Origin of the sequence: Bartonella sp. CM31XJBT (genome assembly GCF_028618555.1) — a bacterium.
Lineage (GTDB): Bacteria > Pseudomonadota > Alphaproteobacteria > Rhizobiales > Rhizobiaceae > Bartonella.
This window is the reverse complement of sequence record NZ_JAQITD010000005.1, coordinates 1-115,343: the sequence shown is the minus strand read 5'-3', so window position 1 is coordinate 115,343 and position 115,343 is coordinate 1. Positions and strand designations below refer to the sequence as shown.

At 37.1% G+C, this 115,343-nt stretch carries 91 protein-coding genes, 4 tRNA genes and 4 pseudogenes (1 of these 99 running past the window's edge); 38 read left to right on the top strand and 61 right to left on the bottom strand.

What is annotated here, in order from left to right; genetic code table 11:
* Positions 1-639: the start of an ABC transporter substrate-binding protein gene (locus tag PVV63_RS03900; protein ID WP_273790730.1), read on the bottom strand. The gene continues 978 nt to the left of window position 1, outside the view; the window shows 639 of its 1,617 coding nt (coding positions 1-639); its start codon is at positions 637-639; its stop codon lies beyond the left edge, outside the window.
* Between the two features lie 372 nt (positions 640-1,011).
* Entirely contained in the window at positions 1,012-2,637 is a 1,626-nt protein-coding gene (locus PVV63_RS03895) for an ABC transporter substrate-binding protein (RefSeq protein WP_273790729.1), read from the bottom strand.
* A 1,206-nt stretch (positions 2,638-3,843) separates the two neighbouring features.
* Here PVV63_RS03895 and PVV63_RS03890 point away from each other — a divergent pair.
* A pseudogene (locus PVV63_RS03890) lies at positions 3,844-4,023 on the top strand (integrase); the annotation flags it as partial.
* 245 nt (positions 4,024-4,268) lie between these two features.
* Here the strand turns inward: PVV63_RS03890 and PVV63_RS03885 are convergent.
* From PVV63_RS03885 to PVV63_RS03860, 6 genes are all read right to left on the bottom strand, one after another.
* Positions 4,269-4,898 carry a DNA-3-methyladenine glycosylase I gene (locus tag PVV63_RS03885; protein WP_273790728.1) on the bottom strand — a complete coding sequence of 210 codons (630 nt, stop codon included), beginning with the start codon at positions 4,896-4,898 and terminating at the stop codon, positions 4,269-4,271.
* Positions 4,876-6,306 carry an exodeoxyribonuclease VII large subunit gene (gene xseA, locus PVV63_RS03880; RefSeq protein ID WP_273790727.1) on the bottom strand — a complete coding sequence of 477 codons (1,431 nt, stop codon included), beginning with the start codon at positions 6,304-6,306 and terminating at the stop codon, positions 4,876-4,878. The genes PVV63_RS03885 and xseA overlap by 23 nt, the downstream gene beginning before the upstream one ends.
* Before the next feature lie 399 nt (positions 6,307-6,705).
* Positions 6,706-8,337, bottom strand: coding sequence for an ABC transporter substrate-binding protein (locus PVV63_RS03875; protein WP_273790726.1), 1,632 nt, complete (start codon positions 8,335-8,337; stop codon positions 6,706-6,708).
* Between the two features lie 903 nt (positions 8,338-9,240).
* Positions 9,241-10,872 (bottom strand): ABC transporter substrate-binding protein, encoded by a 1,632-nt coding sequence (locus tag PVV63_RS03870; protein WP_273790745.1) that lies wholly within the window; start codon positions 10,870-10,872, stop codon positions 9,241-9,243.
* A 376-nt stretch (positions 10,873-11,248) separates the two neighbouring features.
* A complete protein-coding gene (locus PVV63_RS03865) occupies positions 11,249-11,398 on the bottom strand; it encodes a hypothetical protein (protein ID WP_273790725.1) in 150 nt (49 codons plus the stop codon).
* Between the two features lie 414 nt (positions 11,399-11,812).
* Positions 11,813-13,438, bottom strand: a complete 1,626-nt coding sequence (locus tag PVV63_RS03860) for an ABC transporter substrate-binding protein (RefSeq protein WP_273790724.1) — start codon at positions 13,436-13,438, stop codon at positions 11,813-11,815.
* A 1,105-nt stretch (positions 13,439-14,543) separates the two neighbouring features.
* Between PVV63_RS03860 and PVV63_RS03855 the strand changes: the two genes are divergently transcribed.
* Positions 14,544-14,825 carry a DUF6460 domain-containing protein gene (locus PVV63_RS03855; RefSeq protein ID WP_273790723.1) on the top strand — a complete coding sequence of 94 codons (282 nt, stop codon included), beginning with the start codon at positions 14,544-14,546 and terminating at the stop codon, positions 14,823-14,825.
* A 22-nt stretch (positions 14,826-14,847) separates the two neighbouring features.
* Here PVV63_RS03855 and PVV63_RS03850 read toward each other — a convergent pair whose 3' ends face one another.
* From PVV63_RS03850 to PVV63_RS03840, 3 genes are all read right to left on the bottom strand, one after another.
* The gene (locus PVV63_RS03850; RefSeq protein ID WP_273790722.1) at positions 14,848-15,657 is read right to left on the bottom strand and encodes a TIGR02186 family protein; all 810 of its coding nucleotides are present in this window, start codon (positions 15,655-15,657) and stop codon (positions 14,848-14,850) included.
* 2 nt (positions 15,658-15,659) lie between these two features.
* Complete coding sequence (locus PVV63_RS03845) at positions 15,660-16,580, bottom strand: sulfite exporter TauE/SafE family protein (RefSeq protein WP_273790721.1); 921 nt, start codon at positions 16,578-16,580, stop codon at positions 15,660-15,662.
* A gap of 179 nt (positions 16,581-16,759) precedes the next feature.
* Positions 16,760-17,578 carry a hypothetical protein gene (locus tag PVV63_RS03840; RefSeq protein ID WP_273790720.1) on the bottom strand — a complete coding sequence of 273 codons (819 nt, stop codon included), beginning with the start codon at positions 17,576-17,578 and terminating at the stop codon, positions 16,760-16,762.
* 512 nt (positions 17,579-18,090) lie between these two features.
* Here PVV63_RS03840 and PVV63_RS03835 point away from each other — a divergent pair.
* From PVV63_RS03835 to PVV63_RS03805, 7 genes are all read left to right on the top strand, one after another.
* Positions 18,091-18,837 (top strand): electron transfer flavoprotein subunit beta/FixA family protein, encoded by a 747-nt coding sequence (locus PVV63_RS03835; RefSeq protein WP_273790719.1) that lies wholly within the window; start codon positions 18,091-18,093, stop codon positions 18,835-18,837.
* A 51-nt stretch (positions 18,838-18,888) separates the two neighbouring features.
* Positions 18,889-19,809, top strand: coding sequence for an electron transfer flavoprotein subunit alpha/FixB family protein (locus tag PVV63_RS03830; protein WP_273790718.1), 921 nt, complete (start codon positions 18,889-18,891; stop codon positions 19,807-19,809).
* Between the two features lie 3 nt (positions 19,810-19,812).
* Positions 19,813-21,477: an electron transfer flavoprotein-ubiquinone oxidoreductase gene (locus PVV63_RS03825; protein WP_273790717.1), complete on the top strand. Its 1,665-nt coding sequence runs from the start codon at positions 19,813-19,815 to the stop codon at positions 21,475-21,477.
* Between the two features lie 2,042 nt (positions 21,478-23,519).
* Positions 23,520-24,407, top strand: a complete 888-nt coding sequence (rsmI, locus tag PVV63_RS03820; protein WP_273790716.1) for a 16S rRNA (cytidine(1402)-2'-O)-methyltransferase — start codon at positions 23,520-23,522, stop codon at positions 24,405-24,407.
* Between the two features lie 4 nt (positions 24,408-24,411).
* Positions 24,412-24,780 carry a YraN family protein gene (locus tag PVV63_RS03815; RefSeq protein ID WP_273790744.1) on the top strand — a complete coding sequence of 123 codons (369 nt, stop codon included), beginning with the start codon at positions 24,412-24,414 and terminating at the stop codon, positions 24,778-24,780.
* Positions 24,781-24,882: 102 nt separating this feature from the next.
* Complete coding sequence (locus tag PVV63_RS03810; RefSeq protein ID WP_273790715.1) at positions 24,883-25,128, top strand: hypothetical protein; 246 nt, start codon at positions 24,883-24,885, stop codon at positions 25,126-25,128.
* Between the two features lie 55 nt (positions 25,129-25,183).
* Positions 25,184-25,975 (top strand): pyrroline-5-carboxylate reductase, encoded by a 792-nt coding sequence (locus PVV63_RS03805; RefSeq protein WP_273790714.1) that lies wholly within the window; start codon positions 25,184-25,186, stop codon positions 25,973-25,975.
* A gap of 387 nt (positions 25,976-26,362) precedes the next feature.
* On the opposite strand, the gene PVV63_RS03800 is transcribed toward PVV63_RS03805, so the two are convergent.
* On the bottom strand, positions 26,363-27,424 hold the full coding sequence (locus PVV63_RS03800; protein WP_273790713.1) for an Mrp/NBP35 family ATP-binding protein: 1,062 nt from the start codon (positions 27,422-27,424) through the stop codon (positions 26,363-26,365).
* 576 nt (positions 27,425-28,000) lie between these two features.
* Here PVV63_RS03800 and rpmH point away from each other — a divergent pair.
* The 8 genes from rpmH (at position 28,001) to PVV63_RS03760 (ending at position 34,824) form a co-directional block, all read left to right on the top strand.
* Positions 28,001-28,135, top strand: a complete 135-nt coding sequence (rpmH, locus tag PVV63_RS03795; protein WP_005864709.1) for a 50S ribosomal protein L34 — start codon at positions 28,001-28,003, stop codon at positions 28,133-28,135.
* A gap of 117 nt (positions 28,136-28,252) precedes the next feature.
* Positions 28,253-28,645 (top strand): ribonuclease P protein component, encoded by a 393-nt coding sequence (rnpA, locus tag PVV63_RS03790; protein WP_273790712.1) that lies wholly within the window; start codon positions 28,253-28,255, stop codon positions 28,643-28,645.
* The gene (gene yidC, locus PVV63_RS03785) at positions 28,635-30,473 is read left to right on the top strand and encodes a membrane protein insertase YidC (protein WP_273790711.1); all 1,839 of its coding nucleotides are present in this window, start codon (positions 28,635-28,637) and stop codon (positions 30,471-30,473) included. The genes rnpA and yidC overlap by 11 nt, the downstream gene beginning before the upstream one ends.
* Positions 30,470-31,114, top strand: coding sequence for a ribosome biogenesis GTP-binding protein YihA/YsxC (gene yihA / locus PVV63_RS03780; RefSeq protein ID WP_273790710.1), 645 nt, complete (start codon positions 30,470-30,472; stop codon positions 31,112-31,114). Before yidC ends, yihA begins: the two co-directional genes overlap by 4 nt.
* Positions 31,115-31,253: 139 nt before the next feature.
* Positions 31,254-31,946 (top strand): glutathione S-transferase family protein, encoded by a 693-nt coding sequence (locus PVV63_RS03775; RefSeq protein WP_273790709.1) that lies wholly within the window; start codon positions 31,254-31,256, stop codon positions 31,944-31,946.
* A 1,218-nt stretch (positions 31,947-33,164) separates the two neighbouring features.
* Positions 33,165-33,977, top strand: a complete 813-nt coding sequence (gene dapB / locus PVV63_RS03770; protein WP_273790708.1) for a 4-hydroxy-tetrahydrodipicolinate reductase — start codon at positions 33,165-33,167, stop codon at positions 33,975-33,977.
* A gap of 28 nt (positions 33,978-34,005) precedes the next feature.
* Complete coding sequence (locus PVV63_RS03765) at positions 34,006-34,626, top strand: 2,3-bisphosphoglycerate-dependent phosphoglycerate mutase (RefSeq protein WP_273790707.1); 621 nt, start codon at positions 34,006-34,008, stop codon at positions 34,624-34,626.
* Between the two features lie 113 nt (positions 34,627-34,739).
* Positions 34,740-34,824: transfer RNA gene (locus PVV63_RS03760), tRNA-Leu, on the top strand.
* Between the two features lie 88 nt (positions 34,825-34,912).
* Here the strand turns inward: PVV63_RS03760 and PVV63_RS03755 are convergent.
* The 4 genes and pseudogenes from PVV63_RS03755 to PVV63_RS10360 form a co-directional block, all read right to left on the bottom strand.
* Positions 34,913-35,096, bottom strand: a pseudogene (locus tag PVV63_RS03755) (helix-turn-helix transcriptional regulator); the annotation flags it as partial.
* A 165-nt stretch (positions 35,097-35,261) separates the two neighbouring features.
* A pseudogene (locus tag PVV63_RS03750) lies at positions 35,262-35,879 on the bottom strand (lambda exonuclease family protein); the annotation flags it as partial.
* Between the two features lie 27 nt (positions 35,880-35,906).
* A complete protein-coding gene (locus PVV63_RS03745) occupies positions 35,907-36,086 on the bottom strand; it encodes a hypothetical protein (protein WP_273790706.1) in 180 nt (59 codons plus the stop codon).
* Positions 36,087-36,180: 94 nt separating this feature from the next.
* Positions 36,181-36,375, bottom strand: coding sequence for a hypothetical protein (locus PVV63_RS10360; RefSeq protein WP_342753368.1), 195 nt, complete (start codon positions 36,373-36,375; stop codon positions 36,181-36,183).
* 111 nt (positions 36,376-36,486) lie between these two features.
* On the opposite strand from PVV63_RS10360, the gene PVV63_RS03735 reads away from it, so the two are divergent.
* From PVV63_RS03735 to PVV63_RS03720, 3 genes are all read left to right on the top strand, one after another.
* On the top strand, positions 36,487-37,149 hold the full coding sequence (locus PVV63_RS03735; protein WP_273790705.1) for a lysozyme: 663 nt from the start codon (positions 36,487-36,489) through the stop codon (positions 37,147-37,149).
* Positions 37,146-37,373 (top strand): hypothetical protein, encoded by a 228-nt coding sequence (locus PVV63_RS03730; protein WP_273790704.1) that lies wholly within the window; start codon positions 37,146-37,148, stop codon positions 37,371-37,373. Before PVV63_RS03735 ends, PVV63_RS03730 begins: the two co-directional genes overlap by 4 nt.
* 131 nt (positions 37,374-37,504) lie before the next feature.
* On the top strand, positions 37,505-37,708 hold the full coding sequence (locus tag PVV63_RS03720) for a hypothetical protein (RefSeq protein ID WP_273790702.1): 204 nt from the start codon (positions 37,505-37,507) through the stop codon (positions 37,706-37,708).
* 125 nt (positions 37,709-37,833) lie between these two features.
* Here PVV63_RS03720 and PVV63_RS10355 read toward each other — a convergent pair whose 3' ends face one another.
* From PVV63_RS10355 to PVV63_RS03700, 5 genes are all read right to left on the bottom strand, one after another.
* Positions 37,834-38,163: a hypothetical protein gene (locus tag PVV63_RS10355; protein WP_342753367.1), complete on the bottom strand. Its 330-nt coding sequence runs from the start codon at positions 38,161-38,163 to the stop codon at positions 37,834-37,836.
* A 180-nt stretch (positions 38,164-38,343) separates the two neighbouring features.
* A complete protein-coding gene (locus PVV63_RS10465; protein WP_404977281.1) occupies positions 38,344-38,541 on the bottom strand; it encodes a hypothetical protein in 198 nt (65 codons plus the stop codon).
* A 993-nt stretch (positions 38,542-39,534) separates the two neighbouring features.
* Positions 39,535-40,479, bottom strand: a complete 945-nt coding sequence (locus tag PVV63_RS03710) for an outer membrane protein (protein ID WP_273790701.1) — start codon at positions 40,477-40,479, stop codon at positions 39,535-39,537.
* A 565-nt stretch (positions 40,480-41,044) separates the two neighbouring features.
* Complete coding sequence (locus PVV63_RS03705; RefSeq protein ID WP_273790700.1) at positions 41,045-41,317, bottom strand: hypothetical protein; 273 nt, start codon at positions 41,315-41,317, stop codon at positions 41,045-41,047.
* The gene (locus PVV63_RS03700) at positions 41,311-43,686 is read right to left on the bottom strand and encodes a mechanosensitive ion channel family protein (protein ID WP_273790699.1); all 2,376 of its coding nucleotides are present in this window, start codon (positions 43,684-43,686) and stop codon (positions 41,311-41,313) included. The genes PVV63_RS03705 and PVV63_RS03700 overlap by 7 nt, the downstream gene beginning before the upstream one ends.
* Positions 43,687-43,866: 180 nt before the next feature.
* On the opposite strand from PVV63_RS03700, the gene PVV63_RS03695 reads away from it, so the two are divergent.
* The 4 genes from PVV63_RS03695 (at position 43,867) to PVV63_RS03680 (ending at position 49,670) form a co-directional block, all read left to right on the top strand.
* Positions 43,867-44,244, top strand: coding sequence for a hypothetical protein (locus PVV63_RS03695; protein WP_273790698.1), 378 nt, complete (start codon positions 43,867-43,869; stop codon positions 44,242-44,244).
* Positions 44,245-44,336: 92 nt separating this feature from the next.
* On the top strand, positions 44,337-46,850 hold the full coding sequence (gene secD / locus PVV63_RS03690; RefSeq protein ID WP_273790697.1) for a protein translocase subunit SecD: 2,514 nt from the start codon (positions 44,337-44,339) through the stop codon (positions 46,848-46,850).
* Between the two features lie 99 nt (positions 46,851-46,949).
* Positions 46,950-48,701, top strand: a complete 1,752-nt coding sequence (ybaL, locus tag PVV63_RS03685; protein ID WP_273790696.1) for a YbaL family putative K(+) efflux transporter — start codon at positions 46,950-46,952, stop codon at positions 48,699-48,701.
* A gap of 15 nt (positions 48,702-48,716) precedes the next feature.
* Positions 48,717-49,670, top strand: a complete 954-nt coding sequence (locus PVV63_RS03680) for a YbhN family protein (protein ID WP_273790695.1) — start codon at positions 48,717-48,719, stop codon at positions 49,668-49,670.
* A gap of 1,093 nt (positions 49,671-50,763) precedes the next feature.
* Here the strand turns inward: PVV63_RS03680 and PVV63_RS03675 are convergent.
* Positions 50,764-50,839, bottom strand: a tRNA-Lys gene (locus PVV63_RS03675).
* 437 nt (positions 50,840-51,276) lie between these two features.
* On the opposite strand from PVV63_RS03675, the gene PVV63_RS03670 reads away from it, so the two are divergent.
* On the top strand, positions 51,277-52,845 hold the full coding sequence (locus PVV63_RS03670) for a TerC family protein (RefSeq protein WP_273790694.1): 1,569 nt from the start codon (positions 51,277-51,279) through the stop codon (positions 52,843-52,845).
* A gap of 624 nt (positions 52,846-53,469) precedes the next feature.
* Here the strand turns inward: PVV63_RS03670 and PVV63_RS10460 are convergent.
* From PVV63_RS10460 to PVV63_RS03650, 4 genes are all read right to left on the bottom strand, one after another.
* Positions 53,470-53,598 carry a hypothetical protein gene (locus PVV63_RS10460; protein ID WP_404977280.1) on the bottom strand — a complete coding sequence of 43 codons (129 nt, stop codon included), beginning with the start codon at positions 53,596-53,598 and terminating at the stop codon, positions 53,470-53,472.
* Between the two features lie 1,226 nt (positions 53,599-54,824).
* Positions 54,825-55,058, bottom strand: a complete 234-nt coding sequence (locus tag PVV63_RS03665; protein ID WP_273790693.1) for a hypothetical protein — start codon at positions 55,056-55,058, stop codon at positions 54,825-54,827.
* A 533-nt stretch (positions 55,059-55,591) separates the two neighbouring features.
* Complete coding sequence (locus PVV63_RS03655; protein ID WP_273790743.1) at positions 55,592-55,783, bottom strand: YbfB/YjiJ family MFS transporter; 192 nt, start codon at positions 55,781-55,783, stop codon at positions 55,592-55,594.
* Between the two features lie 535 nt (positions 55,784-56,318).
* Positions 56,319-56,395 (bottom strand) — tRNA-Arg (locus PVV63_RS03650).
* Between the two features lie 263 nt (positions 56,396-56,658).
* Here PVV63_RS03650 and PVV63_RS03645 point away from each other — a divergent pair.
* Positions 56,659-57,432 carry an NAD kinase gene (locus PVV63_RS03645; RefSeq protein WP_273790691.1) on the top strand — a complete coding sequence of 258 codons (774 nt, stop codon included), beginning with the start codon at positions 56,659-56,661 and terminating at the stop codon, positions 57,430-57,432.
* Between the two features lie 145 nt (positions 57,433-57,577).
* Entirely contained in the window at positions 57,578-58,981 is a 1,404-nt protein-coding gene (locus PVV63_RS03640) for a DEAD/DEAH box helicase (RefSeq protein WP_273790690.1), read from the top strand.
* Between the two features lie 59 nt (positions 58,982-59,040).
* Here PVV63_RS03640 and gltX (PVV63_RS03635) read toward each other — a convergent pair whose 3' ends face one another.
* The 7 genes from gltX (PVV63_RS03635) to PVV63_RS03605 all read right to left on the bottom strand — a co-directional run bounded on the left by gltX (PVV63_RS03635) (position 59,041) and on the right by PVV63_RS03605 (position 69,377).
* The gene (gene gltX / locus PVV63_RS03635) at positions 59,041-60,414 is read right to left on the bottom strand and encodes a glutamate--tRNA ligase (RefSeq protein ID WP_273790689.1); all 1,374 of its coding nucleotides are present in this window, start codon (positions 60,412-60,414) and stop codon (positions 59,041-59,043) included.
* 10 nt (positions 60,415-60,424) lie between these two features.
* Complete coding sequence (locus tag PVV63_RS03630) at positions 60,425-62,086, bottom strand: NAD+ synthase (RefSeq protein ID WP_273790688.1); 1,662 nt, start codon at positions 62,084-62,086, stop codon at positions 60,425-60,427.
* Positions 62,087-62,210: 124 nt separating this feature from the next.
* Positions 62,211-63,590, bottom strand: a complete 1,380-nt coding sequence (locus PVV63_RS03625; protein ID WP_273790687.1) for a class II 3-deoxy-7-phosphoheptulonate synthase — start codon at positions 63,588-63,590, stop codon at positions 62,211-62,213.
* Positions 63,591-63,658: 68 nt separating this feature from the next.
* Complete coding sequence (gor, locus tag PVV63_RS03620; protein WP_273790686.1) at positions 63,659-65,050, bottom strand: glutathione-disulfide reductase; 1,392 nt, start codon at positions 65,048-65,050, stop codon at positions 63,659-63,661.
* A gap of 204 nt (positions 65,051-65,254) precedes the next feature.
* On the bottom strand, positions 65,255-65,824 hold the full coding sequence (locus PVV63_RS03615; protein ID WP_273790685.1) for a DUF2059 domain-containing protein: 570 nt from the start codon (positions 65,822-65,824) through the stop codon (positions 65,255-65,257).
* Between the two features lie 107 nt (positions 65,825-65,931).
* Complete coding sequence (rpiA, locus tag PVV63_RS03610) at positions 65,932-66,636, bottom strand: ribose-5-phosphate isomerase RpiA (protein WP_273790684.1); 705 nt, start codon at positions 66,634-66,636, stop codon at positions 65,932-65,934.
* A gap of 482 nt (positions 66,637-67,118) precedes the next feature.
* Positions 67,119-69,377 carry a ComEC/Rec2 family competence protein gene (locus PVV63_RS03605; RefSeq protein WP_273790683.1) on the bottom strand — a complete coding sequence of 753 codons (2,259 nt, stop codon included), beginning with the start codon at positions 69,375-69,377 and terminating at the stop codon, positions 67,119-67,121.
* Positions 69,378-69,488: 111 nt separating this feature from the next.
* Between PVV63_RS03605 and gltX (PVV63_RS03600) the strand changes: the two genes are divergently transcribed.
* The 7 genes from gltX (PVV63_RS03600) to PVV63_RS03570 all read left to right on the top strand — a co-directional run bounded on the left by gltX (PVV63_RS03600) (position 69,489) and on the right by PVV63_RS03570 (position 77,413).
* Complete coding sequence (gene gltX / locus PVV63_RS03600; protein ID WP_273790682.1) at positions 69,489-70,919, top strand: glutamate--tRNA ligase; 1,431 nt, start codon at positions 69,489-69,491, stop codon at positions 70,917-70,919.
* Positions 70,920-71,181: 262 nt separating this feature from the next.
* Entirely contained in the window at positions 71,182-72,477 is a 1,296-nt protein-coding gene (gene gltA / locus PVV63_RS03595) for a citrate synthase (RefSeq protein ID WP_273790681.1), read from the top strand.
* Positions 72,478-73,209: 732 nt separating this feature from the next.
* On the top strand, positions 73,210-73,962 hold the full coding sequence (locus PVV63_RS03590) for a transporter substrate-binding domain-containing protein (RefSeq protein WP_273790680.1): 753 nt from the start codon (positions 73,210-73,212) through the stop codon (positions 73,960-73,962).
* Positions 73,963-74,301: 339 nt separating this feature from the next.
* Positions 74,302-75,054 carry a transporter substrate-binding domain-containing protein gene (locus tag PVV63_RS03585; protein WP_273790679.1) on the top strand — a complete coding sequence of 251 codons (753 nt, stop codon included), beginning with the start codon at positions 74,302-74,304 and terminating at the stop codon, positions 75,052-75,054.
* Positions 75,055-75,133: 79 nt separating this feature from the next.
* Positions 75,134-75,856 carry an ABC transporter permease gene (locus tag PVV63_RS03580; protein WP_273790678.1) on the top strand — a complete coding sequence of 241 codons (723 nt, stop codon included), beginning with the start codon at positions 75,134-75,136 and terminating at the stop codon, positions 75,854-75,856.
* Positions 75,853-76,560 carry an ABC transporter permease gene (locus PVV63_RS03575; RefSeq protein ID WP_273790677.1) on the top strand — a complete coding sequence of 236 codons (708 nt, stop codon included), beginning with the start codon at positions 75,853-75,855 and terminating at the stop codon, positions 76,558-76,560. The genes PVV63_RS03580 and PVV63_RS03575 overlap by 4 nt, the downstream gene beginning before the upstream one ends.
* A gap of 79 nt (positions 76,561-76,639) precedes the next feature.
* A complete protein-coding gene (locus tag PVV63_RS03570; protein ID WP_273790676.1) occupies positions 76,640-77,413 on the top strand; it encodes an amino acid ABC transporter ATP-binding protein in 774 nt (257 codons plus the stop codon).
* 20 nt (positions 77,414-77,433) lie between these two features.
* Here the strand turns inward: PVV63_RS03570 and lpxB are convergent, their stop codons facing one another.
* The 13 genes from lpxB to PVV63_RS03505 form a co-directional block, all read right to left on the bottom strand.
* Complete coding sequence (lpxB, locus tag PVV63_RS03565; RefSeq protein WP_273790675.1) at positions 77,434-78,630, bottom strand: lipid-A-disaccharide synthase; 1,197 nt, start codon at positions 78,628-78,630, stop codon at positions 77,434-77,436.
* Positions 78,623-79,495: an LpxI family protein gene (locus PVV63_RS03560; RefSeq protein WP_273790674.1), complete on the bottom strand. Its 873-nt coding sequence runs from the start codon at positions 79,493-79,495 to the stop codon at positions 78,623-78,625. The genes lpxB and PVV63_RS03560 overlap by 8 nt, the downstream gene beginning before the upstream one ends.
* A gap of 2 nt (positions 79,496-79,497) precedes the next feature.
* The gene (gene lpxA, locus PVV63_RS03555; RefSeq protein ID WP_273790673.1) at positions 79,498-80,322 is read right to left on the bottom strand and encodes an acyl-ACP--UDP-N-acetylglucosamine O-acyltransferase; all 825 of its coding nucleotides are present in this window, start codon (positions 80,320-80,322) and stop codon (positions 79,498-79,500) included.
* A 24-nt stretch (positions 80,323-80,346) separates the two neighbouring features.
* The gene (gene fabZ / locus PVV63_RS03550; RefSeq protein ID WP_273790672.1) at positions 80,347-80,814 is read right to left on the bottom strand and encodes a 3-hydroxyacyl-ACP dehydratase FabZ; all 468 of its coding nucleotides are present in this window, start codon (positions 80,812-80,814) and stop codon (positions 80,347-80,349) included.
* A gap of 1 nt (position 80,815) precedes the next feature.
* Positions 80,816-81,862, bottom strand: a complete 1,047-nt coding sequence (gene lpxD, locus PVV63_RS03545; protein WP_273790671.1) for a UDP-3-O-(3-hydroxymyristoyl)glucosamine N-acyltransferase — start codon at positions 81,860-81,862, stop codon at positions 80,816-80,818.
* 65 nt (positions 81,863-81,927) lie between these two features.
* A complete protein-coding gene (gene bamA, locus PVV63_RS03540) occupies positions 81,928-84,324 on the bottom strand; it encodes an outer membrane protein assembly factor BamA (RefSeq protein ID WP_273790670.1) in 2,397 nt (798 codons plus the stop codon).
* A 211-nt stretch (positions 84,325-84,535) separates the two neighbouring features.
* Positions 84,536-85,684, bottom strand: a complete 1,149-nt coding sequence (locus PVV63_RS03535) for an RIP metalloprotease (protein ID WP_273790669.1) — start codon at positions 85,682-85,684, stop codon at positions 84,536-84,538.
* A gap of 15 nt (positions 85,685-85,699) precedes the next feature.
* Positions 85,700-86,515, bottom strand: coding sequence for a phosphatidate cytidylyltransferase (locus PVV63_RS03530; protein ID WP_273790668.1), 816 nt, complete (start codon positions 86,513-86,515; stop codon positions 85,700-85,702).
* A gap of 724 nt (positions 86,516-87,239) precedes the next feature.
* Complete coding sequence (gene frr, locus PVV63_RS03525; protein ID WP_273790667.1) at positions 87,240-87,800, bottom strand: ribosome recycling factor; 561 nt, start codon at positions 87,798-87,800, stop codon at positions 87,240-87,242.
* 37 nt (positions 87,801-87,837) lie between these two features.
* Positions 87,838-88,557 carry a UMP kinase gene (pyrH, locus tag PVV63_RS03520; protein ID WP_273790666.1) on the bottom strand — a complete coding sequence of 240 codons (720 nt, stop codon included), beginning with the start codon at positions 88,555-88,557 and terminating at the stop codon, positions 87,838-87,840.
* Positions 88,558-88,714: 157 nt separating this feature from the next.
* Complete coding sequence (gene tsf / locus PVV63_RS03515) at positions 88,715-89,638, bottom strand: translation elongation factor Ts (RefSeq protein ID WP_273790665.1); 924 nt, start codon at positions 89,636-89,638, stop codon at positions 88,715-88,717.
* A gap of 102 nt (positions 89,639-89,740) precedes the next feature.
* Positions 89,741-90,520 (bottom strand): 30S ribosomal protein S2, encoded by a 780-nt coding sequence (rpsB, locus tag PVV63_RS03510; protein WP_273788135.1) that lies wholly within the window; start codon positions 90,518-90,520, stop codon positions 89,741-89,743.
* Between the two features lie 167 nt (positions 90,521-90,687).
* Complete coding sequence (locus PVV63_RS03505) at positions 90,688-91,524, bottom strand: cell envelope integrity EipB family protein (protein ID WP_273790664.1); 837 nt, start codon at positions 91,522-91,524, stop codon at positions 90,688-90,690.
* Between the two features lie 145 nt (positions 91,525-91,669).
* Here PVV63_RS03505 and PVV63_RS03500 point away from each other — a divergent pair, with 145 nt between their 5' ends.
* Positions 91,670-92,131, top strand: coding sequence for a RidA family protein (locus PVV63_RS03500; protein ID WP_273790663.1), 462 nt, complete (start codon positions 91,670-91,672; stop codon positions 92,129-92,131).
* 134 nt (positions 92,132-92,265) lie between these two features.
* Positions 92,266-92,688 (top strand): HIT family protein, encoded by a 423-nt coding sequence (locus PVV63_RS03495; protein ID WP_273790662.1) that lies wholly within the window; start codon positions 92,266-92,268, stop codon positions 92,686-92,688.
* 7 nt (positions 92,689-92,695) lie between these two features.
* On the opposite strand, the gene clpA is transcribed toward PVV63_RS03495, so the two are convergent.
* A complete protein-coding gene (gene clpA, locus PVV63_RS03490; protein WP_273790661.1) occupies positions 92,696-95,047 on the bottom strand; it encodes an ATP-dependent Clp protease ATP-binding subunit ClpA in 2,352 nt (783 codons plus the stop codon).
* A gap of 6 nt (positions 95,048-95,053) precedes the next feature.
* Complete coding sequence (gene clpS / locus PVV63_RS03485) at positions 95,054-95,425, bottom strand: ATP-dependent Clp protease adapter ClpS (RefSeq protein WP_273790742.1); 372 nt, start codon at positions 95,423-95,425, stop codon at positions 95,054-95,056.
* Positions 95,426-95,660: 235 nt separating this feature from the next.
* On the opposite strand from clpS, the gene PVV63_RS03480 reads away from it, so the two are divergent.
* The gene (locus PVV63_RS03480; protein ID WP_273790660.1) at positions 95,661-97,010 is read left to right on the top strand and encodes a D-alanyl-D-alanine carboxypeptidase; all 1,350 of its coding nucleotides are present in this window, start codon (positions 95,661-95,663) and stop codon (positions 97,008-97,010) included.
* A gap of 32 nt (positions 97,011-97,042) precedes the next feature.
* Complete coding sequence (locus PVV63_RS03475; protein ID WP_273790659.1) at positions 97,043-97,321, top strand: hypothetical protein; 279 nt, start codon at positions 97,043-97,045, stop codon at positions 97,319-97,321.
* Positions 97,322-99,120: 1,799 nt separating this feature from the next.
* Here PVV63_RS03475 and PVV63_RS03470 read toward each other — a convergent pair.
* The 13 genes and pseudogenes from PVV63_RS03470 to PVV63_RS03410 all read right to left on the bottom strand — a co-directional run.
* A complete protein-coding gene (locus PVV63_RS03470) occupies positions 99,121-100,512 on the bottom strand; it encodes an L-serine ammonia-lyase (RefSeq protein ID WP_273790658.1) in 1,392 nt (463 codons plus the stop codon).
* A gap of 341 nt (positions 100,513-100,853) precedes the next feature.
* Complete coding sequence (locus PVV63_RS03465) at positions 100,854-101,543, bottom strand: nitroreductase (RefSeq protein ID WP_273790741.1); 690 nt, start codon at positions 101,541-101,543, stop codon at positions 100,854-100,856.
* A 206-nt stretch (positions 101,544-101,749) separates the two neighbouring features.
* Positions 101,750-102,136, bottom strand: coding sequence for a MerR family DNA-binding transcriptional regulator (locus PVV63_RS03460; protein ID WP_273790657.1), 387 nt, complete (start codon positions 102,134-102,136; stop codon positions 101,750-101,752).
* A gap of 543 nt (positions 102,137-102,679) precedes the next feature.
* Positions 102,680-106,891 (bottom strand): DNA-directed RNA polymerase subunit beta', encoded by a 4,212-nt coding sequence (rpoC, locus tag PVV63_RS03455; RefSeq protein WP_273790656.1) that lies wholly within the window; start codon positions 106,889-106,891, stop codon positions 102,680-102,682.
* 172 nt (positions 106,892-107,063) lie between these two features.
* Positions 107,064-111,212, bottom strand: coding sequence for a DNA-directed RNA polymerase subunit beta (rpoB, locus tag PVV63_RS03450; protein WP_273790655.1), 4,149 nt, complete (start codon positions 111,210-111,212; stop codon positions 107,064-107,066).
* A 289-nt stretch (positions 111,213-111,501) separates the two neighbouring features.
* Positions 111,502-111,873, bottom strand: coding sequence for a 50S ribosomal protein L7/L12 (gene rplL / locus PVV63_RS03445; RefSeq protein WP_273790654.1), 372 nt, complete (start codon positions 111,871-111,873; stop codon positions 111,502-111,504).
* A 101-nt stretch (positions 111,874-111,974) separates the two neighbouring features.
* The gene (rplJ, locus tag PVV63_RS03440) at positions 111,975-112,493 is read right to left on the bottom strand and encodes a 50S ribosomal protein L10 (RefSeq protein ID WP_012755027.1); all 519 of its coding nucleotides are present in this window, start codon (positions 112,491-112,493) and stop codon (positions 111,975-111,977) included.
* 361 nt (positions 112,494-112,854) lie between these two features.
* Positions 112,855-113,559, bottom strand: a complete 705-nt coding sequence (gene rplA, locus PVV63_RS03435; RefSeq protein ID WP_273790653.1) for a 50S ribosomal protein L1 — start codon at positions 113,557-113,559, stop codon at positions 112,855-112,857.
* Positions 113,560-113,563: 4 nt separating this feature from the next.
* Positions 113,564-113,992, bottom strand: a complete 429-nt coding sequence (gene rplK, locus PVV63_RS03430) for a 50S ribosomal protein L11 (protein WP_273723157.1) — start codon at positions 113,990-113,992, stop codon at positions 113,564-113,566.
* A gap of 149 nt (positions 113,993-114,141) precedes the next feature.
* Entirely contained in the window at positions 114,142-114,672 is a 531-nt protein-coding gene (gene nusG, locus PVV63_RS03425) for a transcription termination/antitermination protein NusG (protein WP_273790740.1), read from the bottom strand.
* Between the two features lie 20 nt (positions 114,673-114,692).
* Positions 114,693-114,905, bottom strand: a complete 213-nt coding sequence (gene secE / locus PVV63_RS03420; RefSeq protein WP_273790652.1) for a preprotein translocase subunit SecE — start codon at positions 114,903-114,905, stop codon at positions 114,693-114,695.
* A gap of 200 nt (positions 114,906-115,105) precedes the next feature.
* Positions 115,106-115,181: transfer RNA gene (locus PVV63_RS03415), tRNA-Trp, on the bottom strand.
* A 47-nt stretch (positions 115,182-115,228) separates the two neighbouring features.
* A pseudogene (locus PVV63_RS03410) lies at positions 115,229-115,343 on the bottom strand (elongation factor Tu); the annotation flags it as partial.

Genomic DNA, 115,343 nt, shown 5'->3' with positions numbered 1-115,343 from the left:
ATAAGGTCCAACACAAGCTGAATGTGTTGCTAAATATTTATTCCCCATATCACCGTTAATACTCTGTGCTTCAATTGTTTCCCGATCAAGCAAAGCAGAAGCATAAGATTGTCCAATAACAGTCAATATGAGCTGAATAGGATAGGGTTTATCTAATTTTAATTGTAAAGTCTTATCATCAAGTGCCTGAATATTTGTTTCAACATTGTTTTTGGTAAACCCATAATCCATTAAAGATTGAGCATAGCTTAATCCTAATTTAATAATCCGTCGCATCGACCATACCAGATCTTGCGCTGTAGCCGTCCTTCCGTCATTAAACTTTAAATCATCACGAAGATGAAAAACTATTCTTTTGCCATTATCTAAAACGTCCCAAGATTTTGCCATAGCAGGGCGAATTTTTGTAGGATCATGCTCGTCATATTGCACTAACGCGCTGCAAATATTCGTCAATAACTCACTCGTCACAACCTCAACAGTTTGCGCTGGATCAAAACTACTAATTGAATCAATATTCCACGCCATTACCAATATATCTTTAGATGAAGCGCTGAATGCCGATGTTACAGCCCCATTAAAAAAAACGATTGAGCTTAATAAAATAGAAAAATTTTTCAATATTCTTTGTTTTCCCATTTTATCTCTTCCTTTTGTATTCTTCTACCTTTTCACACAAAGTGATTTTGATTTTGCTCTTTCATCTTTTAAATAGCATAGCATTAGACATCAATTTCATTTCATCAAACTAAGCATCTATAAAATAATTTTCTTATACATCAGTCTATATTCTGGATGCAGAGAATCTATAACTATAAACAAAGATCCTCCCCAATATAACTTTCTATATTTATCGCTCCCTATAAACGATCTTAATTATATACTGCTACTGCACAAACATCCCTCACAATTTCATCCTTAAAAACTGAAGAGCTTTTATATGGGAGAATATTTTCATCATACAATTATGATTAAGCTCTTTTTAGCTTTGACAACATTAAAAAGACACTCTTATTTTTCAATTGCACTATAAAAAATACGCGGTGCACTATTCCAAACCCACTTTTTGACATCAGGCGTCATCGCGACAACGCTATATTGTTGAAAGATAAACGCATAAGGTCCTTTTTGCATAAGTTCACGTTGTAAATCAGCATAGAGTTGTGCCCGTTTTTGCGGATCTTTTTGAAACAGCGCCTCTTCAACTTTTTGATTCATCTTGGCATCAAAATACCCATGCTTCCAACTAGGATAGGCTGTATTTCTAGCCTCAAACCGATTATCTGGATTGAAAATAAGACGTGAAGCCATTGTATGAGGATCCACAGAATCATTATTCCATCCGATAAAAGCCGTATCAAAAGCCCGTGCATTCACTTTTGAAAACAACTGTGTACCTGCTACACGTTCAATTTTAAGACGCACGCCCGCCTGTGCAGCACTATCTTGAAGTGATTGAGCAAGTAACAAAGTATAAGGAGTGTTTGAGACAATAAAATTTGCCTCAAATCCGTTCGGATAACCGGCCTCTGCTAAAAGCTGTTTTGCTTTTTGAATATCAAGCTTAAAGGGTTGCCCCTCTTTTTCATCTAAAGCCCCAAAATTACCAAGAGGAATAAAACTGGCCCGTGGAACACCAATCCCTTTAAGAAGCTTCTTGCCTAGACCTTCATAATCTATAAGATAACGCATCGCCAAGCGTACTTTTTCCTTAGCAAAAATAGGATTCGTCGTATTGAATCCCCAGTACATCATAGTTGGCACTAACACTCTTTCAACTTTAACATCTGTTGTTTTTTGCAGATCTGCAAGATCTTCAGGTGTCAAATTACGAGCAACATCAATATCATGTTTTTGCAACAACAAGCGTTGTGTTCCGGGCTCTGCAACATGGCGAATTAAAATCTGCTTCAGTTTAGGTGCTTGTCCCCAATAGTGAGAGCTTGCACGCAACAAAAGAGCTTCTCTAGGGCGCCAACTTTTTAACTGATAAGGACCAACACAAGCAGCATGACTCTTCAAATACTGATTTCCAAAATCGCCATCTTTTTCGTGTTTCATAATCGTCTTACGATCAAGCAAAGCTGTTGCACGACTCGCAACAATATTATTAAGAATAAGCTCTGCTGGATAAGGCTTATCAAATTTCATCACAACTGTTTTCTTATCAGGAGCTTGCAAAGCATCATCAACATTTTGTTCTGTAATTCCATATTCATTAAAAATTGCCGCATTACCCATCTTCAATTTGACAATCCGCTTCATACCCCAAACAAGATCATTGGCATTGGCTGATCTGCCATCATTAAACTTCAAACCATCACGCAAATGAAAAGTAATCACCGTACTGTGATCATCACCTGAAACATCCCAATGCGTTGCTAAAGCAGGAACTATTTTAGCAGGATCATCTGTCGCAGTACTCACCAAGTTATCACAAATATTGTAAATAATTTCACTTGCATAAACATCATTGCTTTGGGCGGGATCAAACGTACTGATTGCATCAAGATTCCAAGCCATCACAAGGGTATTAGCCGGTGTTTTTGCTGAAACCTGTTGTACAACTACCCCCAAAGCCATAAGAGCAGCAACAAGAGAGCTGCTACTTTTCAATATTGTTTTCTTCAAGTTCATAAACTTTTCCCTTTATTTATTTTTTATCAATTAATGACGCTGAAATAATATAGCAAATTTATAATTATAACATTGAATAAATACGTTCTAATCGCTTATATTTTTAATCACCTACACAGAGTCATCTACTTGATAAATTCATTGACTTACGTCTCAATAAACCATAGCGAACATACAATATATGTTTTACTAACCAGTATTACATTCTTTTCATAACCTTTCTTTGCATATGATAATGCACTATATCAGTTCCCTATTAATCATCAATAAGCCTTATCGCCCCAAAAAATAGTGAGCTTTAAAAAATCATTACGCAAAAATTTATGAATTCATTATTCTATTCCTTTAGGCGATATTTAAAATAAAATATGCAAACTTTAAAAATAGTTATCCCCCTCAAACACTCAGTTTCAAGATGCGGCGCATCTTTACTACATGACAAAAACGACACTGGAATAGCAGAAAGACATAAGAAAATATCTTTTCTAAAACGCTATCCCCCACAAAAAGCTGCTTAATCTTTTGAAAAATAAGTGTCAAAAGTTTTACGTTTTTACCAACAAAACCAAACGCGTTAACAAAGATAAAGGAAAAATGAGAAGAATCATTCCTTCCACGCTTTATCTTTTGAAAAATAAAGCTTACAATAAAAGAATACACACTAAAATGCATTCCCCCATTGATAAAAACAAAATTCATTAGACGCTTCCCCCCTAAAGACATAACGAATATAAACCCTTCTAAACTTTAGTGTGCATCATTGCTTTGCCACTATAAAAATAGAGCATAAAACAACATACAGCAACAGAACTCTCGTTTCCAGCGGAAACATACAGAGATTCAACGAAGCAATGTAGTGGATACAAGCCTGCATGAGCTTAATCATCTTCCAAAAAATTGGAGCGCACACGCGGCAAGATCACTCTACTAATAGAGGAAAGCTATCAGATAATAAAACCCAACACAAGCAGCTTGAGTCATTTAACTTCAATTTTTCATCGCTGTATTTTATTTTTATTACCTAGGTAAGCATTGAGCAATCGACCTACATATAAATAAACCGACAGTCATACAAGCAAAGAAAAACAATGCAACAACAGCACCCCATCTAAAAACCACTTTGCATTCGTCAATAAGCATGAATAAAATATTCATTAATTATAACGGTCATGTCATTAACAGAAATAAAAAAAACTCTTCTCAACCATTACAAATGCCAAAGACTGTTGCACAACATTGAGAGCTAGTAAAGTGTGTGATGGTGCCGATTTGCTCCTTCATAAGCGTAAAGATGGAGGTGCTCAATGGATTTACCGTTGTACCATTCACAGGCGCCACCGCGAAATGGGTTTTGGTGTACTAAATGTTTCTTTAAAACATACAAGATATTACCATTATCTCACTTCAGATACATAACAGTTAAGGTATCACTCCTTTTGGCGTCTGTTTTTTCATCCTCAAAATTATACCTTTATCGTTTTTAGTGCCAACAACAGTAGAAAATCATTAATATTGTATAGTTTGTATATTTCAATTATCTTATACAGTGGAATTGTATAATCTATACATTTATTAAATAATTCAATTATTATCCTATTGATCATTACTCTTACAAAAGACAGTTTGCCAATTTATCGACAAAAACATCCTTCAAGATGATCATTAACAATCCCTACGGACTGCATAAAAGCATAACAAATTGTGGGACCAACGAATGTCCAGCCACGTTTCTTCAAGTCTTGAGAAAGACGAAGAGAAGCAGGTGTCATAGGGTTAGCCAACAGTGTTTGAAAATCTACTTTTTCATAACGCTCTGATGGTGGTGGCTGAAAAGACCAAAAATAGTGGGACAAACTTCCCCACTCTGTTATAATTTCTTGTGCTCTCAATGCGTTATTAAGCACTGATTGAATTTTTCCTTGATGGCGAACAATGTCTTTATTCTGCATTAACATTTGCACCTTTAGCTCATCATAATGAGCAATCTTTTCAAAGTCAAAGTGATCAAATGCAATGCGAAAAAAAAAGCGTTTTTTTAAAATTGTAAACCAAGAAAGTCCCGCTTGGAAACCTTCAAGACAAATTTTCTCAAACAAACGAATATTCTCAAAAATAGGCTTTCCCCATTCGGTATCATGATAAGCACAATAAAGTGGATCCGTTCCAGCCCATGCGCAACGAACTTTTCCATCCACTCCCTTAAGAAGACCTTCCGCAAGCATGGCATTAACCCCCGTATTAAAAGAGCATTCCTTGATCATCGCTAGGCGACTTTATTTGCTTGTGTTTTGAACGTTTAGCGGAAATAGGCTCTTGTGTTGCAACACTGATATCTCCATCAAAAAAACGTAAATTTATGTGCCCCGTTTCTGGAAACTGAGCCAAGCGTTTAATGGGCTTATTCTCTTTCCCCAAAGCCAAAACAAAACCGCGCTCCAAAATATTCTGATATGAAGTGCTTTTTAAAAGCCTAGATACTACCTCTAACCCAGCACGTTGTTTTTCCACACTACGCACAAAAGCACGCTGAAGACGTGCCGTATATTCCTTTGTATTGCGTTGTGCTTTTTCACTATTTAACAAACGCGGTGAAAGACGCACACCAAGTGCATGAAAAGAAAAACGTTTTTTATCGTAGCTCACACAAAGAGCACGCTGCAATCGACTTGAAGTTTCATCCAAACCACGCCGTGGTAGAGCAAAAAGTTGATCGGCAGTCGGAAGAGCTCGTAGAGTAGCTCGCAATTTTTGTCGATAAAAATCCAAATAACGCGCTAGTCCCTTGCGCAAACGTGCACCAAGCGATGCCACCAGCACCTCAAGATCAAGCTTAACAGGAACAGCCCGTTCTGCTGCGGCGGTGGGAGTTGGAGCACGCCAATCAGCCACATAATCAATCAAGGTCCAGTCCGTTTCATGCCCAACAGCAGAAATAACAGGAAGAGAAGATTCATAAACAGCACGAACAACAGCTTCGTCATTAAACCCCCACAAATCTTCTAAACTTCCCCCTCCCCGTGCAACAATAATAAGATCAGGCTTAGGAACAACTCCTCCTAAAGGCAACGCATTAAAACCTTCAACAGCAACAGCCACTTCTTTCCCACTTGTTTCCCCCTGAACACGTACAGGCCAAACCAAAATATGCAACGGAAAACGATCGGATATACGATGAATAATATCACGAATAACAGCACCTGTTGGTGATGTTACAACGCCTATAATTCGAGGCATATAAGGCAAAGTTTTTTTCTTAGCTTCATCAAACAAGCCTTCTTCTAAAAACTTTTTCTTACGATTTTCAAGGAGTGTCATCAAAGCACCAATCCCTGTTGGTTCAAGAGCCTCAATGACAATTTGATATTTCGATGATCCTGGATACGTCGTAAGTTTACCAACAGCAATCACTTCCATCCCTTCTTCAGGAGGAAATTTGAGCTTTTCCATCATTCCACGCCAAATAACAGCTTCCAACCGTGCCTTATCATCTTTTAAAGCAAAATAAGCATGTCCCGAAGCATGAGTACCACGGTAACCTGATATCTCCCCACGTACCCGTACATAACCAAACTTTTCTTCAACAACACGCTTTAGGGCCCCTGCTATTTCGGAAACAGTGAATTCTGCCACATTTGTTACACCTGTTTTTTCACTAAACAAACTTACCATTTTTCAATTCTTTACGCCCGTTTCTGTGAATCTTTTTGAAACAATACATCTTTAAACTTTTGATTTATAGCTTCATCAAAATACCCATAACACCGGCTAGAGTAGTTTATATTTTTAATTTCAAATCGATTATCAGGGTTGTAAAAAAACTTGAAGCCGTTTTATGGGGATATCTAAAGTCATTATTTTATTCGAAAATTGTATCAATAGAAGTTTAAATATTCAATCTTAACATTCACACAAACACATCTTTCATAAGAATTCCTGAAATAAAATTCTCTACACAACATAGAAATCCATTCCCGATAAAATTCAACGTATTGCAAAGTGTTAAAGAGCTTTGCAATACATCAAATATATCATGATCATGTTTTTTATATTTTATAAACCTGATCCTTCTTATTTTTCAATTGCACTATAAAAAATACGTGGTGCACTATTCCAAACCCATTTTTTAACATCAGGTGTCATCGCTATCGTGTGATACGTCTGATAGATAAAAGCATAAGGTCCTTTCTGCATAAATTCACGTTGCAAATCAGCATACATTTGCGCCCGTTTTTTTGGATCTTTTTGAAACAACGCATCTTGAACCTTTTGATTCATAGTTTCATCCAAATACCCATGGCACCAACTCGCATAGCCTGTATTTTTAGCCTCAAACCGATTATCAGGATTGTAAATAAGACGTGAAGCCATTGTATGGGGATCCGCAGAATCATTATTCCATCCGAAAAAAATCGTATCAAAAGTACGTGCAGATAGTTTTGAAAATAACTGCGTGCCTACGAAACGTTCAATTTTAAAACGCACCCCCACCTTTTTTGCATTGTCTTGGAGGGACTGAGCAATAGGCAAAGCAAAAGGATAAGGAGAGGCACCAGCAAAAATACTGGCCTCAAAACCATCAGGATAACCTGCCTCTGTTAAAAGTTGCTTTGCTTTTGGGAGATCAAGTTTAAAGGGTTGTCCTTCTTTTTCATCCAAAGCCCCAAGATTACCAAGAGGAATAAAACTTGCACGTGGAATACCAACATCTTTGAGAAGAGTCTTACCGAGTCCTTCATAGTCAATAAGATAGCGCATCGCTAAACGTACTTTTTCATTGGCAAAAATTGGATTTGTCACATTGAACCCCCATATGATCACGGATGGCTCTAACACTCTTTCAACTTTAATATCCGTTGTTGCTTGGAGATCTGCCAAATCCTCTGGCATCAGATTACGTGCAACATCGATATCGTGTTTTTGCAACAATAAACGTTGTGTTCCAGGTTCCGCAACATGGCGAATTAAAATCTTCTTCAATTTAGGCGCCTCCCCCCAATAATTGGAGCTTGCACGCAACAAAATCCCTTCTCCAGGACGCCAACTCTCTAGCTGATAAGGACCAACACAAGCAGAATGACTTGCCAAATAACGGTTTCCCATATCACCATTTTTTTCGTGTTTCATGAGTGTCTCACGATCAAGCAAAGCAAGAGTACGACTAGTGGCAAAATGGCTAAGAATAAGCTCTGCTGGATAAGGTTTATCAAATTTCATCACCACCGTTTTGTCATCCGGTGCTTGAAAAGCCTCATCAACGTTTTGTTCTGTAATCCCATATTCATTAAATGTCGCCGCAGTAGCCATCTTCAATTGAACAACCCGCTTCATGCTCCAAATCAGATCATTAGCATTCGCAGGACGACCATCGTTGAACTTCAAACCATCACGCAAATGAAAAGTAATCACAGTACTCTGATCATCACTTGAAACATCCCAACTCTTTGCTAACGAAGGAACCATTTTAGCAGCATCATCTGTAGCAGAAACGACTAAATTATCACAAACATTGACAAGAACTTCATTACCATAACGATCATTGATTTGTGCGGGATCAAATGTACTTATTGTATCAAGATTCCAAGCCATCACAAGCGTATCAGCAGGTGTTTTCGCTGAAACTTGTTGCACAAACATCCCCATTGCAAGAACAGCAGAAACAAAAGAACTGCCATTTTTCAATATTTTTCTTTTCACGTTCATAGAATTTTCCTTTTAAGATTTAAGGTTATTATATAACTTCCCCATGTGACAACATGCAAAAATGATAAGATCATGCTTAGAAAACACGCCTCCTAGAGGTAAAACATCAAAACTTCCAAGAGCAGCAACCACTTTTCAAAAGCTCATCCCCCCGAACACGTATAGGACAAATGAACATATGCAACGCAAAACGATCTGATTAAAATAAAGCTATCACGCACGATAGCACGCGACATCACGGCACTTACAATTCAGAGCATATCAGGCCAAAATTCTTCTTTGCTTCATCAAAAAGATTTCTTCTTCAAGTTTCTTCTTGCTATTTTCTAAAAAGTATCATCAAAGCGCTACTCTAATTGCTTCAAAAACCTCAAGACAATTTAATATTTTGATGATTCTGAATAAATTTTTTAGTAACCACTTTCACCCTTTTTCAGAAGAAAATTCGAACTTTATTATAACTCCGTATCAAATAACAGCTTCGAACCTATAGATTATCATATTTTAAGTCATAAGGAGTGTACTGAGGTATAAGAAGAGTAGCGTGATGTTTCCCCACGTATCTGCATAAAATAGTTTTTTTCACTAAAACATTTTAAAGTCCCCCATTTTTTCAGAAACACTAAATTTTGCTTTATTCGTTACACCTGTCTTTTGCAACAAACAAATTTATTACTTTTTTATACACATAAATTGAAATATAAAATATTAATATCTATACACGTAGAATTTATCGAGATAAATAACCTTTCTTCCCAATAGAATGTTTTGAAATAAAATTCTCTACACAACATAGAAATCCATTCCCGATAAAATTCAACGTATTGCAAAGTGTTAAAGAGCTTTGCAATACATCAAATATATCATGATCATGTTTTTTATATTTTATAAACCTGATCCTTCTTATTTTTCAATTGCACTATAAAAAATACGTGGTGCACTATTCCAAACCCATTTTTTGACATCAGGTGTCATCGCTACAGAAACATATGTCTGATAGATAAAAGCATAAGGTCCTTTCTGCATAAATTCACGTTGCAAATCAGCATACATTTGCGACCGTTTTTTTGGATCTTTTTGAAACAACGCATCTTGAACCTTTTGATTCATAGTTTCATCCAAATACCCATGGCACCAACTCGCATAGCCTGTATTTTTAGCCTCAAACCGATTATCAGGATTGTAAATAAGACGTGAAGCCATTGTATGGGGATCCGCAGAGCCATTATTCCATCCGAAAAAAATCGTATCAAAACCACGCGCATAAAATTTTGAAAATAACTGCGTGCCTACGAAACGTTCAATTTTAAAACGTACCCCCACCTTTTTTGCATTGTCTTGGAGAGACTGAGCAATAGGCAAAGCAAAAGGATAAGGAGAGGCACCGGCAAAAATACTGGCCTCAAAACCATCAGGATAACCTGCCTCTGTTAAAAGTTGCTTTGCTTTTGGGAGATCAAGTTTAAAGGGTTGTCCTTCTTTTTCATCCAAAGCCCCAAGATTACCAAGAGGAATAAAACTTGCACGTGGAATACCAACATCTTTGAGAAGAGTCTTACCGAGTCCTTCATAGTCAATAAGATAGCGCATCGCTAAACGCACTTTTTCATTGGCAAAAATAGGGTTCGTCGTATTAAACCCCCATATGATCATGGAGGGCGCCAACACTTTTTCAACTTTAATATCCGTTGTTGCTTGAAGATCTGCCAAATCCTCTGGCATCAGATTACGTGCAACATCGATATCGTGTTTTTCCAATAATAAACGTTGCGTTCCAGGTTCCGCAACATGGCGAATTAAAATCTTCTTTAATTTAGGCACCTCCCCCCAATAATTGGAGCTTGCACGCAACAAAATCCCTTCTCCAGGACGCCAACTCTCTAGCTGATAAGGACCAACACAAGCAGAATGACTTGCCAAATACCGGTTTCCCATATCACCATCTTGTTCGTTTTTCATGAGTGTCTCACGATCCAGCAAGGCAGCAGTGCGATTAGTGGAAATATTGCTAAGAATGAGCTCTGCTGGATAAGGTTTATCAAATTTCATCACCACCGATTTGTCATCCGGTGCTTGAAAAGCCTCATCAACGTTTTGTTCTGTAATTCCATATTCATTAAATGTTGCCGCATTAGACAATTTCAATTTGACAACCCGCTTCATACCCCAAACAAGATCATTGGCATTCGCAGGACGACCATCGTTGAACTTCAAACCATCACGCAAATGAAAAGTAATCACCGTACTCTGATCATCACTTGAAACATCCCAACTCTTCGCTAACGAGGGAACCATTTTAGTAGCATCATCTGTAGCAGAAACGACTAAATTATCACAAATATTGTTAACCAATTCAATTCCATAACGGTCATTGAGTTGTGCAGGGTCAAATGTACTTATTGGATCGAGATTCCAAGCCATCACAAGCGTATCGGCAGGTGTTTTTGCTGAAACTTGTTGCACAAACATCCCCATTGCAAGAACAGCAGAAATAAAAGAACCGCCCTTTTTCAATATTTTTCTTTTCACGTTCATAGAACCTTTCACGTTCATAGAATTTTCCTTTTAACGTTTATTGTATAAATTCCCCATGCAGCAAAACGTGCTTAATAATTAAGTTTAGACGAACGATAGGCTCCTAAAGATCAAACTTTAAAACCTTCAAGAACAAGCACCTCTTGTCAATGACTCCTCCTGTCTACACTTATAAGCCAAACTAAAACATACAAAGGAAAACACTCTGATATACAATGAACGCTCACCAACAACAGAGCTTATTCACGATATCATAACGCCTACTATTGAAGACTATAAAACCTGTATTTTTTCTATCTTGTTAAGCAAGCTTGTCTCGTATTTCTTCCGGCGTGTTCTATACCATCAAAGCACTACCCCTTTTGGCTCAAGTACCTTAATAACAAAGAGCCTTCATAATAATTTGACGATTTGATAAAACAGGAAAATTTGTCAGTTTGCCAAGTGCAACGACTTTTATTCCTTCTTCAAAAGAAAATTTAATTTTTTCATCACTCCCCGTAAAATAACACCCTCCAAATGACATCTCATCATCTTTCAAAGCAAAAGAAAATATGAACACTATAAAAAACTGATATCCCTTGTGTACCCACCCATAACAAAACTTTCCTTCAACACAGCAAAACCTTTGCACCTTTAGCACCACTAAATTCCGCGATATTTGTTACACTTAGTTTCTTTATGTTATACTCAGTTTTTTAACAAATAAATTGACCACTTTCTAATTCAGAGAAATTGAAATATCGATCTTAACATCCACTTAAATACACCTCTAATGAGAATGAAAAATATCTTTAAACGAATGTCTTGAAAAGACATTCAACAATATATCACGCATTACCTATGATCTTCGACGCATTGCAAAACTTGAAAATTTATACAATACGCCGAATATATCATGACGATGCCCTTTATCTATTGAACAGCATTGAAGACACTCTTATTTTTCAATTTTACTATAAAAAATATGTGGCGCACTATTCCAAACCCACTTTTTGACATCAGGCGTCATCGCAATAACAGTATATTTCTGATAGATAAACGCATAAGGTCCTTTTTGCATAAGTTCACGTTGTAAATCAGCATATATTTGTGCCCGTTTTTGCGGATCTTTTTGAAACAACGCCTCTTCAACTTTTTTATTCATTTTGGCATCAAAATACCCATGCTGCCAACTAGGATAGGCTGTATTTTTTGCCTCAAGCCGATTATCTGGATTATAAACAAGACGTGAAGCCATTGTATGAGGATCCGCAGAATCATTATTCCATCCGATAAAAGCCGTATCAAAAGCCCGTGCATTCACTTTTGAAAACAACTGTGTACCTGCTACACGTTCAATTTTAAGACGCACGCCCGCCTGTGCAGCACTATCTTGAAGTGACTGAGCAAGTAACAAAGTATAAGGAGCATTTGAGACAATAAAATTTGCTTCAAATCCGTTCGGATAACCGGCCTCTGCTAAAAGCTGTTTTGCTTTTTGAATATCAAGCTTAAAGGGTTGCCCCTCTTTTTCATCCAAAGCTCCAAGATTACCAAGAGGAATAAAACTGGCCCGTGGAACACCAATCCCTTTAAGAAGCTTCTTGCCAAGACCTTCATAATCTATAAGATAACGCATCGCCAAGCGTACTTTTTCCTTAGCAAAAATGGGATTTGTCATATTGAATCCCCAGTACATCATGGATGGTTCTAACACTTCCTTGATTTTAACATCTGTTGTTTTTTGCAGATCTGCAAGATCTTCAGGTGTCAAATTACGAGCAACATCAATATCATGTTTTTGCAACAACAAGCGTTGTGTTCCGGGCTCTGCAACATGGCGAATTAAAATCTGCTTCAGTTTAGGCTCTTGTCCCCAATAGTGAGAGCTTGCACGCAACAAAAGAGCTTCTCCAGGGCGCCAACTTTTTAACTGATAAGGACCAACACAAGCAGCATGACTCTTCAAATACTGATTTCCCAAATCACCATCTTTTTCGTGTTTCATAATCGCGTTACGATCAAGCAAAGCTGTTGCAGGACTTGCAACAATATTATTAAGAATAAGTTCTGCTGGATAAGGTTTATCAAATTTCATCACAACTGTTTTCTTATCAGGAGCTTGCAAAGCATCATCAACATTTTGTTCTACAATTCCATATTCATTAAAAATTGCCGCATTACCCATCTTCAATTTGACAACCCGCTTCATACCCCAAACAAGATCATTGGCATTGGCTGATCTGCCATTATTAAACTTCAAACCATCACGCAAATGAAAAGTAATCATCGTACTGTGATCATCACCTGAAACATCCCAATGCGTTGCTAAAGCAGGAACCATTTTAGCAGGATCATCTGTCGCAGTACTCACCAAGTTATCACAAACATTGCGAACAATTTCACTTCCATAAACATCATTGAGCTGCGCAGGATCAAACGTACTGATTGCATCAAGATTCCAAGCCATCACAAGGGTATCAGCCGGTGTTTTTGCTAAAACCTGTTGTCCAACTACCCCCAGTGCAATAAAAGCAGAAACAAGAAAGCTGCTCCCTTTCAATATTTTTTTCTTCAAGTTCATAACTTTTCCTTTTAAATAAAGTTTATTATATAAATTTCCCACGCAACAAGAACATGCTTAATCATAAGGTTAGACGATCCATAGGCCCCTAAAACAAAGTATTAAAACTTTCAAACAGCACCACTTTCCAACCTTTTCTCCTGTCCATACTTAACAAGCCCCCAATATGCACCGAAAAGCAATTTAATATATGATGAATGACATAACCCATCACAAATCTATTGATAATATTACAACGTCTACCATTGAACGCGATAAGACAAAGACTTCTTCTCTATTATCAGGCAAGCTTGTCACTTCTTTCTTCTAGCGTTTTTATGCCATCAAAGGGCTCTCCCCTGTTAACTCAAGCGCCTTAATAACGAAGAACCCTAATAATAATTTGATATTTTAACAAAACAGAAAAATTCACCCATCGGCTAACATGAAACACCTCTACCCCTTCTGCAAGAGGAATTTTGAATTTTTCCATAATTCCCCACTAAATAACGGCTTCTAATTATATCTTATTTCCAAATAAAAGGAGCACGGGCACCACAAACCTCTTACATTCCCTCACGCGGATATACATAACAAAACTTTTTTCAACATCGTATTTTTAATATCTTTGCTCCTTTAACAACACTCAATTCATTGCTTATCATTGCTTACATTTTTTCAGAAAAAAAGATCTTTTCAATGCACCAAGGTTGAAATATCTAAATATAATACTTATATAAGCACACCCTTATTAGAATAGATAGTCTTTTTTTAAGTAAACTGTCTTGAAATATTATTTCTATACACGACAATAATAAGTTCGTTACAAAATCTTCAATATACTAGAACTCTCACTCTGATGTGAAATATCGAAACGTTATAAAATTTCTCTACAAATTCTCAGAAACGAAAGGATATCCCTTTATTTAATAAAAAAGGGCCATGAAAATATCGCAAAAAATGCAATAAAACATGTGTATATTTCAAAAACCAGCACCGTTAACCAGACTAAGGTGATAAACTCAAAAAAGTAAGAAAAAATAAAAAAATGTTTTTCCTTTATGATAATAACATCGCTGTACCATGATAATACAATAAAAAACACGATCTTTGAAAGTATATTAAAATGAAGCGAAAAAAAAAATTATTAGATTCTTTTCATGCGTTTCTTGGAGAAAAATCAAGCCGCGTTAGTCTAAAATTGCTTATCCTTTCATTCTTCATTGGTATCGTAATGAATTTTTTGGGATGGACACCTCGAAACCTCATACAAAAAATAGTCGATTTTTTTCAATCACTATGGGAAGCAGGATTTATAACGCTTACAAATTTCTTCCATATAACTATGACAGGAGCTATTGTTGTTGTGCCTATTTTTCTTATCTTACGAATTTTTCATAAAAAATAAAAGCCTTAACATTTTCCTTGCGTTAATCTTTTCGAAAAATCAAACGACACAAAAATCCTGTAGTAATAGCAATAATCACTGCAACAATACCATATAAAAAACGATACTTGTGCGCTGCATAAAAAATTGTATAGGTGATATGTGCTTTAACAATTTCAAGAGTCGTTGTTGCACTATCAATAAACTGTCCATCACGAAAAAGATAAGCACGAACTTTATAATGTCCAACCGGGATATTTGCTGGCAAACGAAAATGCGCTGTGAAAAGTGTGTCAGAACCAAAACGAACCCCACCCACTTCCTCATAATAAAGGCTTTTAGCTTTTTGCAATTTTATAAGTTCATCGCGAAAGATTTGTATTTTTTTCTGATCTTGTTCATCCGTCTGCAATGGCAAATAGAGTAATCCTAACCCTAAGCGTTTATAATCTTCAATGCTCGTAATATCGTCAATTTCACGTGTTGTGACCATAGAGTAAAAAAGAGGAACCTTTTTAAAAATAAGAGAATCTGTATTGACCCATACACCGGCATTGCGTTTTTTTTCTCGCATCACCATTGTCCGATCTTGTCCCTCCAAGCTTACAACAATATCATAACGGTTCTGTCGAGAATATAACGGATCAATATTTTCCAAAACACCAGCAATATAAAGATCACGACCAGCAAAATTTGCATCCACAGTAATCGTATTCGTTGTTACAATAATTTGGACAGTTTCGTGGTCAACTTGATCAATGAATGTAGCTGGCGTCCCAACATGTGACCATGTAGAAAAAGAAATAAAACAAAAGCAACCTGTAATGATGTATAAAGAAAATAATCTACCCATTTTTATCTCATAAGAATATCCAGAGAGAAAAGATTATCAGGGCGTATAAATAATTGAAAAGCAAGACGCATACACACAATCAACACTAAAAATGCAAGTGCCATACGCAATTGTTCAGCCTTTAACTTCCGTCCAACCCGTGTTCCATATTGCGCACCAATACTTCCTCCAAGCATTAACAAAAAAGCCAAGACAATATCAACGGACTGATTAGTCATACTTTGCAAAACTGTCGTGAAAGAAGACACAAATGTAATCTGAAAAAGTGAAGTCCCAATCACCACACTGGTTGGAACACGCAGAAGATAAATCAATGCTGGTATCATAAAGAACCCCCCACCAATTCCCATAATAGAAGACAACAACCCCACAATGAGACCAATCCCTAAAACTGGAATAATGCTAACATATATCATAGATGTCCGAAAACGCATTTTTAAGGGTAAGCGATGAATCCAATTATGTCGACCAGCAAGACGAATATTGGCTTTTCCTGCCTTACGCTTGCGCATCATATCATACCAACTTTCAACGATCATCAAGCTTCCTACACTTCCAAGAAGAATCACATAAAGAAGCGAAATCATTAAGTCTAATTGACCTAACTTTTTCAAAACAGAGAAAACCTGAATCCCGATTAAAGAACCAATCCCTCCTCCAATCGCCAAAAGAATACCAAGTTTAATATCGAGCGTACGTCTTCTAAAATGTGTAATTGCTCCTGTTACAGATGACGCAATCATCTGGTTAGCACCTGTTCCAACAGCAATAGCAGGAGGAATATTATAAAAAATCAATAACGGCGTGATGAGAAACCCACCACCGATTCCAAAAAGTCCTGAAAAAAAACCAGCAATGACTCCCATACCAATCAAGATCAGCATATTGAGTGACATTTCAGCAATTGGTAAATAAATACTCACTTACAGAACCTTCAAGATAATTTGAGGTTTTTTTTACAATTAGAGAATCCTTCTCCAATTATCCTCTTTTCCAATAATCTCTGTTGCGTGTTTAAAAGGATAATTTTAGTTGCTATAGCTTCCGCACAAACACGAATGCGCAATACATTTCACATCTATTAACATCAACATCATAAAAATTAAAAAAAACGAGCTCCTTTTAAAAAGCTATAAAAACATAACGTTATCGCTACCATAAATGCAACGGTTAAAAAACAAAGAACACCTTTTTTTAGCAAATAAGATAAAAACGACACATGTTCCCGAGACTGCGTCCTTAAAGAAGAAAAATCATTCTCAATACAATGATTAGATGCCTGAGCACCCATCATACCTTTTTCTTCTATCACAGCATGCTCCACTACCCCCTCAACCTTTTTAAAAGAAGATTTCAGAGCATCACTGGGCAAAGGGCTTCTATCTTCTTGCTGCACCGTATTTTCAACATTTGTTTGGAGTGAAATTATGCTGTTTTCTTTCGAAAAATTTTGCACCTTTTGAAGTAATAAGCGTTCTTGATTTCCCTCACATTCCATGTGAGCAAGTTTTTGTACAACAGAATCAGGTGATTTTGAACGAGACACCCGTCGTGTTACCGCTGCTTCTTCTAAGCTTTTTTTTTCACTCTGCAAACTTTGAACAATTGTTTTAATCTGCTCTAAAGACTGGAAAAGCTTTTTTTCTCTTTGACGACGTATATAATGTTCAGCCAAAATGGCCCGACTAATATCATCTAAGTAAGATTTAAAATGCTCTTCTACCGAACTCTGCTGCATTAAAGAACGAGGCGAATGCTTCATTTGCATTTGCGCATAAACGGTGCGTAATTTTTGAGCAATATCCGACATCGTTACTTCTACAGAAGTATCCATGCTCTCTTTCTGTTCAACAAAAGAAAAGACTTTATCGTTCCTAACCTGTTTGGTCGCCTGGCCGATCGTATGACCCTTCGTATTCACAAACGCCTACCCCTCATTAACCTTTTTGAAAAGAATCGCAACAAATGATAAGAAAGTGTGCTCTATTTTAGTAAATAGAGCTTTAAGAACTCCCAAAAACTTTTTTGTTAGAAATATTTTCCCCAATCTTTATCTAAAATATTTGAAAGAAAGATCTTTAATTTTTCTGTATTCAAGATTTGAAGAGAAAAATCATTCCCCCATTTTTATCTTTTTTACTTAATTTTTCATTGCATAAAGGACCTATTGCACCATCATAAACAAAGCATAAGGAACTAAAAAAATATTCTCACAAGACAAATTGATTTTTTTACTTTTTATTCAAGCAAATAGGGCAATTATGGCAATGCAAAAATATGAAGATTGAAAATGACGACGAGAAAGTACAAGTAAACGTAAAAAAAGCTTATATGAAAGAGAACACAAGTTATAAATTGAGACTTCATTCTAAACAATTTGGTTTCTTATGAGTATTGCTATAAACTTATGACGTACAAACAAAGAGGATCATTATGAAGATAATTGTCGCTGTCAAACGTGTTGTTGATTATAACATCAAGATACGCGTCAAACCTGATAATACAGGCGTTGATCTGTCTCACGTAAAAATGTCTATGAATCCTTTTGATGAGATAGCCGTGGAGGAGGCCATTCGCCAAAAAGAATCCGGTAAAATTTCAGAAGTTCTTCTTGTTTCAATTGGCCCAGAAGCAGCCAAAGAAACTCTACGAACAGGACTTGCAATGGGAGCTGATCGCGCACTTCTTGTCACAACGGATCAAACACTTGAACCCTTAGCAATTGCTAAGGTTCTCAAAACCATTGTTGATGAAGAAAAACCTAATATGGTCTTTTTAGGAAAACAAGCAATTGATGACGATAGCAACCAAACAGGACAAATGCTCGCTGCTCTTCTTGGGTGGGGACAAGCAACTTTTGCCTCACATCTTAACATAGAAAATGGGCATGCTACAGTTACTCGTGAAGTTGATAATGGAACACAAACCCTTTGTCTTCCCCTTCCCATTGTTATGACCGCCGATCTACGGCTCAATGAACCGCGTTACACCTCTCTCCCCAATATCATGAAAGCAAAAAAGAAAATCATTGAACAAAAATCTCTTACTGATCTTGGCGTCGATACGAAAGCACGCTTAACAATTTTAAGCGTTGAAGAGCCAAAACCCCGTCAATCCGGTATAAAAGTGGCAAATGTAGTAGAACTTGTTAGAGCCTTAAAACAGAAGAACTGCATTTAATATTCTCACCACTAGAGTAAAAGCAACACTCACATAAAAGGGCAAAAACTTATGGCAATTCTTTTATTGGCCGATCATAATACAGAAGAAACAGCAAAAGCACTCACCGCTGCACGCGTACTCAGTAATGATATCGATATTCTGGTTTGCGGAGAAAAAATTCAAACGATAGCGGAAAATAGTGCTAAACTTAATGGTGTGCGGCAAGTTCTTATTGCAAAAGCAGACTATTTAGCCCATCAACTTGCCGAGCCTATGGCAGATACAATCCTCACGTTAGCAAATGATTATGATGTGATCATGGCAGCATCCAGCAGTACTGGGAAAAATGTGATGCCGCGCGTAGCAGCTCTTCTTGATCTTATGCAAATTTCAGATATTACCGCCATTCTTTCACCCAATACCTTCAAACGACCAATTTATGCAGGCAATGCATTTGAAACTGTACGCACCAATGATTATAAAAAGATTATAACAGTTCGCACCGCTTCTTTCACCCCAACGCCTTCCCAAAATAATTCTGCTCCCATTAAAACAATAACACCAGCTCCCAATCCAAATCTTTCTTCTTTCGTAAAAGCAGAGACAAACAAAAGTGATCGTCCTGAGCTCACCTCAGCACGTGTTATTATATCAGGCGGGCGTGGTCTTGGTTCTCAAGAGAAATTTATGGCCCTGCTTCTTCCTCTTGCAAACAAATTAAATGCTGCTTTAGGTGCCAGCCGCGCAGCAGTGGATGCAGGCTATGCTCCCAATGATTGGCAAATTGGACAAACAGGAAAAGTCGTTGCCCCTGAACTCTATATCGCCGTTGGCATTTCCGGTGCAATCCAGCATGTAGCCGGTATAATGGATGCACAAATTATTGTTGCCATTAATAAAGATGAAGAAGCTCCCATCATGCAAATTGCCGATTACACCCTTGTAGGTGATCTCCACCAAATTATTCCAGAATTGGAGAAAGCTTTATAAGCCATGAAAGCACCTCTGCATGACCAACGTGAAAGTATGGAGTTTGATATAGTCATTGTCGGAGCAGGACCTGCAGGGCTTTCTGCCGCAATTCGTTTTAAACAAATTAATCCTGAGCTTTCTGTCACAATTGTTGAAAAAGGGACCGAAGTTGGTGCACATATTCTCTCTGGCGCAGTTGTTGACCCCATTGGTATCGATACACTCTTACCAGAATGGCGAAATGATAACGACCATCCCTTCACAACCCCTGTCACACAGGACCAATTTTTTTTTCTAAAGCCTCAAAAGTCCACAGTATTTCCCAATATTTTGCACCCTAAAATCTTATCAAATAACGGATGTTATATCGTTTCGCTTGGGAGCGTCTGCCGCTGGCTAAGCAAAAAAGCTGAAGCGTTGGGTGTTGAAATCTATCCTGGTTTTGCAGCAACAGAACCCATCATCCAAAAAGATAACGGAGCTATTATTGGTGTTCTCACCGGAGATATGGGGCTTAACAAAGATGGAACCCCTGGAAAAAATTATATGCCTGGGATGGCTTTATTGGCAAAATATACTCTGATTGCGGAAGGAGCACGCGGCTCAATTGCAAAACAACTGATACAACATTTTAATCTTAGCAAAAATCGAGAACCACAAAAATTTGGTCTTGGTCTCAAGGAGCTCTGGGAAATTGCCCCCAACAAACACCAACGCGGTTTAGTACAACATTTCACTGGTTGGCCCTTAGACAATAATACCGGTGGCGGTGGCTTTATTTATCACCAAGAAAACAATATCATTTCTGTCGGTTTTGTTGTGCACTTAGATTACAAAAATCCTTACCTTTCTCCCTTTGAAGAATTTCAACGTTTTAAAACACATCCAAAATTCTATAAAATCTTTAAAGGCGCAAAGCGTCTTTCCTATGGTGCACGTGTTATCAGCGAAGGAGGTTGGCAATCTGTACCAAAACTCACCTTTCCTGGTGGGGCGCTTATTGGCTGCTCTGCTGGATTTGTCAATGTTCCTCGTATCAAAGGATCACACAATGCCATCTTATCTGGCATATTAGCTGCCGATAAAATTGCTACCGCTCTTGCACAAGGGCGTGCCCATGATGAGGTTAAAGAAATCGAAGAACAATGGCGAAAAGGGCTCATTGGAAAAGATCTTTATAAAGTGCGAAATGCCAAACCGCTTTGGGCAAAATATGGGACAAAATATGGAATTAAACTTGCTGGTTTTGATATGTGGTGGCAACAACTGTTCGGATTTTCCTTATTTAAAACACTCTCCCATGGAAAGGAAGATTATGCATGCCTTGAACCAGCAGAAAAATTTCAACCCATTTCTTACCCAAAACCAGATGGCGTTGTAACCTTTGATCGCCTTTCAAGTGTTGCCCTTTCCAATACGCATCATGAAGAAAATCAACCTTGTCATTTAAAAATAGCCTCATTAAAAAAACAAAAAGACTCTGAATATACGATCTATGGAGGACCCTCTACACGCTATTGTCCCGCCGCTGTCTACGAGTGGCTAGAGGATAATGATCATCTGACTTATATGATCAACGCTTCAAATTGCATACATTGTAAAACATGCGATATCAAAGATCCAAACCAAAATATCACTTGGATCTGTCCGCAAGGTAATGAGGGCCCCTTCTATCCCAATATGTAATCATTGTTCATTTTCCTAAAATTGAAATATACAAAACACATTGAATAAAAATATTTCCCAGATCAGAAATCTATCAATCACCTTCCTTCATACGTTCTTTCACAATGTAAAAAGAACTCTATTCTCATATAATATACTCTCTTCACCGCATGACTTTTTTCAATAGAAAAACATAACATATTTTTATCAAAATTTTTTTATCTAAATAACAAAACAATAATGAATATATTCTTGAAAATTCTGCAATAAAGGAAAAACCGCGGTTCTCGAAAATCTGAAAGAAAATAAGCCCGTTCTACTTTACCCCCTCTCCCACATGATCCAAAATGCTTTTAGCCATCTCATAAGAAACATCAATCGTTTTAACTAGCCAAGAGCAAAACCTACGGAGGTACACTTCAAGTTTATTTTTTCTCCTACACTTGGCAAGTAATGCTCACTCAAGAAAACCACAAACAAATGTAGAAAAAACATTGCGAGATAAAGAGATAAAGAGCATGCTTGCTCAAGCCCTTTTTATGTTTCTAATGATAATGACACGAAAAAATCTTACATTAACCTTTTATTTTTGCATTAAAGATAATCGCCTTGCATCTAACCTTTACCAATATACTGCCCTTTACCAATATACTGCAATGAATGTATGCAAATACCGTAAGAATAAGCAGATACCAAGCCATGGAGACTATCGCTATTAGCAAAACATCTGATAAAAACCAAAATAGCTTTCATAACCACTCTATGACGCGTTTTATAGAGTTGTTTGTTTATAAAGCTTGTGCTTTCGCTGTTGCTTGTAAATCAACATCCAAATTGAACATAGTGGTATATTTAAAAGAAAGATTAAGATGAATGAAAGCTCTGCACGCCGTTCCAGATTTTGTAGCTAGAGCAAAAATATTGCATATTCTATTTGAGTAATCTCTGAAACGAAAATACAGTTTCATTTAGCAAGAATATGAAACCTGAAAGGAAAAAACCTGTTTTCCTCTTTACTATCATCTGTCCATTTGGTTTTAAAACTTTCAAAAGCATCACAATATCCTCTAAAAAGAAGAGATAACGTATTGTCCCCGCTTTTATTACTTAAGTTTTTTTATAGGAGCATATCCTTCAAAAAAATAAGGTATCCAAAATTAAAGCAGACTTGTGTTGTTCAATCATGGGCTTGTTTTTAAGAGATAGCTCTCATATCAAACAATTATTTCGCGACACTATCCGAAAAAGGTATAACACACTCCTGTGAACGAACAGTTCTATATTTACGAAATAAAAAGTACAAGCTAGCAGCATCATTTTCTCTGCGATCCCCAATGATGCGATAATCTTTGCTTTGAGAAAGTTTCAAGATGCACGAAAATAATTTTGATTAATGACTATAAGAAGAGCTGAGATAATGTTACGATATTTAAAGCTCCTCATTAATAGGCAAAATAATAAATTTTCCATTACAAATCAAATCTTTAAGATAAAAATTAGCCTTAAACGTTTCTAAGGTACTCATTATACTGTTAAAGCTATAGAGAATATGAAAAAATAAAGTATTTTGCTGATAAGAGCTTATATTTAATCAATAACAATACAGTCAGCTGCCAGTTAACTGTTTGTGCTTCAAAAGAGGCTGTTTATATTTGCTCAGAAAAACAGTTTGGATATCAATAGAATATTTGAAAAATCGGCATTATGAAAATAATCTAAAAAGCTTAGCTTTTAAAAGAGCATAACCAAGCATGAGATGATAACATGGGTAAAATTGTTTTTTGGTTCTCGAAGGAAAAACTTTATAGAAAATCATGGGGCTGATAGAATATTGGTTACATTTGGAATTTGTTTTACTGGAAAAAATAATGCGGACCAAAATAGATAATAATGTTAAATTAAGACGTTAAATATGAAATTATCTTATTGTAGTGTAATCGATTATTCGAGTAAGGTAAGCCTTTGTAATGATAAAAAATGTGCTGGTAAAAAATAAGCCAAAATGGCTTATGAGTATGGATAAAAATCTTGTGGTGAGGAGAATTTAATGAAAAGAAAAGAGCATGTGTGAAAAAGCATATTTTATAGGTGCGCATGCTTATTCTGCACCCGTTATAGAATCAGGGCTTTATCTTGTGGCAACACCTATCGGAAATCTTGCAGATATTACGCTTCGTGCTTTGCAAGTGCTTGCAGGAATTGATATTTTAGCGTGTGAGGATACGCGAGTAACACGTGTTTTGTTAGAACGTTACGGTATTCAAAAAAAAACTTTTCTCTATCATGAATATAATGCGCAAAAAGCGGGTCCAAAGCTCTTAGCGGCTTTAGCAGAAAACAAAACAGTAGCACTTGTTTCAGATGCCGGAACACCACTTATTTCTGATCCCGGATTTCGATTGGTGGAAGAGGCCCGTAAAGCTGGTCATAAAATCATTCCTATTCCTGGAGCATCCGCTCTTTTAGCCGCTCTTATACCGACAGGGCTTCCTACTGATAGCTTTTTTTTTGCAGGTTTTTTGAGTGCACGAAAGCTACAACGCCGAAAACGGTTGGAACAATTAAAAGAGATTCCAGCAACTTTGATTTTTTATGAATCACCGCATCGTCTTGTTGAAACTTTACAGGATATGGTCACACTTTTTTCGGCTGATCGACCTGCTGCCATTTGTCGTGAATTAACAAAAAAGTTTGAAACAGTAGATGTTTCCAATTTGGGGAACTTGTTGGAAAATTACAGAAAACAAGCACATATTCGTGGGGAAATTGTTGTAGTTGTAGGAGAATCATCTTCTTCTTTAAATGTGATAAGTGATCAAGAAATTGATGAAATGCTACTAGAACGCGCACGGACATATTCTGCTGCTCAAGCGGCAGCTTTTGTTGCAAAAAAAACCGGTTTAAAAAAGCAGGAACTTTTTCAGCGATTAATCTTTTTAAAAAATGCATAAAATGATGCAAAAAAAACGCAGACAAAAGTCTTTTTATCGAGGGGTACGTGCAGAAAAATTGGCAGCTTGGTGGCTACGTTGCAAAGGGTTTCACATTGCCGAAAGGCGTTTTAAAACAAAATGTGGGGAAATTGATTTAATTGCACGACGCGGAAATCTTGTGTTAATCGTTGAAGTTAAAGCACGTTCAACGTTGGCTGAAGCAATGGAAGCGGTTTCCCGAATGAATGAAAGGCGAATTGAAGCAGCTGCCGATATTTGGCTCGCACGGCAAAAAGATTATGCCCTTTTGTCTGTGCGCTTTGATTTGGTTGCAATTTTACCTTGGCGTTGGCCACAGCATATCCCTGCATTTTTTACATCTGATCAATAAAAGACACCCCCCGTTTTAACCATATTCAATAAAAAACATTTCGTTTTTATGTGCATATGCGTTAAAAAGTGTGTAATAATTGAGCGCTATAAGGAGCAAAATATGGATGATTATGAAAAGTTTGCAACAGGTTTACTCATTATTTTTGGAGCGCTCATTATTGGTGGTTTAATGGCAATGCATATTGTGCTTATGAATAAACCAGGTTTTTTATTTGCATTAGCCGCAGCTGTTGTTGGTTGGTTTTCTGCTTTTGCCGTTCTCTTTGACAAGCCTAAAATCTATTTGGGCTTGATTATTCTTGCTATGTTATGTGTTGCTTCTTCAATTAGCGTTTATGTTAGTTAAAACACCTGAAATGTTGATTGAGATTCCTTTAAAAATATAAAACTGAGAAATAGAAATGAAACTTGGCTTTTTAGGAACGGGTACAATCAGTGCTTCAATGGTGAATGGCTTAATGACAAGCACCTTTGATGTTTCCTCCATTATTGTTTCGCCTCGCAATGCACAAACAGCAGAGCGCCTTTCACGCACCTATGATACGGTTATGATTGCTGAAAATAACCAAGCGTTGCTCGATATTAGTGATTGTGTTTTTCTTTGCTTGCCCAATCAAATTGCAGAAGACGTTTTGCGCTCTCTTTGTTTTCGTCCAGAACAGCTGGTTATTTCCGTACTTGCTATGGCAAAAGCAGCAGAAATAGAAGAGTGGATTAATCATAAAGTTTATCGTGCTGTTCCATTACCTTTTGTTGCAGAATGCAAAAATTTGACACCAATCTATCCCGATCATCCCTTTTTACGCACTTTATTTGATGCATTGGGGGGCACATTAGTGCTGGATAAGGAAGAGCAGTTTAATCTTTTTATGACAGCAGGTTCACTTATGGGAGTATATTTTAATTTTATAGAAACTGCCCATCAATGGTTTATAACACAAGGGTTAAAAAAACAGCAATCAGCAGAATTCCTTACTATGATGTTTGGAAATCTTACGGATGAAATGCGTAAAATTACAGCAACGGATCATTCTGCATTTCTCGATTTTGCACTGCTTGAAAAAGAGTTTTCAACAAAGGGTGGAACAAATGAATTTTTGTCAGATTACTTTTCTCATCAAGGGGGAAGGAATGCTTTAACAACCGCTCTTGAGGCTACTTTGCAAAAAATGAATGCTTCTAAAAAGACTTGACCAATATTTTTATCATCTCAATAAGAAAAAACTAAATGTTGAAGATGTATATCAAGAAAACTCACATCGAAAAATGCTTTTTTACACCTGAAAAAATACTATTTTATGAAAAAAATGATTATTAAAATATTTTTTACAACCTTTTACAATTTTTCTAAATTATTTTTATTTTCTGTCTTCTTTTAGCCTCAAGTCCAATATTTTTTTCTACCTCACGGCTCCAACTCTTCAATTTGTGTCCCCTTCAGGTTATCCAAACGCATGAATAATTTTTTATTTATTTAACCTAATATACTCCATTCTCGCATTAAAACTTCTCCTTACAAAGAAGAAACTATTTTTATGTCTTTCATGATTGTGTTTTAATAAACTCTCTTAAAAAAACATTCAAAAGAGTTGATTTTTTATTTGATCAACAATTTTACGATATAGTTTAGCATGCTCTTCACTAGGCTTAGCAACAAAAATAGGGACCCCCTCATCTGAAGAAAATCTTAAAGCCGCATCAAGCGGTATTTCCGCTAAGAAAGGGACTTCTCGACGTTCCGCTTCTGCCCGTGCACCACCATAGCCAAAAATATCATAGCGTTTTCCTGTATCAGGAGCGATAAAATAACTCATATTCTCAATGAGTCCTAAAATAGGAACATTGACTTTCATGAACATTTCTATTGCTTTACGCGCATCCACTAAAGCAAGATCTTGGGGCGTAGAGACAACCAACGCACCTGTTAATTGTACCTGTTGAGCAAGCGTTAATTGTGCATCCCCTGTACCGGGCGGCATATCAACGACCAAAATGTCCAGAGGTCCCCATACAACATCTCGTAACAATTGCGTTACAGCTGCCATAACCATAGGACCACGCCATACTACCGGCTTTTCTTCCTCAACCAAAAATCCCATCGACATCAATTTAAGTCCGAATTTTTCAAGAGGTTGAATCTTTTTTTCTCCAATAAGCTGTGGTTTTTGATTAACAAGTCCTGTCAAACGTGGTAACGAAGGACCATAAATATCAGCATCCATCACCCCCGTCTTGAAACCAGAATCTTGTAAAGCTAAGGCGATATTTACTGCCATCGTAGATTTTCCTACCCCTCCTTTTCCAGAAGCAACAGCAATCACATGCCGCACACCTTCTATGGGCATTTTGATCGGTAAGAGATTTGCTCTCCGTCTAGGTACTGCATTTGTTGTTTTTTCTGCTGTAAGTGTGACAACAACAGATTTCACTCCTTCCAAGGCACATACCATCTTTTCAGCAGAACGACGCAATGATTCCCATTCTTGCACACCTCCATCAGGAACTGTAATAGAAAAGAAAACCTTACCATCAGCAATCAATATTTCTGAAAGAAGACCCAACGACACAATATCGCTTTCAAGATCTGGTCCTTTGATTGTACGTAATACGTTGCGGACAGCTTCACTTGTGATAGGATCCACGTTCTTTCCTCTCTATAAAAATACCAGCAAATACAAGCATAAGAACAAAAAATACTTACAGGCTTATCACCTGATAATTTTCTACTTTACTCAGCATTATAAAGTATACATTACTTATATCTTATTCTCTTTAAAAATATGAAACCATCCTTAAATAAAGAAGCTCAAACATAGAATCTGATATAAATCCTATTAATCATGTTTGTGCTACAACCACTTTAATGAATATTCTGATAAAAATTTTGTAAAAAAAACTCTTAATATTAAAGGATATTTTAAATTGAGCATACAGTAATCAGTCACACTTTCTTTAATTCTTTAACGCCCTAGCCATTTACGTTCTGTAGATTCAATTGTTATTTTCTAACACTCTTACAGTATTGTAAAAAAGTGTCACAGACAGTTATAAGGTGTTTTGTATTCTTTCAAGAGAGAGAAAAACAATCTAAGATTGACTTTTTTTATATTTTTCCTTATGGGTTAACAGCCGTATGATAGGATAAAATTATCCCTCTCGCGCATAACTGCTCGTAAAACGAAGATTAAGAAGGGCCGCACTCCGCGGTATTTAAATAAATGAAACGTACTTACCAACCCTCTAAACTTGTCCGTAAACGCCGCCATGGGTTTCGTGCACGCATGGCTACAGCTGGAGGACGTAAAGTTATTGCTGCAAGACGTGCTCGTGGACGTAAGCGGCTCTCTGCCTAACCATTTAAATTTTCACAACCGTTGAGGATTGCTCATCATTTCTTCGTTGTGAAACTTTCATTATGAACCTCTAATGCCTGCTTGCAGGCATTTAGTGAAATTGCGAAATGTTCTTTTATGAAGAAAAAACATCCCTGCCGTATTCGCAAAAGAGCAGATTTTTTGGCTGCCCGTACAGGAGAAAAACGACGTGGTCCTTTATTTTTGCTCGAAGTTAAATCTCGTGAACAAACAACAGAAAGAAAAGATTCTCTTTTTGCACGTGTAGGCTTCACTGTTACTCGTAAAAACGGTAATGCTGTGAAACGTAATCGTATTAAAAGGCGCTTGCGTGAAGCCGTGAGAGTTGGTGTAACAAACCACATGGAAGCAGGAACAGATTATGTCATTGTAGCGTACCGTGATGTGTTACATGCGCCTTTTACATCCTTGATTAGTGAATTAAATCGGCGAATAAAACCAAAAATAAAACATCAGCAACAACAACAAGGGTGTACGGATGGAATATAACCGCAATTTCTTTATCGCTATTGGCTTATCTTTCGTAGTGCTCATCGCATGGCAATTTCTTCATGTTGCTCCCAAACAAGCAAAGTTACAAAAACAACATGTCATCACACAGCAATTGTCAAAACAACAATCAGCCCTTTCTACTACCACGACGGATTTTTCTGACGATACCTCAACGCATCAAGCAACATCTATCATCGAACAGCCAATGACACCTGAAATCCGGAAAGCTGTATTGGCCAAAACAGAGCGTATTGCGATCCAAACCAATGAACTGGAAGGCTCTATTAATCTTGTTGGTGCACAATTTGATGATCTTCACCTCAAAAAATATCGTTTAACAGTCGATAAAAAATCACCGGAAATCGATTTGCTAAACCCTAAAGGTTTCAAAACGACCTACCTTGCTGAATTTGGTTTTGCAAGTGCGTCTTTGCCAGCAAAAGCCTTGCCACAATCGGATACAAAATGGCAAGTAGAGGGAAACAATACAATCCTGACTCCTTCAACACCTATCACTTTAATTTATAATAATGGACAGGGACAAATCTTCCGACGGACCCTTTCTGTTGATGATCATTTCATGTTTACCATTGAGGATTCTATCAGCAATGAAAGTGATCAACCAATACATCTCTCGTCCTATGCCCGCGTTGCACGTGCTGCACCACCAGAACATACAAATGCAACCTATTTACTTCATGAAGGTATGATAGGTATTGCTGGAGATTCGCTCAAAACTGAAAAATATAAAACCTTAGCAGAGCTTGACCCAAATCCTGATAATGGGCAAAAGAGCGTGACTTTTTCCAAAGTAACAGGAGGTTGGATTGGTATTACCGATAAATATTGGGCTGTAGCAGTTATTCCCCCGCAAAATAAAGAATATACAAGCCGTTTTATTTATTTTGATCGTTTGCAAACACATTATCAGTCTGACTTGCTAGGGTCGCTTTTAACGATTGCCCCAAATGAAACAAAAACTGTTACAAATCGTCTTTTTGCTGGTGCAAAACAAGTTGAAATTATTAATAGTTATCAAAATGACCTAAAAATCAAAAAGTTTGCTCTTTTAATTGATTGGGGCTGGTTTGATTTCATCACCAAACCAATGTTTTCCCTCATTGATATTCTTTATAAACAAACAGGGAATTTTGGTATAGCCATCCTTCTTGTCACAGTGCTCTTAAAAACTCTTCTTTTCCCTCTAGCCAATAAATCTTATAAATCTATGGCACGCATGAAGCTTTTACAACCGCGGTTGCTAGAAATAAAAGAAAAGTATCCCGATGACCAAACCAAACAACAAAAGGCAATAATAGAACTATATAAAACCGAAAAAATAAATCCCCTTGCAGGCTGTTGGCCGATGTTGGTTCAATTCCCAATATTCTTTGCTCTTTATAAAGTTCTCTATATCACCATTGAAATGCGCCATGCCCCTTTCTTTGGCTGGATTAAAGATTTAGCGGCACCCGATCCAACTTCTCTTTTTAACTTGTTTGGTCTCTTGCCATATACAACGCCGACATTTCTTATGATTGGTGCATGGCCTTTGATTATGGGAATAACGATGTTTTTACAAATGCGTATGAATCCCGCTCCTCAAGACCAAACCCAAGCGATGATATTCACATGGATGCCTGTTGTCTTTACTTTTATGCTCGCCTCTTTCCCTGTTGGTCTCGTCATCTATTGGGCATGGAACAATATATTATCAATCATTCAGCAAGGTATCATGATGAAGCGCCAAGGAGTTAAAATTGAGCTTTTTGATAATCTGAAAGCCATCTGGAGAAGATCGCCCAAAAAAGAAGTGCGTGAATGACAAGAGATTCTTCCCTTTCTGGAATTTTTTCTCGCAATTGGATTTTTATTCGTGGTGTACCAGCAATACGCTTTCTCCCCCCCGAAGGACCACCAGAAATTGCATTTGCAGGACGTTCCAATGTTGGAAAATCATCTTTAATCAACGCACTCGTTCAACAAAAAAGCTTAGCACGTACCTCAAATACACCAGGACGGACTCAAGAGCTTAATTATTTTGTCCCCGATGGCTTCAGTGGGCAACTAGGAGACCTTCCCCCTCTAGCATTAGTAGATATGCCTGGTTATGGTTTTGCTGCTGCTCCTAAAAATCTTGTTGATGAGTGGAAAAATTTGATTTTTAGCTATTTACGGGGGCGCACAACGTTAAAACGTGTATATATCTTGATTGATTCACGGCACGGAATCAAAAATAATGATGAAGATGTTCTTGCTCTCCTTGATAAAGCAGCCGTTTCTTATCAAATTGTTTTGACAAAAAGCGATAAAATCAAATCAAATGCCTTGGAAAAATTAATTATGAGCACACAAACAAAGCTTCTTAAACGCCCAGCAGCTTATCCTGAGCTTCTTGTAACCTCTTCAGAAAAAGCTATCGGTTTAGAAGAATTACGTGCTGCCATTTTGCAAACCATCGCATAAGAGAACAATTCTTGGTCATTAACAATTTATTAATTATAATTACTAGCAGCTGCTAATGATCTTGTACTTCTAGTCAAGCATCTTTATAAAAATGATTACTTGAAAGAATTCTCTTCAACTCTATTTGATAGTGTAAATTATGCTGACACTTTTTCACTCTCCCCTATCCGCTGCCTCGCGCTTCATACGCCTCATTCTTGGGGAATATGGTGTAACCACTCAACTGATTGAAGAATATGAATGGGCAAGAAGACACGAATTTCTAGCCCTCAATCCCGCTGGTCATGTTCCTGTTTTTCTCGATGAACACGAGGTTCCATTATCAGGTCCTCTTGTTATCTGCGAATATTTAGACGAAACACATGGAAGTTTACGACAAGAAAATAAGCTCTTTCCGGAAAATCCTTTAGATCGTGCAGAAGTACGCCGTCTCAATGACTGGTTCTTAAATAAATTCGAAAATGAAGCAACGCGCCATATCGTACGAGAACGAATCCATAAACGTGAAATGCCACTTGCCATTGGCGGTGGTGCTCCTAATTCACAAATTTTACGCAATGCACGTGCCAATATTTTACCACATATGAACTATCTCAATTGGCTCTGTGCCTCTCGCGATAGCTTAGTCGGTTCTGCCTTGTCCTATGCAGATCTAGCAGCAGCAGCTTCTATTTCTGTACTTGACTTTCTAGGGGAAATTGACTGGGAACAATCTCCTGCTGCCAAAGACTGGTATATGAGAATAAAATCACGCCCTTCTTTTCGTTCTCTTTTAACAGATCGCGTCCGCGGAATTGTTGCAAGTGCTCACTATGCAGATCTTGATTTCTAGCCTTCTCTCACAAACAAAAATAAAAGTGATATTTTATCTAAAGGATATTTATAGGTTTATGAATTTTTATGCATGCGTATAAACGATATAATGATTTATAATCGTATTCAACAGGGAATAAGACCCATTATAATTAAATCAAAAAAAAACACTTTCTTATCGTGTCACAAAAAAAGATTAGCACAGGGATAAAAAATATTTAAGAAAGCATTTTAACGACTCTCTTTAAATACAAGAGCTGTAGCATCATTAGAAGCTAGGCAAATAAAATAACAATACTTAACGCATGTTATCCTCAAGTCTCCCCAATATATGAAAAAACGCATTGCATAACATATATACTATTTGCTCTATAATAAAAAAAATCCTCATCATGCGTTTTTACAACATAACAATTTTTTCAACTGACTTTCCTAAAAGATGAAGAATCCGACCAACTCTCGTGTGTAAACAATCCAACTTCTTGTTAGCCCCTTGTTTTACCCCCTTTTTACGTGATTGTATTTATGGATAACATATTTATATACAATGATAAATAATCGTTTTTTTACTTTAATCATCAATTCCAAATACCTTTTTCTCATTACCTTCATCACATTTAAAACAATCAAAATCGCTTTCTTATGCGTCACAAATAGAATTGGTAAATGAAAGAATATTAAAGAAAAGAATGAAAATGCCTAAGTGCCAAGAATTATTAAAACATTAAAGGCTAACAAAACGTGATAATGCTAATTTTCTCTATTTATGAAGCATAAAGATAGTGGTGCAGAATAGATGTTATATTATTCATGGATACTCTCTCGTGATACCACTCACGAGCACTATCATAAAATAAGTTTAGAAGAATTGATAAATATTTCTTTAAGAAAAGCGCATGAATTGACAACATAGGTGTATTTTGTTTGGGAGATCTTGTTTTGCATGAAGAACGCTCCCCCCTTAAAGAACGAAAGAAACAAAAGCGTAAAGTAATACACAATCTCCTTTAGGTGACATAAGCAAACCTTACTTAGGAATATTCATCACACACTCTAACGAAAAACATCTCTATTTAAATTTGCAGATCTTATATCACTTGCTCTAAACAACAGTATTTTACAGCACAACAAGATAAATTAAAGCAGGAAAAAAAATTTTCTATAAAGAAAAAGAACCATTGGAAAGAAGGCAAGAATTTGCCTATACTGCACAGTAAAGTATTATAAGGAGATAAAAATGCGCCTTACAGTTGTTGGTGCAAATGGAAGAATGGGACGTGAACTCATTACAGCAATCCAGCAGAGGAGAGATGTAGAACTTTGTGCTGTTCTTGTACGCAAAGGCTCACCGTTTGTAGGAAAAGATGCCAGTGCCTTAATTGGTTCAGATTCTCTTGGGATTGGTATCACTGACGATCCCAAAAATGCCTTTTCTAATACAGAAGGTATTTTAGATTTTTCACAACCAGAAGCCAGTATTCTTTATGCTAACTACGCTGCTCAAAAAAGCCTTGTCCATATTATTGGCACCACAGGATTTAGCAAAACAGAAGAAGAAAAAATTGCAGATTTTGCGAAATATACAACAATTGTCAAATCCGGAAATATGAGCCTTGGAATAAATCTTTTAGCCAACCTTGTAAAGAAAGCCGCTAAAGCATTAGAAGCCGATGATTTTGATATCGAAGTTTATGAAATGCATCACGCTGACAAAGTTGACGCCCCTTCTGGAACAGCCCTTCTTCTTGGCCAAGCAGCAGCTGAAGGGCGCAATGTTATGCTTAAAAATGTGCGTGTCAACGAACGCAATGGTCATATAGGTAAACGCAAAAAAGGCACCATTGGCTTTTCCTGTTCACGTGGTGGGACAGTTGTTGGAGAACACAGTGTCATTTTTGCCGGCTCCAATGAGCGCATTGTTCTTTCACATACAGCGCAAGAACGCTCTATCTTTGCCAATGGCGCATTAAAAGCAGCTTTATGGGCACAAAATCATGAAAGCGGTCTTTATTCAATGTTCGATGTTTTGGGATTGAACAATGAATTTTAAACAATCAATAGAATAGAGGCAATTCATAATGGGACGCATACTTACACTAATTCGTCATGGACAAAGTGAATGGAATCTCAAAAACCTTTTTACCGGTTGGAAAGATCCTGATTTAACAGAAAAAGGTCATGCCGAAGCGATAGCAGCAGGAAAAAAACTGAAAGAATATGGTTTGAAGTTTGATATCGCTTATACATCAGCCTTACAGCGTGCTCAAAAAACCGCTCAGCACATTTTAGAGCAAATGGGACAATCAGATTTAGAAGTGATAAAAAATCCTGCATTAAATGAACGTAATTATGGTGATCTTTCTGGTTTAAATAAAGATGAAGTACGCCAACAATGGGGGCAAGAGCAAGTGCAAATGTGGCGCCGCTCCTACACAATTGCACCCCCGAATGGAGAAAGCCTACGCGACACCGGTGCACGCATCTGGCCTTATTATCTTTACCATATCCAGCCTCATATTTTGCGCTCCCAAACTGTTTTAATCGCAGCGCATGGAAATTCTCTTCGTGCTCTTATTATGGCACTTGAAGGTCTCTCCGGTGAGGAAATTATATCTCAAGAATTAGCGACCGGTATTCCTATTATTTACACATTTAATCCGGATTCAACAATTTTATCAAAGAAAGTCCTCACACCTTAAACTTCTAAAATCATGATCTCCCCAAAAATTCAATTCAATCGTTTTAAGCTGAAAAAATAAATTCTATAATTTTATTGACAGAATTGCGTCATGCGCTTAGATGAATTTTATGAGCCCAGATGGCGGAATTGGTAGACGCGCAGGTTTCAGGTACCTGTGCCGTAAGGCGTGGAGGTTCGAGTCCTCTTTTGGGCACCATTTTGTATCTTTAATATATTGAAATATATAGATTTTTTTCTTTAAATAGCCATTTTTAGACCACCTTCTACAGTTTATATAATTTTATCTAATTTGTTCTTATTTGCTCCTTATTTTTCTTTGGAGTGAAGGTTAAGATCTCTTTCTTTTCTCCACCTCACTGCTCTCCCTAGCTTATATGGCTCCGAGAAACACCCCCTTGGAAGCACCAAATTGCGAATCGTTGTTGTGGATACACTAAAAAGCTGTACACACTCACGTGTCGTTACATAATAATTATATTCTTAAAATAATATAAGAACTTTATCTTATATTATTTTAAAATTCCCATCTATCTCCATCATCAAATATCATCTCATTACCTTTCTCTTTTTTATATTAATTAAATGGGTGGGGATGCTTAGGAAAGAGGAGAAGGAGAGAGCACCCCCATAGGTTTAAGCGGCTTTTGTCAAAATCTTTTGCATCTCTTGTTCTATTTCCCCTAAAAAGATTTCGACCGCTTTATTAATCTCTTCAATGTGTTTCTCATCACGGAGAATGCGTTTTATTTTCATTCTCAAACCAGTAGATTTGCCTACAAAGTTTGGATTATAGCTCATGAAATCACACCACTTTCGTCCAGTGCATGCCATTTGGAATTGCAGTTGTGCGTGATATTCTGGTTTGATTTCGTCATACATAAAAAAACGCAAATGCGTGGTTGATTGTGGACATTTGACTTCGATTAAACCGTCCTCTCCAATCAACCCATCAGGACTAGCCCCCGCCATTTCCATTTTTGGGTGTGGGATAAACCCGCATCTTGTGACTTCTGCGTCATAAATGAATTCATATTCTCTTAAGGCATTCTCTTCATGTTCAATGCCCCATTGCATAGCAGGTGTTGTATAAGATTGACTTATTTCCTCTATTAAGCGTTCTGTCATGAGTTTCGTTTTGTAGTCTTCATATTTGCTTGTAGGCAAACCTTTTGCTGTCTTACTGAGTACGTTGTAGACATTAGATGCGGTGACTTTCCCTAACCTTGCTTGAAAACATTCTGCTGTTCTTTGTCCATCTCACACCGCCGTTTGTTGCTCTTATTGTGCTTGATTCATTTGCGAGCATTGCTTTTTTTTCAAAGAAAACAAAGCGATTTTGGCTTGTTTATAAGACATATCTGTGAAATTTTTTACTCCTATGAAGGCATCCTCTAATAAAATCTTAAAATCTTTAGGTGTATTAAAATATTCACTTGCATCAAATTTAGTAATTTCCATGTTTTATTTTCTTTACTAATTGAAGAGCTTTTTCGATATCCTTTTGTTGTATAGATTTATCACCAACATTCAGTAATAAGATAATCTCTTTTCTTTATTTGAAAAAATAAACACGATAGCCTGGTTCGTGATTTAGTTTTAATTCTCCAATTTCACGAAAATATTTCATATCACCTAAAAGACCATATTCAAGGCGAAAAATACGTGCAGCAACCTTCTTTTGCGCTTGTCTGTCTTTTAATGAATCTAACCACTTTATAAAATATAGTGTTTTTTTGACAACAAACATCTGTAGTTTATATGCTACATAGATTTTAACAAGCTATCCTTTCGAATGAGAAAGATGTCAATTTTTTAATCCAGCTCTGCTTTTCGCGGAGCTTTTTTTATGGAGAATCACATGCAAAAAATATCATCAGAAGGACTAGCACTTATTAAACAATGGGAAGGTTTGCGTTTGAACGCCTATAAAAATGCCATTGGGGTGTGGACAATAGGTTATGGACATACAAACAGTGCTGGAAAACCTTTTGTTCACAAAAGCATGACAATCACTGAAAAGCAAGCAGAAGAACTTCTTTGCCAAGACTTAAGACAATTTGATAATGCTGTTGAACGCGCTGTTACAGTTTCATTAACGGATGAACAATTCGCGGCGTTAGTGTCCTTTTGCTATAATGTAGGAACAGGAGCCTTTTGTAACTCGACACTGTTAAAAAAGCTCAATCAAGGTAAATATGAAGCTGTCCCTGCCGAGCTACAGAAATGGACCAAAGCAGGCGGGAAGCGTCTTGAAGGTCTCGCACACCGGCGTGCGGCAGAAACAGGCTTATGGGCAAAAGGGGCTTATGTTTCCTCCAATTATCAAACAGTAGAAACGCAAGCACCAACGGGGGTTTTCAAAGCCGAAGCCCTTGCACCGATTATTGGTTCTTTTTCTGGGCTTGGAGGCTTATTAGCAGGAAATGGACCAATCCAATGGGCTTTGGCCACCATTATGATTTTAGCCGCATGTGCTGGTATTTTCTTTGTTGCTAAACGCTTTCAGGAGCATCGTCTATGATCTTATGGATGAAAAGAAATCTGATGGTAACAGGTGCGGCTTTAGCCGCTTTTTTTATTGCCTTGGCAAGAGCTTTTACTCTTGGGAAAAAAGCAGAGCAACAAAAGCAAACAGAAAAAGCTTTAAAAGCAGCCACAACACGTCTGGAGGTGGAAAGTGAAGTTAATCAAAAAAGTGATGCTGATGTGCGTGCTGCTCTCTCTGACTGGTTGCGCGACAAATAAATATGTTTCTTCTTGTGTTGGCTGGTTGCCAATTTATTTAAGCCAGCAAGATCTGAACGCCTTCAGTTCAAACTTAGCAAGAGAGATCTTAAAGCACAATAATCTAGGTGAACGCGTGTGTGGTTGGAAACATGGTTAGAAAAAAAACACAAGACGATATAGAAATTACAGAAGCAGAAAAAGAAATCCTTCAAGAAATCATCATGACCTACAAAAGTGTAAAAGTGATGTCACGTTATACAAAATGGATTGTATTCATCCTCTTTTTGCTTATCCTTGATTTTGCTCGTCTTATGGATGTGATAGACAATGTCTGTGCACGTTTAAAACAGTGACTAACCAAAAACTGAAAGCTTTACCCTTCCCCGCTTTTAACACAAGGAATGAGAGATTATATCGTAATCTATCCGCTAATCGCTTAAGTGTTTCTTAGACACCTGACTTGATAATAGACATATTATCAAGCCTCTCCTGATATAAAAGACGCCCATTGTTCTAAGGGGACACGGCGCTGTTCTAAAAAATCCGTCCGCATGTAAGCCTTTGTCACTGACTTTTCAACTGAATACGCAAGAACAGATTCTGCAATTTCAAATGATGTTGACGTTGTCTCTGCTATCCAGTCCCGCAGAATCGATCTGAAACCATGAAGTCTATAATCAAAACCTTTGTCTTTCATGAAGTTAGAAAGTGCTACATCCGATATAGGCTTTCCAGAACTCTCAGCAAATAAAAAAACATTTTTTTGCTTTTTCAATAACAGCAAGCGCTTCAGCTGTAAGCGGCACATGAAAGTCAGAAACCTTTCCAACAATTCTCTTCATATTTTCTTTTGGGATAATCCATATTGATCTATAAATCTCTTCTGACCTGAATATGCCTGATTGGAATAGAACGCCCTCCCCCCGTCAAAATAAGAAGTGTTAAGGCTAGATTTGATACAAGCTCATCATTTTAAGATTGAAAAAACTTAGGCATTTTTTCCATGGCATTGCTGGATATTTTTGGTATTTTGAATAAACTTTTCTAATAAAGCTTTTGCTTTTAATTGCATATCCACATCTATACCAAGTGCCACCGCATGTTTTATAGCTATATTCAAGTGGGATAGAGTTTTACTTGCTGTTTCGTTTTTTGTCTTCCAAATGGGAGAAATGCATCCTTTTATATCAATTTGCGTCAGTTCAGTAATTGGCGTATCATCAAATTTAGGAAAAACATGTTACTCAAGAGGTATTAGCCACCTTGCTGCTTTTCCTTCATTTTTCAATTCGTTTTTTTGCTTAAAACGCACTGGAGGCAATTTCTCGTAAAGAAATACCACCCCTGCCCGACGCAAATTTTCTTTTTGTTTTCGGCAAATTGGGTCAATTCCTTGATCCAAAAGATCACAACAAGCTGAAGTTTTGAACCATGCTTCTTTTAAAGGTATCTTGCTACAAGAGCCTAATCCCATTTCTCGTCGTCTTTTATTGAGGTAAAATCTAAAAAACTATCATCCTTGATCTGGTGTAGTTTTGATAAGCCATAAACCAGCTTTGTCAGCATATTTGCCTTTAGATAGATACAGATAAGACAGACAGTCTATCACGTGTTCTTGTTCTTCGAACCACCTTTTAAAAACCATCTTTTGAATCGCACTTAGAGCACTTTCATCTGGTACAAAGATTATATATAAAAGGCAATTTAATAAATAAATAAAAACAATTAGTTATTAAATAGAACAAAGATAAACCGCGCTATCAGATGATATTGCAGAGAGTTCTAAGAGAAGAAAAAATTGGTGCACAAACGTGCACGCCGCCCGCATCGCTCTATGTGAATTTTCTTTATTTTCTCATTACTTAGATAGTAAAAACTCTCTTTAAATTTACTGTTTGTAACTCTATAACGATATTATAAAATGATAACTGTAATAATATGAAAGACGAATTAATCCTTCTTTGCTAACAAATATTTCAACCACACCTCGTGAACTAAAAATTTTTCATTCTTAACAATTAAGAATCTGAGTAACTCTTCCTTACCTCCTCATTCTCACTCAAAGTCAAAGCTCCCTTTTTTCACCATAAAATAGTATTTGCAATGCATAAAATTAAAAAATAAAGGCCCTATCAAAGAAATAGGACCTCTTAAATTTAAGCTCCTTTATCCTACAAAACTAGAATTTGTAAGCTATTCCTGCGCGAAAATCATTCGTCTTATACTTAACTTCAATCTCGTCTTTAAATTTCTTTTTACCAAAATCTGAGTAACGGTATTCCGCACGCACAACAAAATGGTCTGTCATTGCAAAATCAACACCACCACCGAGAGTATAACCAATCATCGTTTTTGTTACATCCGATGTCCTATTAAATGGCTCACTTCCCGTAATTACTGTCGACAAAATATCTTGAAACTGTCCATAAGAAACACCACCAGCAATATAAGGCATCACACGCCCTGCAGAAAACCCAACACGCACCCGTGTAGCACCTGTCCATTTTTGTTTTAACGTATGATTAAAAGTTAAACTGTCTTTCTCTTCTTTAGCCTCTGTAGCAGAACGAGAAAAGCCTCTACCCTGTCTCCTGACAAGTTTTGCCCTTTTTTGACTTTTTTTTTCTGTACTTGCATCAGTATCACTACCCGATTCTTTAGTACCCAATCCTTCAGTGTCCTTTCCATCAGTATCAGTCCCACCAGCACTCGATTCATCAGCCTGAAATTTTGTTTTTGTATCCTTTTTTTCCGTTAAAACGATATCCGTATCAATCCCCATAATAAAATTATTACCGAGATCAAAATTAACACCCGCATAAAAACCACCTATAAATCCAGAAAGATCGGGCAGATACTGTTTCTCGATGGGGATCCATGGTTTACTTTTACTCTCCTCAGTATGATGGAGAGGAATATCAACATGAGGCGTTATTGCAGAAATTTTACTTGAAAAGCCCCCAACTTGCCCCCCAAAATAAAAACCTGCCCAAGAAAAAGGTGAAGAAGCAACAACTTCTGAGGCAACATGTACTGGCTCTTCGTGAGTCACCACATCTGCAGCCTGTACTATAGAAGGTGAAATCAAAGAAAAAACAGATGCTGTTATAAATTTTGTATTCATAAAATTATACCCCATTGCTAAATTTAAATATAATCAAAAATCACATTTAGAAAAACAAAGTTTTATAAAATCTTATGCCGCAAAATCGCATGTACTCCTTTATAGTTACATTTAAATCTATCACTATACTAATATATCATTACATCAAAATTTAATATTATCAAATAAATTTTAAAATATTATAATAATCAATACTTCAAATAATAAATATTTAATAAAAAAACCTATTATATTTTTAAAAGGAAAAAATATAAAACATTTTGTACCAATAATACTGCAAAAAAATCACAAAATAGTACATTTTATGCATTTTTTATGAGAAAAAATTCTAAAAATGATGTAATAATTTTTAGAAAATTGATATCCATTAAAAATATTATAAATACCTCAATAATCTTACATCAAAAATGCATAACTGTAGATTCTACATAGTATAAAAAATCACACCTATTTTATACTAAAATCATACCTTTTTTCTACCATTTTCTAAAGGATGAGATTATTAATTACGCACAATATCATTATCCTTCTAAATCTTGTCCCCAAACAAAAATTCTCAATTATTTTATTTAAAAATTGCTCTTCCCCTATTGATTTCTATATTATCATCTGCCTTTATTGCAAAACGGTCTTTATTAGGAAAAGTTATAAAACATCCCTTCATACAAATTGTAATTGTTTGATGAGTATTTAAAGAAATTTTTGAAGGTATACTTCCTTCAACAACAATGAGAGATTGTATCTTTAAATCAGTATTCTTCACTGTTGCAGCAAAAGCTGTTATGGTAAAAATACTTAACAGAATAACTGTAATCAAAACATAAGTATATTTCAGCATTCTAAGATTCCTTCCTCAGCAAAACGCTTATATAGGCTAAATCGAAGAGCGTTGGTTATATGAGAAGGTGAAATAATATTAGGCACATAAATAGCTAAATTAAAGGAAAAACTCTTACGATCAAATGCCGTAAAACTCACCTGTGGGATAGGATTTTTTAAAACGCCTTCTGTCGAAGAAGCAATCTCTAACAAAATTTCAACAACATGCTCTGGAGTAACCTTAGATGATACAATAACTGGTATATCAATTCGTCCTACTTTATTGCGTCGTGTCCAATTACTAACATTATTATTAATAAGGCTTGAATTGGGAATAATAATCGTCTTACGCTGAATAGTCTCAAGTTCCGTTGCACGCACACTAATACGCTTAACAATACCAGCTACTGATCCAGATTCTATATAGTCTCCTATTTTAAATGGTCTTCCAACTAAAATAATAAGTCCAGAGACAAAGTTTTGGACAATATTCTGTAAACCAAAACCTATACCCAGTGAAAGTCCTCCAGCAATAAGAGCGAAATTTCTAAGATCCAAACCTGCCATTGATAATCCCGTCAAAGCAGATACAACAATGCCTCCATAACTTATCACTGTTTTGATAGAATTACGTATACCAGAATCGAACTCTCCATGAACCAACACCACACTATCTAACCAACCAATAAATCGGCGAATAAGAAACCAGCAAACACAAAAAGAAATCATTCCTGTTACAAGAGAAATCAAAGAAAGAGTAATATTTCCAATCTGAAAACCGGTCACCGATTGCCACAAAACTGCTTTTAAATCAGAATAGGAAAATCCAAACTGTACAGCAATTGGTATTGCACAAAATATAACAACAAATAAATTGAGAAAAACGCTCACAAAAACTCCCAATTGATTCATCGTTTTTTCTTCTAAATGAAACCTCTGCATCAAAAGGTGACCAACCGTTGTTTTCATAAATTGGTCTTTAGTTCCAAGTGCTTGAGCGCTTTGTATTCCTAAATACATGAGAACTAAAAATGCTCCATCAATCATAATTTGCTGCATAATAAAACGCGCAAGACCAACATAACCTAAAAAATTCAATACAAAGAGCAGTAATCCCAAGCCAATAAGAGGAATGCGTATGTAAAATGGACAAAAGTATGGCTCTTTTTTTTCTCCTTGAAAAGGCCTACGTCTAAACCGCAAAGGTACAAATGATATTATAAACAGCAATATTGCTACAAGAAAAACAGCAATAAAACTTTTAGCAATTGTCAAAGATAGAGGCGCTGAAATGATTTCATAAATACTATCAAGAACAGCGTCAAATGCCAAAACACCCCCTAAAGAAGTGAGTAAAATCACTAATTGATAAGCAGATGATGGTGCAATACTGAGAAGACGCACATGGGGCATATTCGATGATAAAAGAACAATCGCTAAGCGATTGATTAAAAATACTAAAATAATTTGACAACCTATCATATCAAAAACTGTTGTAAGCTTACCTAGATCTAAGTTAAAACTACGAAACAAAAACAACACAAGATAAACGCAAAGAATACATACAAGTGAAGGTAAGAGAACTGAAATAAAGGCAATCAATAAGCGTTGTAAATAAGATATTTCCTCATTAGACTTCGTAAAGTGGCAATACACATGAACAAGAACTTTTTGAGAAAAATACGAAAGACCCAAAGTAATAAAAAGTGGAATTAAAAAGCAAAGAAATAGTTGTAAAAACTTGAAATAAAATATAAAATTCCACCAAGAATCTAACAACAAAAGAAAATCTGATGAAGCCTCTTTTGTTTTTTGGGCGAGATTTTTAACCATCGGAATCGAAAACTCAAGCCTATACGTAAGCGTGCGTTTAAAAAGCTCCCGAGATTGAGAAATAGAAAGTTCAGCTATTCTATTTGCTGCTAAGAAAATTGCTTCAAAACGAAGCATGATACTGTTAATTTTAGCTTTTTGCTCTATCAAGTAAGAATATTCCTTCACTGAGCTTTTCAGTTTTTTCACGTCACGATGGAGCTCCGTTAATTGATCAAGAAGTGTATTAACCTCATTAAGAGGAGGACGCAAAACAAATGCTGCCTCAATAGCACGTTCACTGATATCTTGTGCACGTAACCGCAATTCTTCTAAAGCACGCTCATCTTCTGGCTTTCTGTCAAAATCTCTTTTTAAAGTTTCAGTATTTTCTTCAAGAGTTTCAATAATCAACAGTTGTTGTTGAATAATTTCATCAACTGAATAAGAAGCTATCGTTTGTTCGACAATTGTACTTTGTGCCCCCCGATTCCCCCATGCACCAGAATTAAATACAAAGATAATCCCCAAAAGAAGGAAAAGTATGTGGATGTTTTTTCTACAAAATGAATACATATCTACCTTACAAGCACAAAAAGGATTTTATTCCTCTCTTTTAAATATGGTATAAAGCAGCTATTTTCAACTTTTATAGAATAATCTTATAAAAGCTTTCCCTTATCCTATAATACTGATAATAAGATAAAAGAATGATAAATAATATGAACTCAATAAGATTAACGAAGGCACTCTAGCATGTTTTTTTTGCACCTTTATTGCAAAAAAGAAGATTTTCTTCCTTTGACAACCTGGATTTTTCTATCCAGTTTAGGTGTATTCTTGACGAGTACCTTAGGAACGCGTGCTTACTTAATCAAACAATCACACACCAATAATATCATTAAAACGAATAGATTTGATTTACAAAATAAGTGTGATCAGTTGAATGCTACCACAACTGAAAACAAAAAACTTGTAACACCCCATGCAGAATCTATTTTTATGAGAACCGTTCAAAGAATCCTAACATTGGATTTCTTTTTAATAAAGGTTCCAGCTGTTGACACACGATTTCGTAACGTTAAAACGCAATATTTCTCAAATAAACGCGCTCCTCCCAATGAACATACTTAATTCTCTTCCTTGAATTATAAAAACGATCATCTTATTTTACTTGTGCTTTTAACTTTGAATAACTGTTAGATTGCCTATTAGCGGAATATATCATGCGTACACCTGGTTGGTTAACTACCCTTTATTGTTTTATTCTTTTAAGCAGCATTTATGTTGCTTTACCCAATTTATTTTCACACGAACAAGTTAAAAACTCGAAATTCTTACCCGACACCCGCGTAGCACTTGGTCTTGACCTTCAAGGAGGCTCTTCTCTCCTGCTCGAGGTTGATAGCAAAACGTTAAAACGCGATCAGTTACATATAGTTTTAAGCAATGTGCGCAATGTATTGCGTGAAAAACAAATCCGCACCTCAAGTGTGCGTATCGTTGAAGATAGCGTTATTGCCCTTATTTCTGACCCATCGCAAACTGAAAAAGCACTCTCTGCTTTGAAAACATTAATAACCCCCATACACAGTAGCTTTGGCACAACAGAACATAACATCACGATCAGTGCTCAAAATGAAACTCTCCGCGTCACATTAACGGAAGCTGGTATAAAAGACCGTGTAAGCAATGCTATTGAACAAAGCTTAGAAATCATCCGTCGTCGTATAGATCAAGTTGGTGTTTCAGAACCAGCCATCCAAAAGGTTGGAAATGATCGTATTATGGTCCAATTGCCTGGCCTACAAGATCCAAAACAACTGCGTGATCTTTTAGGAACAACCGCTAAGATGAGTTTTCATCTTGTTCCTTCTAATGTGGATCCCAATAATCCCCCTATAGGTGTTTCTATTCTCCCTGGATACACTGATGCAACACAACATTATGCAATTTATGATCAAATTGCTTTAGATGGAAATGTCCTGAAAGATGCCCGTGCAGGTTTTGACCCCCAAATACCAGGACGTTCCATTATTTCATTTACTCTAGATTCTGCTGGCGCAAAAATATTTGCCGATATAACACGACAAAATATTAACCGTCCTTTTGCCATTGTTCTGGATAATAAGGTTTTAACCGCTCCGACCATCAATAGTGTCATTCCCAATGGACAAGGTCAAATTACAGGAAACTTTGACCCCAAAGAAGCCTCAACTCTGGCTGCTCTGCTTCGTGCTGGTTCCCTCCCCGCACCACTCACGGTCATTGAAGAGAGAACCGTAGGTCCAAATCTTGGTGCTGATGCCATCCAAATGGGACTTTACACCGGCATAATTGGCTTTATTCTTGTTGCAATTTTTATTTTTCTTCTCTACCGTATTTGGGGATTAATTGCCAATATAGCACTAGCTCTGCACACGATTTTAACATTTGCTGCACTGAGTCTTTTGGGAGCTACGCTTACGCTGCCTGGTATTGCTGGTATTATTTTAGGCATCGGTATTGCCGTTGATGCTAATATCCTTATCAATGAACGTATCCGTGAAGAAAGTCGAAAAGGTGTGGGTGCTTTTGCAGCCCTAGATCGTGGATTTAAACACGCTTTTGCAACCATTGTTGATGCAAATGTTACGGCAATTATAGCGACTGTCTTACTATTTTGGTTCGGCACCGGTCCCGTTCGTGGTTTTGCCGTAACAATGTTGCTTGGTATTATCATCTCCATGTTTACAAATATCACCATTGTACGCATCATCATGATTTGGATCGTTCGTAAATGGAAAATTAAAAAGTTGCATATTCACTCTGCTTTCAACATCATGCCACAAAACACAACTTTCCACTTTATGAAAGCACGCTTCATTGGTATTGGCGTCTCAATTGTTTTATCAATGGCTTCAGTTTTTCTCTTTTTTAAGCCTGGATTGAATTTTGGTATTGATTTCATTGGCGGAAGCCAAATGAGTATTACCACGAAAGCACCAGCAGATCTAGCAACTCTGCGTTCCAAGCTTTCTACTCTTAATGTTGGTGAAGTTTCCTTGCAAAATATTGATAACGAAAACACCGTATTAATTCGCATGCAGAAACAAAGCGGTAGCGAAGCACAACAAACCATCGCCATTGATAAGGTTAAAACAGCTGTACAAAATATCTATCCCGATACCACATTCGATCAAATAGAAGTTGTGGGTCCCAAAATTTCAGGCGAGCTTGCCACAGCTGCTTTTACTGCTGTTATTCTTGCGGCTATTGCCATGTCTCTCTATATATGGTTACGCTTCGAGTGGTTCTTTGCAGTTGGAGCAATTATCACTCTCATTCTAGACACCACAAAAATGATTGGCTTTTTTGCTTTATTTCAATTTGATTTTAATTTAACGGCTATCGCTGCGCTCTTAACAATTGTTGGATATTCTATAAATGATAAAGTTGTCGTCTATGATAGGATGCGCGAAAATATGCGTCTTTATAAAAAAATGCCGTTGCGCGAGCTGATTGATCTGTCAATTAATCAGGTTCTTGTACGTTGTTTTTTTACATCAGCTACAACAATTCTTGCGATGCTCCCCATGGCGATATGGGGTGGAAGTGCTGTTCATAATTTTGCATTACCCATGGTCTTTGGGATTATTATTGCAACATCATCCTCTATCTTTATTGCTGCTCCTATTTTACTCCTGCTAGGAAATTGGTGGCGTGAGCGAAATAATCGTGCAAATATCAAAGTGAAATAAAAATGCCCTTTAATGCGTATGGTACATCTCGCCTCTCTTCTCATAGAAATATAGTCGTTTTCATTCATTCGCTTTTTGATCAAGAATAGTAAATAATCCATGCTCCACGACACACCACTTATCACAACTATTGTTGCAGGCTTATGTTTAGCATTTCTCTTGGGAATGATTGCGAGCCGTTTACGTATTTCACCACTTGTAGGCTATTTGTTAGCTGGTGTTATTGTGGGACCCAATACAGGCGGATTTAAAATAGATTCCGTCATCATTAATCAACTTGCTGAAATTGGTATTATTTTGCTGATGTTTGGTGTTGGGCTCCACTTTTCATTAAAAGACCTTTTATCTGTCAAAGCTATTGCTGTCCCTGCTGCTATTGCACAAATGGCATTTTCTACTTTTCTAGGTTTGTGCCTTGGTCTGATTATGGGATGGGGCTTCAGTGGTAGTTTGATCTTCGGTCTTGCTTTATCCATAGCAAGTACTGTTATCCTGCTACGTGCTTTGCAAGAGCGTCATCTTATTGAAACAGAAAAAGGACGCATTGCCGTTGGATGGTTGATTATTGAGGATTTAGCAATGGTCCTTATACTTGTCCTCATCCCTTCCTTGGCAAGTGCTCTCAGCAATACCAAAAAAGAAGCGTTGGATCCTCTTGTTCAATGGTTGGATTTAAGTATTTGGGGTATTTTTGGTCTCACCATCCTGAAAGTAATTGTATTTATTGCACTTATGCTCGTCATTGGGCGACGCGTTATCCCATGGCTTTTAAAAATGAGCGCACAATCGGGATCACGTGAATTATTTCGTCTTAGCGTCTTTGCTATTGCATTAGGAGTAGCTTTCGGAGCCGCTCATTTATTTGGTGTTTCCCTTTCTCTTGGTGCTTTTTTTGCTGGTATGGTCATGAGCGAATCAGAATTAAGCCACCGTGCCGCGGAAGAATCTTTACCACTGCGCGATGCTTTTTCTGTTCTCTTTTTTGTTTCTGTAGGCATGTTATTTGACCCCGAGAAACTCTTAACTCATTTTTTCCCTCTCTTAGCAACCTTATTCATTATCGTAATCGGAAAATCTGCTGTTGCCTTTTTCATCGTTAAGGCTTTTCGCTATTCTAATGCAACAGCTTTGACTATTTCTGCAAGCCTTGCCCAAATCGGAGAATTTTCCTTTATCCTTGCTGGTTTAAGTTTAAGCTTAGGACTTTTAAACAATGACGCTCATGATTTAATTCTTGGAGGAGCAATTTTTTCTATTTTGCTTAATCCTCTTGTTTTCATTGCCTGTAATAAAATTAAAAAACGTCTAGAAAAAAATTCTGCATCTTCACAAAATACCCAAACAATTATTGATATTGATCCACAAGATCCTGACCAAGATTTTTTACCGATGACCTTAAAAAATAACCATATCGTAATTATTGGCTATGGTCGTATCGGTAAGTGTGTTGCATTATCTTTAATAAATAGAGGTGAACCTATAGTGATCGTAGAAGAATCAAAACGCCTCTCTGATAAAGCGATTGCAGATGGCTTTGAGGCTATTTGCGGCAATATCATTCAACAAGAAATAATGAACGCAGCAAATATAAATAATGCACATAAAGTTGTTATTACAATGCGAAGTACCATTGAAGTAGGAGAATGTATCGTGAATATCCGTGATATGAAGAAAGATATCCAAATAATCACACATGCATTATCCGACACAGAAACAACATATCTCATTGATTTAGGTGCTGATGTTGTAGTAACAGATGATGAAGAAATTGCCAATGGCATTATAGAGTATATAACAGAACGAAAATCTGTAAGGAATATGCTCAATCATGAAAATTTACAGAAAACATAAAATGGATACAGAATCGTGAAAATAAAGCAATTTATATGGCCATTGATTGGTATCTTAGCAATGCTGGTATCTATTCGAATTCTTTACATGAAGCTCTCTGCCATTTCATTTGGGGATGTATTGGAGCGCTTGAGCAATTTAAATGCACAGCACTGGTTATTAGCCTGTTTATGTTCTCTCCTAGCTTATGCTGCTCTTGCTGGATATGATCGAATTGCCTTGCAACATCTAGGCCATAAAATTTCTTGGATTTTTATCGCTATATGTTCATTTACAACCTATGCTCTTTCACACAATATCGGTGCTTCAGTTTTTTCTGGTGCCGTTGTACGCTATCGCGCCTATAAAATGAAAGGGTTAAACGGAACAGAAATCGCAATATTAGTAGGTTTTTGCTCTTTTACTTTTGTAATCGGTACAATCTTACTTTTGGGAATCGTTTTGGTGCTGCAACCCGAAATTATCACCCTCATTCATAAAGAACTTCCTGAATGGCTAGGAACAGCAGCTGGAGCAATTTTACTCAGCTGTATAGCACTTTATACGTTTGGCAGCTGGCTTCAGTTAAAACCCTTACGCTTGGGTAAGAAAATTCAACTTTCCTATCCACGGCTGAAAATTGTTATTCAACAGCTTCTCATTAGCCCTCTAGAACTTTTAGGAGCAGCAGGAATTATATATGCTGTTCTCCCACACAACGCAGATATTCATTTTATCTCTGTTCTTGGTGTTTTCCTAGCATCTTTTACGATAACTCTTCTCTCTAATGCTCCAGCAGGAGGAGTAGGAGTTCTTGAAGCTCTCTTCATCACAGGCATGCCCAATATAAATCCAACCGATGTTATTGCAGCACTTATTGTCTTTAGAATGTTTTATTTGATTATACCGCTCATCATTTCATTATTTGTGGTCGCCATTTTTGAAGCGCAACAATATTGGAAAAGAGCCCCCAAAACACCACCTGAATAAATAAAAGGTTATCAATTACTTCTTTTTGTGTGCCTATATAAGAACAGGACACCATCGTGTTACCAATTTACATATTTTTTTTAAGAAAACTCTCTCAGTGCTCTTCCCCATTACACAACAATACCCGTGAATGGTATAATAATAAATTCATTGTTGCAACATCATCTTTATACTTAATAAAAGAGTAAGCCTGCACCATTATACTATTTTCCCAATGTTGTGATAACTTTTGGCGCCTAAGAACGTTAATAAGAATCATTTTTATGCTTTTCTTCAATAGTCTTTATCCGCACGTTAATCCCATTTATAATGCAAAAATAATAATTTTAATTGATTCATTATAAGAGGGATTGAAACAAAAGAAGTTTATGATAGTAAAGTTTAAAAAAATAATAATTAATCATTATAAATCAATATATTATAATGATTCTGAGCGGCTTTCTTAATATTTATATTTTTAGAGGTTAAGCTAACGGAAAGACAGCATAGCATAACTTCATAGTTTAATATTTTTAAACTTGAAGCCTCATTAAAGCCTATTGTCTTTCGTTTAACAGGTACTAGTTTTAAACAATTAAACTGATCTAATTTTATTCCTGTTATGTCCGCTAAATACTTTATTTTATCTTGATTTATCCTCTTGGAATACTGATGATTATTACAGAAGTTTTTTGTTTAAGCGGGAGAGTTATCAAAAAATATCCACGCTGCTAATACAACTAAAGTGCAAAGTTTCTTCTGTCTTTAAACAATATGCTAAAAATCCAAAAAAAATTTAATCAATTTATATTAAAAGAAGTGAAAACTGTTGATTTTTATACCCCTTTAAATAAGATAATTGTCGGTAAGAAGCTTCTCCTTACCAATTGCGACTTTAAAAAAAGAAACAATACGCATTAAAAGATCTTTAAATGTCCTTTGGAAGTTTTTTGTGTCCCCTAAAAAGTACAAAAACCGATGACTAAGCTATATCAACAATCTTCACTTTTAAACAAACAGATATGGGGAAATCCTACTGCCCAATTTTATTTAGAAACTCGTATCTTAAAAAAAATTTACGCAATCAATGAGTTATTTACGGTATAAAATAGAATGGTGGGTGATGAGGGGATCGAACCCACGACCCGCTGATTAAGAGTCAGCTGCTCTACCGACTGAGCTAATCACCCATAAGCTTCTCAAAAGACGAGAATGAGCGTTTCTATAACGCTCCTAAGGATGGATGTCCAGATATTTTGTTGTTTGTTATATAAACTCATTGTCTGTAAGGTTAAAAATATGATATTCACCACTTGATCTTATATAAAAATAAACCCATTATAAGAAGCTTTATAAATAAATGTTCTGATTGTTACACAGAACCTATAGTTAGAGGATTATCGAGCATAATGCCCGAGCAAAATTTAGAGGGACCTTCTTGTGATTGTAAGCGGGATGGGGCATCATTTTGTTTTATCAGCAATCACATGCATTCAAGCAATATTGTGTTGTTTTTTTCTTTGAATATAAGTTTTCTTACATACAATGTTCATGATCCAATATACGAATAAAAGCCTATGAATTTTTTTTGTCAATCGCGCGCTTTTAAGCTTATAAAAGGTAAGGAATGATGGAATGGATCACTGATCCCCATGCGTGGTTTGGTTTGATCACGCTGGTTTTTCTCGAAATTGTTTTAGGAATAGATAACCTTATCTTTATTGCAATTTTAGCTGAAAAATTGCCACTGCATTTGCGTGACCGCGCACGCTTTATAGGTCTTACTTTAGCATTAATTATGCGGCTTTTCCTTCTTACAGTTATTGGATGGGTTATGAGACTCGATAGGGTCATTCTTTCACTTTCATCTTTTGTATTTAGTTGGCATAGCTTTATTTTAATCGGTGGTGGAGCCTTTTTGCTAGCAAAGGGAACGCTAGAATTACATGAAAGGTTAGAAGGGGTATCACATGAAAGAAAAACAGGCCTTGGTTATGCTGTTTTTTGGCAAGTAATCGTCCAAGTCGTGGTGCTGGATGCCGTTTTTTCACTAGACAGTATTATTACCGCAACAGGTATGATTGCAAAAGAGCAGGCAGCAGTTATGTATATTGCAGTCATAGCTGCTATGGGAGTAATGATGTGCGGATCTGGTGCTCTTATGCGTTTTATTAATCGTCATCCCACCATTGTAATCCTTTGTCTTGGTTTTTTGATGATGATTGGTTTTACTCTCATTGTTGAAGGATTTGGTTTTCATATTCCAAAAGGGTATTTGTATGCTGCTATTGGTTTTTCTGTTCTCATCGAAGTTTTTAATCAAATTGGACGTCGTAACCGTGAAAAAATGATTAAAACGAATGATCTACGCAGTAGAACAGCTGATGCTGTTTTGAGGCTCTTAGGAGGAGGAAGCAAAGATAGTCACCTTGCTGAGACTGTAGATGTTATTGCTGAACAGGCCGCAGCATCTGAGTTGTTTAGACCAGAAGAAAAGGAGATGATTCGTGGTGTTCTCGATTTAGCTGATCGCCCTGTTCGCTCTATCATGTCGCCGCGTAATGAAATTGAATGGTTAGATTTAAATGCTGATGAAAATGAAATGCGTGAAGAATTACAAAAGGTTAAACATAGCCGCTTAATTCTTGCGCGTGAAAAAGTGGATGAATTTGTTGGCGTTGCGTTGACAAAAGATCTTCTTTTGAATTTGGCTGAGGGGAAAAAGATTAATTGGAAAAAAGCTATGCGAGAACCCCTCGTTGTTCATGAAAACACAAGTGTTTTACGATTGATGGAGCAATTACGTCATTCTTCGATTCAGCTTGCAATTATTGTTGATGAGCATGGATCTTTTGAAGGAATTGCAACACCAACCGATATTCTTGAAGCTATTGCAGGAGACTTTCCTGATGACGATGAAGAACTCATGATCGCAGAACAACTTGAAAATGGCAGTCTTCTTGTTGAGGGATATGCTGATATCCGCCGTTTAAGTGGTTATCTTGGGCGTAACCTTGTGGATGAAGCAGATCGTTATACGACTCTGGCAGGCTTTATGCTTTGGCAGTTTGGTCATTTACCAAATGAGGGAGAAAGCTTTGAAACTGATGGTTTACACTTTAAAGTGATTGAAATGGAACGCCGAAACATATCTAAAATCCTTATTTCTCCACTTGTATCACCAGAAAAAAACTAATTCTTTTTATAAGCAAAACGAATAAAAAGATTTTTTTATGATTAAAAATTGAAAAAAATAAGAAGTTGATAACTCAATTGCATTTCATTATTTTTATATTTTTTTAAGCGTAAAATAATGAACATACAAAAGTTATGTTATCAATGAACTTTCCATTACAAAAAATTTTCATTGATGATTGACAAAAAGCTGGAAGAGAGAAAATGATGCAAAATTATTTGTCAATGGTCATTAATCTAAAAAACAATGAATATATACAACATATTGATTTATAATAATTATTTATTACAATATTACCTTTATATCAAGAAAGCCTCTTTCAAACATCAGATTTCCGCCAATGGATAAAACTCCACCATTGTTGAGTTCACTCAACTGATGATGGCAGCTTTAAACCAGACTCTGGCTCCTATAATCTTTTTAGATCTTCTTGATATTTCTTAAGGAGCTATTCCTTATCTTTTGTTTCGATAAATTTAGCTATTTTTTTCCTTCCAAGAATGAGACTCAACCTCTCTGGAAAGTCCCTTATTAAGAACTTTGTTTTTCTTCTAGATAGCTCATATTTTTGCTACTTTTTAATTAAAGCGTAGCTGAGCTGCTTAGATTTCACCACTTCTTTGACTAAAGCCAATGCACGTTCAGATGAATCTGTTGGGTATTTTCATGAAAGCCTAAATGATCCTCTGCACTGAAACTTTGATAATAAGATTGTAAGGTTGCAACATCACCCAATAAAGACAGTGCACCAATATGAAGTAAGCTATAATCTGCATCATATACCTTGATAACCTTTATGTGCCTCCAACTTCACTCTATCGCCAAGGTGGTGCTCCATATCTGGAATAAAAGCATTTATGAAGATCAATTTTTTCTATCGCCTATTTCAAGACATAATCAAGCTTAATTCCAACCAATCTGCATTATATTTCTTCTTCACAAACTCTCCACCCCTTTTTATCAAAATCAAGCTGTAGATCTTGTAAGTGCTGAGAATTGATAGGGATCAATTACCACGCAGGCAGCAGCTAAAATACCAGTCGTAATCGAAACTCCAAAATCAAATTGCGGATAACCTTTGATAATTGCGTCATTATAAAGAATTTGTACTTCACAATCTGGTAGTTGGTAACGTGCTGAATAATTATCTACCTCTTTAATTTTTCAACAGACCAATCAAGATTTTTGAAGAGCACTGTTGTACTCTCCATGATTAAAAAATTCTTTGCTCTACCTCAAAAGAGGTTGTATCCATATCAAAAGTCAAAAGCGAAGCAGATTTTTGCAAACAAAAGTGATAACGCCGTGTAAGAGAAGAATCTTATCAATAAGGTCTTTGGTGATTTCTTTTGCAACGTCTAAACGAGATGGAATCTTATTCATAAAAAAACACAATAAAGTCAATAGGTTTTGTGCAATTATTTTATATAAATCCCATTTAAAATCTATACTTTTATACGTGATTTAATTGACCATTTTTTATAAACAATTACCATGTATGAATAGACCACAAAAAGCAAATCATGATGCAAATGTTATAACGCATGTAAACATTCAAATGAAGTGAAAAGCAGCTATCATTCATAACAGTTCATAAATTTTATGATACGTTTTTATCACACACAAATCGTATTGTTAAAAACGTAATCGTTTGAAATTATCGATAAACATAAATTGCATACGTTTAAAGAATGGTATGGGGTTTACTCTTTTTTTGAGCTAAACCTTAAAAAAATAATCATTTGAAACTATCATAAGATAGGTTTTAATTCATTAAGGGCACATAAAAGGATTTAAAGACAAGTCAATTTTAAAGCACCACTTACTAAAAAGTTAGTAAATGATAGGCAGACATTATGGAGATACTATCATCACAACAAGTCTTGCATTGCCATATACATTACCTCTAATCACGATATAATCAGGAGATCTTGACATTGCCATAAACAGAGCCGTAGACCTTAGTATGACACCCCACACTAGCATTGCCCTAAACCTTGCCTAAACAACCGCATGATCATAAACCGCTGCATTGCTATAAATACGTACACTACCGGATAATTTTTCATTCCCATAACCCCACGCATAATGATAAACTCAACCGTTATAAAAAAGATGAGCATTGTCATAAACATGAGCACCAAAATACACATAGGTTTTATCACATATAAGGGTATTGCCATAGACATAGCCCCCAATGGCAGTATTGCCATAGCCCCTTGTATTTTCATAAACACGACTAGATTTTACAACACGGCATTATCAGCAACCCAGTAATTGCCATCATGAGAGAGGTTGCTTTCAATTTCAATAAAAGCATCTAGACCGCCTTTCTTACATCACCAAAATCTTTTAAAGCACGAATGCGATATAATGCCAGTCACGAAATCCATTTGATTGATCTATTCATATTTTGGATGGTTTTTTCTGATTAACAGGAGCGGTTTCATTTGCAATGAAAGAAATAACGGAGGTGTTTTTTGATATAGTTGTTATAATTAAACCTATATGTTTTTAAAAATTTTGAACAGACATTAAGCTAACTCCAAACCAAATGTTTGTTGAATCAAGTGCTCTGTTCAAACTAATAATAACATATTCATTACCTAGTAGTAGAATATCAACTCCTACACCTGCATAAAGCGAAGCAATAATCCGCCCATATGGCTATGCTGTATGACTATAATAGAACCAAAAACCATCATTGCTACACTCGCAACACCAGCAGCAAAACGGATCAAAAGGACTAAGTATTAACGCCATGGAAATAATTAAGTGCACTCATTACTATAACTGTATAAGATCGCATGCGAGGAGCAAGAGATATATTCCCAATTCTGCCAAACGTAAAGAACATACTCCCAACTAAATAACCATCATAATTAGCGCTCGGTATATAAGAACGTTGATTAAAGGTAAACAATCCCTCATCCAACATAACTGGCAATATTGGTGTATAGAGAAATCACCAGATACCCATATCAAAACCATACCGAATACAGCATTTTGAAACAATTCAAATCTTGAAGGTTGTTTTTCCTCCTTATTGTTCCTTTAACTGGTGATATTTCTCATCCGCGTTCCATCTCACCATAACAGCCTTTAGCTCCAAAAATAGAATAAAAGAAAATTTAGCTATCTATTTTAATGCTCAAAACAATATATTTAGCGATCTACTATCAACATCGCCAGATCAGTTGTACAATAACATATTGAATTAATATGTATTTTTATGTTATAAATGTTTATAGTTAAATTGAAAGCATATTTAGATAATCTTGTTTTTTATCTCGATATTCAAAATGACTAACCGAAGAATTATATACGCAGCCGTAAATTTTGCTTCTCTTAAAATCATTTGCTTATTCGCTAAAAAACTTAATAAACAACTCAAATAACCATTTTCATAAAAGAGGAAATTGGCTTCTTTTTAGGTAATATTGTTATTTAGGATAATATGAAGTTGAAAAATTTGGTGCACCCGACAGAATTCGAATCTGTGACCTCTGCCTTCGGAGGGCAGCGCTCTATCCAGCTGAGCTACGGGTGCTTCACACTGATTATTAAAATCAGTTATGGTCTTTTAACTAATCATACTCTTAGCTTCAATGCTAAATTATCATTCTAATAAAAAAATTACTTGTTTGTGATTTATCTAACGACGCACTCCTTTTACTTTTTAATGATACTTTACCTTGAAATAACTTCTCTTTATTCAATGCTCTTTTTATTATAAAAAGAGCTTTTATTACAACTTCAAAACTCTCATAAATAAGTTACAACATAAATTATAAGTATCAGGACAATTTTTAAATGGCTACATTACCAAGTCGCTTTCATTTTATTTCCGCAGAAACTGAGGAGGCTATCAAAGCTACCCATAAATTAATTTCCGTTTATGGTCATTCTTCTCTGGAAGAAACTGATATTGTTGTTGCAATCGGTGGTGATGGGACAATGTTACAAACCGTACGAGACGTCATGAACACAGGCAAACCTATTTATGGCATGAATCAAGGTTCTGTAGGATTTCTTATGAATGAATTTCATGAAAAAAAATTGCCCAATCGTATTGCTGCCGCACATAAAAAAGAAATCCATCCCCTGCGCATGATTGCAAAATCTGAATGTCAAGATTCTATCGAGGCGCTTGCAATTAATGAAGTATCCCTCTTTCGGCAATCTTATCAAGCTGCAAAAATTCGCATCACCATTGATAACAACGTACGCATGGAACAATTAAGTTGTGATGGTGTCCTCGTCGCTACACCAGCTGGATCAACCGCCTATAATTTATCAGCACAAGGACCTATCTTACCTCTTATGGCTCCCCTTATGGCCCTCACTCCTGTTAGCCCTTTTCGCCCTCGGCGTTGGCATGGAGCTTTGCTTCCCAATACAGTAACAGTGCGCTTTGATATGCTTGAACCTGACAAACGCCCTGTAAATGCTGCTGCAGATAATATTGAAGTTAAATCTGTCCATTCAGTTACTATTTCAATGGCAACAGAAGTAACAGCTTCAATCCTTTTTGACTCAAATCATTCATGGGATGAGCGCATTTTATCAGAACAATTTCGCTATTAATGATTGTATTATGCGTTTTATGTGTATATGATTGTTATAGTTAATTTTTTGTAAAAACATCTTAACACTTTTAAAGAGTGTAGAATATTGATTATAATTATCATTTAGATAACGCAGTTAAAATCACAGAGCAGTTGATAAAAAAATGATACCATCTTTAAACAGTTTTGATGATTTAGGTCTTTCCGCAAAGGTTATTAATGCGGTGAAATCAGCGGGGTATACAGCTCCAACACCTATTCAAAGCGAAACAATTCCGCATGTCCTTCAAAGAAAAGACGTTTTAGGAATCGCCCAAACGGGAACAGGTAAAACTGCCTCTTTCGTATTGCCTATGCTCACTCTCCTTGAAAAAGGTCGTGCAAGAGCACGAATGCCCCGTACGCTCATCTTAGAACCAACAAGAGAAATTGCAGCTCAAGTTGAAGAAAATTTTGATAAATACGGAATAAATCATCGTTTAAATGTTGCTCTTTTGATTGGTGGAGTTTCTTTTGAACTCCAAGATCGCAAACTTGAACGGGGAGCTGATGTTCTTATAGCAACACCAGGGCGCCTTCTTGATCATTGCGAGCGCGGTAAACTGCTCCTGATGGGCGTTGAAATCCTTGTGATTGATGAAGCTGATCGCATGTTGGATATGGGCTTTATTCCTGATATTGAACGCATCTGTAAGCTAACTCCTTTTACGCGTCAAACTTTGTTCTTTTCTGCAACAATGGCGCCAGAAATTACAAAACTAACGAAACAATTTTTACATTCTCCTGTATCTGTTGAAGTTACAAAAGCATCCTCAACTGCAACCACAATTACACAGCGGCTTGTCAAATCTGGAAATAAATCATGGGATAAAAGAGCGGTTTTACGAGAGCTTATCCAAAATGAAGGTGCAGAGCTTCAAAATGCAATCATTTTCTGTAATCGAAAGAGAGATATCTCTGAACTTTTTAGATCGCTCATCAAACATAACTTTAATGTAGGGGCACTTCATGGAGATATGGACCAATATTCGCGCATGAACACCCTAGCTGATTTTAAAAATAATAAACTTACACTTCTTGTTGCTTCTGATGTTGCTGCCCGTGGACTCGATATTCCAGCTGTAAGTCATGTATTTAACTATGATGTTCCTACACATGCTGAAGACTATATCCATCGAATTGGTCGTACAGGGCGTGCAAATCGTAGCGGAAAAGCTTTTACAATTGTCACAAAAGCTGATCAAAAATATATCAATGCCATCGAAGAAATGAGTAATGAAAAAATTGAATGGCTCAATGGAGATCTCTCAACTTTAATAGCTGATGATCAAACAGAAGATATTGTTGTAAAGAAAAAATCTTCAAAACCATCAAAGAAAACTGCTCCAAAAGAGCCTGTTGTTCACACTAAAAAATCTGTAGAAGAGAATAAAACAGAATATATCAAAAATGCAAATAATAAGGAGAAACCATCTGAGCAACAACGCTCACGAAAAAATAAGAATTACACACCCATTGGATTTGGTGATGATATTCCTGCTTTCATGCTTATAAAAACGTGTAAATAAACCCGTTCTTTACTCTCTTTAAGAGTGAAATGAACGAAATACTTTTAAAAAATCCGCTCTTATTTCCTAGAGAGCCTTTCCGTTACCTTTTCACGCCCTAAAAGCTGCAAAATTTTTCCCATTTCAGGTCCATGATCCATGCCCGTAAGTGCCTGACGTAATGGCATAAATAAAGCTTTTCCTTTTCGACCTGTTTTTTCTTTTAATGCTGTTGTCCAAATTTTCCAACTTTCCTCATTCAAAGCACCTTCAGGTAAGAAATCGAGTGATTGGTGCACAAAAGCACGATCCTCTAGTGCTACTGTATCAAAATTCTGTTCATCATGAATGATTTTCCACCAAAAAACAGCATCATTGACTTTATTAATATTGCTTCTTATCGCGTTCCAGAAATATTCCGCCTTATCTCCCTCAATAGAAAGTTTTTTAAGGCGCATTTTTACTTCCTCATAGGTTAACTCATGGACAAGATGACTATTCAAAGCAAGAAGATCAGCAATATCAAATTTTGCAACGGATCTTGACGTATCTTGGAGATTAAAATGCTCTAAAAGCGCAGCTTGATTGGGATAGGGATGCACATTTTGCGATGTCCCAATCAAAACGGCAAGGCATTGAACAGCTATAGATTCAAATCCTTCTTCCCGTAGAGAACGAATAGAAAGATCATTATTACGTTTTGAAAATCCTTTTCCTAAAACTGTCGCCAATAAATTGGTATGAGCAAAAACCGGTAATTCTGCATTAAGAGCTTTAAAAAGAGCAATTTGAGCGCCTGTATTTGTAATATGATCATCCCCACGAATAATATGCGTAATAGCCATATCTACATCATCAACAATAGACGGCAATGTATAAAGATAGGTTCCATCTTCACGAATAAGAACAGGATCTGAAAGAGAAGCTAAATCAATCGTCTGCTTTCCCTTTATTGCATCATTCCAGCAAACTTCTGTTCGCTTTGTGTGTAAAGGATCACTTTCAAAATTAGGAAGAAGAAAACGCCAATGGGGTTTACGACCTTGTGATTCAAAGTTTTTTCTCTCTTCTGTTGTCAACTTCAATGCTGCACGGTCATAAACAGGAGGCAATTTGCGTGAAAGCTGGATTTTACGACGCCGCTCTAATTCCTCTGTTGTCTCATAACAAGGATAAAGAAGACCACGTTGTTTGAGAATTTCTGCCACTTCATCATATCGATTAAATCGCTTGGATTGGTAATAAATTGCATCTGGTTGAATACCAAGCCATTCAAGGTCAACAGCAATAGCATCGATATATTCTTGTTTAGAACGTTCAATATCTGTATCATCATAGCGTAAAATAAATTCTCCCTTATACGCTTGCGCATAAAGCCAGTTGAAAAGCGCAATACGGATATTGCCAATATGAATATAACCTGTTGGAGAGGGAGCAAAACGAACTTTAACCATAAAATAATACTCAATTTTTATCGCGAAAATGATTGACTATGGGATAGCGACGATCGCGTCCGAAATTTTTGTAACTGATTTTTACACCAGGCGCAGATTGACGCCTTTTATATTCGGCACCATAAAGAAGCTGTTCAACTTTTGCAACAGTTTCTCGTGAGTGTCCACGTTTAACAATATCACAAATACTCATGTCATTTTCTACAAGAGATTGTAAGATATCATCTAGAATAGGATAAGGCGGAAGAGAATCTTCATCTTTTTGATTTTCTCGCAGCTCTGCAGAAGGCGCTTTTTCTATAATATTGGATGGAATGACAATCCCTTCTGGTCCTCTTAAATTATGCAAGTGATTTTTATTGCGCCACTCAGCTAATGCATAAACCTGCATTTTATAAATATCTTTTATAGGATTAAACCCGCCATTCATATCCCCATACAGTGTTGCATATCCCACAGCCATTTCTGACTTATTGCCTGTCGTTACCACCATTGAACCGAATTTATTTGAAAGAGCCATTAAAACTGTACCGCGTATACGACTTTGAAGATTTTCCTCTGTGACGTCAGAGGGTAACCCTGAAAAAACAGGTGCCATTGTTTCAAGAAAAGCTTCAACAGCTTGCTCAATCGGTATGATTTCATAACGACATCCCAAAAGATCAGCACATTCTTTAGCATCTTTTAATGATTCTTGCGAAGTATAATGATAGGGCATCATAATGGTGCGAACCCTCTCAGCACCAAGAGCATCCACCGCCATTGCCGTACACAGGGCTGAATCAATTCCTCCTGAAAGACCAAGAATAACATCCTTAAAGCCGTTTTTATTAACGTAATCTTTCAACCCCAAAACACAAGCTTGATAATCAGCCGCTAATCCATTGAGAAGACTTTCATTAGGACCTGAAACACAGTGCCATCCCGTCGTTGTTTTTTGCCAATGGCTTAAAGCAATATGGCTATCAAAGTGTTTCATTTGAAATATCTTTTTGCCTTGTCCATTCAAGGCAAAAGACCCGCCATCAAAAACGAGCTCATCTTGACCACCAACTTGATTAGCATAAATAATTGGTATCCCAGATCGTAGAGCTTGCGTATGGATAACATCTATACGTTTTAAAGTTTTATTACGATAGTAGGGAGATCCGTTAAGGACAAGAATAATTTCCGCTCCTTTATCTTTAAGCTCTGTACTAAGAGAGGAATCATTCCAAAGATCCTCACAAATGACTATTCCTAATTTGTTTCCATGATAGACAATAGGCTGAGGACGTGGACCTGAAGAAAATAAACGCTTTTCATCAAATTCAGCATAATTAGGTAAATCAAACTTCAAACTTTCGGCTATGACTCTCCCTTCATCAAGAACCATGACAGCGCTGTAAATATTACCATTGCGCCTTAATGGAAGACCAATGACAATTCCTGGTCCGCCTACGGTTATCTTTGCTAATTTCTCAACAGTCTCTTCACATGTTTTTGTAAAAGCAGGTTTTAGAACAAGATCTTCCGGCGGATAAGCGCTTATAAAAAGTTCCGTGAATAAAACAAGATCAGCCCCCTCTTCTTTGGCCTTTTGATGCGCCATGACAGCTAAAGAAAAATTCCCCTCAATATCACCGACAATAGGATTTAATTGGGCAATTGATACCCGAAAATCATTTTTCATAAGCCTTTGTATCATTTCATCAGTTTAGCAACCACAACTTTATTCCTCATCATCGGAAATATCACTTTTTTAAAAATTCTCTTCTGCCATAATGACCTAAAAAAAATATTAAGTAAATTTTTGCCTACCCCTCAGCAGCAATTGCTAACGAGTCAGTCGCACGATTTTTTTTAAGGAGTTCAGCAACAAGAAAAGCCAATTCTAACGCTTGATCTGCATTTAGCCGAGGATCACATTGCGTATGATAACGATCAGATAGATCGTCCACAGAAATGGCATGCGCCCCTCCTGTACATTCAGTAACATCACGACCTGTCATCTCAATATGAATGCCCCCTGGATAAGTTCCTTCTCCACGATGCACTGCAAAAAAATTCTCTACTTCTTTTAAAACATAATCAAAGGGACGCGTCTTATAACCATTGGCAGTAATTGTATTGCCATGCATTGGATCACATGACCATATAACCGCACGCTTCTCGCGTTCAACGGCACGGATGAGTTTAGGCAGATAACGTTCAACTTTATCATAACCAAAGCGCGTAATGAGAGTAAGCCGCCCCAACTCGTTTTCAGGATTTAAAATATCAATTAATTTTAAAAGCTCATCAGACTCAATGGAAGGACCACATTTTAATCCTATAGGATTTTTAATGCCGCGACAATATTCAACGTGAGCATGGTCAATCTGACGCGTACGGTCACCAATCCATAGCATATGACCAGATGTTGCATACCAATTTCCTGAAGTTGAATCAATCCGAGTCAAAGCCTCTTCATAACCAAGCAACAGTGCTTCATGACTGGTATAAAAAGATGTTTCACGCAATGAAGAATGTGTTTTGGATGTAATCCCTATAGAACGCATAAAATCAATTGCTTCAGAAATACGCTCTGCCAATAATTCATAACGTTCCCCCTGCGGACTGTTAGAAACAAAACTCAACATCCATGTGTGAACATTTTCTAAATTAGCATAGCCACCTTGTGAAAAAGCACGCAATAGATTAAGTGTTGCCGCAGATTGGCGATAAGCCATAGACATCCGTTGCGGATCTGGAATACGAGAACCGGCTTCAAATTCAATGCCATTAATAATATCCCCACGATAAGCAGGAAATTCAACCCCCTCTTTTCTTTCTATATCAGAAGAGCGAGGCTTTGCAAATTGACCAGCAATACGACCAATCTTAACAACCGGTTTAGAACTACCAAAGGTTAAAACAATCGCCATTTGCAAAAATACGCGAAAAAAATCACGGATATTATCAGCTTCATGTTCTGCAAAGCTTTCGGCACAATCACCACCTTGTAATAAAAAAGCTTGGCCTTTCGCAACGGCTGCTAATTCATTTTTTAAATCACGTGCTTCACCGGCAAAAACTAAAGGAGGATAGCTTCTCAGTTTTCGCTCAACATCTTCTAACATAGACTTATCCGGATAAGTCGGAACTTGTTTAATTGGCCTTGTTCTCCAAGTGTCAGGCGCCCATTCTTTTATCATTACACTCTCTCTAAAGATTAAGCTTAAAGATTAGCATATCAAAAACTTTTTACCATAATATATGCTGTTTAACTTTCTATTTTCTTCCCATTTTCATATATATAACTTGGTTTATACATTGTTACCAATTCTTCTGCCATCGTTGGATGCACTGCCATCGTCTCGTCAAAAATATCCTTCGTCAGCTTACCCTTGAGAGATATCCCTATAAGCTGTGCCATCTCACCAGCATTTTCCCCTAAAATATGAGCGCCCACAACAATACGGCTTTCACCATCAACAATGAGTTTCATAAGCATTTTCTCTGAACTACCAGAAAGAACATTACGCATAGGACGAAAAACTGTACGATAAATTTCAAGACGCTTATAACGCTTTACCGCCTCTTCTTCTGAAAGACCCACCGTTCCAATCTCTGGCTGTGAAAAAACTGCTGTTGTAATTAAATCATAATCAGGTGTTGTGGGAATATTCTCAAATGCTGTCTTAACAAAACACATTGCATCATGAATCGCAACAGGTGTTAATTGAATATGACCTGTTACATCACCAACAGCCCAAATATGGGGGATATTTGTTGTCATTTTCTCATCAACAACAACTGCACCAAATTCATCCACTTGAACACCTGCCCTATCAAGTCTTAAACCCGTTGTATTTGGTACACGCCCCGTAGCCAACATAATCTGATCGGCACTGATTATTTTCCCATTTGATAAAACAACTTCATAACAATTTTCTGCAGCCTGCACTTTAGAAATTGTTATTCCGTAGAGAATAGAAATCCCTTTTTCAATCATTGCATCGCTGAGCAATTGCCGCAAATCATGATCAAAATTACGAAGGATTAAATCACTCCGATGGAGGAGTGTTGTTTTTACACCTAATTCATGAAAAATATTAGCAAATTCAACACCAATATACCCTCCACCAACAATGACTATTGATTTTGGGAGTTGATCAAGGTCAAAAATCTCATTAGAAGTAAGGCAAAATTCACCACCTTCTATGGGAGTATTTTGTGCAAATTTTGCTCCCGTTGCAATCAAAATTTTTTCTGCACTTACCCGCTCACCCGTGGCAGAAAGCTCTAATGTGTGATCATCTATAAAAGTAGCACGACTTTCATAAATATGCACATTGTTATTTTCTAATCCCTTACGATACAGCCCTTCTAACCTTGATATTTCTTTATTTTTAGCTGCAACCAACTTTTCCCAGCTAAAAATTGGATCCGCATATTCCCACCCAAAACCAACACTTTTCTTAAATTCTTTTACATATTGTGATGCATAAACATAAAGTTTTTTGGGAACGCAACCACGAATAACACAAGTGCCCCCTATACGATATTCCTCTGCTATAGCGACCCGCTTGCCAAGACCTCCAGCAAGCCGTGCTGCACGCACTCCACCAGAACCACTTCCAATAACAAATAAATCAAAATCAAAAGAGCCCACGAATTATTCCTTCTTATATAGCTGCAAGAGTAGGCTAAGGTCTTTTATTATCAAATGAAAGTCTTTTTTTCTTTTGAAGAAGCATTTTTTATAAAGCAGTATTCTAAAAAGACCTACTCTCATTAAAATATTAAAAACGGCGGGAAAACCGCCGCTATAAAAAAAAATCAGAAATTGCCCATTGTTGTCATGATATCGATCAAGCTATTTTTTATTTTCTGAAGATTCTGATTTTATTGGCATATTTGTAGGCATAGTAGAATTATTCAAATTAAGTGTTTCAGACATCTCTTTTTTCACATTTTCTACAAGATCCCGCATAAGAGCAGTACGCCATATATCAAATGCTGAATAAGAATCACGTGCAATATTGGGGACTTCTGTCAAAAACTTTTTACCGGTATCAGAATTATAAAATGTTGTTATCGCATCAAGCTCTTTTTGAGTAAAATATTTTGCATATACATGAGCAATCTCTTTTTCTAGATCAGAGCGCCTTTTAATTAAAGCAAGCGCCTGCTTATCAACAATATCAGAAATAGCTGTTGCTAAATTCGGATCATCGCTGATCAGTTCATTTTTGAAATCATGGACCGCATTTGGTAAAAAACTATCAAATTGATCCGTTGCATGAATAGCTCTGATTGCCTTTCGCGCTGAATCCAAATGTTGATCACTCACACCTTGTGCATAAACCGTTCCAACATTTACAAAAAAAATAGCAATTACACCAAAATATACGACAAAACGCTGAAAAGAAAATATTATTTTCATTTAATGATTACCCCGATAGCTAATTATAATTTTAATTCGTTATTCTACCTAAAATCTTTAAGACCCTTTATTTACTGTGCTAACATATCATCATGTAAATGCCTTTTCTAAAAATCAAACGGTTCTAAAACTTTTATTTGACCATCAGCCATAGCGACAATTGCACGTGAAGCCAACCCCAAAAAAAGGCCATGCTCAACAACACCAGGAATAGCAAGAAGTGCATCCGATAATGGTTTTGGTTGCAAAATGCAGCCCCAAAATGCATCAAGAATAAAATGGCCACCATCTGTTTCAAAAGGATCTTTTCCATTCATTCGCAATGAAATTTTTCCAGAAAGCCCTAAATCATCAGCGACTTTTTCAATGGCTCTGCATGTTGTGTGGATACCAAATGGATTAACTTCAATTGGTAGTGCAAAAGCACCAAGTCTTTTTACCACCTTTGTTTCATCCGCAATGACAAGCATTGCACGAGATGCCGATGCTACAATTTTTTCATACAACAATGCTCCCCCTCCCCCTTTAATGAGCATCATCTCAGGACCAATTTCATCTGCTCCGTCAATATCAAGGTCCAGCTCAGGTATTTGTTCTAAAGTGCTAACAGGCACTCCAAACTTATGACAGAGTTGTTCAGAATATCTTGAAGTAGCAACACCAGTCACACGCAAACCATCCGCAACACGCTCACCTAGAAGACGAATAAATTCATTGACTGTCGAACCAGATCCGATACCAAGCCGCATACCATCTTCAACAAACTCAAGCGCTTTAATAGCTGCCATTTTTTTTAACTGCTGAACATTCATGAATGACTTTGCCTTCTATCCGCATAAGCAGCATTTATCACCCCTATTACCACCGATAATAATGATAATAAAAGATAACCTCTTGACGCAATCTATTTAAATTTACCATCATCTTTTGCTTGAAGAGATGTTACCCGTTATAGAAATATATGATAAGAATAAAATAGAATAATCAACAATTATCTTTTTTATTTCTTTGAGAAGATTTGTTAGCATTTTTTTCATTCAATAAGAATTTTTGATTTATCTTGTGCTATCAATAGGATGCACAAAGATGCACATATCAATTTTTTTGAAAAAATTAAAATGATCAGATATAAAAAATCATCTATTTCTAGAAAACTGTAGATTATTATCTCGTTTCAATGACATTGATAAAATTACCAATCTAAATACCGTAAAATATTATGAGAAAAGTCTTCTGTTATTTTTTGTTTTGTCATTATCCAAATGTGAAGCAAAATATGACCGATTATATGTTTTTATGAATGCTGTCTGTGCATATTCCATGGTCTATGAAACCCTAGAGAAGACCAAATAATATCTCCACCTTTGGTCATCATAACGCTTCCTCGTGATAACAATTGTTGAGGCATAAATATTATTTTTGCCTTCTTGTAACAAGTTGGATTATGCATCACAAATGTCTGAATGAGAATATCTGCCTCTACACATTGATCTGTTTCTCTCTGTAAAACGATCACTTTTAATCCATTATCCAATAAAGATGTACATACATGATAATCACAAATAAATTGTCCGTGCAACGAAGGACCATATTTTGTTGGTTTAATCGTTTCATTCACACGAAATGACTTTTTCCATATGGATGTCGTGAACTTAGAAATATGGTAACGATCAATATATAATTTTTTATCATGGATAACGCCCACGAGACGCATATTATCTGCTATAATCAGTTGTACAGGTGAATGCATTACACAAATAGAAATACCTGCCAAAATAAACAAACTAAAAAAGAGCCGGATGGGTGTTTTGCAAAAAGTCAGTCCAACCAAGCCTATACTCAATAAAACTAACGCTGATAACGGCATAAAACCAGGATTCAAATCAGGAGAAATAGCCTTGATAGCATGTGCAATCTTTATTACAAGATCAACTCCAAAACCCATAATTTGAAGAGGAAGCCATTCGAATCCTCCTAACATTGCAAGAACTGCGATTAATCCAAAGGGAATGACAAAAATTGAGATGACAGGCAAAGCAAAAGCATTACTAATAATGCTCAAAGATGCCATATTAGAAAAATGATAAGCAGCATAAATTCCACTTGCACTCCCTGCAACAAAGGAAGAAGCACATGTTGAAAGCATCGATGAGAAAACAAAATTTATCACTCCTCCTCCAACATAAGAGGGAGTTGTTTTTCTTTTACGAAAAAATGACCTTCCACTCCACCAATCAAAAAAAGCGATCAAAGCAGCAGTCGCAGAAAAGGACATTTGAAAGCTAGGACCTAATATTTCATGGGGTGTCATCGCTAGAGTTATCAACCCTGCAATGGAAAAATTACGCATTGTTATAGCAGAGCGATTACACAATATAGCAACCAACATAACAGCAATCATCACAAAACTTCTTTGCGCTGATATTGCTAAGCCCGACAATAACAAATAAAAAGCTGTTATCATAAAAGCAACGATAGCAGCAAATTTTTTACTGGAATAATAGGAAGAAAAAACTGGAAAAAATGCTAAAAAACTACGGATACTCAAAAGAACTATGCCGCTTAACAACGCCATATGTAAACCTGATATTGATAAAATATGAGCTAATCCAGCTGTACGTAATGCTTCATTTGTCTCATTTGAAATACCAGCACGCTGCCCTGTTATGAGGGCAGCTGCAACACTCCCCTTTTCTCCTTCAAGGGCTATATGGATTCTTTGTGTCATCTTCGTGCGTAAATTTTCAATTTTCTGTAGAATGATAGCGAATATTCCATCAGGCTGCGAAACGAATATTTTTCTTGGTTTTTCTAAATAAACGCCTTGTGCTCCAATTCTTTTAAAATAATTATGAAAACTAAAATCGTAGCCTCCTGGACGCACAGGCCCAGAGAATGCACGAATCTTAACTTTTCCATGCAGTCCATCACCAATCGCTAAGCCAGATGGCAAATATCTTGCCGATAAACGAACACGATGAAGACTATGTCGTAATACAGGATTTTCTGTATTCAAAATCTCCAAAACTAAACGAAATCCTCCTTTGGCACCTGACTCAATAGAAACAATTCTTCCCGTCAATGTAGTGACAATGTCACTGCTTAGCATGGGTGTTGCAATACGCCACGTTTCTATTTTTGCCGCTAAAGCACCCAATATAATACAAAACAGAAACCCCACGGGAATCCATATTTTTCGATAAAAACGTGCAACATAGAATATTCCCAGAAAAATACTGACCAACGCCCCCAATTGTCCCCAACTTGGTTCCCACTCTAAATGAAAATAGAAAATGATTCCTAGGGCAAAAAAGACTAAAATCAGCGAAAAAAGGATACCAAAAGAAACTTCTTTATTGATACAATCTTCTAACCATTTGCGAAAAAAAATGATTACTTCTTTTAAGAGTGTCAATAAAAAAAGTTTTTGTTGGTTATAGCTACCGTTCTTTGCATCATCATATCTAGAAAAAACACTCTGCCCTATCTGACATGGCTTTTTTCCTTCTGTAACAGATTTTTCGGATAAACCCTCTTTACTTTTATAAAACATCAGTCCCCCACTTTAACTCGCAATACGGCTATTGCACGCCCCATCACTTATGCTAACATGACTTTTCTATAAAATTCCATAAGTAATATCTTAGTTTAAAGGAAAATATTCGTGTCTGTTATTACTCGTTTTGCCCCTTCACCCACTGGCTTCCTTCATATTGGTGGTGCTCGTACTGCTCTTTTTAATTGGCTTTATGCAAAACATACCGGTGGAAAAATGCTTTTACGAATTGAAGATACAGACCGAGAGCGTTCAACAGAAGCAGCTGTAAAAGCCATTATAGATGGCTTGCACTGGATGGGTCTTAGTTACGATGGCGCCCCTATTTCGCAATTCGAACGTGCAGAACGTCACCGCCAAATCGCTGAACAGTTGGTCAAGAATGGTAAAGCATATTATTGTTATGCTTCACCTGAAGAGTTAGCTGAAATGCGTGAAAAAGCCCGTGCAGAAGGGCGCCCACCACGTTATGATGGACGTTGGCGCGACCGTGATAGTTCTGAAGCTCCTAAAGGTGTTAAGCCTGTTATTCGCATCAAAGCCCCTCAAGATGGAGAAACGATTGTACATGATCGCGTTCAAGGTGATATCCGTTTTCCCAATAAAGATCTCGATGACTTCATTATTTTGCGTTCTGATGGTTCGCCTACCTATATGCATGCTGTTGTCGTTGATGATCATGATATGGGCATCACACATATTATACGTGGTGACGATCATCTTACCAACGCAGCCCGACAAACGATTATCTTTAAAGCAATGGGATGGGACATTCCTGTTATGGCCCATATTCCTCTTATCCATGGTGAAAACGGTGCAAAATTATCAAAGCGACATGGCGCGCTCGGTGTTGATGCCTACCGAACAATGGGATATCTTCCTGCTGCTTTGCGCAATTACCTTGTCCGTTTAGGTTGGAGTCATGGTGATGACGAACTGATGTCACTTAAAGATATGATTTCTTGGTTTGATATTGAGGATATTAACAAAGGTGCTGCTCGTTTTGATCTCAAAAAGCTCGATTCCATCAACGGACACTATATGCGTATGAGTAATGATCAAGAACTTTTTGATGCCGCTCTTAATATTCTACCAGAAACCGATAGGGGAGCACAAATTATTGAAAAACTTGATGAAAAACGCCGTGTTCAATTTTTAAAAGCAATCCCGCATTTGAAAGAACGTTCAAAAACACTGTGCGAACTGATTGACAATGCCTCCTTCATTTTTACGCAACGACCTTTACAACTTGATGAAAAAGCTCAAATGCTCTTAGATAAAAATGGACGAACCATTTTAAACGATCTTTATCTTGCTCTGAAAGCGTGCCCCTCTTGGGATACAAAAACTCTAGATGAAACACTTCGCTCTTTTGTCCAAACACAGAATCTCAAATTTGGATCTATCGCCCAACCACTTCGCGCAGCTCTTACAGGATGTGCAACATCACCAGGTGTTTTGGATATTCTTATTTTATTAGGACGCGATGAATCCCTTCATCGCATCAAGGACCAACTTATCACAACAATATGCCCATGATGTGCACTGAGTATATTTCCTCAAATAAGGATCTATACAGATATCTCAACGCGCCTTAAAAGAGTTTTTTATGTTATATCATTGAAATACATTTCTTATTGAGTAATAATGATCAATAAGGAAATATTTTTAGATTGCATGTACTCACTTTTAGAGGCAATCTACCCTTAATATAAGTAAGAAAAGCTTCAGTTATACATCCCCCACTCTGATGAAGCAGAGTCTTAATTTTTAGAAGTGAAGGATCTGAAAGGAATACCGAATGTCTGAGAATAACGCATATATTATTGTGAATGATAAAAAAGTAGAGCTTCCCTTGCGTAAAGGCACGAGTGGACCTGAAGTCATTGAAATTGCTTCTCTCTACAAAAAAACCGATATTTTTACTTATGATCCTGGTTTTACTTCAACAGCTTCTTGTGAATCAAAAATTACTTATATCGATGGTGATAAAGGTATATTGCTTTATCGTGGTTATCCTATTGATCAATTGGCTGAAAAAGGAGACTTTCTCGAAAGTTGTTATCTTTTACTTTATGGTGAACTCCCAACACAGCAAGAAAAAAATGAATTTGATCGATGTATTATGCAGCATACCATGGTACACGAACAGTTTGCACGCTTCTTCCATGGCTTCCGTCGTGATTCTCATCCTATGGCCGTCATGGTTGCCTGCCTTGGCGCTATGTCTGCGTTCTATCACGACTCTATTGATATTACAGATCCTCACCAGAGAATGATTGCTTCTGTTCGTCTTATCTCAAAAGTTCCAACGCTTGCTGCTATGGCCTATAAATACAGTATCGGACAAGCATTTGTTTATCCACGTAATGATCTTAATTATGCTGCAAATTTCCTCCATATGTGCTTTGCAGTTCCTTGTGAAGAATATAAAACAAACCCTGTGCTTGCTCGGGCGATGGATCAAATCTTTATCCTTCATGCAGATCATGAACAAAATGCTTCTACATCTACGGTACGTCTTGCTGGATCCTCGGGTGCTAATCCGTTTGCCTGTATTGCAGCAGGAGTTGCATGCCTTTGGGGACCAGCACATGGTGGTGCCAATGAAGCATGTCTAAAAATGCTACAAGAAATAGGTTCTATTAAAAGAATTCCTGAATTTATTGCACGTGCAAAAGATAAAAATGATCCTTTCCGCCTTATGGGCTTTGGGCACCGTGTCTATAAAAATTATGATCCACGTGCAAAAATCATGCAAAAAACCTGTCATAAAGTTTTAAAAGAACTCAACATTCAAGATGACCCTCTTCTTGATATTGCAATAGAGCTTGAAAAAATTGCCTTAAGTGATGAATATTTTATTGAAAAAAAGCTTTATCCCAATGTTGATTTCTATTCCGGCATTACATTAAAAGCTCTAGGTTTTCCAACTGAAATGTTTACTGTCCTTTTTGCATTGGCGCGCAGTGTCGGGTGGGTGGCACAATGGAAAGAAATGATTGAAGACCCTGCACAAAAAATTGGTCGTCCTCGACAACTCTACACAGGCTATGCTATGCGTGACTATGTTCCTATAGATGAACGTGCAAATTAAAAAAGAGATCAATAAAGCTTCAGTTTACTGAAGCTTTATTGAGAGTAATCAAAAAACATCCTTTAAGAATTTTTATAAAACGTGATTTTAAAACTCTTTCTACAGAGATAACATCATCATAAAAATTTACTAAAAAATTCTAAGTTTTAGCTCTGTAAAGAAATTGAGAATACTCTTCTGCGAATTAGCCAAACATTTAGCAAAAAGAAATTGAAAATTTTACCTTATAATCCTCATTATCTTTAATGGAAATGTATTCCCTATCATTCCCCCATGTTTAAAAGCCCTATTACATATTAAAATCTAGCAATGTCAGAATTTTTCTTTCTATCTTCTTCAGATAAAATTGCAAAAGACTTACATTAAGTGCTTCTCTAAGATGCCAAAACTTCTTATCCCTCTTCAAATAGATTCGAATAAAAATACTTTACATTTTGTCCTGTTAAGAGCTGAAATTTTCTTTGTATTTAAGTTAATAGTTTTTCTTTTAAAGATAAATTATTGATTTTTTAAGTAAAATCATTAAATCATATAATCAATAGAGGTGTCCTTCTTTCCTGTATTTTTTATTCCCATACTTGATAAAAAGAAATTATTTTTTGACAATGATATTCAGCATAATGATAGCAAAATGACCACAGATAAATTTTTTACATTGCTCCAAAAGAGCTTACAGATTATAAAAATTCATGATGGTTTCATATTTGCCAGCTTATCTAATAGGAGAACATAATGAAATTATTAGCAGGAGTTCTTATAATAAGCGCGACACTATTTACCCTATCGGCCAATTCTCAAACGCTGAAAATTGCAAGTGATGCTTCTTATCCGCCATTTAGTTATATTGACTCAAATAACGAACTTCAAGGGTTTGATATTGATATATCTTATGCTCTTTGCAAAAAAATGAATGTTGAATGTACTATTGTCACACAAGACTTCGAGGGGATGATTCCCGGTCTTCTTGCCAAAAAATACGATGCTATTGTTTCTTCCCTTTCTCCTACAAAAGAGCGCTTACAAAAAATTGATTTTACAGATCCTTACTACAATACAGCACTCGCTGTTATTGTTACCAAAAATTCGGAAATTAAAGAAATCTCAACACAAGCCTTTAGAGGTAAAAACCTTGGTGTACAATCAAATACAACACAAGCTGCATATGCGGAAGATCATTATGCCTCTGAAGGAGTTAATATCAAACTTTATCCTACAGCAGCAGAAGTTAATCGTGATCTTTTAAGCCATCGGCTTGATATCATCATCTTTGATAAATTAAAAGCATTAAATTGGCTTGAAAATGAAGGAAAAGACTGCTGTCTCCTCTTGGGAACTCTAGAAAAAACAAATTTTCCTATTGCAATTGCACTCCGTCAAAATAATAATGATCTTAAAAACAGTTTTAATAAAGCAATAGAAGAAATCCGCGCCGATGGAACCTATGAGAAAATTATGAGAAAATATTTTACTTTCGATATCGATTAGATCTCACTATGAATTAAAATTCAATCTGTATATTTAAGGAGTATCTTTAACTCTTTATTGGACATGCAGGTATAATTGGAAATTCGGCATTTCTATAAGAAAATTTACATTTATCAAAATAATTTTTAATTGTTCCTCAATATTTAAACACTTTATAGAATCTAATGACAACGATAAAGTTGTATTTTTATCGTATCAAAATCTAATTTTTTGATAATAATGCCCAACATAATGATCTAAAATAAGCATCAATAAATTTTTGAATTGCTCCCAAAAAGCTTACAGATTATAAAAACATAATGATTTCATATTTGCCCGCTTATCCAATAGGAGAACATCATGAAATTATTAGCAGGAGCTCTTATAATAAGCGCCGTACTATTCACCCAATTGGCTGATGCGAAAACATTAAAAATTGCGAGTGAAGGCACCTACCCTCCCTTTAGTTATATTGACTCAAATAATAAATTGCAGGGACTTGATATTGATATATCTTATGCACTTTGTAAAAAAATGAATGTTGAGTGTACTATTGTTACACAAGACTTCGAGGGAATGATCCCTGGACTTATTGCAAAAAAATATGATGCTATCATTGCTTCCCTCTCTCTCACACAAGAGCGCTTACAAAAAATTGACTTCACAGATCCTTACTACGATACAGCACTGGCTGTTATCGTTACCAAAGCTTCGGGAATTAAAGAAATCTCGACACAAGACTTTAGAGGTAAAAATCTTGGTGTGCAATCAAATACAACACAAGCTTTCTATGCAGAAGATCATTATGTTTCTAAAGAGGTGAAAATCAAACTCTACCCTTCCACAATAGAAGTGAATCGTGACCTTTTAAATCATCGACTTGATGTGATTATTGTTGATAAATTACAAGCATTAAATTGGCTTAAAAATGAAGGAAAAGATTGCTGTCTCCTCTTGGGAACTCTAGAAGAAACAAGATTTCCTATTGCAATTGCAGTCCGTCAAAATAATAATGAACTTAAAAATAAGTTCAATAAGGCGCTAAAAGAAATCCGTTTGGATGGAACTTATGAAAAAATTATGAGAAAGTATTTTACAGGTGATGTTTATTAAATATCGATATGATATTTAAATGAAACCTACTGGTTATTGCTAAAAAATATTATCGAACTCTTTCATGAGGAACACAGGAATGATTGAAAATTTAGCATTGCTATCATTTAGCAATGGTGGATGGGGAGTGGTTATACTTTCCAGTGCAGGAATGACTTTGTCATTGGCATTATGTTGTGGCTTTCTAGGATTTCCTCTAGGACTTCTCAATGCAGTGATGATTCGATCCAATATTAAGATGGCCAAAGCTATGGCACGCCTCTTTTCAACAGTATTCCGTGGGCTACCAGAGCTTTTAACTTTGTTTTTAGTTTACTACGGATTACAAAGCCTTATTCAAAATTTATTTGACTATTTTAATTTTGAAATCATGTTCAGTATCAATGCATTTGTTGCTGGTGTTCTTGCCCTTAGTATGGTTCTTGCAGCTTTTTCTTGTGAAGTTTGGCTTGGAGCATTTAATATTTTTGATAAAGGTCAATATGAAGCGGCTAAAGCTTTAGGACTTTCACGGTCAACCACATTTTTTCGTATTGTCTTCCCTCAGCTCATCCGAAATGCCTTGCCAGGACTTTCTAATAATTGGCTTACTTTACTGAAAGATACATCCCTTGTTTCTACCATCGCGCTTGTTGACCTCATGCGACAAACGAATTTAGCTGTCGCTGCTACCAATAAACCCATGCTATTTTATTTTGTAGCATGCTTACTCTATTTGTTATTTTCAGCGGTTTTTACTGCAATCTTACGCCATTTGGAAACATACACTCAAATAGGCTATAAAAAGGTGCTAGGTCAATGATTCCTGAGTGGCTTTATTTCCTTTTTAATCCTGATCTTTTAAGCCATTATGGACCCAAATTTATTAATGGCTTTATTGTTACTGTTGAGCTTGTTTCTATTTCTTGTTCTCTAGGTCTTTTTCTTGGTATGCTTATCGCTTTTGCTCGTCTATCAAAGAATACATTTTTACAATATTTTGCAAATGCTTATGTCTATTTTTTCCGTGGCTCTCCTTTATTAGCTCAACTCTTTCTTTTTTATTATGGGCTTGGTTCAATGAATAGTTTTTGGCAACAGGTGGGACTATGGTGGTTTTTTCAAAATGCGTGGTATTGTTGTCTTTTTATTTTTACACTCAATTCTGCTGCCTATCAATCTGAGATCTTTAAAGGAAGTTTTTTATCCGTAACAACTGGACAGCGTGAAGCATCAAAAGCTTTAGGTTTAAGCAACTCTGTCACATTTTTTAGAGTTATTCTTCCACAAGCAATGATTGTAGCATTACGCCCCCTAGGAAATGAGTTGATTTTAATGATTAAATCCAGTGCTGTTGCCTCACTTATTACTGTTTATGATTTAATGGGAGTTGCTAAACTCACTTATTCACGGACTTTTGATTTTCAAGTTTACGTTTGGGCTGCTCTTATCTATCTCTTTATCGTTGAACTCATTCATCGTTTTATTGTTTTTATCGAACAGCGCCTCACTCGATATTTACGTTAAATAAAATGATCATAAAAAACTTTACCAAACCAAAATGTTGAATTAATCACGTTATTCATCAATGAAAGAATAAAATAAGATGAATTTGAAAAATAATAAATCGATCTCTCCCAATAAAAAACCAGTGATCTCTATTCAAAATCTAAATAAATGGTATGGAAACTTTCAGGTCCTACATGATATCAACTTTAATGTTCAAGCTGGTGAACATATCGTTATTTGTGGACCATCCGGATCAGGAAAATCAACGTTAATTCGTTGTATTAATCAATTAGAACAAGCACAAAAAGGTTCAATCTGTATCCATAACGTTGATATCCATACCGCTCCTATACAACAGCAAAAAAAAGTTCTTCGTAAGATAGGAATGGTCTTTCAGAATTTTAATTTATTTCCCCACATGAGCGTTATACAAAATTGTATTTTAGCACCTATGACCGTTCAAGGGCTTTCCAAACAACAAGCACAAGAACGGGCAATTCGTTACTTAACACATGTTGGTATTGAAAAACACTGTGAAAAATATCCTTTACAACTTTCTGGTGGGCAACAACAACGTGTTGCGATTGCCCGTGCACTTTGTATGGAACCTGAAGTCATGCTTTTTGATGAACCAACCTCTGCTCTTGATCCAGAAAGTGTGGGAGAAGTTTTGGAAGTGATGGCTCGATTGTCCGATACAGGGATCACAATGCTTTGTGTTACCCATGAAATGGGCTTCGCACGTAAAGTCTCAGAAAGAATACTCTTTCTAGAAAATGGAAAAATTGTTGAAGATACAGCCTCTGAAGAATTTTTTACCAATCCTAAAAGCCAACGTGCTTGTAATTTTCTTGCTAAAATTAAATATTAATCATTAAAATATTGCTTTATTTATACAATTTTATTCTTGTTTTTTAAAAGAGCGATAATTGTTTGTGCGCCAACAACCCCCGATGGTACTTCAGTTTTCATTTTCTGTTCTACCATCTCAAAGGCATCAAGTTGTGCCTGTCGCAATAAAGGATTAGCCAAAAGTTGTTCTACTTGTCTTGCTAACATACCAGGACGGATTAATTCATTCAAATATTCCGAAACAATAGGCTTATCAGCAATAATATTTGGAAGAGCAGCACTCCATAACATCATTTTAGGAAAAATAAATAATTTAGAAAAACGATCAAGTTTATAGCAAAGAACCATAGGAATTTTTGCTAAGGCTAATTCAAGTGAAACAGTTCCATGTGCCGCAAGAGCAACATCTGCTTGTGCAAAAGCACGCCATTTTTCATCTTCACCAACGACAATTTCTATCTTGCTTTTCCAGCCTTGCACAAAATCACGGATTCTATCTACCAAATGAGGTAAGGTTGGTAAAATAATACGTAAATGAGGAATACGTTGTACAAGAATCTCTACTGTTTCTCGAAAAATAGGCATTAAGGAACGAATTTCTAAATTGCGTGATCCTGGCAAAATAACTAATGTAGGCGATGATATTTGTGTATCGATCAAATTTCTTTGTTCTAATTGGCTTTTTTTTTCTGACTGAACTCTCAAAAGGGGAGGATATGTCAAAAGACGATGTCCAACATAGGTCGTGGCAGGGCCTCCCAAATCTTGCATAATCTTTTCTTCAAAAGGAAAAACCGCTAAAACATGATCAACAAATCCACGCATAGCTTTTGCACGCTCTGGCCTCCATGCCCAAACGGTTGGTGCAATATATTTAATAATAGGAATAGAAGGCGCTAAAGCACGTACCTTTTTTGCAATACGATGTGTGAAATCAGGACTATCAATAATAATTAAACAATCAGGTTGTTCTTGTGCAATAAATTTGGATAAATTGCGAATATGTAGCAACAACAATGGTAGTTTTTTCAATACTTCCTTTAAACCTATTAAAGCAATATCATGGGAATCAAAAAAGCTTTTTAAACCTAATGCCTTTAAATGCCTCCCCCCAACACCAATCAAATGAATATTGCATCCTATCTGTTGTGATAAACAAGTAATTAAATCGGCCCCAAGTAAATCACCAGATTCCTCACCTGAAACCACAGCAATCTTTAAGAAACAATTATTCATGACCAAACCTTTCAAATGTCTCTATAAATAGAGAATATTTGTTGGCTTTTTCTATTGTTGTTTTCACCGATAATATTAGACTTCTATTTGCCTCCACCGCAACACCAGATAAACCACTCTTTGCAATATTTATTATTGTCGCTGGCCCAATTGATGGCAAATCAACGCGATTATCCTGTTGTGGTTTTGCACATTTTACAAGAATGCCACCTTTAAGGGGAATTTGCCCTCTTTCTCGCATTTCACAAACACGCCACAGCATATTATCAGTTCCCTCAGCACCCTCCAGAGCAACCACCCTTCCTTGGACAACGACAACGGCTTGCCCGATATCTAATTGACCTAAAAGCTTTGCTGCTTCTACTGCTAAAAAAATATCTTTTTTCTCTTTTGGAGTAGCGCGCCGTACTGTTAAATTAAATTCTATGGGAGCTAAAAGATCTGGGACTATTTCGTGAGCACCGATAACACAAAAACCGTGTGCTTCAATAACCCGTATAAAAGCTTTTAATAACGCATCGTCTCCCCTCTTCAAAGCTCCGATTAACTTAGGAAGAGCTAAAAATGTTGTCCAGTCCAGTCGCAATTGTTTAAGAAGTGGACGCTTTTTCACACCACCTGCCAAAACAACATTATATACACCAGCCTCTTTTAAAATTTTAACGAGTCGCGCTAACTCTACAATTGATAGCTCGCAATGCTCATAGCGATAAAGAACAGAATCTGCCTCACCATGCAAAAGCACAAGAAAAGGATTTTCTCCATTCTTCTCAAGAGTCTGCGCAACAGTAATCGGTAGAACACCATTTCCTGCTATAATAGCAGTACGGCCGGAAAGAAAACTTCTGGCTCCCCAAATAGGCATTTTTAATCCTTATGTTCTTTTATTTTATCACCTTCAAATTTTGGTGTACAATAAAAACGCTTTCCTTCTTCTTTAATAAAATTAACAACTTCAGAAACAGACTGAGAAGAAGAATAAAAAGAAGCAACATCACTAACACGCTCTTTAAATGGTTTGCTATGATCAAAAAGCATGGCAACTGCATGACGGAGTGCATGAATATCTTGACGCTCAAGTCCTGCACGCTTCATGCCAATAATATTGAGGCCGGCAAGTTTTGCCTGCACACCAACAGCTGTTCCATAAGGTATCAGATCACCAACCAGTGCAGATACGCCGCCGATAAATGCATGATGTCCAACACGAACAAATTGATGAACAGCAGCACCACCACCAATAATCACATAATCACCAACAGTGACATGACCAGCAATCATTGCGTTATTGGCAAATGTTACATGATTGCCTACATAACAATCGTGAGCGATATGCGCATAACAAAAAAATTGGCAATTATCACCAACAACTGTCATTCCTACACTCGAATCGGAACCCCTATGCATTGTTACACCTTCACGAATCGTACAATTCTTACCAATAAAAAGAGTTGTAGCTCCTCCTTTATGTTTATTATTTTGCGGATCTGCCCCCAAAACAGCATGAGAAAATACTTTACTCTTGGCTCCTAATGTTGTCTTTCCCATTATTACAACATGACTTGTCAAACTACATTCATCACCAATAACAGCCTCTGAACTAATATGGCAAAATGGTCCAACGCGTACATTCTCACCAAGCTGCGCTCCCTTCTCCACAAGAGCAGTTGGATGGATTTTCGTACCGGACATTTTTAAATTCCCATCAAATATCGTTTATTCTTCTTCGACAATCATTGCAGCAATTTCTGCTTCAGCGACGCGGACATCTTCTACTTTTGCAACACATGAAAAACGTCTCATACCAGATCTTTTTTTCAAAAGCTGAACATGAATCTTGAGCTGATCACCAGGCATAACCGGCTTACGAAATTTCGCATTATCAACCGTCATAAGGTAAACTAAATTTGTTTGCTTATTGCCTAAATTTAAAAGTGCTATTGCTCCTGCCGTTTGTGCCATAGCTTCTAAAATCAAAACTCCAGGCATAACAGGCTTTGCGGGAAAATGTCCCGTAAAATGTGGCTCATTAATCGTTATATTTTTAATACCAATCGCTTCTTGTTCACCATCAATATCAACGATACGATCAATCAATAAAAATGGATAACGGTGCGGTAATATTGATAATAGTTTTTCAATATCGACAGCCTCTAAGTTTTTAGTTTTTTCACTGCTGATCATATCAGCGTTTCTCCTTTTTAACTTTTCCCATACTGCGCAACGCCGCTACTTCACGAAACCATTGTTTAAATGGTCGCGCTGGACTACCTCCCCATTTTTCGCCATCCGGAATGTCATTCATAACACCACTACGAGCAGCAATCTGAACAGATTTACCTATTATGATGTGATCAGCTACTCCCACACTTCCGCCAAGCTGAGACATATCCCCTATAGATGTACTTCCCGCAATGCCACATTGAGCGGCAATAAGACAATAGCGGCCAATTTTTACATTGTGGGCAATTTGTACAAGATTATCAATCTTGCTTCCTTCACCAATAACAGTATCTTGAAATGTCCCACGATCAATAGTCGTGTTCGCACCAACTTCTACACCATCCTCAATAATAACACGACCAAGCTGTGGAATTTTCTCGATCCCAACTCCGCCTCCAACATAACCAAAACCATCTTGTCCAATGCAAACGCCAGGATAAAGCTGAACCTTATCACCTATTATAGAACACTGAACTGTTACCTTAGGAGCAATATAGCAGTCACATCCAATACGGCAATTTTCACCGATAACAGCTGTGGATGAAATAAGAGTTCCTGCACCAATCTCAACATTTTTACCAATAACAGCTCCAGCTTCAATACACACATCATGTGCCAACTTAGCCGTTGGATGAATATGCGCATGTAATGAAATCCCCTTCTGCCCCAACCAAGGCATTGGCTTGACAGAATCTGGAAACAAAATACGACCAATCTGAGCAAAGTCACGCTGTGGTGTGGATGTCACCAAAATTGCCATAGTTTCGGGAACTTTAAAAACAATCTCATTCGTACACAAAACAGCAACAGCAGAACTGTCCAGTAAAGCATCAGAAAACTTCCGATGCTCTACAAAAACAAGCGAACCTTCCACCGCACTCTCAAGTGAAGAAAGAGTATTGATAACTTTATGAGAAAACTCTGGATTAAGAAGCTTTGCACCCGTCAACTCAGCAGCATTTGCAACTGTCAATCGTCGGGACGGCGTAAAAAAAAATGTATCCGCCATCAAAACACTTTCTCTCCCAGCTTAAGCTATTCTCTTCAAATTTTTCCTTCTTAAAATCGCTCAAATCAGAACTTCGTAGAAATACCAAAATTCAATTGTTGCAAACGATCACCTTCCTGCTTCGTTATTGGCCAAGCATAATCAAAACGCAAAGGACCAAACGGAGAATCCCACATCAAACTCACACCTGCAGATGAACGCCAAGCACTTTTGGTATTGGTAACAGACGGTTCACCCTGAAAAACGGCTTTATAATTATTGCCATAAAGCGTGGCAATATCCGCAAATAAAGCACCGCGCAACCCGAATCCTTCAGGCACAACAGGGATAGGAAACTGTACTTCAGCAGTCGCATTCATATATGTCGTTCCCCCCAAGAAATAAACCTCACCCTTACTGGAAACCTGGCGCGGACCTATTCCATTATATTTGAACCCTCGAATCATATCAGAATTTACTTTAAACATATCGAAAATACGAACACCTTCTTTGCCTACTTCATGGATATAACCACCCCCAAAGGAAAGCAAACCAACGATATCCTTCTGGTCAGAAAGAGTCTTGTACATCATCGCCTTACCCGTGGTCTTCAAGAACTTTGCACTCCCACCAAGCCCTGCATATTCCTGAAGCAGATGCACGTACCACCCATCATGGGGGGATCTCATATCATCAATCGTATTATAGGTGAAACCATAACTAATTGATGAACGTTTCCAAGGGCTGTGTTTTGCAGCTTGAACAATCGCACCAGAATATTTCCCATATAATTCTATTATGTCACCCTCTTTGTCAAAATCATACTCTCCGCCAAAATCATATTCTTCCTGCACATAAGAATAAGCTACATTAGCAGATAATTGATTATTAATAGGTAACGAAAACCGCAACGATCCACCTGTCTGCCGTACATCATAGGCTTTATCAGCACGATAAGTACTACGAAAAACATCAACGCCAGCAGATAAACGATATCCTAAGAAATAAGGATCAACAAAGGATAAATTATAATTACGAGATTTTTCTTGCCCCGCACCTAATCCTAAACGAACATATTGACCACGTCCCCCAAGATTACGTTCAGTAACAGAAACTTCAAGTGACATACCAGGACTTGTTCCCCCTGTTGTATACCCTCCAGAAAGAGAGAGATCTCCTGTTGAAGCTTCAACGACATCTATTACCAAAACAACTTGGTCAGATTGATCTGTGGGAACCATTGAAATATTAACGGCTTTGAAGAAACCTAAACTTTCTAGACGACGTTTCGCCCGCTGTAGTAAAGTTTGATTGTAAGCATCTCCTTCATTTAAATCAATCTCACGGCGAATGACGTAATCACGCGTTTTCTCATTGCCACGTATATCAATACGTTGAATATAAGCACGTGTACCCTGTTCAATATTATATAAAATTGAAATTGTATGATTTGCTAAATTACGATTTCCCCGCGGTTCAACTTTAGCAAAAGCATATCCCGAATCAGCAACTTTGTTATTAATAGTTGCAACAGACTGCTCAATATCTTCTGCACTATAAACATTACCTGGCTGGGTTTTAAGCACCCTTTTCACAGATTGAACGTCAATTCCATCAACATCACTTTCAACCTGAATATCGCTAATTTTATAGAGCGCACCCTCATCAAGAACGAAAGAAATTTTATACGTATTGCTTGCTGCATCAAAAGTTGCTTTAGAAGAGACTACACGAAAATCTGCATAACCACGGTTATAATAAAAGCGACGTAAAGCTTCTTCATCAACAGCGAGGCGCTCTTCACTGTAAACATCACCTCCCAACAACTTCGAAAAAATTCCTGAAGTTTTTGTTGAAATCACATCACGCAAACGGCGACTTCCAAAGACACTATTGCCCTTAAAAGTGATATCACCAATCTTTGTTTTTTTCCCTTCAACGACATTAAATACCACATTAACCCGCCCTTTTCCAAGGTTAATCGTTTGAACGTTAACAGTGATATTATTACGACCAAGAGTTTTATAAGCCTCACGAATTGTATTTATATCAGCAGAAAGCTTAGCAGAATTAAAAGGCTCATTCGGTTTTAAAGAAATAAACCGCTTAAGATCTGGGTCTTTAAAAGATTTATTTCCTTGAAACAATATTTGATTGACAACCTCATATTCTTTTACGAATACAACCAATTTATCACCCACCGGATTTATTTTAACATCATAAAATAAACCCAATTCGAAAAGGTTCTTCACAGCACTATCAACATCACCACTGGAAACACCTTGCCCAACCTTAATCCCCATATTGTCTCGAATCGCCTGAGAACTTACAAACTTATTCCCACGAACCTCAATAGAGCGGACTACAGACGCTTGTATTTCTCCGACCGCAGCAATTGACATAAAAACCGTTGCTGGGGCAATCATCCCCATCTTTAACACCAATACAGATGCTGCATTTAAAAACTTTGAATTCGTAGTCATTGGCTTTTTTACCTTACTCTCGTTCCTTGGACATGATGCCTTAAAAAGCTAACTGCCATAACAACCTTTTTACAGCTTTACAGCGAGACTTTTCATTCCTTAATTACTCATTATAACCTACAACGCCACAACATTTTGTAGACATGGTAAACAACCTTAAATTTGTTTTTGCTATTATTACTTAATTTATAAAGCGTTTTCCATAATTTAATTAGCTAAACCAACAAAAATAATCATTAAAAAAGACAAAGATCATAAAAAGGAGAAGAATGGAAAAACCTAAACGAAAAACAATTCCCTGAATTTTGGTAGATATTCTCCTCCCAGTAATGACCTCAATGACATGCAATAAAAGATGCCCACCGTCAAGCGGTAGAATCGGAAAAAGGTTAATAAGCCCAACACTTATTGAAAGAAAAGCTGCCAAATTCAACAAAGAGATAAAACCTGTCTCGCTCACTTTCCAAGCAATTTTAACGGTTTTAGAAGGTCCACTTAGCCGACAACGATCCTCTTTTCCTCCTATTAAACGACTCATAAAAAGAACAGTTTGAGTGGCGATAAACACAGTACGGTCTGACGCTTCTCTTACAGCTGTTACAAAACCATAGCGAATATGTTTTATATAAGTTGGATCTAAATGTGCTGGATTATTTAAATCAACAGGAACACCTACACCTATCATAGCACTTCGTGTTCGATTACCAAATCCATCATCTCGCTCAACGACTTTCGGGGTAATCATCGTTGTAAAGACTCGCCCCATGCGTTCTATTTTAAACTCTATGGGTTCTCTTCCATGAAAAGCTACATAATTCATCAAATCTTCAAAGCTTTCAACCCGTCGTCCATCCATTTCAACAAAACGATCACCTAATTCCAAACCGGATTGAAGAGCAGGGCTATCTTTTACCAAAGAACCAACAACGGGCTCAATGGCTACACGACCATAGATAAAGAAAAAAAATGTTAGAATAACAACAGTAAAAAGGGCATTGAAGAAAGGACCGGCAAAAACAGTTGCTGCTTTTTTCCAAGCATGCGCACTAGCAAATGAACCATCAACAATCAGAGATGATTGGGATGATTCCGTATCGATTTTTTCCTCATCCCCAACAAATTTTACATAACCTCCTAAGGGGATAAGTGCTAAACGCCACTTTGTGCCATGCTTATCTGTATAACTCGCTATTTCTGGTCCAAATCCAAGCGAAAAAATTAACGCCTTAATACCACACCACCGACCAATGAGATAATGCCCAAATTCGTGCACAAAAATGATAATCATAATGATGAAAAGAATACTCAAACTTCTTAAAAGAAAATCACCCATAGTGACGATATGATTTAAAAGTTCCAAACGATCTTCTCCCAATTAGATCATACTAAAAAGATTAAAAGGCGCATCCATATCAGACATAAATGAACCAATTAAATAAAGAAGAAAAGCTGCCCCTACCAATCCATCTATACGATCCATAAAACCACCATGTCCAGGCAATAAAGAACTAGAATCTTTAACAGAAAACCGTCTTTTGAGCCACGATTGCCCTAAATCACTCAATTGTGAAACAATTGATAAAACAAGTGTAAGGAGTGGCACAAAAAAACTAGCTAAATTTATATCAAAAAATCCAAAAGCAACCCATATACCACCGAAAACTCCGACAAATGTACCACCAAGTGCTCCTGACCATGTTTTATTAGGAGAAAATTGTGGTGCTAATTTAGGGCCCCCTAATGCACGTCCGATAAAATAACCACCAATATCTGTTCCCCACACTATCGTAAATAAGAAAATAACAACTTGGAACCCCAACATTTCATGATCCCGTAGAAAGCATAAAGCAACAACAGGAAAAGATGCATATAAAAAACCACAAAAAACCCAACCACTCTTTTTTATAGATATAATAGCCAACACCGCAGCCAAAACGATTAAAACACAAAAAATCAACGGAGCAGATACACTCAACACTAAAAAAAAGCCAAAGATCAAGTAAAAGATACTTGCTAATATTTTTTGTAAAACACACCACTTCTCTTTAGTAATACTCATCCACTCATAAAGAACAAAACCGCCAATACACCATACAAATAAAAAAAAGAAGTTTCCTCCCAACCATGTTAGATACAACGCAATAACGCCAAAAACAAAAGCTGTCAGAATACGATAAACCAAATTAGACAAAACAACATCCAAACAATAAAAATAGAAAATACAAGCCCTGAAATTAACGCAAGAAAAATTCCCCTACGCAGTGTTTTTATCTCATACCTGTATAATTTCTCTTATAATTTATCATAAATAATTCAGTCTACTAAGATAGCGCTTATGAGACTAATAATCAATGAAAACAGCTTCAAAAATCTCAGTCAAGATTAATCCTAAATATTTTTTTAATATTTTCTCAAATATAAAATGAAAAAGCAGCTACCTCTACCCCATACAAATTAACTAATATAGGTTTCGTATAAAAACACTTTTCTATCAACTATTCGTCATTAAAAAACGAATTACGCCACATAACATCTGCTTGATCGATCATACCCACATGTTTTATAATGAGAAATAAGAGAAAGGTTAGGCTTAATATTCTTTCCCCAACCTTCATCTTAGAATATTTGAATAATTTCTAATAATGCTTTCATTATGCAGTTTAACAAAGACGTACTCAACTAAAAGCCCACACTATGCTGTTAAATAGTGTCTTCCAGCAAAGGGCATGATTTACCACGCAGATTAAAAAATTTAAACATCTGCCCTTTCAAATCAGTCTCTCCCATATCAAAATGATAGAATACCTTCCTGCATCACACCTTGCTATCACAGAACACACCACCCCTCCTATTATCCCTAGAAACAATTTACAGGCTTGGGAGTGTAACATCTTTTTTCTAGCGACAAAACCGTCTTAAACGTGCATAATTTCAGATTCTTTTACGGCTAAAATTTTATCAATATCAGCAATAGTTTCATCTGTGAGTTTTTGAACTTTTTCAGACAAACTATGGGCTTCATCTTGTCCAATTTCACCATCTTTTTCTAACTTTTTCAAATTGTCCAGACCATCCCGACGGACATGACGTGTAGCAACACGCGCTTGCTCTGCATAGTGATGCGCAATTTTTACAAGTTCTTTACGGCGCTCTTCATTCAACTCAGGCAAAGGAATACGTAGATTCGTACCATCAGTTATGGGATTTAAACCAAGACCAGAATCGCGAATAGCGCGCTCTACAGCTCCGACCATCGTTTTATCCCATACAGAAACAGAAAGCATCCGAGGTTCGGGAACAGAAATATTAGCAACCTGATTTATATGCACAACAGAACCATAAGATTCAACGGTCAACGGCTCTAATAAACTGGCCGATGCACGTCCAGTCCGCAAACCACCTAATTCATGTTTAAAAGCCGTAATGGCACCATCCATGCGACGTTTCAGATCATCCATAATTGATGTAACATTCATATTCCTGTCTCCTTCAATTGTCCTTTGAAGCTTACCCTTATTCCGATACTATTGTAAAGCGTCCTGTTCCATTCAAGACCTTAGCCAAACCGCCTTTTTCATGAATGGAATACACAATAATCGGTACATTGTTCTCACGTGCTAAAGTGACCGCCGTTGAATCCATAACAGATAATCCCCATTGCAAAACTTCAACATGTGTTAATTGGTCAAAACGCTTAGCCGTAGGGTCTATTTTTGGATCTGCTGAATAAATACCATCAACTTGTGTTCCTTTAAGAAGGACATCCGCACCAATTTCTGCTGCACGTAAAGTAGCAGCAGAATCAGTGGTAAAAAATGGATTTCCTGTACCACCTGCAAAAATAACAACTTTTCCCTGATTCATATAAGCTATTGCTTTACGTTGCGAGAAACTTTCACAAATTTGTGGCATAGCAATCGCAGAGAGTACAACAGTTTCAACCCCTAATTTTGTCAAAGATGTTCGCAATGCTAAAGAGTTAATAGCAGTTGCAAGCATTCCCATATGATCACCTGTCACTCGGTCCCCACCATGCGAAGCAACAGCAACGCCACGAAAAATATTTCCCCCACCGATAACAACCGCAACTTCTATCCCCATTGTGCGCACTTCTGCAATATCAGCGGCAATACGGTCTACAACAGAAACATCAATGCCAAAATTCTGCCCTCCCATAAGAGCTTCACCAGAAGCCTTTAAAAGAATACGTTTATACGGAAGTGCTAATGCCATTAATAATCTCCCCAAAAGCCCATTTACTTTTTGCTTTTGACATCACGAAGGGCACCACTTTTTTCACGTGACGCCCTCTCAACAATTACATTGTTCCCCTCAGAGATTCTACAACCAACGATATGACTTTAAATCTCTGTTCAAGAGTTTGCAATAACTAGCCTTTTACAGCAGCAGCAACCTCTGCAGCAAAATCAGACTCCTCTTTTTCCACACCTTCACCTAATGCAAAACGAATAAAGCCTGTAATTTTTGCTGGAGCACCAATTGATTTCTCAGCATCCTTTAAAGCGGCCTCAACAGTTATATCAGGATTCATAACAAAAGCTTGAGAAAGCAAAACAACCTCTTCAAAAAACTTACGCATACGTCCTTCTACCATTTTTTCAATGATATTTTCAGGTTTTCCAGACTGACGTGCTTGATCTGAAAAAATTGCTTTTTCACGCTCAACAGCAGCAGCATCAACATCTTGTGCTGTAAGTGCTAATGGATTGGTTGCCGCAATATGCATCGCGACCTGCCGACCAAAAGCAAGAGCAGCTTCCTTATTTCCTGTTGTTTCAATCGCAACCAAAACACCAAGTTTTCCAAGCCCATCAGCCACACTATTGTGTATATAAGTCGCAACAACACCATTCTCAACAGACAATTTAGCGGAACGACGAAATGTCATATTTTCGCCAATTGTACCAATTGCATCTTTAATCGTAAGCTCTACAGTCTTCTCAGAGCCTGGATAAAGAGAAACAGAAACAGATTCAACATCCCCTAGCGTATCTAAGGCAGCAGTTGCTACTTTACGCACAATGTCTTGGAATCCATCATTGCGTGCAACAAAATCTGTTTCAGAATTAATCTCAACCAAAACTGCATGTGAATCTTTTGATACGACTCCGATTAATCCCTCAGCTGCTGTACGACCAGCCTTTTTATCTGCTTTAGCTATTCCTTTTTTACGAAGCCAATCAACAGCAGCTTCCATATCACCATTGGTCTCTGCTAGAGCGGCTTTACAGTCCATCATACCAGCGCCAGATAATTCTCGAAGTTCTTTTACTTGTGCAGCAGTAATGCTCATATTTGCCTCTTTATTTTGTAACAGTGAAAGCGTGCAAAATCCCTCTGCACGCCTATAACTTCTTCTTTAGACAATAAAAGTACCTTAATTAGGCGTTTTATATTATTCAGAAACTTCTGAAACTGCATTTTCTTCCAAAATAGGCTCCACAGGTGCATCAACTTGAGCTCCTAAATCGATACCCATTGCTCCTTGCTGGCGTGCAATACCATCAAGAGCAGCACGGGCAAAAAGATCGCAATAAAGAGAAATTGCACGTGAAGCATCGTCATTACCTGGTATTGGATGTGTTACGTCATCGGGATCACAATTGGTATCAATAATAGCAATCACTGGAATACCTAAACGTTTTGCTTCTTGGAGTGCAATATTTTCTTTATTCGTATCGATAACAAAAATAAGATCTGGAACAGAACCCATATCTTTAATACCACCAAGCGCACGATTAAGCTTTTCACGATCACGTTCAAGATTTAAACGTTCCTTTTTGGTAAAGCCTTGCGCTTCAGCAGCAAGAATTTTATCAAGCTTCCGCAAACGATGGATCGAATTGGAAATCGTTTTCCAGTTTGTGAGCATGCCGCCAAGCCAACGTGCATTAACGTAATACTGGGCGGAACGATTCGCCGCATCTGCGATAATGTCAGATGCTTGCCGTTTCGTACCAACAAAGAGAATACGACCACCACGCGCTACAGTATCTGAAACAAGTTTAAGCGCTTGGTGTAAAAGTGGAACGGTCTGAGCAAGGTCAATAATATGGATATTATTACGCTGACCATAAATATAGGGAGTCATTTTGGGATTCCAGCGATGAGTCTGGTGACCAAAATGCACACCGGCTTCTAAAAGCTGGTGCATAGTAAAATCGGGTAGTGCCATAAATCTTATCCTTTCCGGTTCAACCTCCGCGGAAAAAGCAGAAAGACCTGCTACCGGCGGATGCTTGCTAGAATTTTCTCACAGATCATTTGCAAACACCCAGACTCCGCGTGTGGAATAGCGCAAACATACTAATATTTGATTCTTTTTCAAGTTATTTTCTTTAATCATTTAATATTTGCATTTTCACATTGATTAAGATCTTTTCCAAGTTCCAAGAATTCGAGACTGTTCAATTTTGCACGCACTGAAAAAGTTCCATAATCTATATGAAGATCACGCATGACACCATTCTCATGTAAGAGAAAACTGCTACGATAAACCGGCAAACCATCTTTATTTTCTCCATCATCAAAATAAGAAATTGTAACAGGCCAATATTCTTCTTCATCCAATTTTCTTACTTTTTCCGTTTCGCTATCAGATAAAAGCGTCTTCTTTTCCCCGATGACGATACTTTCTTTTATAACTTTATCTGCTTTATTTGTCCCATCAAATACAGTAACATTGTAAAAATGATCTCCTGCTTTTGCATGGCGGATAATATTTTTTAGTTGCATTATTGGAAATTCAGCCATTGCAAGCTTATACTCTTTTTCCTTTGGCTTTTTTAAGGTAACTGTAATACCATCTTGAGTACGCTCCGCAACCCCCTCGGCACGATGCACAACCTCTTCTCCCTCTTGATCTGTGATATTAAAACGAAATGTACGGCTGTCTCCTGTCTCATAACTCGTCGTCTGTTGATCCGTCAAACGTACTGGCATATCTTCAATGTGAACACGGCTAATGAAACGAAAACGTGTGCTATAGCCTTGGCATGCCGAACCAGTAAGCTCGTAAACCATTCGTCCTGACATCGCAGAAATTGTCATTTCATGAGAAACACTATCGAGATGAAAATCATAAATTGCTCGATGAGGCACAATAAAAATGGGCTCTTCAGCTCTCGCAGTACATAAAAAAACAATATATAAAATTATTATAAATAATGATCTAATCATTCCCAACTTCCGAACTTTATCCCCGTTGCATAACATCATACAATAAGGCAAAAAAGGCTAATTTCTCAATTAACCACACATTTTCTTAAATCAAAAAATAGATTATGCAATGAATATATTATAGAGCAGCTATGGAGTTAACATTATGACCAATATGATTGAAAAAAACTTAGAGAAGTTCGGAATCACTCTTCCTGAAGTAATCTCCCCCCTTGCCAATTACATCACCACTTCACAAAGTGGCAATCAACTCTTTATTTCTGGACAACTCCCTCTTATTAATGGAAAACCAATAGCCATCGGTAAAGCTGGTGCAACTGTGAATACCGAACAAGCCCAAAAAGCATCCGAAGCTTGCGCTCTCAATATTCTCGCGCAACTCAAGGCAACTCTGGGTGACTTAAATAAAATAAAACGTGTGGTAAAAATTACTGTTTTTGTGGCTGTAGATTCTCATTTTACCGATATTCCTTTTGTTGCCAATGGAGCTTCTAATTTATTCGTCAATATCCTTGGTGAAATTGGAAAACACGCCCGTTCTGCTATTGGTGTTGCCTCTCTTCCTATGGATGTTCCTGTAGAAGTTGAAGCTATCATAGAAATCTAAACCTTCATTAAGACAGTGCACCATCCTAAATATAACTGAAGTCAAAATACTTCTTTGTCTTACACTCTGATAAACCTTGCATTTTTTCGTTTTTAAATTAGAATCTTAAACTTACAATAAAAGGAAATATTTGTATGAAACAAGCTTACGACAATAACAATATTTTTGCTAAATTGATTCGCAATGAAATCCCTTCTGTTCGTGTCTACGAAGATGATGATGTTATTGGATTTATGGATATCATGCCACAGGCACCAGGTCATACGCTGGTCATTCCTAAAAAAGGCTCGAGAAACTTACTTGATGCAGATACTGAAACATTATTTCCTGTTATTAAAGCTGTTCAAAAAATTGCAAATGCCGTCAAAAAAGCCTTTCAGGCAGATGGCATAACTGTCATGCAATTTAATGAAGCAGCTAGTCAACAAACCGTTTATCACCTCCATTTTCATATTATACCACGTATGAAGGGAATAGAACTTACCCCTCATAATGATATGATAACACCTACAGAAATACTTGAAGAGAATGCAAAAAAAATCCGTGCTGCCTTATAACACACTCTTAAGTTGTTGAGCTTTTTTTTCCTACACGTTTTTTTGTAAAATTTTCCATTTTACTTTTCTTTGAACTTACAGATATATCGGAAGATGAAATTTCTAACTGTAAGCTTTCTTTTTTACCATTTGATTTTTGTGTCAATACGCGAACGGTACCACCATTGCGTAACTTTCCAAATAAAATTTCATCAGCTAATGGCTTTTTAATATATTCTTGTATAACACGCCCTAATGGGCGTGCTCCCATCTGAGAATCATATCCTTTATTGGAAAGCCATAAAGTTGCAGAAGGGCTTAATTCAAAACAAATTCCCCGATCAGCTAATTGTGCTTCAAGCTGAAAAATAAATTTTTGCACTATCTGATTGATGATTAAATGAGATAAAGGTGCAAACGGAATAATTGCATCTAACCGATTACGAAATTCTGGTGTAAATAACCGATTGATTGCTTCTATATCCTCACCATCACGATGTACTTTCCCAAATCCAATAGCTGATTTTGCCATATCTGAAGCACCCGCATTGGTCGTCATAATCAAAATAACATTGCGGAAATCAATTTTCTTACCATTATGGTCTGTTAATCTACCATAATCCATTACCTGCAATAAAATATTAAATAACTCTGGATGCGCTTTCTCAATCTCATCTAGCAATAGAACTGCGTGAGGTTTCTGATCAACGGCATCTGTAAGGAGACCTCCTTGATCAAACCCTATATAACCTGGAGGTGCTCCGATTAAACGTGCTATCGTATGCCGTTCCATATATTCTGACATATCAAAACGCAATAATTCAATGCCTAAAGATGATGCAAGCTGTTTTGCAACTTCAGTTTTTCCTACACCTGTTGGTCCTGAAAATAAATAACTTCCTATTGGTTTATCAGGTTCGCGTAAACCTGCTCGCGCCAATTTTATGGATGAAACTAAGATGGAAATTGCCTGATCTTGACCATAAACAACATGTTTGAGTTCTCTTTCAAGCTTACTCAGTATCTTCTGATCATTCCGGGAAACTGTTTTTGGTGGAATTCTTGCAATTGTAGCAACAGTCGCTTCAATTTCTTTAACACCTATACTCTTCTTGCGTTGTTTTTGTGGCAAAAGCTTTTGCGCTGCGCCACTTTCATCAATAATATCAATTGCTTTGTCAGGTAACCTACGATCAATTATATAACGTGAAGATAATTCTACAGATGCCTTCATCGCCTGATCTGTATATTTAATCTGATGAAAATCTTCAAAGTAAGGCTTCATCCCTTGCAAAATCTTAATCGCATCTGTAACAGAAGGTTCATTAATATCAATCTTCTGAAAACGACGTTCTAAAGCACGATCTTGTTCAAAGAATTTGCGATATTCTCTATAAGTCGTCGAACCAATACATCGCATAGTTCCAGAAGATAATACAGGTTTCAAAAGATTTGCTGCATCCATATTTCCCCCTAATGTCGCTCCTGCTCCAATTAAGGTATGAATTTCATCAATAAATAAAATAGCATCTGGATACAGCTCAAACTCTTTAATAACTTGCTTTAAGCGTTCTTCAAAATCACCGCGATAACGTGTACCTGCAACAAGTCCCCCCATATCAAGAGAAAATATTGTTGCATTTGATAAAACTTCAGGTACTTGCCCATCAACAATGCGTTTTGCCAATCCCTCAATTATAGCGGTTTTCCCCACTCCAGGATCACCAACCAAAAGCGGATTGTTTTTCGACCTTCGACATAAAATCTGAATCATGCGTGAAATTTCCATTTCACGGCCAATTAATAAATCAATTTTTCCATTACGTGCTTTACAATTGAGATCAACACAATAATTCGTTAAAGCACTTGTTCCTCTTTCACCATTATCCGAAATCTGCTGATCTAATTGCTCTTCAAGTCCTTCAAGTAACATGGATAACCCATCATCACGCGTGACACCCTGTGAAATAAAACGTACAGCATCATAGCGTGTCATTCCCATCTCTTGAAGAAAATATGCTGCATGGCTTTCACGTTCAGAAAAAATTGCAACAAGAACATTTGCCCCCGATACTTCATCTTTTCCAGCCGATTGTGCATGAATCACCGCACGTTGGATAACACGCTGGAAAAAAGCTGTAGGCTTTGTATCCTCATCAGCTCTAATCTGTTCATCTAACTCTGAGCGAAGATAATTGGTTAAGCGCTCTCGCAATTCCTCCACATCTACTTGGCAAGCCTGAATAACGGAATTTGCATCGGCATCATCTAACAGCGCAAGTAGAAGATGCTCTAATGTTGCATATTCATGCCGTGCTTGAGTAGCAATTGTTAATGCACGATGTAAAACCTCTTCAAGACTAGGTGTAAAAGATGGCATAGCTCCTCACTTCCATTCCATTACACATTGTAACGGATGTTCATTTTGACGCGCACATTCTCTCACTTGTAATATTTTCATTTCAGCGACTTCATAAGTATAAGTCCCACATTCTCCTATCCCATTGTGATGAACATTTAACATTATCCGCGTTGCCTCTTCGAAACTTTTTTTAAAAAAGTTCTTCAAAACAAAAACAACAAAATCCATAGGTGTGTAATCATCATTAAGCAAAAAAACTCGACATAATTTAGGTTTTTCGAGTTTTTCTCTAGCCTTAGGCATTATAACCGCACCATGCCTACCTTCATCCCAATTCTTGCCCTTTTCATTATGCATAATATGAGCTATAGAGTTTATTATGAGCGTCTGTCCCATTATCGTTTTCCATGCAGCACATTTTTTATTAATTTTAAATTCTTTCATAACTATTGCAATACCTGTTTGTATTAGAAAAAAATTTCCCTCTATGGTTAGACTTCAATCACTCACTCATAAAATAACTTCTGTAAACAAATTAGTAATACCATTCGTCTAAATTGCATCAACAAATTACAGAAAAGGAAGCTTTATAGAAGTTTTTCAGGATAAATGGAGAAATAGGATACTGCAAGTGTATATTAATTATCAAAAAATTATGCGCTACTGTAAAACAATAGCAATTTCTTTTGTTGTGTTAGCTTTTTCTTACTGTTGGGCATCAGCCACACCTCAAGGCGCCTATCCTGATAAGTATGCAGCTATTGTTATAGATGCTACTACGGGAAAAACTCTATTTCAAGCCAATGCAACACTGAAACGTTATCCTGCTTCTTTAACAAAAATGATGACATTGTACTTACTCTTTGAAGCTATGCAGATGCGTCGTGTGACACCCAATACACCAATTCCTGTTTCACATTATGCAGCAATGCGTCCACCGACAAAAATTGGGTTTAAAGCAGGCCAAACAATTTCTGCAGAATCAGCAGCTAAAGCACTCATTACAAGATCTGCAAATGATGTTGCTGCTGCCATTGCAGAATATCTTGGAGGTAGTGAAAAAAAATTCGCTCAAATGATGACAGCAAAAGCTCATAAACTTGGCATGAAACATACACATTTCGCAAATGCTTCAGGACTTCCGGATGTGCGCAATTATTCTACAGCACGAGATATAGCGACTTTGTCCTTAGCTTTACGTAAACATTTTCCCAAACAATATAAATTGTTCAAAACAAAAAGTTTTAATTTCCGTGGACATAAAATTAACAGCCACAATAAACTTGTTAAAATAATGAAAGGTGTCGATGGAATTAAAACAGGATACACACAAATGTCAGGTTCTAATTTAGCAACTTCGATGCGTCTTGAGGGGCGCTCTATTGTCGCTGTTGTTATGGGAGGAAAATCATCTACTGCACGTGACGAGCATATGGCTAGCTTATTGAATCAATATTTGCCCAAAGCAAGCCAAATGAAAAGTGGTGAACGTTTAATAGCTTCTGTACGCTATCACTTACCCACTGGCGCCAATACTCCTATACCAACCATTAAAGATGATTTAAGTAATTTTGACGATGAAATTTCGACTATGTTGACAGCATTTGCAGAACAACCTAAAAACTCCAACATCGCAATAACGGCTGTAAATAAGGTAATTATACCAATACCGAACCCTCAAAAAACTATACCGGTTGAGACTCATAAAATTGTAACAGCCTCTTTGTCCGAAAATGCCGGATGGGCTATCCAAATAGGTTCTCTTCCTAGTGAAGAACAAGCAAAAACTCTACTTTTAAAAGCAAAAAATATAGCTTTTTCTACTTTAAAGCACGCATCTTCACATATGCAACTGTTTGAAAAGAATGGGCAGCGTTATTACCGGGCGCGCTTTACAGGGTTTCAATCAAAAAAAGCTGCATTTGATGCTTGTTCTACATTAAAGAAAGCAAATTTTAACTGCTATACTGTAGCCTACTAAAAAATTTTGAATTCTGCGTTAAGGATAGTATTATGACAGATAATGCTTTTGCTTCATTCCATAAAAAAGAAATTTTATTGAAGCAATCATCCCTCCTTTCATTGCGTTCTCTTCACGATGCTGCTGCAAAACTTACTGGTTTAAAATATAATTCGACTGCATTAGATACACAATCTCTTGTTAACCTTCTCATTTGCCAAACAATGCGCAACCGTCGTCTCATAATGCCTCCTGTACGTATTCATTTACGCGTTGCGAGCCAAACTGGTAATGTGCCTATTAAAATCCGTCTAGGAGCAACAAATATTTAATTCTACAGACCATCTCTAAAAAACTATTTTATTATTAACCATTATCTATAGCCTTAGAAAACCCTTTGATAAACATACTTTTTTCTTAAATTGTGGAATTGTTTTGACAGCTTTTCCAACTATCCAATATCTCCAAGCCTTCAATAAAACCATTGTTAAGAACATAAAAAACATCCAATATTTTTCCACTTTTGGATTTAATATAAAAAATTATCCTTGATATCTTTTTGGAAAAATGAATAGCTTCATTGGATGAAAGCTTATCATTTTAGGAATTATTCTAAACGTTCAATAAAGAAAGTCCCTCTTACTAATGCTCCCCTGACAACATAAACGCTGTAAAAAATAATCTCACTCCTCTTACTTGCATTTCTTTCAACAGACAAAGCAAATTGGAAAATAAAAATACTACCGATGAAAAAACGTAAAAGAAATTATCAGATTAAATATTATGATAACGATTTCCATAAGATTTTAATTTATAATTATAATTTATTTTTTGCATATTGAATAAGAGATTTTCGTAAAATTCTCTTATTTTCCTTCTTATATTGAATCAGTCAAAATCGTCCGCCTGCTCATCACGAGAAAGATTGGCATATAAACTATTTAAAAAAGGAATCAAATATCCCTTATGAATTATTTCAAGTACGAGGATCTTTTGTAACATTGAACGTTGAAAAAAGGATGATAGTGCTGGTTTTCTCCCTTTATAAATAAAGATGCTAATACTCTATAGATTTTATACCATCCATGGAATGACTTACATTATACTATTCATATTCAAGATGCTGATTTATAAAGATAATTCATTATTTTTCATGTTAGATGATAATCTCGAATATCGTAAGATTCTCTCATTTGAAATTTGTTTATGTTGAATTAATAAAAACCGTTCTCTTGCATGTTATGGGCGAGATTAGTGTGTGGCGTAAAACTGTACCCAAAATACTCAAAATACCTATAATGAACCATTTCAAATGCTAAGGGCTTTGATCCCTGTACGGGGGGCTTGGCAAAGTGTGCAATCATGCCCAGCGTACTCTTTTTATTAAGCATAAAGATGGAACAGCTCAATGGATTTACCGTTATTATATCATTCACGGGTGCCATCGCGAAATGAGCTTAGGAGCGTTGAGAGATATTTTTTAAACGAACTCACGAACAAGTAACACGATAATGTTCTATCGTGTGCATTCTATTCTCATGAAAATTTTTATAAATATTTCCTAATGTATACGTTATTATTTATTTTAATTTTTTTGTCGGTACAGAATTTATAAATAAAAAAGATATTCCCAATATATCTTTAATTATTGTAAATTAGTGTTTCTTTTCAAGATATTTTTTTACCATATAGGTAGCAAAAAACTTCACTTTTAAAAAATTAAAATCTTTAAAAATCTCTCTTTATCATAATTATTCAGATTTAAAATAAATTTTCCTTAGATACTCAGGTATAATCTTCCATTACTTAAAAGATATGGCTATGGAAACTTTTTAAAACCATAAAACCCAGCTAAAAAATAATGGTAAATTGATCACTAATTTTACTTTACGCTTTTTTATTTTTTCCATTTTAGGACAAATCAAACATATATCAACAATACGCTCTCTCCAAACTTGTATCAACAGCTACTATTCGTTAAGAAAGCACTGAGCCATCTCAAATTTATTTTAAGCATGCTGCTGAATTAATTTGGAGTTTTGATTTATAAGGAACAAAAAACATAAGCTTTATCAGGAAATATGATTCTTCTCCAAAACGTCCAGTTATGGATTGAAAAATGTTCTAGCTCTTAACAAGATATTGCATTGACTGCAAGACCACCTTTACTTGTCTCTTTATAGCGTTCACTCATATCATGACCAGTCTGGCGCATTGTTTCTATACAAGCATCAAGAGAAACAAAATGATCTCCATTACCATATAATGCAAGAGAAGAAGCCGTTACCGCCTTAACAGCTCCCATTGCATTACGCTCAATACAAGGAACTTGTACAAGACCTGCAACAGGATCACATGTCATTCCCAAATGATGTTCAAGCGCAATTTCTGCCGCATTTTCAATTTGAGCTGGTGTTCCACCTAATGCTGCGGTCAACCCTGCTGCGGCCATTGAAGATGCCGTTCCAACTTCACCTTGACACCCAACTTCTGCACCAGAAATAGAGGCATTATGTTTGATAACACCGCCTATAGCTGCTGCCGTTAATAGAAAATTATGTATTCCCTCTCGATCTGAATCATCATTAAATTGAAGATAATAACGCAAAACTGCTGGAACGACACCAGCTGCTCCATTTGTTGGTGCTGTAACAACACGACCACCTGCTGCATTTTCCTCATTGACTGCTATGGCATATACCGAAAGCCAATCATTTGCCCAAAGTGGATAATTGTGATTTTTCCTTTGATTTTCCAAAAGCGTTTCATGCAGCTTTTTAGCACGCCTTAGAACACGCAATCCACCAGGCAACTCACCTTCTTGTGAAAGACCTCTATCAATGCAATTTGTCATCGCTGAAAAAATTTCATCAAGCCCTACATCAAGAGAAGAACGCTCTATCTTTGTTTCTTCATTTAAGCGCTTCATTTCAGCAATTGAAAGTCCTGATTTTTCTGCCATTGATAACATTGTACAAGCAGAATCGAATGGATATGGTACCTCAAATGCTTTTGGTTGTATATTATCATTCATATGGCTTAATTCATCCTCAGTCACAACAAAGCCACCGCCGATAGAATAATAAATCTGCCGCAACAGAACATTCCCATCAGTATTAAGTCCTTCAAAGGCTAGTCCATTTGTATGTCCAGGGAGGATTTGCTTTCGTTCAAAAATAAGATCACATTGCACATCAAACTGATAAGCGGGATGGCCTTCTGGTTGCACTTTTTTTTCACGTATAACTTTTTCTAACAGAAACCCCATGCTATCAGGATCAACAGTAGAAGCTTTTTCTCCTAAAAGTCCTAATATGATAGCCCTATCTGTTGCATGACCAATACCCGTGAAAGCTAAAGAACCATAAAGATAAACACGTATACGAGAAACTTGAATATCAGACGACTGAGAAAAATCTCCTATCTTTTGCAAAAACATATTAGCAGCTGTCATCGGTCCCATCGTATGTGAGCTAGAAGGACCAATCCCAATTTTAAAAAGTTCAAAAACAGATAGAAACACGTATCACCTCAAAACTATAGTACAGTTTGAGCATATATGCTTTTTCATAACGTTTCTCCCGTTTAAAATCAAATTGCGAGATAAACTAAAAAAATAACAGCAATAAACACGAATGTCGCTCGTCTTGCTACCACCCAACACTTTCTTTCTATAGTGTTTTCCATTAGCCAACCTTCAAAACGGGCAATGCCCCTAGAGTCACCACTCCTAATGTTCCAAGCGTAGTAAAATAAGTGTTAATATGCAATATTAAAATTCAATAAGGATGAGAAATCTTATCGGAAATATTTTTCATAATGCACTAAGTTCTTCAAAACGTATGCTTAATTGTATGAAATATTTTATGGGTATGTTTCAATGAAACGTACAAAGTTTTCTAACGATTCTCGTTCTGTTTCAAACTTGTTTTCTGGAGCACTCATATCGCGATAACCAAGTGCCATACCACAGATAATATGGCGATCAGAAGGAATAGATAAAAGCGTACGAATCTGTTTATGATAATCAGCAAAAGCAGCTTGAGGACAGGTATCTAATCCAAATCCACGTGCAGCTAACATAATGGTCTGCATAAACATACCCAAATCAAGCCAACTCCCCATTTCCATGTCGTGATCCATTGTAAATAAGAGTCCTACAGGTGCATCAAAAAATAAAAAATTTCGCGCCTTTTGATGAAGTATTTTTTCTTTATCTCCTTTTTGAATTCCAAGACTCTGATAAAGATCCAAACCAACTTTTCGACGCCTTGAAATATAAGGCTCACGCCACTGACGTGGATAATAATTATATTCACGCTCTCCTTTTACACCTGAAAGCACAAGTTGTGAAAGCTCTTGCCCTACTTTCTGTAATACACTTCCTGTAAGCACAATCACTTGCCATGGCTGAATATTTGTTCCAGATGGTGCACGTGCTGCAAGTTTTAAGATTTCTTTGATTGTTTCCAAACTAACTGGCTGATCAGTAAAAGCGCGAATTGACTTTCGTGACAAAATAGATTGAAAAACACTCATAGGAGAAACTGTCATTGTTTTTACTTTCTTTATGAAAAATAATTTTTTCTTATCAAGGACAATATACTGCGAAAATACCTTTGCAGCTTTTTCAAACACTCTATTTCTTTAAATGACTTACACATTTCACGCAGTGTTAAATATCCCCCTTAGAGATAGTATAACCTATCCCTTTTAAGAGAAAGAAAATTGTCTAAAAGCAGACAAAATAAATTTTATAATCAATGACTAACCCCCAACTCCGCTAAGCTCTCAAAAAAACTCTCCTCAATTCGTTCTAAATCCTGTAGAAGATCATCAACATCATGCTGCATCTGCTTTAAATCAGCTCGTTTTTTATGAATTCCTGCAATTAATTTCTTAAGCTTTTTCTCATCATCTGGTGGTTTTCCAACTATTGTCAACATATCAGATATTTCAGACAACGAAAATTTAACTCTTTTAGCACGCAGTATTTGCTTTAACTTATGACGATCCGTTTGTGTATAAAGCCGTGTACTTCCACGCCGAAAAGGAATAAGAAGTCCCTCTTCTTCATAATAACGCAAAGTTCGAGCTGTTATTGAAAACTCACGTGTTAATTTTCCAATTGAATAATATTCGTACATTTTATCATTCTGTCTGCACAGATCACATTGTTATAAGAAATGTGTCTATTTTTATAAAACTTAGTAAGCACCCTAATCTCTACTTTCCTGCATTCTAATTTATAAGAAAATACATTCTTATCATACAAGCATTGTATAGTAGAGAATCAATTATTTTTTAGATTACAGAAAAGACTATTGACCTTTCATTATAAGTCCTTTTAAATCTTTATAGAAGATATCAATCAAAAATTTTCCTAAAATTCAAAATCAATCATTATTTGATTTGTAGATAATCAACTCTTTTCCTTGAATATGGCTTTTGAGTTTTACATATTTTGGAAAAATTCTATACTGCTTTTAGAAATTAAGAAACTTTAAAATAAAGTAACAAAAAAGATAAACATCATTACAAAATAATAAGCTACTAAAGACGTTCCCAATAACTGTCGCCTTATAATTTTTGACATTTTCAAGAAAATATGCAACTTCTGCATTTTGAGATAAAAAAACGTCTGAACTTTCTATTCAGACGTTTTTATATTATGTGATGTTGTATTTAAATTATTCAGCAACGGCCCCAGTTGTCATATTTGTCAACATAGCCTTAGCCACTTCGTTATTACTAGACTTACGCTGCTCATCTACAATCAAATCATCACGAACCGCAGCAATACGACGGATTTGAGAAATCGTACCACCTGTACCTGCTGGAATAAGACGACCGACAATAACGTTCTCTTTAAGTCCTTGCAAAGTATCAATTTTACCAGAAACTGCTGCTTCAGTAAGAACACGTGTTGTTTCCTGAAACGATGCCGCCGAAATGAAAGAAGGCGTTTGAAGAGAAGCTTTTGTAATTCCAAGAAGAATGGGATTACCAGATGCTGGTTTCTTCCCTTCTGCAATCAAATTATCATTGATTTCATCAAGTTCAATACGATCAACATTATCACCTGGAATATAACCAGAATCTCCAGATTCAGTAATTTCAACTTTTTGCAACATTTGACGAACAATCACTTCAATGTGCTTATCATTAATAAGAACTCCCTGTAAACGATAAACCTCCTGAATCTCATTAACAAGATAAGATGCCAAAGCTTCAACCCCCTTAATCGCCAAGATATCATGAGGTGCTGGATTACCATCAAGGATATAATCTCCCTTTTCAATTTGATCGCCTTCTTGGAAGTGAAACAACTTACCTTTTGGAATCAAATATTCTACTGCCTCAAGAGTTTCATCATTTGGTTCAATAATGATACGACGTTTATTCTTATAACCACGGCCGAATCGAATCGTGCCACTTACTTCAGCAATAATCGCATGATCCTTTGGACGACGCGCTTCAAAAAGCTCAGCCACACGTGGTAAACCACCCGTAATATCTTTCGTCTTGGCACTTTCCATTGGCAAACGAGCAATAACATCACCAGCCTTAACATGAGCACCAAGCTCAACAGAAAGAATAGTTTCCACTGACATCATATAACGGGCTTCACCTCCCTTATACAATTTAGCAATGGATTCACCTTCTTTATCTGTGTGAATAATAATGGCTGGTTTAAGATCCGCACCACGTGGATTAGCGCGCCAATCAATCACCAAACGCTTTGTAATACCCGTAGATTCATCAGCTGTTTCAGTGACAGATAGACCATCAACCATATCTTCAAAACCCACATATCCTTCAACTTCCGTTAAAATTGGACGTGTATAAGGATCCCATTCTGCTATACGTTGGCCACGTTTAACCACATCACCATCATCAACAAAAATATGAGCACCATAGCTAACACGATGTACAACGCGCTCTTTTCCTAACTCATCCTTGATAAGGATAGCCATATTACGCCCCATAACAACCAATTGGCCTTCAGAGTTACGAACCACATTACGATTACGAATCTCCACCTTACCTTCATAAGATGCCTCTAAATACGATGAATCAACAACCTGCGCAGTTCCTCCTAAGTGGAAAGTACGCATAGTAAGCTGTGTTCCCGGCTCACCAATGGATTGAGCAGCAATAACACCAACGGCTTCTCCCTGATTAACAGGTGTTCCACGCGCCAAATCACGACCATAGCATTTTGCACAAACACCAAGACGTGTTTCACATGTTAAAGCAGAACGAATTTGAACAGATTGAATCCCAGCTGCTTCAATCTTCGCGACATCAGCTTCCTCAATCATTGCTCCACCTTCAAGGATAACTTCTCCAGAGACAGGATGTAGAATATCAACAAGCGCTGTACGACCAAGAATTCTTTGCCCAATGGAGGCAACAATTTGTCCTGCATCAACAATCGGCTGCATGGTAAGCCCTTTTGCGGTACCACAATCAACTGCTGAAATAATAGCATCCTGTGCAACATCAACAAGACGCCGTGTTAAATAACCAGAGTTCGCCGTCTTTAAAGCAGTATCAGCAAGTCCTTTACGTGCACCATGCGTGGAATTGAAGTACTCATTAACAGTTAGACCTTCTTTAAAATTTGAAATAATGGGCGTTTCAATAATTTCACCCGATGGTTTTGCCATTAATCCACGCATACCGGCCAATTGTCTCATCTGATTAGCAGAACCACGAGCACCAGAGTGCGACATCATATAGATCGAATTCATCGGCCGTTGACGACCTGTTTTAGGATCAAAATCGACGGCTTGAATACGTTTCATCATTTCATCTGCAACGCGATCTGTACACTTACCCCAAGCATCTACAACCTTATTGTATTTTTCACCTTGTGTAATCAAACCATCATTATATTGCTGTTCGTACTCCTTAGCCAAAGCTTCTGTTTCTGCAACTAAACGCGACTTACTATCAGGAATAACCATATCGTCCTTACCGAATGAAATTCCTGCACGACAAGCATAAGAAAAGCCAAGCTGCATAATACGGTCACAAAAAATAACCGTCTCTTTTTGTCCACAGTGCCGATAAACATGATCAATCATTTTAGAAATATTCTTTTTTGTCATCTCTTGATTGACAATATCAAATGAGATATCCGCACTTCTTGGCAAAAGCTCACCGATAATCAAACGACCAGGTGTCGTATCATAAAGTTTAGAAACTTCTTTTCCATCCTTCCCAATATTCTTAACACGGCCTTTAATCTTCGTATGAAGCGTTACAACCTTATTTTCCAAGGCATAATGAAGCTCACCTATATCAGAAAAGGCCATTCCTTCACCTGGTTCTTTTTCAGAAACAATTGAAAGATAATAAAGACCAAGAACCATATCCTGTGAGGGAACAATAATGGGAGCACCATTGGCCGGATGAAGAATATTATTGGTGGACATCATCAAAACACGGGCTTCAAGCTGTGCTTCAAGAGAAAGCGGAACGTGAACCGCCATCTGATCACCATCAAAATCTGCATTAAAAGCAGTACACACCAGTGGATGAAGTTGAATAGCTTTGCCTTCAATTAAGATAGGTTCAAAAGCCTGAATCCCCAAACGGTGCAATGTTGGCGCACGGTTGAGTAAAACAGGGTGTTCACGAATAACCTCATCCAAGATATCCCAAACTTCTGGATGTTCTTTTTCAACAAGCTTCTTTGCCTGCTTTACCGTTGATGAATAGCCTTTTGCATCAAGCCGCGCATAAATAAAAGGCTTAAATAATTCAAGAGCCATTTTTTTAGGAAGACCACATTGATGCAATTTTAATTCAGGACCCGTCACGATAACAGAACGCCCCGAGTAATCAACTCGCTTCCCAAGTAAGTTCTGACGAAACCGTCCTTGCTTGCCCTTCAACATATCTGATAGAGACTTGAGAGGACGTTTATTGGCTCCAGTAATCACACGCCCACGCCGTCCATTATCAAACAATGCATCAACAGCTTCTTGTACCATACGCTTTTCATTGCGCACGATAATTCCAGGAGCACGCAATTCAATCAGCCGTTTCAAGCGGTTATTACGATTAATAACACGCCGATAAAGATCATTCAGATCGGATGTCGCAAAACGCCCACCATCAAGCGGAACCAATGGACGCAAATCCGGTGGAATAACCGGAATTGTTTTCATTATCATCCACTCTGGCTTATTCCCAGATTCAAGAAAATTTTCAACGATTTTAAGTCGTTTAATCAATTTTTTCTGCTTTAACTCTGAAGTTGTTTCAGCTAATTCGAGACGCAAATCATTAGCGATTTTATCTAACTCCATACTAGCTAAAAGCTCGTAAATAGCTTCAGCGCCAATCATAGCTGTAAATTGATCTTCTCCGAACTCATCAATAGCAAGCATATATTCTTCTTCAGAAAGAAGCTGATGGAGCTTAAGAGATGTCAATCCTGGTTCGGTTACAATATAATTCTCAAAATAAAGAACCCGCTCAATATCTTTTAAAGTTAAATCTAAAAGTGTAGAAATACGACCTGGTAATGATTTAAGAAACCATATATGTGCAACAGGTGCCGCAAGTTCAATATGCCCCATACGCTCACGACGTACGCGCGAAAGAGTAACCTCTACACCGCATTTTTCACAAATAATGCCCTTATACTTCATGCGTTTATATTTGCCACATAGACACTCATAGTCCTTAATAGGGCCAAATATACGTGCACAAAAAAGACCATCACGTTCTGGTTTAAAAGTCCGATAATTAATAGTCTCAGGCTTCTTAATCTCACCATACGACCAGGACAAAATTTTCTCAGGACTCGCAATAGAAATACGAATAGAGTCAAATGTCTGCGCTGGCGCTTGAGGATTGAAAAGATTCATGACCTCGTGGTTCATGCTGTTCTCCTTCAAAGATTCTTAGAACCTGTTGTAATATCTCATTTATTTTATAACAGATCTTTTTTAAAATACATTTACTTTTAAAAACGACCTGTATAGCCTTAATAAGGTTATTGAGCCTCTTAAAGTAATAAGAGCGCAGCCTTTTTCCAGTGCGCTCCTTGAATTATTACTCTGCCGTATCAGACAATGCCCGCTGTGCAATAAGTTCACGCGCATCATCAAGCTCCACATTAAGAGCAAGTGAGCGCATTTCTTTTACCAACACATTAAAGCTTTCGGGTATCCCTGCCTCAAATGTATCATCACCACGCACAATTGCCTCATAGACTTTTGTCCGCCCAGCCACATCATCTGATTTTACTGTTAGCATCTCCTGCAAAGTGTATGCAGCACCATAAGCTTCAAGTGCCCATACCTCCATTTCACCAAAACGCTGACCACCAAACTGTGCCTTACCTCCTAATGGCTGCTGTGTCACAAGTGAATAGGGACCTATAGAACGTGCATGAATCTTATCATCAACAAGGTGATGCAATTTCAACATGTAAATATATCCCACCGTTACTGGACGATCAAAAGGCTCCCCAGTACGACCATCATAAAGCGTAACCTGCCCTGAACTATCTAAGCCTGCGTCTTCCAGCATCATGTTAATATCAGACTCATGTGCTCCATCAAAAACAGGCGTTGCAATTGAAACCCCTTTTTTCATCTGTAATGCCAATTTGTAGAGGCTTTCATTATCATACTGACGGACTGGTTCATTATGATTATCATCAGGCATAAGATTTTCAATACGCTGACGCAGCGGCAATATATCCCCAGTCTCTTGATACAACTCTAACAAATCACCAATCTTCTTGCCCATCCCCGCACATGCCCAACCAAGGTGCGTCTCAAGAATTTGTCCAACATTCATACGACTAGGCACACCAAGCGGATTCAAGACGATATCAGCATGGGTCCCATCTTCAAGAAATGGCATATCTTCTACGGGAAGAATACGTGAAACAACACCCTTATTTCCGTGACGTCCCGCCATCTTATCACCTGGTTGGATTTTGCGCTTCACAGCCACAAAAACCTTCACCATTTTCATGACACCAGGAGGCATTTCATCACCTCTTTGGACCTTTTCAACTTTATCCATAAAGCGACGTTGTAATGCTTCCTTTGATTCATCATATTGCTTGCGCAAAGCTTCAATTTCATTTTGAAGTTTTTCATCCTCAACAGCAAATTGCCACCACTGGGATCGTGGATAATGCCCCATCACTGTACTATCAAGCTTTTTGCTGCCCGAAAAGCCTTTCGGACCTTCTACAGCAACTTTACCTGTCAACATATCGGTGAGGCGCGAATAAACATTGCGATCAAGAATAGACTGTTCATCATCACGGTCTTTTGCTAAACGCTCAATTTCTTCACGCTCAATTGCCATCGCACGTTCATCTTTTTCCACGCCATGGCGATTAAAAACGCGAACTTCAACAACAGTACCAAAAGTCCCAGGAGGCATACGCATAGAAGTATCACGAACATCGGATGCCTTTTCCCCAAAAATCGCACGCAGAAGCTTTTCTTCCGGCGTCATGGGACTTTCACCTTTTGGGGTAATCTTTCCAACTAAAATATCACCCGGTTGAACTTCAGCACCAATATAAATAATGCCAGCTTCATCAAGATTTCTTAACGCTTCTTCCGCAACATTAGGAATGTCGCGCGTAATTTCCTCAGGCCCAAGTTTTGTATCGCGTGCCGCAACTTCAAATTCCTCAATATGAATTGAAGTAAACACATCATCAGCAACAATGCGCTCGGATAACAAAATAGAATCTTCATAATTGTATCCATTCCAAGGCATAAAGGCTACGAGAACATTCCGCCCAAGAGCCAAATCACCAAGATCCGTGGATGGACCATCTGCAATGATATCACCTTTTTCTACCCTATCACCAACATTTACAAGAGGACGCTGATTAATACAAGTGGACTGATTAGAACGCTGAAATTTCTGTAAGCGGTAAATATCAACGCCTGATTTTGAAGGATCTAAATCTTCTGTTGCACGGATAACAATACGGGTAGCATCAACTTGATCAACAACACCACTACGTTTTGCACTCACAGCAGCTCCTGAATCGCGCGCAACTATGGATTCCATTCCCGTCCCAACAAATGGTGCTTCAGCGCGTACAAGAGGAACTGCCTGACGCTGCATGTTTGATCCCATAAGTGCACGATTCGCATCATCATTTTCCAAAAAAGGAATAAGCGCTGCTGCAACTGAAACCAACTGTTTTGGTGAAACATCCATCAAATCAACATGATCACGCGGCGCCATTAAAACTTCACCAGCATGACGGCAAACAACAAACTCTTCTATAAAACGACCTTCGCTATCTAATGAAGAATTAGCCTGAGCGACATAATGCTTTGCTTCTTCCATCGCTGAAAGATAAATAACTTCTTTTGTAACTTTTCCATCAATAATTTTTCGATATGGACTTTCAATAAAGCCATATTTGTTAACTCGCGCAAATGTTGCTAAGGAGTTGATTAGACCAATATTGGGGCCTTCTGGTGTTTCAATCGGACAAATACGACCATAATGCGTAGGATGTACGTCACGGACTTCAAAACCCGCACGTTCACGAGTCAAACCGCCTGGACCAAGAGCAGAAAGACGGCGCTTATGGGTAATTTCCGACAATGGATTGGTTTGATCCATAAACTGCGACAATTGTGAAGACCCAAAAAACTCACGAACTGCTGCTGCAGCAGGCTTTGCATTGATCAAATCCTGTGGCATAACTGTATCAATTTCAACCGATGACATACGCTCTTTTATCGCACGCTCCATACGAAGAAGACCAATGCGATATTGATTTTCCATCAACTCCCCAACGGAACGAACGCGACGGTTGCCAAGATTATCAATATCATCAATTTCACCACGTCCATCACGCAATTCAACCAACATCTTAACAACAGCAAGAATATCCTCTTGGCGTAAAATGCGAACTGTGTCTGGACAATCAAGATCCATACGCAAATTCATCTTAACACGCCCAACAGCAGAAAGATCATAACGCTCTGGATCAAAAAACAATGAATGGAACATTGCTTCTGCTGTATCGATTGTTGGAGGCTCACCTGGACGCATTACTCGGTAAATATCAAATAACGCATCCTGCCGACTTTCATTTTTATCCACCTTCAAAGTATTGCGAATGTAAGCGCCAATATTCATGTGATCAATATCAAGAATATTGATTTGATCAGCACTAACATCAAGCAAAATTTTTAATACTTTTTCGTCAATTTCATCACCAGCCTCAAGGTAGATTTCACCTGTTTCGTAATTGACGATATCTTCGGCTAGATAACAACCTAATAAATCATCTTCACTAACTTTAACCGCTTTAAGTCCTTTTTCTGCCAAAGACTTCGCAGTACGAACTGTTAATTTTTTACCAGCCTCCGCAACGACTTCACCACTATCTGCATCTATAAGGTCAGAAATGAGCTTCATTCCTTTAAAGCGATCAACAGAATAAGGAACTCGCCATCCTTCTCCATCACGCTCATAAGTCACTTTATCATAAAACGTTGATAAAATATCTGACGCATCCATACCTAATGCCATCAAAAGACTTGTAACAGGAATTTTGCGCCGTCGATCAATACGCGCATAAACGATGTCCTTAGCATCAAACTCAATATCAAGCCAAGAACCACGATACGGAATAACACGAGCAGCAAAAAGAAGCTTTCCTGATGAATGGGACTTTCCTTTATCATGGTCAAAAAAGACACCAGGAGAACGATGCATCTGAGAAACAATAACACGCTCCGTACCATTAACAACAAAGGTACCATTCGTCGTCATTAAAGGCATATCGCCCATATAAACGCCTTGCTCTTTAATGTCTTTGATATCTTTGGAGCCAGTATCCTCATCAACATCAAAAACAATCAAACGCAATATGACCTTTAATGGGGCAGCATAAGTTAAATCACGTTGACGGCACTCTTCAACATCAAATTTTGGTAAATCAAATTCATAACCTACAAACTCAAGCATAGCTGTACCGGAAAAATCTGAAATAGGAAAAACAGATTTAAAAACAGCTTGCAAACCTTCATCTGGTCGTCCACCTTTCGGTTCCTCAACCATGAGAAACTGATCGTATGACGCTTTTTGAACCTCAATAAGATTCGGCATTTCTGCTACTTCAGGAATCTTACCAAAAAATTTGCGTACGCGCTTACGACCATTGAATTGAGACATCATTGCGTGAGTCTGAGCCATCGTCGCTCCTTGATCTTTACTCTTCAAGGTAGACCAACCTTGAAAGCCTTATATCATTAACCTGCATATGCAGACCAGTTCACTTGACACTCAATAATGAGCATCATTAACTTTCCCCACCAACATAAGCCATTTATCTTTTTGACTCTATGATGAAGGAGTAAGTAATCTAAACCTATCCCATTCCTGTTACGAAACCATTAGGAAAAGGTTTTTTACTCATTATTTTCCCTCTTTGTATTAAGAGAAAGAAATCGGCGAACATAAATGCCCGCCGATAAAATTAAATTTACTTAAGTTCCACTTTAGCACCAGCAGCTTCAAGTTGAGATTTAATTTTTTCTGCTTCTTCTTTAGAAGCAGCCTCTTTAATAGGCTTAGGTGCACCTTCAACCAGATCTTTAGCTTCTTTAAGACCAAGTCCAGTAAGAGCACGAACTTCCTTAATAACATTAATTTTTTGTGCGCCACCTTCAACAAGAATAACATCAAATTCTGTTTTTTCTTCAGCAGCTGGAGCAGCAGCACCAGCAACAGCAGCGACAGCTACAGGAGCAGCAGCCGAAACTCCCCACTTTTCTTCAAGTAACTTAGAAAGCTCAGCGGCTTCCAAAAGGGTTAGATTAGAAAGGTCTTCTACGATCTTCTCTAGATCAGCCATTTTTAAATTCCTTCAATTAAAAGATTTGAACCATTATTAAATTTTATCCAAAAAAACAGAAAAGCATTAAAGCTCTTCCATAAACGTGAATACAAACAGCCTTAAGCCGCCTTATCCTCCTGAGCATATGCTCCAATGACACGTGCAACCTGACCAGCAGGGGCATTAACAACCTGTGCAATACGGGTCGCAGGGGTAGAAATCATACCCACAAGTTTTGCACGCAACTCGTTTAATGAAGGCAATGAAGCCAATGACTTCACAGCATCTACAGTTAAACTTGTTGCACCCATTGAACCGCCAAGTATGACAAATTTGTCATTGCTTTTCGCAAAATCAACAGCAACTTTCGGTGCTGTGATTGGATCTTCTGAATAAGCAATAAGTGTTTGTCCAGTAAACAAACCCACTATCGATTCAGATTCCGTGCCCTGAAGAGCGATTTTAGCAAGACGGTTTTTGGCGACTTTAACGGCACCGCCAGCTTCACCCATTTTCGAACGCAGATCATTCATCTGTGAAACTGTCAGACCGGAATAATGTGCAACAACAACAGAACCAGACTTCCGAAAAGCCTCGTTAAGCCATGTAACAAATTCGCGTTTTTCCGCTCTATTCACTGTCTCTCTCCATTTAACAGATTTACTTAAAACAAACCTGTTGGTTACCTTTGATAACATAAAATACTTCATGTCACCGATGAGGATCCTGTCCCCTTTTTCACGCACAGCGTTCAAAGGCAACCTTGGCTCAAACCCTTTAAGTCTTTTAACTCTCAGTTTTTACCCCAGTCTCATGCAGGTTTTTTTTGATTAAGATACTTAAAAGTATCACCTACAATCTCGGACAGGATATTCCGGAATTTCTCCCGGCACAACCTAAGCCCTATAAAGCTTAGATAGCTAAATGCTGATCAAAACCAGCACTTTAAAATACAATTTTGATATTCCCATACCCCAAAAAACAAAATCATAAATCAGCTTACATTAACTCTGAACGAACCGTTGCTGGATCAACTTTAACACCAATTCCCATAGTCGACGAAACAGCAACGCGTTTAATATATTCACCTTTTGCACCTTGCGGTTTGGCTTTAATAACTGCACTTGCAAAGGCTTTTATATTTTCTACGATTTTTTCAACACCAAAAGAAGCCTTACCAATACCAGCATGCACAATACCAGCTTTTTCCACACGAAACTCAACAGCACCACCTTTAGAAGCTTTGACAGCACCGGCGATATCAAGTGTTACAGTACCAACCTTCGGATTTGGCATCAAACTCCGTGGACCAAGAATCTTACCAAGACGACCAACAAGAGGCATCATGTCTGGCGTTGCAATACAACGATCAAAGTCTATAGTCCCTCTATTAACGCTTTCAAATAAATCTTCGGCACCCACAATATCAGCTCCTGCCGCCTTAGCTTCCTCAGCCTTATCCCCACGAGCAAAAACGGCAACACGAATATTTCTCCCTGTCCCATTAGGCAAATGAGCAACGCCTCGAACCATTTGATCAGCATGACGAGGATCAACACCCAAGTTCATTGAAATTTCGATTGTTTCATCAAACTTAGCAACAGCACGCTCCTTAACCATTGAAACGGCATCTTTTAAAGCGTAAAGTTCATTAAAATCAATATCTTTTCGGATATTTTTTATTCTTTTTGCTACTTTTGCCATAATATTAGCCCACCACTTCCAAGCCCATCGAGCGAGCAGAACCTTCAACCATACGCATTGCTGCCTCAATGTCATTCGCATTAAGATCTTTCATCTTTGATTCCGCAATCGAACGAATTTTATCGCGAGAAATGCTTCCTACAGACACTTTACCAGGCTCTTTTGAGCCAGATTTCAGGTTTGCTTCCTTCTTTAAAAAGAATGATACAGGAGGCGTCTTGAGAGAAAATGTGAAAGACTTATCTTGATAATACGTAATAACAACTGGAATCGGTGCCCCCTTTTCCATTTCTTGTGTAGCTGCATTAAACGCCTTACAAAACTCCATGATATTAATACCACGCTGCCCAAGAGCTGGACCAATCGGTGGAGATGGAGTAGCAGCTCCTGCAGGAACCTGCAACTTAAGCTGACCTATACTTTTTTTTGCCATAACAATCTGCCTTTAATTTCACTGGTATACTGACAATTCACCTTGCCCGTTACCCGCTGCAGTCACGTGGTTCGGATCATTAAGCCGACAAAAGCTATAAATCACCTCCCACTCCTTCCTTAAAGTAATTAAAACTACTCTAAGTTTAATCAGAGTTTTTCAACCTGACCAAATTCCAAATCAACAGGCGTAGGACGCCCAAAAATAAGCACTTCAACCTTAAGACGAGAGCGCTCTTCTTCAACCTCTTGAACAATTCCATTAAACGAAACAAAAGGACCATCAGCAACGCGAACTTGCTCTCCAACCTCAAACAATACAGAGGACTTTGGAGACTCAACCCTTTCCTGAACTTGTTTGAGAATTTGCTCAACCTCTCGATCAGAAATTGGAACAGGACGCGCATCCGATCCTAAAAAACCTGTCACTTTAGGCGTATTCTTAATAAGATGATAAACTTCATCTGTTAACTCAGCACGAACAAGAACATAACCAGGAAAAAATTTTCGCTCAGTATCAACTTTGCGTCCACGACGAACCTCTACAACACGCTCTGTTGGAACAAAAATCTTTTCAAAAAGATGATCAAGTCCCTTTTGCTTTGCCTCCTTATCAATAGCTTCCGCTACTTTCTTTTCAAAATTTGAATATGCCTGAACAATATACCAACGAGCTGCCACAGTCACACTTCCTTACATTCTCAACTAAAAAGATATTTCAGAAGATCAATAACCCGCCAAACACCAAAATGCATAACCTGATCCACAATAAAAAAGAAAGCTGAAGCCAATGCAGTTACCAACAAAACCATAATAGTAGAAATAACCGTCTCACGACGTGTAGGCCATTTCACTTTAATTGTTTCTGCATAAACCTGCTTCAAAAAGGTAATCGGATTGGTTTTAGATGCCATCGTCACACTATACTCTCTCTAGTCCTATTGTGTTTTATAGAACAAAATAAACAGGAAAAAATGCAAAAGCCAACTTTCAGACTTATGCAATTTCCTTACTTTCTATTCAATACCGTTTCACACACAAAAAAACAAGCCCCATATCAAAAAAAGCGAAAAAGGCAGCAAAATCCACTCCCTTATATGTAAAATCCCCCCTTTGGCAGGGGCAGCAGGACTTGAACCCGCGACCTGCGGTTTTGGAGACCGCCGCTCTACCAACTGAGCTATACCCCTAACTCTCAAAACTAAAACACTTTTAACACCCCTTTAACAAGCATTATTTATTCAATGATCTTAGAGACGATACCGGCACCAACAGTACGACCACCTTCACGAATAGCAAAACGAAGTTTCTCTTCCATCGCTATCGGAACGATCAACGAAACATCCATCGCA

Coding starts and splice junctions, on each gene's coding strand:
- PVV63_RS03895 (WP_273790729.1), bottom strand. CDS start 2,637: ATGAACTTGAAGAAAACAATATTGAAAAGTAGCAGCTCTCTTGTTGCT.
- PVV63_RS03885 (WP_273790728.1), bottom strand. CDS start 4,898: ATGATCAAGGAATGCTCTTTTAATACGGGGGTTAATGCCATGCTTGCG.
- xseA (WP_273790727.1), bottom strand. CDS start 6,306: ATGGTAAGTTTGTTTAGTGAAAAAACAGGTGTAACAAATGTGGCAGAA.
- PVV63_RS03875 (WP_273790726.1), bottom strand. CDS start 8,337: ATGAACGTGAAAAGAAAAATATTGAAAAATGGCAGTTCTTTTGTTTCT.
- PVV63_RS03870 (WP_273790745.1), bottom strand. CDS start 10,872: ATGAACGTGAAAAGAAAAATATTGAAAAAGGGCGGTTCTTTTATTTCT.
- PVV63_RS03865 (WP_273790725.1), bottom strand. CDS start 11,398: ATGTCATTTGGAGGGTGTTATTTTACGGGGAGTGATGAAAAAATTAAA.
- PVV63_RS03860 (WP_273790724.1), bottom strand. CDS start 13,438: ATGAACTTGAAGAAAAAAATATTGAAAGGGAGCAGCTTTCTTGTTTCT.
- PVV63_RS03855 (WP_273790723.1), top strand. CDS start 14,544: ATGAAGCGAAAAAAAAAATTATTAGATTCTTTTCATGCGTTTCTTGGA.
- PVV63_RS03850 (WP_273790722.1), bottom strand. CDS start 15,657: ATGGGTAGATTATTTTCTTTATACATCATTACAGGTTGCTTTTGTTTT.
- PVV63_RS03835 (WP_273790719.1), top strand. CDS start 18,091: ATGAAGATAATTGTCGCTGTCAAACGTGTTGTTGATTATAACATCAAG.
- PVV63_RS03830 (WP_273790718.1), top strand. CDS start 18,889: ATGGCAATTCTTTTATTGGCCGATCATAATACAGAAGAAACAGCAAAA.
- PVV63_RS03825 (WP_273790717.1), top strand. CDS start 19,813: ATGAAAGCACCTCTGCATGACCAACGTGAAAGTATGGAGTTTGATATA.
- rsmI (WP_273790716.1), top strand. CDS start 23,520: ATGTGTGAAAAAGCATATTTTATAGGTGCGCATGCTTATTCTGCACCC.
- PVV63_RS03815 (WP_273790744.1), top strand. CDS start 24,412: ATGCAAAAAAAACGCAGACAAAAGTCTTTTTATCGAGGGGTACGTGCA.
- PVV63_RS03810 (WP_273790715.1), top strand. CDS start 24,883: ATGGATGATTATGAAAAGTTTGCAACAGGTTTACTCATTATTTTTGGA.
- PVV63_RS03805 (WP_273790714.1), top strand. CDS start 25,184: ATGAAACTTGGCTTTTTAGGAACGGGTACAATCAGTGCTTCAATGGTG.
- rpmH (WP_005864709.1), top strand. CDS start 28,001: ATGAAACGTACTTACCAACCCTCTAAACTTGTCCGTAAACGCCGCCAT.
- rnpA (WP_273790712.1), top strand. CDS start 28,253: ATGAAGAAAAAACATCCCTGCCGTATTCGCAAAAGAGCAGATTTTTTG.
- yidC (WP_273790711.1), top strand. CDS start 28,635: ATGGAATATAACCGCAATTTCTTTATCGCTATTGGCTTATCTTTCGTA.
- yihA (WP_273790710.1), top strand. CDS start 30,470: ATGACAAGAGATTCTTCCCTTTCTGGAATTTTTTCTCGCAATTGGATT.
- PVV63_RS03775 (WP_273790709.1), top strand. CDS start 31,254: ATGCTGACACTTTTTCACTCTCCCCTATCCGCTGCCTCGCGCTTCATA.
- dapB (WP_273790708.1), top strand. CDS start 33,165: ATGCGCCTTACAGTTGTTGGTGCAAATGGAAGAATGGGACGTGAACTC.
- PVV63_RS03765 (WP_273790707.1), top strand. CDS start 34,006: ATGGGACGCATACTTACACTAATTCGTCATGGACAAAGTGAATGGAAT.
- PVV63_RS03745 (WP_273790706.1), bottom strand. CDS start 36,086: ATGGAAATTACTAAATTTGATGCAAGTGAATATTTTAATACACCTAAA.
- PVV63_RS10360 (WP_342753368.1), bottom strand. CDS start 36,375: ATGTTTGTTGTCAAAAAAACACTATATTTTATAAAGTGGTTAGATTCA.
- PVV63_RS03735 (WP_273790705.1), top strand. CDS start 36,487: ATGCAAAAAATATCATCAGAAGGACTAGCACTTATTAAACAATGGGAA.
- PVV63_RS03730 (WP_273790704.1), top strand. CDS start 37,146: ATGATCTTATGGATGAAAAGAAATCTGATGGTAACAGGTGCGGCTTTA.
- PVV63_RS03720 (WP_273790702.1), top strand. CDS start 37,505: ATGGTTAGAAAAAAAACACAAGACGATATAGAAATTACAGAAGCAGAA.
- PVV63_RS10355 (WP_342753367.1), bottom strand. CDS start 38,163: ATGTGCCGCTTACAGCTGAAGCGCTTGCTGTTATTGAAAAAGCAAAAA.
- PVV63_RS03710 (WP_273790701.1), bottom strand. CDS start 40,479: ATGAATACAAAATTTATAACAGCATCTGTTTTTTCTTTGATTTCACCT.
- PVV63_RS03705 (WP_273790700.1), bottom strand. CDS start 41,317: ATGCTGAAATATACTTATGTTTTGATTACAGTTATTCTGTTAAGTATT.
- PVV63_RS03700 (WP_273790699.1), bottom strand. CDS start 43,686: ATGTATTCATTTTGTAGAAAAAACATCCACATACTTTTCCTTCTTTTG.
- PVV63_RS03695 (WP_273790698.1), top strand. CDS start 43,867: ATGTTTTTTTTGCACCTTTATTGCAAAAAAGAAGATTTTCTTCCTTTG.
- secD (WP_273790697.1), top strand. CDS start 44,337: ATGCGTACACCTGGTTGGTTAACTACCCTTTATTGTTTTATTCTTTTA.
- ybaL (WP_273790696.1), top strand. CDS start 46,950: ATGCTCCACGACACACCACTTATCACAACTATTGTTGCAGGCTTATGT.
- PVV63_RS03670 (WP_273790694.1), top strand. CDS start 51,277: ATGATGGAATGGATCACTGATCCCCATGCGTGGTTTGGTTTGATCACG.
- PVV63_RS03665 (WP_273790693.1), bottom strand. CDS start 55,058: ATGGCAATACTGCCATTGGGGGCTATGTCTATGGCAATACCCTTATAT.
- PVV63_RS03655 (WP_273790743.1), bottom strand. CDS start 55,783: ATGTTGGATGAGGGATTGTTTACCTTTAATCAACGTTCTTATATACCG.
- PVV63_RS03645 (WP_273790691.1), top strand. CDS start 56,659: ATGGCTACATTACCAAGTCGCTTTCATTTTATTTCCGCAGAAACTGAG.
- PVV63_RS03640 (WP_273790690.1), top strand. CDS start 57,578: ATGATACCATCTTTAAACAGTTTTGATGATTTAGGTCTTTCCGCAAAG.
- gltX (WP_273790689.1), bottom strand. CDS start 60,414: ATGGTTAAAGTTCGTTTTGCTCCCTCTCCAACAGGTTATATTCATATT.
- PVV63_RS03630 (WP_273790688.1), bottom strand. CDS start 62,086: ATGAAAAATGATTTTCGGGTATCAATTGCCCAATTAAATCCTATTGTC.
- PVV63_RS03625 (WP_273790687.1), bottom strand. CDS start 63,590: ATGATAAAAGAATGGGCGCCTGACACTTGGAGAACAAGGCCAATTAAA.
- PVV63_RS03615 (WP_273790685.1), bottom strand. CDS start 65,824: ATGAAAATAATATTTTCTTTTCAGCGTTTTGTCGTATATTTTGGTGTA.
- rpiA (WP_273790684.1), bottom strand. CDS start 66,636: ATGAATGTTCAGCAGTTAAAAAAAATGGCAGCTATTAAAGCGCTTGAG.
- PVV63_RS03605 (WP_273790683.1), bottom strand. CDS start 69,377: ATGTTTTATAAAAGTAAAGAGGGTTTATCCGAAAAATCTGTTACAGAA.
- gltA (WP_273790681.1), top strand. CDS start 71,182: ATGTCTGAGAATAACGCATATATTATTGTGAATGATAAAAAAGTAGAG.
- PVV63_RS03590 (WP_273790680.1), top strand. CDS start 73,210: ATGAAATTATTAGCAGGAGTTCTTATAATAAGCGCGACACTATTTACC.
- PVV63_RS03585 (WP_273790679.1), top strand. CDS start 74,302: ATGAAATTATTAGCAGGAGCTCTTATAATAAGCGCCGTACTATTCACC.
- PVV63_RS03580 (WP_273790678.1), top strand. CDS start 75,134: ATGATTGAAAATTTAGCATTGCTATCATTTAGCAATGGTGGATGGGGA.
- PVV63_RS03575 (WP_273790677.1), top strand. CDS start 75,853: ATGATTCCTGAGTGGCTTTATTTCCTTTTTAATCCTGATCTTTTAAGC.
- PVV63_RS03570 (WP_273790676.1), top strand. CDS start 76,640: ATGAATTTGAAAAATAATAAATCGATCTCTCCCAATAAAAAACCAGTG.
- lpxB (WP_273790675.1), bottom strand. CDS start 78,630: ATGAATAATTGTTTCTTAAAGATTGCTGTGGTTTCAGGTGAGGAATCT.
- PVV63_RS03560 (WP_273790674.1), bottom strand. CDS start 79,495: ATGCCTATTTGGGGAGCCAGAAGTTTTCTTTCCGGCCGTACTGCTATT.
- lpxA (WP_273790673.1), bottom strand. CDS start 80,322: ATGTCCGGTACGAAAATCCATCCAACTGCTCTTGTGGAGAAGGGAGCG.
- fabZ (WP_273790672.1), bottom strand. CDS start 80,814: ATGATCAGCAGTGAAAAAACTAAAAACTTAGAGGCTGTCGATATTGAA.
- lpxD (WP_273790671.1), bottom strand. CDS start 81,862: ATGGCGGATACATTTTTTTTTACGCCGTCCCGACGATTGACAGTTGCA.
- bamA (WP_273790670.1), bottom strand. CDS start 84,324: ATGACTACGAATTCAAAGTTTTTAAATGCAGCATCTGTATTGGTGTTA.
- frr (WP_273790667.1), bottom strand. CDS start 87,800: ATGAATGTTACATCAATTATGGATGATCTGAAACGTCGCATGGATGGT.
- pyrH (WP_273790666.1), bottom strand. CDS start 88,557: ATGGCATTAGCACTTCCGTATAAACGTATTCTTTTAAAGGCTTCTGGT.
- tsf (WP_273790665.1), bottom strand. CDS start 89,638: ATGAGCATTACTGCTGCACAAGTAAAAGAACTTCGAGAATTATCTGGC.
- rpsB (WP_273788135.1), bottom strand. CDS start 90,520: ATGGCACTACCCGATTTTACTATGCACCAGCTTTTAGAAGCCGGTGTG.
- PVV63_RS03505 (WP_273790664.1), bottom strand. CDS start 91,524: ATGATTAGATCATTATTTATAATAATTTTATATATTGTTTTTTTATGT.
- PVV63_RS03500 (WP_273790663.1), top strand. CDS start 91,670: ATGACCAATATGATTGAAAAAAACTTAGAGAAGTTCGGAATCACTCTT.
- PVV63_RS03495 (WP_273790662.1), top strand. CDS start 92,266: ATGAAACAAGCTTACGACAATAACAATATTTTTGCTAAATTGATTCGC.
- clpA (WP_273790661.1), bottom strand. CDS start 95,047: ATGCCATCTTTTACACCTAGTCTTGAAGAGGTTTTACATCGTGCATTA.
- clpS (WP_273790742.1), bottom strand. CDS start 95,425: ATGGGACAGACGCTCATAATAAACTCTATAGCTCATATTATGCATAAT.
- PVV63_RS03475 (WP_273790659.1), top strand. CDS start 97,043: ATGACAGATAATGCTTTTGCTTCATTCCATAAAAAAGAAATTTTATTG.
- PVV63_RS03465 (WP_273790741.1), bottom strand. CDS start 101,543: ATGACAGTTTCTCCTATGAGTGTTTTTCAATCTATTTTGTCACGAAAG.
- PVV63_RS03460 (WP_273790657.1), bottom strand. CDS start 102,136: ATGTACGAATATTATTCAATTGGAAAATTAACACGTGAGTTTTCAATA.
- rpoC (WP_273790656.1), bottom strand. CDS start 106,891: ATGAACCACGAGGTCATGAATCTTTTCAATCCTCAAGCGCCAGCGCAG.
- rpoB (WP_273790655.1), bottom strand. CDS start 111,212: ATGGCTCAGACTCACGCAATGATGTCTCAATTCAATGGTCGTAAGCGC.
- rplL (WP_273790654.1), bottom strand. CDS start 111,873: ATGGCTGATCTAGAGAAGATCGTAGAAGACCTTTCTAATCTAACCCTT.
- rplA (WP_273790653.1), bottom strand. CDS start 113,559: ATGGCAAAAGTAGCAAAAAGAATAAAAAATATCCGAAAAGATATTGAT.
- rplK (WP_273723157.1), bottom strand. CDS start 113,992: ATGGCAAAAAAAAGTATAGGTCAGCTTAAGTTGCAGGTTCCTGCAGGA.
- secE (WP_273790652.1), bottom strand. CDS start 114,905: ATGGCATCTAAAACCAATCCGATTACCTTTTTGAAGCAGGTTTATGCA.